Source organism: Psychrobacter sp. 1Y11 (assembly GCF_052259045.1).
Classification (GTDB): domain Bacteria; phylum Pseudomonadota; class Gammaproteobacteria; order Pseudomonadales; family Moraxellaceae; genus Psychrobacter.
In genome coordinates this window covers 1-115,343 of the sequence record NZ_JBQQER010000005.1, presented here as the reverse complement: position 1 = coordinate 115,343, position 115,343 = coordinate 1, and the positions used below count along the sequence as shown (strand labels likewise).

The window sequence follows — 115,343 nt, the reverse complement described above, 5'->3', positions numbered from 1 at the left end:
TGTACGACGCCAATGGTACGCTCTAAAAATCCGCCTTCACAGTAACAGAAATAAAAATTCCAAAGACGGATAAAAGCTTCATCGTAGCCGAGCGCTTTTATTTCCTCGCGCTGCGACATAAAGGCTATGCGCCAATCTCGCAACGTATGCGCGTAGTCAAAACCGTAATCATGTAATTGCTTGATGACCATATCGGTCTGCTGAGTGAACTGATTGTTCAGCTCTTGATTGGAGAGCAGACAACCGCCTGGGAAGATATGGGTCTGGATAAAATCAACTGAGTCGACATACTCTTGGTAGTTTTGATCATTAAAAGTAATAGCTTGTAGCACCATTAGACCTGTAGGCTTAAGCAGCTCATTACACTTGGCAAAAAAGGTGGGCAGATACTCATAACCGACGGCTTCGATCATCTCAATACTGACAAGCTTATCAAATTGACCGGTCAGCTCACGATAGTCCTGCTTAAGTAAAGTTATCTTATCTTCTAGCCCTGCTGCTTGTACCCGCGCCTTTGCTTCATCGAACTGCGCATCGGATATCGTCGTGGTGGTAACATGACAACCATAATGAGTAGCGGCATAAATCGCAAAACCGCCCCACCCTGTACCGATCTCTATCACTTGATCATCGCTAGTCAACTGCAAACGCTGACAGATAAGCTCAAGCTTGTGCTGCTGTGCTTGCCTGAGCGTGGCTTTAGGATTCTTATAGACCGCGGAGGAGTACATCATAGTTTCATCTAAGAAACGCTGATACATATCGTTGCCCAAATCATAATGGGCTAAGATATTGGATTTAGATCCTGACTTATCGTTGTTACGCAGCTGATGGTTGGCCTTCTCAAAAGCTTTACTGATACCAGCAAAACGATTTTCTAATTTATTAAGTACCGCTAGATTACGCGCCGCTAAGCGTATCAAACCTGTTAAATCATCGGTATCCCACTCGCCATCGATGTAGCTATCGGCCAGTGCAATAGAGCCGCCGAATAATAACTGACGATAGACGCTGATATCGTGGATGCTCAGCGTCACGTGCAAAAAGTGGCGACCGATAGCAGAGCTACTTTTCACATTGAGCGCTTGACTACCAAAGCTATGAGTCTGCGCATGCTGCGTATAGTCTTCGATGACGGTAATACCGCCGAACTGCACTCGTTTTAGTGCTTGAAATATCGCCTTTCTCGCTAAAGCACTAACCCCATTATTGATAGGTTTCAACAGCGAACTATCGTTTAAAGTTTGACTCAAACGGGCATTGATTTTCTCTAATCTACGGCTTGGCTGACGGTCGGTTGGTCGGGCTGACATTGCTGTGGTATCCTTTTGTCCATTCGAGATAGTCGCTATCAACAATCGCTGATGACTGCTTTTACTTTTTACTGCTATGTTTAAAACTCATCTATTTAAACTTCGAAAACGGCTTGGCTTTGGCTTACTTTTCTGTTACGTCGTAATTGCTTATTCGTTAGTGGCTTGCCCGCTATCTGCTAGCTTTTCATCGTAGTTGATATAAGGGACTTTCTTTATCGCGTAAAGTTTAAAAGCGTGCCAATAAATACGGCTCAGCGAAGTGAAATTCATCAGCGGATTTTGTTTTAAGCTTTGGCGGATGCTCTCTTGGGTCATCGGCTCACCATTCATCTTTATACCGGTTTTGAGCACCTCACCGCGTTTATCACTGATATTAATCGCTATACGAATATCAAAAATATCGTTTTTTTTAGCTTTATGATTAGCTGCTTTACTGGATTTATAACGGTGTGGTTTTACGCTGACCTGCCAGTGATAGCGCTGATCGATAGGGTTAAAGGGCGAGACATGAAAATCTTTATCATGGCAAAACTCAGTCTCCTCGCCGTCCAGTAAAAAACCATAATAATGACGCTTATCCCACGGCGTATTAGAGACTTCCGCAAGCAGATGGGTTGGCGTTTGCTCGGTATCAAAGCCAATATAAAAATTCACCGGGCTAAAATAAACACCAACATTACGGCAAACTACTAGCCCAATAATATCGCCTGTAGGACTACTTCCTGCTTTTTCAGTGAAAACAAAAGTCAGACGTTGCAATAACTCATTTACACTTTTACCAGTACTTTTATCGGTAGTTACATCGTCGGAGGTATTTTTATTTGGTGTTGTTAATTCTAACCCTTGCAAGTAATCATCAGCATAAAACTGCTGTAGCGCTTTGTGTTTCGCTGAAAATATCGGTATCCCTTTTATGATTGCTTGACTAAAAGGTAATCTATCTAGAAATTTTGCGTTATTATGGCTGTTACTAGAATTGTTACCTTGAAACCACGAGCTAACGACTTCAGGTAAACCGCTATTTGTTGCTAAAGCAGTAATATTGACGCCCCAATAACGGTACGGATAAGTAAATTTATGCACGTTCGGTAATAGGCGACTGTGCCACGTTGTACCATGAAACAGTTGATGGGGAAATCTACTATTAGACGAACGGTCATTTTTAAGCATTAAGCTCTCTTTTATTTATGGTCATTGCTGCTGAGCACTCTAGTCAACAGCCCGCGCTTTTTAGTTTTACCATTTGTCGATCTCGCGGGCTTGGCTGCTAGCGACGAAAGATACTCTACTAACTCTTGATTGGTATCCGCGCTTAGTAGTTGGCGGTTTTTTAACTTACGAGCAGCTTGATCGGCTTTGACTGGGATGTCTTTATAAACAAAGGGCGTATGCGCAGCCTCACTGTCTGGCAAATGACTGGCGTCAACCTCATCTTTAATATCAATATGGCTACCCAAAGACTGACAAACGCGCAGACCGCTACGCACCCCATCTTCATGAAAACCATTAAACCAATAAGCGCCGCAAAAGTGCGTATGCAGACCACTGCTAGAGATGGTTGACCACTGTTTTTGCGCCTCTATCATCGGCTTATCAAACACTGGATGGCTATAATCAATCGACTTGATAATTTGTGCAGGGTTAATCTTATGATTAAGAGTCACTAGATAATTATGCTGCTTAGTCAGCCTTTGTAAGATATTCATGTGATACGTCAGCACCGGTTTCGCTTGAGACTGCTTACCTGTATTATCTGTCTTGCCATCGGCATCGAGCAAATAATTCCAACTTGCCCAAGCTAAAGGCTTGTTAGGCAGTACGCTAGTATCGGTGTGCAACACCGCCGTATTTGAGGTAAAGCGAAAATGACCTAACACTGCTGACTCATCATCACTCGCATCCTGCAAAATCTTCAAAGCAGTATCAGCGTGACAAGCAAAAATCACTTCATCAAAGCATAAGCTTTCGCTAACGTTATTATGATCATCAATACTATTAACGACCAAGTGAACTTTACCATCCGTCTGATTACGAGTGACAGACTGCACGGGCGAATTGACTCGGACTAGCCCGCCTTTTTTTACAAAGCGTGTCACTAGCTTATTGACGTACTGTTTCGAGCCGCCTTTAATAGTGAACCATTGCGGGCGATTGACTACATCGAGCAAACCATGATTATCAAAGAACTGCGCGAAGAATACCAAAGGAAAATCCTGCACTTCCTCTAAGCTCGTTGACCAAATAGCCGATACCATAGGCAGCAGATAGTTATCAGTAAACAGCTTACCGTAACGTTTATTGGCTAAATAATCGCTCAGCGTCTGCTGAGTAAAAACCCTGACCTCTTCGCCCTTGCTGCGAGCCGCTTCAAAATCCTGACGTAGCTGCTTCAGCTGCTTATTGAATTGCAATATATCTTGTACAAAGCGCCAAAACTTCGGATTAACGATATTTTTACGCTGCGATAACAAGGTATTAAGGGTATGACCGTTATATTCAAAATTGCGCGCGACGTTTTTGACCGAAAAGCTCATATCTGTCGATTGAAATGGCACTTGCAGCTCATGCAATAAGCGAAAAAAATTCGGATAAGTGCGCTCATTAAAGACAATAAAGCCAGTATCAATCGCACTTTTTTCGACCTGACTGTTTTTACTAAACCTAGACTTAGACTTTCTGCCCTCTTGTAGCGTCACCTCAATGGTATTTACATGACCACCAATATAGTCGTTGGCTTCAAAAACGGTAACATCGTGCTCTTTTACCAAATAATGCGCGCAAGTCAGCCCTGAGACGCCTGAACCAATAATCGCGATGCGCTTTTTAATTTGCTTTTGAGTGCTAATATTTTCTTTTTTTGCATGAGTATTAGCTTTTGCTGTTACAGACTTACGGCGAAAAAACGGCATGCATAGTATCCTGAAAAATTTTATTGTATTTATATAGAGAGCCAACTTACGACTTTTTATTAAGCTGTTTACTCACTTGCTGCCATGCCATATCCGGCAGTGTGCCTAAAGTTTTTAGCGGCAGGGTTAGTTTCTTAGGAAACTCAATGACTTCATGCTCCGCTGCGATGCCATCACGAATGGCTTGACTGGCTTGCTCAGTAGTCTGCAAAAACGGCATAGGGAAATCGTTTTGTTTAGTCATCGGTGTATCGACAAAGCCTGGTACTACTAAACTCACCGACACTTCATACGGCGCTAAGCTGATTTGTAAAGTTTTCATTAAGTAATGAATCGCCGCCTTTGAGCTTCCATAAGCCTCGGCGCGAGCAAAAGGTACATAAGCCGAGGCTGAGCCTAGCCCGACTAGTCGACCTTTTGAAGCGATTAGTTTTGGTAACACGCCTTCGATAGCGTGTGATAGCGTGCCCATATTCACTGACATGACCTTCATAAAGGTTTCGCTGTCAAAGTTCGGCATATCTAAATACTCGCAGGCTCCTGCGCAGCAAATCGCTAGATCGACTTGTTCAATATTCTCAAAAGCCTCGATAACCGCTTCTCTATCCATCAAGTCAAGATCTATGGGCATCGCACCTAATTTCTTTAGTTCTGCTAAAGCGTCATCATCACGGCCCACCGCGTAGACCTGCTCATTGTTTGCTAAGTAATCTTTTGCTAATTGCATGCCAATGCCAGAGGTGGCACCAGTGATGACAATATGACGTTTTTTTGACGAAGTAGTCATGGTTATGCTCCTTAGCTGATATGTTTGTGGATGGATTATTAACTCGAAGTTGTTTTGGTACCACTCGAGTTTATAATAGCTAAATAATAAACATAAAAAGTGACGCTATTGTTGTAACTTCGCAAACGTTAGATAAGTTTGAGCTATCAACAGTGCTCATTTATGCATACTTAATAGACCCTAAAAACATTAAATTTTCTGTTACTAGTGTGGTAGGACAGCTTACTATTGACATGCTACAATAAAGCCGCTATTCGCGCTTATTAGAGCGTATTGGCACAGCATTAACTCTACTTTTATCATCATACTTTCAAATCAGACCATTTAATATTTAATAATTACCTTTCTATCTAACCTTTATTTTTTAATAAGACTTAATAAGGATTTTTTATGAGCGAGCTGCAACTATCTGACCGCGTTAATGGCATCAAACCTTCACCAACTCTTGCTATTACCAATAAAGCCAAAGAGCTAAAAGCGGCTGGTAAAGACATTATCGGTTTGGGTGCAGGCGAGCCAGATTTTGATACCCCAGAGCACGTCAAGCAAGCGGCTATTGAAGCGATCAATGATGGCTTCACTAAGTACACTGCTGTTGACGGTACGCCTGAGCTAAAAAAGGCCATTATTGAGAAGTTCAAGCGTGATAATGACATCAGCTATGAGCCTAATGAGATCTTGGTATCGGTAGGCGGCAAGCAGTCGTTCTTTAATTTAGCGCAAGCCTTTATTAATCCAGGCGATGAGGTCATCATTCCAGCGCCGTACTGGGTCAGCTATCCTGACATGGTACTTATCGCTGAAGGTAAGCCGGTCATCGTGGAATGCCCTGCGGAGCAAGACTTCAAAATCACCGCCGAGCAATTAGAAGCCGCCATCACGGATAAAACCAAAATGCTCGTGCTAAACAGCCCCTCTAACCCTACTGGCATGATCTATACTTTAGACGAGCTAAAAGCGTTGGCTGAAGTACTGAAGAAGCATCCGCAGGTTTATGTAGCTTCAGATGATATGTATGAGCACATCCGCTGGACGGGTGATAAGTTCTACAATATCTTAAACGCCGCTCCTGAATTAAAAGATCGCGCTATTATTCTAAATGGCGTATCAAAAGCTTATGCGATGACCGGTTGGCGCATCGGTTATGCAGGCGGTCCTGCCAAACTGATTGGCGCGATGAAAAAAGTGCAATCGCAGTCGACCTCTTGCCCAACCTCTATCAGCCAAGTGGCAGCGACTGCCGCTATCAGTGGCGATCAGAGCGTATTAACGCCGATGGTAGAAGCCTTTGAGAAGCGCTGCGACTTAGTTGTCGATGGTCTAAATGCTATCAAAGGTATCACTTGCCTGCGCCCAGACGGTGCTTTCTATGTCTATCCTAATATCAAGCCTTTGATTAAAGCGGCTGGTCTGTCTTCGTGCACCGAGTTCTCAGAATGGCTACTAGATAAAGTCGGCGTAGCGGTAGTACCTGGCGATGCTTTCGGTCTAGGCGGCTTTATGCGTATCTCTTATGCCACTGATGAAGCGACCTTAAAAGATGCGTTATCGCGTATCGAAAAAGCGGTTGCTGATTTGGATGTCGCAGAGTAATTAGCGAATCTAAAAACTAACAGCATTTAGAGATTTTAATAATTAGCAAAAGACGTCCAACTGCAAGCATAGCTCTTATTTTGCGGACGGGTAAAGCAGTGCTTTGCTTGTACCGTCCTCAGGGCGTCTTTTTCGTTGCTGAGCACTAGCCTCTAGAAGATACTCAGCACTAATTTTGCTGATTTACCTAAAATTTGCATTAAAAAATAAAAAAGGCTTGACCTATTTTTTATCTTTGCTAGAATACGCTCCACTTAGCAGCAACTCATTGTCTAAATAAGTCGTTGTTAAGCTCGTTATGAGAATAAACACTCATAGCTTATTCCTCAATAGCTCAGTTGGTAGAGCGTCGGACTGTTAATCCGTGTGTCCCTGGTTCGAGCCCAGGTTGAGGAGCCAAATTTTTTGACTTTTAGTCAAACGTTAGTTATTAGCAAATACTTCAATAACTAATGGATTTTTTTTGAATCACCTTTGATTCAATTATGGCATTTGCCAAGACCCTCATCTTTTTGATGAGGGTTTTTTTATGGCTGATACCCTATATTTTTAGAGCCTTCACACAAGGTTTAAAGAATTTAAAAATATTTCGCTTAAAGGTTGACAGCCCCTAGCGACTTGGCTAAAATATGCCACACATAACGCGAACTGCTTTGGTAATTATTACAAAGCCAGATTAATTGTTATGACCTTTTATTCCTCAATAGCTCAGTTGGTAGAGCGTCGGACTGTTAATCCGTGTGTCCCTGGTTCGAGCCCAGGTTGAGGAGCCATATTCTATAAAGAGGCCTTCATCATGATGTGATGGGGGCTTTTTTATGTGCGCTATTTTTATGGCTTAGCTATTTTTTTGAGCCATTTTATTGTATGGTAAGACAGATAGCTTGTTTATACAGATGGCGTGTTTTAGAAAGCTTTTTTGCTAGTGCTTATGACTACTATAGACTCACTGCTATTATTAGTGCTGCACACTATAAAGTTAGCTATCGTTTTTCTTAATATTTTTATCCCTACTCACTAAAAGTAATGGTTTATTATGATACCTGTACGCATAAAAAATAAGTTCTCTGACCACCCACAAAAAGTCATGCGTCCGATTAGCATTCGCCTCTCTGAGGAAATGATTGAGCTATTACAGTCTACCTCTTCAGAGCTCGGCTTCAAACGTATTCAAGGGCTAATTCGCCTATACATACGGCAAGGATTAGATCGCGACCATCAGGACTATACTTTGGCGCATGACGAGGTGTTCATTGAGACCTTACGTAAACGCGGCGTTAGTCAGCGTATTATCGATGAGGCTATTGTAGTGACTCATAATAACAACATCACTCATCCCTTATCTGAGCTACAAGATAAGGATAAATAACGATAGCTACTCTTATCGTGAGTCGATATCACTAACGCCTGTTCAGATACTCAAAAGCTAAGTTTGCTTAATCGCGCTTAGCTTTTTTTATATAATATTTTTGCTAATATATCTTTAGAACGACACCCTCTAAACGCCACCCTTTTTTCTGATTTCTCAGATTCTTTATCACAAAGGGCTTTTGATAAGCAAAGATAATTAAGCCCACAGCGGACATAAACAAGGTATATTAAAGCTAATCAGACTTCATTAATTTGAAAATAATAACTATCTGTCTAGACGCTATAAGGAGAGAGATGATGAACAAGAGAAAAATAAGGAAGTTAGCAGTTGTACTATTAACGGTATCACTAGGCATGCCCGTCATCAATGGCTGCTCGATGCCGCAAAATGATCCAACCAAACAAACCATCCCTACCGACTCTGACCAATGGCAAAAAAAGCTAGGTAAAACTTTTGAACAATTATCTGAAAGCGATAGACAGCTACTGAGCCGCTATATGCTGCGCATGAAACTTAGTGATGCTTATGATTCAGGAGCTATGCCGCGCACGACAATTAGGCAGGCTTTGTTACAACAGCGCGAATACGAACGCTTGCATCCTAACAACCCGACTGGCGAGAAAAGTCCTGTAGTGGCAACGAATCAGACCACCGGTATCAACGCCCAGACTTATCCTATAGCACTATTACCCGTTAAAACCAGCGATAGCGATAGCCTAAATCAGGTCAAGTTACAATTTATACTCTCCAACCATGGCGACACTCCTATTGAGAGCTTTAAGGGTTCGTTATTGATGAAAGATGCTAATTTAAAGGAAGGCAAAGCGTTCAATGTTCCTTTGACTCAATTTGCCACTCCTATCGAGCCTGAACAGTCAGGTAAGATAATTATCGAAACGAGTATCGAGAATATCAATGTCATGCGCGCTATTAGAAACGCACAAGATGTGACGATAGAAATTAATGAAGGGACTTTGACTCTTACTGATGGACAAATATTCGAATTCGATAAAGCATTAGAAAAATAATCGCTACCAAATACAATGATATTACCGAAAGGTTAAATACATTTATAAAACATATATTCTTAAAACGTAGCCATAAAAAAAGCCCTTATCCATTAAGATAAGGGCTTTGTCGTTCATATAGAACAAATTTGGCGGAGACGGAGAGATTCGAACTCTCGAAGGGCTATGAACCCTTGTCGGTTTTCAAGACCGGTGCATTCAACCGCTCTGCCACGTCTCCTTAGGTGCAACATTATAGCGACCTCAAATAAAAATGCAATAGCTGAATCAAAAAAAACTATATTATTTTCGTCATAGGCGTTTCTTGCGCGCGCAGACGTTTGTGTGAGCCAAATGCAGGCACATATCTAGCAGTCTATTAGCATAACCCCACTCATTATCGTACCAAGCAAATACTTTGTATTGGTCACCCACTTGCATCAATTGCTGACCATCGATAATCAGCGACTCAGGCTGATGGATAAAATCGCTAGAGACTAAGGGCTCATCGGTATAGGCCATAACTCCCATTAACGACCCTCCACTAGCTGTTTGGAGGGTTTTTCTTATCGCTTCAACACTGACCGCTGCACTTTCAAAGACAAAAGTGACGTCAATAGCGGCGACATCAATGGTAGGCACCCGAATAGAATGACCATTAATCTTACCAACCATAGCAGGCAATACGCGCTCAGTAGCTGCGATACTACTAGAAGTGGTTGGGATAATGTTGTGCCCAGAAGCGCGCGCACGTCTAAGATCGCGATGTGCTTGATCAAGCACCGTCTGATCTGCGGTAACCGCATGTATCTCCGTCATCATCGCTGAGCGCACGCCAAAGGCTTTATCTAAAGTGGCAATCAAAGGCACTAGCGCCTGAGTGGTACAAGAAACGCTTGAAACAATAGGGAGATCATTGGTCAACTGCTCAGCATTGACGCCCATCACAATGCATGCCTCGACATCATCAAAAGGAGCGGCGCCAATAATGACTTGCTTCGCTCCGGCCTCAATGTGCCGATAAGCCTGCTCATAAGAGCGAAAGTGGCCGGTACACTCTAGCACGACATCGATAGCCAAAGTCTGCCATAACAACTGCTCAGGATTGGCCTCTGCGAGCATACGAATACAGTAGGTACGAGCCTGTTTCGTGATACAAAGTTGAGCGCCAGTGTCGATATTAGTGACAATCTCAGCACTAACGCCAAGATGACTCAGCCGTCCATGAGTGCTATCGAACCTAAGTAAGTGCAACAGCGTATCGGCTGGCGCTAAATCATTGATAGCCACCAAATGAATGGTATTACCAAGCACCTCAAAGCGCTCTATCAGCGCGCGTAGTACGTTGCGCCCTATACGCCCAAAACCGTTGATGGCGACTCTGAGCGGCCGTTTACGCACGCTCGTACCTTCTATTGAGCTAGCATTGGTCTGGGGAGTTTTGTTTTGACTCGTAGGCTTTACATCAGACATAAATAATATCGCTATAAATATAGAAGATAGAGTGATTTTAGGGAGTTAGGCTGACGACTGAACTTAAGAGGATGCTAAAGTAGCATTGCATATAAACTAAGGCGTAATAAATATCAGCGCTAAACGTATCGTATTATAATCTATCGTTTGCTTGAGCTGCTCATAGATAGGCTTGAGCTTGATGCTACCATCATCATTGAAGTCATTGGGATTATTAGCGACTTTTATGGCAACATAAGCATTACCAACGGCGGTCATAATCTCATCATCAGGCCGTAGATGATCACAAGCCAGACTCGGATCTTGCGCTTTTAGCTCGCTGATATGACGCATGATCGTCGACTGTGCTAGCTCTCGGGCTTGCGCAATCTCAACAATAGATAGGCTCTCCTCTAACAATACCTTGGTGGCTAGCAGAGTTGCCTCAGACTTATCAGCAACTTGATTACCAAGCTTTTGCTTTTTGTCCTGCTGCGCCTTATCTTGCTCGCGGCGTCTTTTTTGTAGCTTAGCATAGGCCTCAATTACTGCCTGACTAGTAGTACCGCCTGATTTGAGCACAAACTTATCATGACTTTGTTGTAGGCTTTTTTCATCGAGCATGGCATAGTTAGCGTCTGCTTCAGCAGAGAGCTCTAAAAAGCGCTTATCTGCGCCGCGAGCGAGCGGATCTAGCTGCAAGCTCATGGTATTCATACCCAATAGCTTAAGCCCATCTAGTGACTTGAGGCGCGATAAAGCGACATAGCCTTGACCTAACTCAAAAGTGCGCGACAGATCAATCTCAGCGGCATCTAAAGTCATGCCTTGCGATTTATGAATAGTAATCGCCCATGCCAGACATAATGGCACTTGCTCATAACTGGCTAGCACGTCGCCGGTCTCATCTTCGATGATCCACTCTTCCGGTTCAGCGATGACTTCTCGCCCTGAATTCAGCCTAACCACTGGCATTTTTTGCGCGGATGAAGACTTATCTTTTGTTTTGGCTTTTTTATCCTTATCTGCTTTTTTATTATCACTCTCATTGTCATTATCATCGTCAATAATCGTATCATCTTCGGCTATATCTGCTTTAGCATCGTTTTTGGCTTTATCTTTAGCCTTGCTATCGTCTACTTTTACCGCCGCAAAGCCAATCAGCTCACCCATGGTGCCGTTTGATACCCCAAGCTCATTATTATTCTTGATAAACATCACCTTAGCGCCAACTTTTAAGATTAGCTCATCTTGCGTGCGTACGGTCTTCTTTAAGGTATCTACTAGTTTACTCTCACCGGCAGATGAGGCTTCAAATCGTCTCATCTCACCCTCTAGTGCTGCAAGCTCTTTGTCGTTGATTTTATTAACGTTGAGATTATGGGTATAAAGCCGGGTACGCTTAATGTCGACGTTTTGATCAAAGGTGTTCTCAAGAGCCGCAATCGCTTCAAAGCTGACGTCTTGGCGGCGGATCTGATTAAGGATATCATCTAAATCTAAACCGCCATCCGCGGCCGCGCTCACTTGCCGATGCTGCTCAGATAGATAACAGATATGAAAGCCTGCATCAAGCCACGCCTGCGACATAAAGGCGAACTTATCCCGATTACTCTCGCCTTTGCTGCCTATAGGGGGCAGCTGAAAAAAATCGCCGGCGACAATCACTTGAATACCGCCAAAGGCACTGTCGTTTTTGCGGACGTGTTTGAGTACTTCATTGACTAGATTTAACTGCTTGGCATGCAGCATTGAGATCTCATCAATAATAAGTACCGCGGTTTCTTTGAGTCTATCAGCCAAAAACTGCTTGCGTGCCAAGTTACTTAAGTCACGCTCGGACAGCTCATCTTTGATACCGATGCCCGACCAGCTATGAATGGTAGTGCCATTCATATGGGTAGCCGCAATCCCAGTACTCGCCGTCACCGCCACTGGTACTCGCCGCGCACGTAAGTAATGGATATATTGATTGAGCGTATAGGTTTTACCTGAGCCTGCTGAACCGGTCAAAAAGACGTTTTGGCCGGTTTTTAGAATATTAAGAGCAGAAGATTGACGCATAAACCTAGACCAATTAACAAAGGATGAAAGAGGCTCGATAACCGGCTTTGAGACGATAAGGAGCCAAATGTTTGGCAGCAATTATAACAGCTACGCAAGCTTTGCAAACTATTTTAACCAAGCAACCTTAACAAACCAAAAGTTATGCAAGCATAAAACTATTATTATTAAAAGTTGCTATCGCTCTTCGCAAAAGCTCAGTACGATATGAGAATAGCTTTAGCTAGAATCAGGAAGATTAACTCACTATAAAAAGGAAAGCTTCATGTTATATGATACCCCTAATACCGAAAATAGCCCTGTTCAATTTCGCGACAAATACGATAACTTTATCAATGGCGAGTGGACCGCGCCTACCGATGGCGAATACTTCGATAACCCAAGCCCTATCGATGGCAAAATCATCTGCCAAGTAGCACGCTCAAAAGAAGCGGATATCGAAAAGGCGCTCGATGCCGCACACGCCGCCAAAGATGCTTGGGGTAAAACCAGCGTCACTGAACGCGCTAATCTGCTACTAAAAATCGCCGATCTAATGGAAGCGAACCTGGAAGCGATCGCTATCGCTGAATGTTATGAAAACGGTAAAGCAGTACGCGAAACCTTAGCCGCCGATATCCCTCTAGCAATTGATCATTTCCGCTATTTTGCCAGTGCTATCCGCGCGCAAGAGGGCGGCATCAGTCAAATCGATGAAGACACCGTCGCTTATCACTTTCATGAACCGCTAGGCGTCGTCGGGCAAATTATCCCCTGGAACTTTCCAATTCTGATGGCGGTATGGAAGCTGGCCCCTGCTCTAGCTGCTGGTAACTGTATTGTCTTAAAACCCGCTGAGCAAACCCCCGCCTCTATTTTATTTATGTTAGAGACCATCGGGATTGCCGATATCTTGCCAAAAGGCGTCCTCAACGTGGTCAATGGTTTCGGTGTTGAAGCTGGTAAACCGCTAGCCTCCAATCCGCGTATTAATAAAGTCGCCTTCACCGGTGAAACCACCACTGGTCGCCTTATCATGCAGTACGCCAGTGAAAATATCATTCCAGTTACCTTAGAGCTGGGCGGTAAAAGCCCTAATATTTTCTTCGCTGATGTCATGGATGAGGATGATGACTTCTTGGACAAAGCCGTTGAAGGTCTGGTGATGTTTGCGCTCAATCAAGGTGAGGTCTGTACTTGTCCTTCACGCGCGCTGGTGCATGAAAGTATCTATGATGAGTTTATCAAGCGCTGTATTGAGCGGGTCAAAGCCATCAAAATGGGTAATCCACTCGATACCGACACCATGATTGGCGCGCAAGCCAGCTCAGATCAATTAGAGAAAATCCTATCCTACCTCGATATCGGTAAAAAAGAAGGCGCAAAAGTCTTAGTTGGCGGTGAACGCGCCAAACATGACGGCGATCTTGGTGATGGCTACTATGTACAGCCGACTATCTTTGAAGGCACTAACGACATGCGCGTGTTCCAAGAAGAAATCTTTGGTCCGGTACTCGCGGTTACTACCTTTAAAGACGATGAAGAAGCGATGAGTATCGCCAACGATACGTTATACGGTCTTGGCGCTGGCGTATGGACCCGTAGCGTGCATAAAGCCTATCGTTTCGGGCGCGGTATTCAGGCCGGACGCGTGTGGACCAACTGCTATCACGTTTATCCTGCGCATTCCGCATTTGGCGGTTATAAGCAATCAGGTATCGGACGCGAGAACCATCTAATGATGCTCGATCATTATCAGCAAACCAAAAACATGCTGGTGTCTTATAGTCCTAAAGCGATGGGCTTCTTTTAATCGTGTCACATAGTTTTAGATAGAGTTCATCATCTACTAGTCATTATCAAGATGCAATCTATCGTCAGGTAGATTGCATTTTTACTTCTAAAAGATGTATTTGTCAACAAACTCAAAATAGTAGTAATAAGGAGAACATTATGAAACTTGAAGCGACAGAGTCATGCATCGAATTAATCGAGTTATTAAAGTCCAAACACGGTGAGCTGATGTTCCATCAGTCAGGTGGCTGCTGTGATGGTAGCTCGCCAATGTGCTATCCGCTAGGTGAGTTCAAAACTGGCGCTCAAGATGTGCTCGTCGGTGAGCTAGCGGGCTGCCCGTTCTATATGGGTAAGGCGCAGCATAAGCTGTGGCAACATACTGACTTAACTATCGATGTAGTCGATGGTCGCGGCGCTAGCTTCTCGCTGGAGATACCTGAAGGCAAACGCTTTATTGTACGCTCAGAGGTGTGCGCGGTGGAGTAAGGTGTTGACACTCTCTTCAAGCTTAAGCCATATAGCGACGTTGATAACGGTCTCACCTAGGATACCTTTAAAGCTGGACATCAGAGACATAAGGATTTATCCGAAAAATAAAAAACTAATACCACATTAGAAAACAGGAACTTCCATAACCAGTATTTGAGCATTAGCAACGACATCCATCGCAAACTGACTTGCCTCAGTAATACCAAAACCATCACGTGGCTGTAAAACTTGATTATTAATAAACACCTGACCTGAGATTACAAACACGTAAGCGCCATTGCTAGAGTCATTAAAAGTATAAGTTTGTGTCGCGCCTTGATCAAATTCACCCACGCTAAACCAAGCATTTTGATGTATCCAAACCCCAGCGTCATTACTATGTGGTGAGAGTACTTGATTAAACTGATTGCGATTCAGTAGTTCAATTAAGCTAAGCTGTTGATAGCGCGGTGTGACGTTTTTTTTATTCGGCTCAAGCCAGATTTGTAGCAGCTTAACTGGAATATCTTGATTAGCATTACTCTCAGAGTGTACTACTCCTGACCCTGCTGACATCACCTGTATGTCACCTGCGTTTATCAAGCTTTTATTACCCATATCATCTTCATGAATAAGCGCGCCTGTTAGCGGAACGGTTACTATCTCCATGTTGCGATGCGAGTGCGAGCTGATACCATGACCGCCGTCAATATGATCATCATTAATAACTTTGAGTGCGCCAAAGCCTACTCGCTCGGCATCATAATAATCAGCAAAGCTAAAGGTGTGTTTAGTTTTGAGCCGGCCATGATGCGCCCCGCCGCGTTCATTCGCTGGGTGATAAATGGTTTTCATAATCTCCTCAAAATACGACTTAATCAGTCCGTCATAAACAATATTGCTAAACAAGACAAAGGTTTACGCTCGCAATAAAAAATCCAACCCTAAACGCTTAGTTTCAACGTTTAGAACTGGATTGGTAATAGAATAGAATGTCAAAACTATCTCTACAGATGCTCTTGGTTATTTAAAATAATTTGTGGCCTAAAAGCTTACAATTCCATTCTTCTAAAACCTTTAGTATTGCCACGGTTGGTCTTGCTCTATGCCGGCTTTGTCTATCTTATTTCTTTTTTTCTGAATCTTGGTATCTATTTTTTCTTGCTTCTTTAGCGCTTTTTGGTTGATATCGTCTATCAAGCCTTGGATCTTCTTATCCACTTTGTCTTGCTCTTTTTGACGCACTTTATCAACCTGAGCTAACTCTTTTTGACGCGCCTTATCTACTTTATCTTGCTCTTTTTGGCGCAGTTTATTGAGCTTACTGAGCTGTTTTTTGGCCTTTTTACTTAAGGTAATTTCATCTTGCGCTTGGTTGTTAGCAGACTTATTCGACATGATAACTCTCCTTAATCAGGTTATATAGGATATCTATACACTTGATAGTAAGCCAGTACGCTTGCCTAATCAACGTGTCAATACAAAACCGGTACACGTCCTTAAGCTCCCTGTAGATCGGCAAACTAGAGATAATATTGATTCTTGATCACTATAGAATCTAGAATTAAGCTTGGTTAGAACTGAAAACTAGTCCATATTAATTATTTCGCAATGCTTTTAAGAGCAGAGCGACAGCATGTAGATTGAATGGAACTTGCGACACCCAACATTCTAATTCAATACTATAAAATCCTATTTAAAAAATTTCCCTTGCGTGCCTTGAGAAGGAATAAGCAAAGCACTGCTTTGCCCGACGCAAGACAAGAACTGTGCTTGCAGTTAGCAGTGCTTTTATTTTTTCGGCTCTCAGGTCTCCTTCAACACCACCCCTCCCTATCTTTTTGAATATTTAGTAGTAGCCGAAATGTACAAACCATTTGTAGAATTAAGCGTTTTTAAATAAAAAACTCTAATGCTTTTAAAATAGCTATAAACACAACCACGCTGATAATAATTTTTGTCAGGTTTATACCTTCACGCCCTTCTTCAAGCTCAAGACGATTTAGAACATTTAGGGAGTCATTCGATACCTCATTCCAACTACTATCCTCTTTTCCAACTTGGTACAAACCTACCTTGTAAGGCTTTTCTAACTCTAACAAGTACTTTTCTAGCTGCTCCCACTGTTCATCTGGGTAGCTCTGTATAGCTAATTCAATAACTTTTGGGTCAGCTGTAGCATAAGATAAGGGAATTGGGTTAAAGTTTATCCAATGTGATAAAAATTCATCTGATGAAGCAGTATAAAGGGCAACAGTTGGAATCCTGTCACCGATGTTCACATTTTTTAATGAATTGCGTTTTGTTATCTTTATAACTGGGAAGTAACCATAGCCTTTACTCAAGTCTCCATTTACAGCAACGAGAGTAGGCTTAGTCCCAACAACGATACCGCCGTTCGAATGACCGCTTAAGAAGTGCTCTTTTTTGTTTATCCAATAGTAAACATTTATAATAACTACTATAACAACAACGAATAAATATACGATATCGATAATCACAGTAGCTAGTAGCGAGCAAACTAAAAGCAAGAGTAGTGAACCTACAGCTATCTTATTATGACGAAACCATACCCGTTTTTTGAGTTCTGCATTACCCGGGTTTAAAGCGACAGTATCGTTATCAACTGTAAAATTATTCTTCACTAGATATTCCTTCCACGCTACAGAGCTTGTTAACAAGGTTTTAAAAAGCTATTTGGATGTTTTCACATATCCAAACCGTAATCTAGAGAATAGTATTCTAAATATAAAAAAAGAGCCACCAGAATTATCTAGTGGCTCTTCTCAGTATAATACTATTGTGAAATGCTGGGCTAAACCAGCCTACAAAACTCTTTACACCAAACTATTTACCGCTTCAACCACCGCATCCGCGGTAATACCAAACTCTTTATACAAGTCACTGGCAGGCGCAGACTCACCATAAGTGGTCATGCCGATGACTTTACCGTCAAGGCCGACAAACTTATACCAGTAGTCCACATGCGCGGCTTCGACAGCGACACGAGCGCGGATATTAGCCGGCAATACTGACTCGCGGTAATCAGCGTCTTGCTCCATAAAGATCTCAGCACAAGGCATAGAGACCACACGGACTTCAAAGCCATTTTCGCTAAGCGTTTTATGTGCGTCCATAGCAAGGCCAACTTCTGACCCTGTGGCGATGATGATTGCTTGTAATCCTTTATCACTAGCCCCTTGCTCTTTAGCTAGGACATAACCGCCTTTAGCGATATTAGCGACTTGTTCGCTATCACGAGATTGATGCGGCAAACCTTGACGACTAAAGATCAGTGCGGATGGATTGTTCTCAGACTTAATCGCTTCTACCCAAGCGCTAGCAGATTCAGTCGCATCACACGGACGCCAAGTACGTAGGTTTGGCGTAGTACGTAGGCTAGTCAACTGCTCAACAGGTTGATGCGTTGGGCCATCTTCCCCTAGACCGATTGAGTCATGAGTATAGACATGAATAATACGCTGCTTCATGAGCGCACCCATACGTACCGCATTACGCGCATATTCCATAAACATCAGGAAAGTAGCGACGTAAGGAATAAAGCCACCATGGAGCGCGATACCATTAGCAATCGCAGTCATACCGAACTCGCGCACACCGTAGTAAATATAGTTGCCATCAGCGTCGGTCTCAATCCCCTTGGCATCTTTAAAAAGAGTTAAGTTTGAACCTGCTAGATCTGCTGAGCCACCCATAAGCTCTGGTAATAGTGGCTGCAAAGTGTTGATCGCATTCTGACTGGCTTTACGACTAGCGACATCACCGCCCTGCTCTTGGGTTTGTTGGATATAGTCTTTTGCTTGGCTGTCAAAGTCATCGGGTAGCTCGCCGTTGAGGCGCCGTTTTAGCTCGCTTGCTAACTCTGGATAAGCTTTTTTATAGGCGGCAAAGGTGGCGTCCCAGTTCTTTTGCATGACATCGCCTTTGGCTTTGCCATCCCATGCTTCATAAATCTCATCATCTAATTCAAACGGCGCGTGTTTCCAAGCAAGCTCATCACGAGTTAAGGCGATTTCGTCATCACCAAGCGGTGCACCGTGGCTAGAAGCTTTGCCTTGTTTATTTGGACTACCAGCACCAATTGTAGTCTTACAAATGATTAAGCTTGGCTTAGTCGTTTCATTGATCGCTTGCTCGGTAGCTCTAGTAATAGCATCGGTATCATGACCATCGACTTTGATCACTTGCCAGCCATAAGCTTCAAAGCGCATTTGTGTATCATCGGTGAACCAGCCTTCAACATCACCGTCTATAGAGATGCCATTATCATCGTAGAAGAAGACAAGTTTACCAAGTCCTAAGGTACCTGCGAGCGAGCAGACTTCATGGCTGATGCCTTCCATCAAGCAACCATCGCCCAAGAATGCATAGGTATGATGGTCGATGACTTCATGACCGTCACGGTTGAACTGAGCGGCTAAGGTTTTCTCAGCGATAGCAAAGCCTACTGCGTTTGCAATACCTTGACCTAGCGGACCCGTCGTGGTCTCAATCCCTGGCGTATAACCTAGCTCTGGATGGCCAGGCGTTTTAGAATGCAGCTGACGAAAGCCTTTTAGATCGTCAACGCTGACGTCATAACCTGATAAATGCAGCAAAGAGTAGATCAGCATCGAACCATGGCCATTTGATAACACAAAGCGATCACGGTTATGCCAGTTAGGATCCGCAGGGTTGTGCTTCAAAAACTTGCGCCATAATACTTCGGCGATATCAGCCATTCCCATCGGTGCACCAGGATGTCCAGAATTGGCTTTTTGCACCGCATCAAAAGATAGTACGCGGATGGCATTGGCAAGTTTACGTTCATTAATTGGGGTAGGCATAGCAGGTCCTAATATTCGGATGAGAAGTCGAGAAGACAAAAGGAAAAGCGTTTGGGTAATAAGATTAGAGCGTAATAAATACTCTCAATAATTAGAGAAACAAAAAGATATTTGAGTCATCGGCAATATTAACATATTTGCGATAGCCCTATCTAAAAATGCGCTGACAGCAGCGTTTGCATTTCGCAATCACTCCTATTAGTTTTATTAAACGATAGACATGTAGATAGATCAGATAGGCACAATAGACACATAGGATAAATTGCTACTCATAAGCTGCAAGTTCATTTAACTATTTGCAGCTCGCAGCTTATAGTAGCAATTGATACTTAAACTGCAATTGTCTCAGTCCCGCCCATAAACGGACGCAATACTTCTGGAATAGTGATACTGCCATCGGCGTTTTGATGGTTTTCCATTACCGCAAGCAAGGTACGGCCAACGGCAAGTCCTGAGCCGTTTAGAGTATGGGCAAGGCTAGTTTGTTTGCCGTCTTTAACCCGCGTACCCATACGGCGCGCTTGGAAGTCGCCACAGTTTGAGCAGCTTGAGATTTCACGGTAGGTGTCTTGGCTGGGTAGCCACACTTCGATGTCATAGGTTTTTTGCGCGGCAAAGCCCATATCGCCCGTACACAGCATAACCGTACGATACGGCAAATTAAGCTGCTGTAAGATATATTCCGCCTGTTCGGTCATCGCCTCTAAAAGCTCGTCTGATTGCTCGCTTGTGGCAATATTGACCATCTCAACTTTTTCAAACTGATGCTGGCGTATCAGACCGCGAGTATCGCGACCATGCGAGCCGGCTTCACTACGAAAGCAAGGCGTATGCGCAGTAAACTTCAGCGGTAGCTCTTTAGCCTCTAAACGCTCACCGCGTACCAAGTTAGTCATCGGTACTTCGGCAGTCGGTATCAAATAGAAGTCCGTGCCTTCGTTATTGGTATGATTGGTCAATTTGAACAAATCATCTTCAAACTTAGGCAGCTGACCTGTGCCTTTTAGGCTCTCAGAATTGACGATATAAGGCACATAAGTCTCAGTATAACCATACTTGACCGTATGCGTATTGAGCATAAACTGAATCAGCGCGCGATGCAGCTGCGCTAATTGTCCTTTTAACACATTAAAACGACTGCCCGTAAGCTTAGCTGCCGCTTCAAAATCAAGCATACCTAGAGATTCCCCGATGTGAGTATGATCTTGGATATCAAAATCAAACTCACGCGGGCTACCCCAGCGGCGTACTTCTACGTTGTCATCCTCTGATTCGCCTACCGGCACATCGCTAGCTGGCAAGTTCGGAATCTGTAGCGCCGCTTGATTAATGCGCTCTTGCAAAGTACGCAGCTGGTCTTCCGCCTCCTTGATCTCAGCGCTGACGCTTTGCATCTCAGCGAGTAACTCACTGGCATCTTCGCCTGACTTTTTTAGCGCGCCAATCTGCTTAGCGCCAGCATTGCGACGCGATTGTAGCTCTTCTGTTCTGACTTGCAAAGACTTACGCTCGGACTCAATCGTTTGCCAAAATTCTATGTCTAGCGCAAACCCGCGCGTGGTCAGCTGCTGCTGTAAATCGGTCAAGTCGCCGCGTAGGAGTTTTGGGTCTATCATAGTAGTGGCCTGTAGCGCTAAGGGGTGAAAAAAGGTAAAAATGAGATAACAATAAAGAGTGGCTATAATACCAAGACCGAGCTGATTTGACCATGCCCGCAGATAGCTTTTGTAAGCGCTATTTCGCCCTCTATTATTATCCTATAGCCAATCCACTTTAAAATAAATACAGCGCTACTGGGATAAATTTTACGCAGCATCGAAGAAACGCAGCATGCAAGTAAAACTTATCCCAGTAGTACGTTGTCATAGCTGTACACTTTTTATTTAGGCTTCACTATATGACTTCTCTAGTTATAGTGTTTCTTTTAGAGTGGCTTTTCGGTAAGATAAGCGCATAGTTTTATTCATCTAAGTCAACTTGGCATAGACATTATTGCTCATATTTTTTGATAGTAGCAACTACTGCTATCAACAAAAGTTAATGCCAACCCGTTTACTTAACCCTCTCTAATCTAACGCTTAACATGAGTCTCTGAGAACCTTTTATGGCCCTGTATCCCTATACGCTGCAACCTGTCGCCCTCAATTTGACTGAAGCTGAATTTCAGCAAGCCCAATATGAGCTATTTACCAATGCTAGCCCTTCTTTTGGTCTAAAAAGTTTAAAAATGAAAGAGTGGATCATTATAGGGATAGTCGTCATCTTAGCAATCGCTGGGCTAGTGTTCTTGACAGGCTACTCGACGATCATATTTTGGTTGATGCTGGTGTCTGTTGTTATCTATTTACTTGTCCGCACCCTCGGGTTTAAATGGTACGTCAAAAAAGAATTTGAAAAACAAGTGGCGGCGCAAGAGATGCCTGATGAGATGCGCCAAATGAAACTTGGCGTACAAAAACACGGTTTAGTGATGGCGATGCCAGCCAACCAACCTGATCTCATGCAAAATCCACAAATGCGTGGTATGCAAATGCGCGCAGGCTCTACTCAGCAAGCGGTCATCCCTTGGAGCGCAGTCAAAAGCTGGGATGAGACTGATGACTATATCTTTGTAATGTTTGAGATGAAAGGTCAGCAAGGCAGTCAGATTATTCCTAAGCGTCTAACCACGCAGAAGTTTCCCATTGATACGGTACGTCAACATCTGCAAGAAGTCGTTCCTACTCGCGGTCTAAACCCTGAAAGCTTACAGCCTCCTGCTTAGCCTATTAGCTATACTATTTATAATTATAGATGAGTTATATTATAGTTATAGATGAGTTATAGTTAAGAATAAGTATTATAGTTATGAAAAAGTATAGCTTATTCGTGTTTTATAAAATAAATCATACTGGTTTGTTTAATTCACTTAACTTATTAACACCCCTTTGCTATGATAGGAGTCATTGAAGAGATAGAGGTTAGCAGACGAGTTTTGCTACTGTTTACTTAATAAGATCAAATAATTTTGATCAAAAAAGTAAAGGTGAATCATCACTGATGACTTTTAATCATATTTTAATTACAGTTCTCTAAAACTAACACTCACATTAAAAGGATAATATTATGAGTAATAAAGACAATACTACTAATCAGATTGGCTTAGAAAGAGCTGACATGAGCGCTGTCGTTGAAAAACTAAACAGCTTGCTATCGAGCTATCATATGTTTTATATCAACGTGCGCGGTTATCACTGGAACGTCAAGGGTGAGCACTTTTTCTCATTGCACGAGCAGTTTGAAGATCTGTACACTAACCTACAAGTAGAAATCGATGAGATTGCTGAGCGTATCTTAACTTTAGGTAAGACACCATTACATGCTTATAGTGATTTTGCGCAGCATACTAGCATCGAAGAGGACAAAAACGTCCATGATGGCAATAGCTGTGTTAAAGGTGTGGTCACTGGCTTGCAAACGCTCATCGAAGAACAGCGTACAGTATCAGCACTAGCAGAAGAAAACGATGACCAAGGTACCGCTGATTTGCTTGATGAGTATGTGCAACAACAAGAAAAGCTAGTTTGGATGTATAACGCGTTCTTAGGTAAATAGTCTTAGGATAGATAGCGTTAACTGATCAGCTAAGCAAAAAAAGCACCTATATATAGGTGCTTTTTTATGTCTAAATTTGGCTGAATGATCGCTGATTACAATAGTTTACTGACTAAAACAGCTTACTCTTGTACCCATTGGCGTATTTTTGCACGCTCGGCAGGTGTTGCTTGAAGCCATAACTGCATGAAAGTATCTAGCGTACTAGTCGTTCGTGCCGATTGGCTTACCTCAGCTGGTGCTACGCTATAAGTGTTGGTGGCTACCGTGCCTGTATTCACTCTTGCCGGTTGCGGCTTGGCGGCAGGTGCAGTCTGATCGATAGCGGCGATAGCGCGTTGGTTTTGCATCTGTGCATCTTCGCCACCGCCAAATACTCCACCGATCGCTTTACTTAATCCAGCAAATATACCACCGTTGTTCCCAGCCACGCTTTGTTGACTGGCGATAATAGTATTGTTTTGTTGGACGGCAAGCGTTGGCTGCTTTGCATAATCTTTGGCAGCGGCATACTCTTCTGGCTGGTTTGGCATAGTCAAACGATAGGTCTGATTGTCCGCCATTTCAGCCACGACACTGACATTACCCGAACGCAGATAATCATGCTCATCGCGAGGCAACCTGTAGAGGCGATCATACTTAGCCGTTATCGCATGCTTGCCTGGCTGCAGCGTGAAGCTCTTAGTCAAAGGCTGAAAAGCACCTTGAGAAATCTCTTGCCCATTAATTGCCGTGACCTTAATATTGTCGTCCACTAACAGCGTCACGTCGGCATAAGTGAGCATAGATACTGAGCTTGCAGCCATCAGTACAGTACCGACGGATAGTTTTTTGCGTAAAGAGGCTGAGAGTGTCATAAGGTATCCTATCGATAATAAAAAGTATTTTGTAAGATGAAATGTTTTGTGAAATAAAAGTCCGGTTGTAAGTTTAAAAGTCGAGTGGCATCGTCTGATTGTCATCAATCGCCGCTTGACTATCGACTTGAGTTTCTTGACTGATATCGGCCAGCTCAGCGGCTAAGGTTTGCTCATCAATCGTACGCAGGGCATCGCTGATGACCGCTTTTGAGATATTGCTGCGGCCTAAGTTTGAAAACATAGGCTGTATGTAATTGAGCACTTCCATCATCGCGCCAATACGATGAGGGCCTTCTGTGAGCAAATGATTGAGAATTCGCTCATCAAATTGCCAGCCCCGCCGGCGCAAAATAGATTCCAGCAGCGCTTGACGATCGACCAACTCATGACCATCAGGGACCTTAAAACTTGGCGCTTGCGACAACCTAGTAAGTAGATCAGTCAGCTGAAACGGTAGCTTACTAGCAGATTGGTTGGCGGCAAATAATAACTGACGTTGGCCTTCTCGGCTACGGTTGATCAGATGAAACAAAGCCTCTTGCCACTGAGTGCTATGCTCTAGAACGTCTAGATCATCGATAGCGATAACATCAAAATTCTCTAGCGAGGAGAGGACATTGACATCGGTATTGACTAATTCGTTAAGCGAGAGGCAAATGGCTGACTTATCAATATCAATAAACGACTCACAGATGGCAGATAATAGATGCGATTTGCCGGTAGCAGGACTACCAAATAGGTACAGCTGACCTATCAGGCCGACATGGAGCTGCCGCACTGCATCAATGATAGACATCCAACCGGGACCTGAAAAGTCGCTGAGACTCGCATCATGCTTAATGTCCAGATTGAGACTTAGCTGTGCTTGGGCCATAGATCGTCAACTTAGTTTGGGTAACACAGTAAAACGGTATTGAGAAACCATATATTTAAAATTGTGTTATAAACACTGCGCCTATATATACCATATTTCTAAAATGACTGACAAGTGCTTTACCCGTTTTAGCCGTGGCAAAGAATGATTTGTTTTTAAAATAAGATCATTCTCTTTTGAATAGATCCAGCTGGACGCGGCCTTTATAAAAGTTAGTGGTTCGATAATAAGCATATAAATGTCTAAATAGTACGTTGATTACCGCTGATACTGGCAGCGCAATAAGCATACCAACGAAACCCAATATACTTGCCCCTGCCAATACCGCAAAGATAACCCATAGTGGCGATAGACCAATTTTATCACCTAACAATAAGGGCTGCAGTACATAACCTTCAGCTGCTTGGCCTACCAAAAAAGCCCCTACAATCAACGACAGATAAAACCAATCAAAGCCAAATTGAAATAGTCCAGCTATGATGGCAGCAATAAAGCCCAAACCAAAGCCCAAATATGGTACGAAGCTTGCTATACCAGCCACCATACCAATAGTTAGTCCCAACTCTAAACCGATTAGTTGCAGCTGTACAGCATAAATAGCGCCCAATAACACCATAACCAAAAGCTGTCCTTTAATGAACTCCATTAAAGCGCGATCGCACTCTTGAGCAATAGCAATCACTTTTTTGCTATATCCTTTCGGAATGGCCATCTTCCAAGTATGAATACGTTGATCCCAATTGAACAAAAAGTAGAACGTCAAGATAGGTACCAATACAATCAAGCCTGCATTATTGACAAACCTCATCCCTGAGGAAAGAATTTGGCTCATCCATGTGCTAGCATCAGAGATATTGTAATGAGTCTGCATATAACTGACCAAGGTTTCAGAAAAACCTTCGATCTGCAAAGCTGGCAGTAGTATATTGGTATTGTTAACCACCCAGTCGCGAACCACATCATTATACCAACTCAAAATCCTTGGTAAATACTCCCAAGCCGCCTGCAACTGGTACCACAACGTCGGTATTAACCACCACAGTAATAGTGCCATTCCCAGAGTAATAGTGGCATAAACTACGATAATAGCAATCCAGCGTCTAACGTACTTGCTTAACCTCTTAACTAAAGGATTAAATAAATAAGCCAGTACAAAGGCAACGAAAAAAGGGATGATGACGGGCAACATCAGTTTCAATAAAAACAAAGCTATAATAATAATGACGACGATAAATAGACGTCGAAAAAAAGGATCTATATGCTGAGATGTCATTATTAGTGATCCTACAAGTAAGAGAGGGTTAATGAGCTTATGTGCGATAAAAGTTAAAATGCCTAATGATAAGAACTTTCATAAGGACTTCTGAAAGCTAAGACTGATATTATCGCAAAGTAACCATAAAAAGCGGTGAACTTTTTGTATCGACTACTCCTTCGGCACTTATCGCTATTTTATAAGAAATATAAGGCTTTTATGGAGAATATTAGCAAGTTGCTTTGCGAGAGTGGCCTATTTTTGGGTATAATGCGCACACAAAAATTGTTTTATCTTATTTAGTTCAATATACCCCAATTGTGAGATGACCATGAGTGACAAGCCTTCTTTAAGCTACAAAGATGCTGGCGTTGATATCGATGCTGGTGATGCGTTAGTCCAACGTATCAAGTCCGTGGCTAAAGCCACTACCCGTCCTGAAGTAGTTGGCGGTCTTGGTGGTTTTGGTGCCCTATGTCGTATCCCTACCGGCTATACCTCACCACTACTTGTCTCTGGTACTGACGGCGTCGGCACTAAGCTCAAGCTGGCACTGCAGCTTGATCGTCACGATACGATTGGTATTGATCTGGTCGCTATGTGCGTAAACGATCTACTCGTATGCGGAGCTGAGCCCTTATTCTTCCTAGATTATTATGCGACGGGCAAGCTCGATGTGGATACCGCAGCTACGGTCGTCAGCGGCATTGGTGAGGGCTGTAAGCTTGCTAACTGCGCCCTTATCGGTGGTGAGACCGCTGAGATGCCAGGGATGTATCAAGACGAAGACTATGATCTCGCAGGCTTCTGTGTCGGCGTCGTTGAAGAGGCGGAAGTCATCACCGGTGAGCATGTCAGCGAGGGCGATGTGCTGATTGCACTGGCTTCTAGTGGCGCGCACTCCAATGGCTATTCACTAGTCCGTAAAGTCATAGAAGTCAGTGGTATCGATGTTAGCACTAGCGATGAGCAGCTAGACGGCCAGCCTATTCAAGATGCCCTAATGGCACCGACTCGTATCTATGTCAAAGCTATTAAAGCGTTGCAAGACACGCTTGGTAGCTCGGCCTTACATGCAATGTCGCACATTACTGGTGGCGGCTTAACAGACAACTTACCACGAGTGCTACCGGATAATTTGGCCGCTAGTATTGATACGAATAGCTGGCAGTTCTCAGAGCTATTTACCTGGCTACAAACCCAAGGTAATATTGCCCAAAGCGAGATGTATCGTACCTTTAACTGCGGCGTCGGCTTTGTGATTGTCGTACCAAAACAACAGGCTGATAAAGCTATTGAGATCTTAAACGATAATGGTGAACAAGCTTGGCAACTCGGTGAAATGGTGAGCCGCGCTACTGACGCGGTCGTTTATCGATAATGTCAGATTCATCTTTGGGCCAAAATAATAAACCATTACGAGTAGCCGTTTTAGTCTCAGGTAGTGGTAGCAATCTGCAAGTATTGATAGACACTATGCAGTCAGGCGAGCTACCTATAGAGATAGTCGGCGTCATTAGTAATCGCGAGGATGCTTATGCGCTAACTCGCGCCAAAGAGGCCTCTATTCCAGTAGCTTTATTATCCCATGTTGCTAATGGCAAACGCATGGGCATCAAAACTTTTGAGACGCATGCAAATGCGCAGCTGCAAGACTGGCAACCTGACTTGATTGTCTTGGCTGGGTTTATGCGCGTATTGAGTAGCGATTTTATTCAGTATTCTATCGCCCCAATGATAAACTTGCACCCCTCCTTGCTCCCTGTTTACAAAGGGCTTGATACTCATCAAAGGGTAATTCAGGCGGGCGAACGTCATCATGGCTGTAGTGTCCATGTGGTTACTGCTGAGCTTGATGCGGGTACTGTTTTGACTCAAGCGCTGTTAGAAGTTGATCCTAAAGAGACAGCAGATGGCTTAAAAGCACAGGTACAGAAACTTGAACATCAATTGCTGCCTTGGACGATTTTGCTTATCGCTAAAGGAGTATTAACCCTCAATACCGATTCTTCAAAAAATGATGACAGCTATTTGCCAGCGCTACCATTAACGCTGTTTATCGATCAATAAAAACAGCATCTAACTTAAAATAATGACATACATAATAAAAGCCCAGTCACTCAATATATGAATGACTGGGCTTTGTATTGTTTAGCACTGGGTTGTTCTAGTTTTAAACCCTTTATATGCTATTAGCTTTTATGTACATGCAAGCCTTTGATATTGACAAACTCTTTGATACCGAAGCCACCATGCTCGCGGCCATGACCTGAGTTTTTCACGCCACCAAACGGTAGCGCCGGATTTGCTAGACCATAACCATTGATATAGACCATACCGGTATCAAACTGCTCACTAGCTAGGCGAATGGCTTTATCTTCGTCTTTAGAGAAGATAGCGCCGCCTAGACCATAACGACTGTCATTGGCGATACGCATAGCATCGTCTTGATCTTTTGCGCGGATCAATGAAGCGACTGGGCCAAATAGCTCGTCATCATAGGCCGGTTGACCTTCCTTTACGTTCTCTAAAATCGTGGCTGGATAAAAGTTACCTTTACCTTCTGGTAATTTACCACCAACTGAAATCGTAGCCCCTTTCTTGACACTCTCTTCAACTTGCTCGTGTAATTTCTCTTGCAAGTCTTTACGTGCTAATGGGCCGATATCAGAGCTGTCGTCCATAGGATCACCAGTTTTGGTGTTCGAAAACTTCTCAACAATACGATCGCGGAACTCATCATACAAGCTATCGACAACGATGAAACGTTTCGCTGCAACACAAGTCTCACCATTATTAATAAGACGCGCTTGCGTACAAGTCTCTACAGCAAGATCTAAATCAGCGTCTTCAAGTACAATAAAGGCATCATTTGAGCCAAGCTCTAACACAACCTTTTTGAGGACTTTTGCCGCTTGTTGACCAACAACTTTACCTGCATCATCACTACCAGTGAGTGTAACACCGCGCACTTTATCGTTGCCGATCAAAACCTCTGATTGATCATGATCAATCAAGATCGTACGGAATAGATCATTTGGCAGATCAGACTCATGAAAGATTTTTTCGATTAATAAGCCAGAGCCTGTCACATTAGCGGCATGCTTTAATAAAATACTGTTACCAGCCATCAAGTTAGCAATGGCATAACGGAATACTTGATAAGCTGGAAAGTTCCAGGGTTGCATACCATAAATGACACCGATCGGCTGATAAGTGACGATACCTTTTTTCATATTTTCGATATCGCGTACATCATCTGCAAGAGCGGTAACGCCTTTCTCTGCCGTGAAGTCACAAATTCCTATGCACAAATCTACTTCGCTTAAACTTTGATTATAAAGCTTACCACGCTCTTCAGTCATCAGTTTTGATAACTCTTCTTTATATTTGGCTAGAGTTTCACCAATAGATTTAATCACTTTGGCACGCTCTTCATGACTCGTTTTGCGCCATTCAAGAAATGCTTCATGTGAGGCATCAACAATTTTGTTGACCTCATCGTTAGTCATATAGTTATATTCTTTAATATCTTCGCCCGTTACTGGGTTTACCGTAGTAATATCTGCCATGATTCATTATCCTTATTTTGTTATTAATTTCTAAGAGTATTATTAGCTGGAAACCTTTGATTGTTCAATGGATCAGCCAAACAACATTAATCGATTATAAAATGGTTTAAAGAGCTTTTCTTCTCCGAGTCTTTTTCAATCTGAAGCTCATAGAAGCAAAATATTAAATCTTTAAGCACTATTTAATTGATGATTTTATAATAACAAATAATTAGCCGTATAATTTTACAAGATATAATGAAGTGTGATTTTGATGTTAATAATGTGACTGAAATATAAAGGCCTACTTAATAAAGTCTATTAAGTAGGCCTAAAGTATTAATAGAATTATCAGTACAATAATTCCTATTGGATGGAATGATAAACATAAAAAAGACCCACCTATGAGTTGGCCTTGAGAGCACTGGAATAGCACTCTCATAACATTGTAACAGCATATAGCTATCGTTCGATAAAGTAGTTTATCTTGTTAGAATAACTGCGTAATAACGGGAATGTCTTGCTGTTGCCCCTCTTCCTCGGCTACCACTTGCCGAGCAACATGCATAATCAGTTGTCGTAACCAACGATGCGCTGGGTGATGCTGCAGTAGTGGTGACCACGCCATCGTCAGTTCAAACTCAGGAATGAAGAAAGGCGGCTCTTTCATAACGATGCTATCATTGGTCGCTTGCATACGAGCAACTCGCGTTGGCAAAGTCGCGATCAAGTCCTTATTAGCAGCTAGCATCGCTGGCATCTGATAATGACGAGTAAACACACTTATCTGACGCTTTTGCCCTAAGCGCTGTAGAGCTTGATCAATAGATCCGAGGCCACCAGACTTTTCTGGATTAACCCCAAACCCTACGCCCATGCCCGTCTTAGAGACCCAAACATGCTGGCCTTTGAGGTAGTTTTTGAGATTGAACCGATTCACGTAAGGACTATCAGCAGATAGCAGGCAACTAAAAGTATCACGCCAGACCAGCACTTGGTGAAAGCTTTGCGGTATTTCATTAAAGCGATTAATCGCCAAATCGACTCGGCCCTGCTCCATATCACGATAAGACACATCTGATGGAGTCAAAAAGTCTAAAATAACGTTAGGCGCCTCAGAACGCAGAGCCTTGACCAGTTTAGGAACCAAAGTAGCTTCTGCATAATCCGACGTCATAATCCGGAAGACACGTGACGTACTATAAGGACGAAACTCCGTACGCGGCTCAAGCACTTGCGTCAAATCAGCGAGTATTTCCCGAATCCGAGGTTGTAGTTCAAGCGCACGCTCCGTCGGTGTCATTCCCTCAGAAGAGCGCACTAATAGCGGATCATTAAATAGCTTACGCAGACGGCGCAAGATGTTACTCATAGCAGGCTGGGTGATACCTAACTGCTCAGCGGCGCGTGTGACATTCTTTTCTCGAAGCAATACATCTAAATGTACTAATAAATTTAAATCAACCCGCTGCAAATTCATATGTGTTTCTCTTCGCTTTATAATAAATGCCACTTAGCGTTAATAGCTACATGAGCGCTATTTTTAAATACTGATGATAAATGATTAAATTGCTCTACTGATCTGAAAACGACCACTATGCTTATCTATAGAGCTAAATGCGTAAAGCTAAGTTTTGTAGAGTCCAATTGCGGTAGAACTAAGTGTCTAGAATCGATCCAAAAAACCGAACGCACCCGTTAACTTAGGCAAAAGACCATTGAGTAACCCATCCAGCCTATTATCTTTATATATAACTCACTGATTTTATTAAACTATATTTATAATAAATACCAAAGATAACTATCATAAATTAGGTAAATCACACTAAATTGTCTATAGTAAGACTCAACGCTTAACTCGCATGCCCGCTCTAAGCCGTGTTACTGGCGAATATTGTAACATTTCTGATGGATAACAAGTAGCTTCAACGTCATCACCCTATCGTTACTTCTTGATGGTTCATTTACTCTTTTTTCGTAAATAATTTAAATGAAACACCTTGTATTTAGAAGCAGGTTTGTTTAGGGTAATAGTCCTAATATTTCAAGAAGACAAATGCCGTCTCTACTATTAAACGATTACTAGGCCAACAAGGCAGGCATTTAGTATTAAGTAATCAATCAGTATCTAAGTAGTCGTAACCCAATCGCAACTATAGTTCCATACAATATAACTTTCGATAAACTCTTGTTTTACCTCGTTTTTTTCACCCCACCAAGGAGACAGTAAATGTCAACAACCTATAAGTCAGCTATCGATTTAGTACGTGAATTAAAGCAAAAGCATGGTAACTGGCAAAATATCAGCGAAACTGATGCTGCCCGTATGATGATACAAAACCGCTTCAAAACCGGTTTAGACATTGCAAAGTACACTGCTAAAATCATGCGCCAAGACATGGAAGACTACGACAATGATACTTCTCAGTATACTCAGTCTTTAGGTGCTTGGCACGGTTTTGTTGCTCAACAAACCATGTATGCAAAGAAAAAATACTTCGGTACTACCTCAAAGACTTATATCTACCTATCAGGCTGGATGGTAGCTGCGCTACGTTCTGAGTTTGGTCCTCTACCTGACCAATCTATGCACGAAAAAACGTCAGTACCTAAGCTTATTGAAGAGATCTACACTTTCTTACGCCAAGCTGACGCTAAAGTATTGAACGATTACTTCCGTGAGCTAAACGCTGCCGAAGAAGCGGGTCAAGACACTAAAGCTATCTTAGAGAAAATCGAAAACTTCGACTCTCATGTCGTGCCAATCATTGCTGATATCGATGCCGGTTTCGGTAACGAAGAAGCCACTTACTTGCTCACTAAGCAGATGATCGAAGCTGGTGCTTGTGCCATTCAGGTCGAAAACCAAGTTTCTGACGCTAAGCAGTGTGGTCACCAGGCTGGTAAAGTAACGGTACCGCATGAAGACTATATCGCTAAGCTTAACGCTATTCGCTATGCTTTCTTAGAGCTAGGTGTTGAAGACGGCGTTATCGTTGCCCGTACTGATTCTGAAGGCGCATCGTTAACACAAAAAATCCCAGTATCAAATGAGCCAGGCGACCTTGCTTCTAAATATATCGACTTCCTAGAAATGGAAGAAGTGAGCATTGAAGACGCTAACGAAAACGATAGTTTACTTAAGCATGACGGCAAATTGGTACGTCCAGTTCGTATGCCAAACGGCTTGTACAGCTTCCGTGAAGACACCAACATCGACCGCGTCGTGCTTGACTGTGTAACTGCTCTAGAAAACGGTGCAGATCTACTATGGATCGAGACGCCGACTCCAGACGTAGCACACATCAAAATGATGGTAGATCGTATCAAAGAGCAGCAGCCAAAAGCGAAGCTCGTTTATAACAACAGCCCATCGTTCAACTGGACGCTAAACTTCCGTAAGCAAATCATTGCTAAGTGGGAAGAAGAAGGCAAAGACATCTCTAAGTACAACAAAGATGACTTAATGAGCAGCGACTATGATGGTACTGAACTTGATGAAGCTGCTGACGAAGCTGCTAAGAACTTCCAACGTGATGCCTCACGTGAAGCAGGTGTCTTCCATCACTTAATCACCCTACCAACTTATCACACGACTGCTCTAAGTGTGCATGAGCTAGCTAAAGGCTACTTCGGTGAAGAAGGTATGCTTGCATATGCCGCTGGCGTACAACGTAAAGAAATCCGTGAAGGCATTTCATGCGTTAAGCATCAAGCAATGGCCGGTTCTGATCTTGGCGATGATCACAAAGAGATCTTCTCAGGTGACAACGCTCTAAAAGCTGGTGGTGGCAAGAACACTATGAACCAGTTTGGTTAATCTCAAGCTATAAACTATGAATAACTCATAGCTTTGTAAGCTTAAATAAAAGTCACTCTACAACAGTAGGGTGGCTTTTTTTATGACTATATTTTACCTGTGGTTAATGCAGGTACTGTACCTGCGCCAACTCACTTTTTAAAAGAGCATTGGATATAAAGAGCATTGGATCTATTACAACCATTACTTCAGTCTTAGGCAAAACTTTACTTGTCATTCATTGACAGCTTTCATAGGATAGAAACAAACCCACTATTATAAAAACTCCTAGGAGACATCATGCAAGAGATTGAATTGAAGTTCTTGGTGCCAAAAGCTCGATTAAAAGGTCTTATGCGTCAGGCAAAAGTAAAATCCTCACAGACGACAATGATGTCCGCCCATTATTTTGATACGCCCAAACAAGAGCTTGCCGAAAGCGGTATAGGGCTGCGAATTCGCTTAGAGGGCGATGAATGGGTACAAACTATCAAAGCCGGCGGCGATGGCATTGCTGCGCGTCTAGAGCACAATATCACTCTAGATAGTGAACTGGTGCAGACGATGTTAGCGACGGATAGCTTGCTGCCTGATTTATCAATATATAAAGAGACCACTATTGCCCCAGCTTTAGCAGACTTTAAACTCAAAAAAATCAATAAAAAATTAACGCGTCAATATATCACCGATATCGAGCGCACCACTCGCTTATTAGTAGAAGATGAAACCCAAAGCGCGAATGAGCAAGGTACAGTGAGTACCATTGAGGTGGCCTATGATCATGGCAAGATTATTCATGGGACAGATGAAGCAAAAGTGCAGGATATGCAAGAGATAGAGTTTGAGCTGGTCTCAGGCGAGTTAGAGTTTTTATTCGCTACTGCAAAAGTATGGTGCAAACGCTATAAGCTGTGTTTATCAACTGTCACTAAAGCTGAGCGTGGTAGCTTACTACTCCATGAGCAAGACTTTAGCCCTGCGGTTCGCGCCAACCTAGACGCGCTAAGAATCGATGAAGACAGTAGCTTGCCGGCGTTCGTGCGTACAGTCGTTCATAACTGCTTATTACAGATACTACCTAATAGTAGCGCCATCGCAGCGGGTAGCCAAGATAACGAGCATGTCCTGCAGCTACGTATAGGCATACAACGATTACGCAGCGCGCTTAAGAGCTTTAAAAAATTCTCCGAGCAGCTCAATCCTGAATGGCTGCCTATCTTAAAACAAACGGCGACACTATTAGGCGATTATCGCCAGTTGGCTTACTTAGTCACTAATGTCGAGCCAACGCTACAATACGCTGGCGCGCCTAGCGTTGATTGGAGCGCTGATATCGACAAACTGAAAATAACGCCGATAGACGCCGTTCGTGCCAATGACTTTCAGCTGACTTTGCTTGAGCTTATCGCTTTTACGATGAGTGACGCTACTCACGAGCCAAAAGCCCATAAATGCGCGCAAGATAAAGTGGCAAAAAGACTCTCTAAGCAGCATATTAAGCTGCTTAAGGCTGAGTATGATTTTGAAGATATCATTTTGGAGGCGTCTACTGATGATACTGATCGGAGCGCTGCTATCTATGATAAAGCGCACCAACTGCGTAAGCAGCTCAAAAAAATGCGCTATCTCAGCGAGTTTGCCGCTCCTCTTTATGCAAAGAAAAAAAGCAAACGTTGGCTAAAACGTCTGAAAAAAGCGCAGCGAGCGCTTGGAGAGTATTTAGATCACCGACAATATAAGCACTATTATCAGCAAAAATCTCACACTGACACGCAAGCTTTATATGGGGCCGGATGGTTTGCCGCGCAGCTAGAATCTGATACTAAACGCTGTAAAAAACATTTGGCTAAGCTGCAAGATACTGCTAGCTTTTGGTAAGGGCTACTTTGAGCTAAACAAATGGCCCCAAAATAGCTTAAAGGAATAATCTTTTACCTTAAAACCATTTAATTCTAAAAAGGCACGCTCTCATGCTAACCCTCTATAAGTGTTACGGGCGTGCCCTCTTCTACTTGGATAAATAGCTCCATGATATCGGCATTGCGCATACGCACACAGCCATGTGAGAGTGGTATACCCATCAGCTCACTATCAGGAGTGCCGTGGATATAAATGTAGCGCTGATAGGTATCACAACCGCCTTGCTCATTACTGCCTTTATTGACGCCTTCCTCTAAGCCTTTAAGCCATAAAATACGGCTGAGTATCCAATCTCGCTGTGGATACTGACTCCCTAAATCTATGTCATATACTTCACCAGTAGCAACACGTCCGACAAATACCGTATTCATAGGCGCATCGCCACCAATTTTTTGGGCAATAACGTGACGACCAAGCGGGGTGCAGCCACTGTCTTGTTGACTACCGATACCATTTTTGGCAGTTGAGATAGGATAAGGAGGGCTAGCTACCCCATTGTTATAAGTAGTCAATGTCTGCGCTGCGATGTTAATTACCAATTCTGTCTTTGGTATATCGGTATTTTTCATATATAAATCCAGATAAAATTATTAGCCCTATCAATAACATAAAAGCCCTCTAAAATTTTCTAATATTAGGGGATTGTATCTGCATAGCTTGCACCGTAAGATAGATAAACACTTTTTGATGCTAGCAGATTATGACCACTATTTCACCGACACGCGTGTCGATGTATGATTTTTTGTATCAGGATATTCAGCCTCTGACTTCTTTATTAGCCGATGCTGCCACTCTCTCGCTGCCGCAAACCCGTATAGCCGTAAACAGCAGCGTGCAGGCCATCCTTGCTGCTTTGCTGGCTTACCAGCAGCGCCACCAAGCGCAAGCGGTGAATAAAAAACTGTTCTCACGAGCAGCGGTCAAAGAGCTACGCCAGTACAATGCGATGAATTTTGCGACGTTAAGTGCCACGCTTTATCACCGTCATGATGTCACTGAGACTTTATTCATTGATAGTACTCGTGTCAATGATGCTTGTGACTATATTGCCGGTCAAATTGATGGCAGCCCTGCCCAAGTCAAAACCCTCCTCGGTACTCTGACTATTATTGTGCTACGCGAGCTGGCTATTTTGACAGAGTATAGTCAATTGGATAATGAGGAGTTGGACAAATGGTTTGACTTGCAACCGCAGTTCTTAACCAAGCAGCGTTTTGCAGCAGATTCAGCGGCTAGTAGCGAGGCCAATGCTAACCTCCAAGCCTCTAGCAAAGAGATGGCTCCAACTAAACCTACGAATAATGAGTTAGACACGACTGCAGACCCACAAGCGCTGAGCACTGAAGCTACAGACGCTAAAATAGCTGATATCGAACAAGCAGATTCACAAGTGCTTGATATTAGACCACCAGCGTTTGATGCTTACTGGTATGAGCTGATGAAATTCAAGCCTAATCTTGCTGCTTCTGGGCAAGATATGCAACAGGCGACGTCTAATTATCTAAAGGTAATAGGCCGCTCGCCTGAAAATATCCAACAAGGCCGACATAACGACTTACTCATCTTTACCCAGATGCCTAATATCAGTGTGCCGCATCAGCGTTGGCTGTTACAGCTAGCCAAAATCTCTGACATCTATCTCAATCGTCAGCGTCTGCGTATTGCCTCTGAACCTATCAATCCGCCGAGCGCGCCATTAGTCAGCTTAGCGTTAATCGGTGGCAATAGCGATAACACGCCTGCCACTACGAGTGAGACGCCGATTGAGTACGAGCCTGCAGCACCGCTTTGGAAAAACCCTGTCATTCTTATAATTATCCTAGTCATTGGTGCGCTCAGTGCTTTGGCTGCCCTGAAATATCAATCACAAAAATCAAGCGGAGCGATAACCGCAACTGAGGCGGTCATAGAACACGATCAAGCCGAAGAGCGCAAGCAACAGGACGTCGCTATTGTAAAAGTCGATGACGAAGAGGATGCGAAGTAACTCTAGCGGTAAAAGCCTTTTTGCATAAAAAAACAGAGACCTAAAGCCTCTGTTTTTTATCATAAGTTTTGGTAGCTTTACTTAGATAGATCGCGACCACGACTGGCTTCGATCGCTAGACGTAGACCATTTAGACGGATGAAACCTTCAGCGTCTTTTTGGTCATAAGCACCCGCATCATCTTCAAAAGTGGCGATTTTTTCGTCGAATAATGAATCATCTGACTTACGACCAACGACGCTTACGCAGCCTTTGTACAGCTTCACACGTACCGTACCGTTGACATACTCTTGCGACTTGTCGATAAGCTCTTGTAGCATAAGACGCTCAGGGCTGAACCAATAACCGTTATAGATAATCTTAGCATAGCGTGGCATGATCTCATCTTTTAGATGCGCCGCTTCCCGATCTAGTGTCAAAGACTCAATGCCGCGATGCGCTTTTAGCATGATAGTACCGGCTGGTGTCTCATAACAGCCACGCGACTTCATACCAACGTAACGGTTTTCAACGATATCTAAACGGCCAATACCATGCTTGCCGCCAAGCTCATTGAGCTTAATCATCACCTCATAAGGCTTGAGTGCTTCGCCATCGATAGCAACGAGATCGCCTTTTTTGTACTCTAATTCTAGATATTGCGGCTCATCAGGTGCCTCTTCTGGGCTCACTGACCAGCGCCACATATCTTCCTCAGCTTCTGCATACGGATCTTCTAAGATACCGCCTTCATAGGAGATATGCAGCAAGTTGGCATCCATAGAGTATGGAGATTTTTTCTTATTACCAGCGTAATCGATTGCGATATTGTGCTCTTCGGCGTATTTCATTAAGCTTTCACGGCTCGATAGATCCCACTCACGCCAAGGCGCGATAGTGACAATATCAGGGGATAAAGCGACAGCGCCTAGCTCAAAACGTACTTGATCGTTACCTTTACCAGTTGCACCGTGACTAATAGCATCGGCATTATGCTCTTTGGCAATCTCAACCAAGCGCTTGGCGATGAGTGGACGCGCAATAGAGGTGCCTAGTAAGTACTCGCCTTCGTAGATGGCATTAGCACGGAACATTGGGAAGACATAATCACGAGCAAACTCTTCACGTAAGTCTTCGATATAGATATCTTTAATACCCATCGCTTCCGCTTTGGCGCGAGCGGGCTCAACCTCTTCGCCCTGACCGATATCAGCGGTAAAGGTGATGACTTCTGCATCATAAGTTTCTTGTAGCCATTTGGCAATGATGGAAGTATCAAGACCACCTGAATAGGCTAAGACAATTTTATTGATATTTTTTGGATCAAGTTGCGCCATAAATAACTCCTGCTGTCAGTATAATGAGTGGTAAGTAAATATAATTAGTGATAAATAATATAAAAAAGATTAAAAAAGCACGAAAAAAGATGAAAACTGAGTCAAAAATAGATTCCATCTCCAGTGTACATCATATTTGCTATAGGCAAAAGTCTAACAGCGCGCGCAGCTTAGATCATCATGCTAAGCAGTGCCCAGCTCGTCTGCTTTTGCCAATAATTATGTAGAGATGTGCAGCCACATATTCAGTCATGTCAGTAAACCTGTTATGATAGTCAAACAATAAATGTGGTTTTATTAGAGCATTTTTACGCCTTTTATCTCATCAATCAACCTATTGAGCGCTATGATTCCTATTACTGATTCGATTGCAGAGTTAACTATCCTTCAGCCAGATGACTGGCATCTTCATTTGCGTGATGATCAGGCGCTTGCTACTACAGTGCCGCACGCAGCGTCCAGCTTCAACCGCGTCATCTGCATGCCAAACCTCGTTCCGCCCGTCAAAAACACCGACGATGCTCGCGCCTATCGTGAGCGTATCTTGCAGCGACTGCAAATAAGCGATATTCCAAAGGAGCGTAAAGCTGCCTTTGATCCACGTATGACTCTGTATATGACCGATCAAACGAGCGTACAAGATATCGAAGCTGCCGCTCAATCCGGCATCGTGCAAGCGGTCAAACTCTATCCAGCCGGTGCCACAACCAACTCCGCTGATGGGGTTACTGATATTAACGCTCGCGCTGATATCTTTGAGGCCATGGAGAAGCACAACTTACCGCTACTCATTCATGGTGAAGTTACTCATAGTCATGTGGACATCTTTGATCGAGAAAAACGCTTTTTAGAAGAGGTCATGGGACAAATCATCGGCAAGTTTCCTACGCTAAAGATCGTCATGGAACATATCACAACCAGTGATGCAGCGGATTTTGTGTTGTCACAAGGTAATCATGTCGCCGCAACGATTACCCCGCATCATTTGATGCTCAATCGCAACCATTTGTTAGTAGGCGGCATCAGACCACATCTATACTGTCTGCCTATTCTAAAGCGCGAAAGCCATCAGAAAGTATTACTAGATGTCGCGACTAGTGGTAATCCAAAATTCTTTTTGGGTACCGACTCCGCCCCGCATGCGACGGACAAAAAAGAAGCAGCGTGCGGCTGTGCCGGTTGCTATAGCTCAGAGGTGGCGCTTGCTTTGTATGCCACGGCTTTTGATAGCGTCGGTAAAATCGAAAAGCTAGAAGGCTTTGCCAGTCGTTTTGGGGCGCAGTTCTATGGGTTAGAGCTAAACACTGAGACAGTCACTTTGACTAAGACCCCGATGCAAGTCCCGAGCGCTTACCCTTACTTTGATGGCTCTACCCTCACCCCGCTGATGGCCGGTGAGACGCTACCTTGGTCTATCAAAGACTAATCGATAGACCCGCCAACCTAAAACTTCGCTAATGAGCGCAGTTTACTAAGCCGTTGCAAAACGGCTTTTTCACTGATGATAAACACGATTTAGATGGTTATGACTATGCAAAGCGAGATGACTTCGTCCACCGAAAATTTAACGAGTAAGACAGGTAAGGATAAAAACAGCACCCCTTCAGCAAATCTGGAGGCAGTAGAGGTACAGGCGCCGATGACCCTAAAAGAGCGCTTTCGTAAGTTTATGCCTGTCGTCGTCGATGTAGAAACCGCAGGTTTCAATGCTCAGACCGATGCTTTGCTGGAGATTGCGTGTATTCCGATCCTACTCAACGATGAAGGCGTGTTCTATTTAGGAGAGGCGTTAAACGCACATATTGAGCCGTTTGAAGGCGCAAACCTAGAGCCCAAAGCGTTAGCGTTCACTGGTATCGACCCCAATAACCCTATGCGTAAAGCCATCGCTGAAGATGAGAAGACAGCGCTACGCCGTATCTTTAAGGCACTTAAAGAAGTACGCCGTGAGCAAGAGTGTCGTCAATGCGTCTTGGTCGGTCATAACGCCCATTTTGACTTAGGGTTTTTAAACGCTGCGGTGCTACGTACCAATAGCAAAAACCATAGCTCTTTTCACCAGTTCTCAGTCTTTGATACGGTGACTTTATCGGCTTTAGCTTTTGGACAGACAGTACTGGCACGCGCTTGTAAAGCCGCAGGGCTAGAGTTCGATGGCAACGATGCCCACTCAGCGCTCTACGATACACAAAAAACAGCCGAGCTTTTTTGTCATATTCTCAATAGCTACCCGATGCTCGCCAACGCCCTGCATGCCGATGCGCTTGAATCAGAGCCAGATGACAAGCAGGAAACTACTAGTGAACAGGAAGGATAAAATAGCACTAACAGGCGGCCGGATAGCATTTGTAATCTTTATCTACCTTCGCTTGCTCGTCAGGTGCAATCATGCGTATGATGAGTAATAGAGGTCATTAAAGAGGATTTTGCTATGGACCCGCAAACGAAACTATGGGCGACCATTCTAGGTTATATGCTTTTAGCGATAACAATTAGTGCTTGCACTTCTTTATGGATTCGCCATCATTTAAAAAAGAATAATCTACATCCTCGCCGTGCACTGAAAAAAAGATATTTAACGTTAAAAAAACGTAGAAAAAAGCTTGACAGTAAGCACAGACGCTATTAAAATGTGCACCACTTCAGCATAAACGGTGAAAGCAGCTGAAGCGTATGACCTAGTCCCCATCGTCTAGAGGCCTAGGACACCGCCCTTTCACGGCGGTAACGGGGGTTCGAATCCCCCTGGGGACGCCACATATTAAAACGCTTACTTTTAATAGTAAGCGTTTTTAAAACCTTCAAAGTCTATTGGATTTTGAAGGTTTTTTTATGTCTAAAAATTAGACTCTGTGAGCCAAATTTTGTGGCTATATTTTTGTTCCAGTTTGGGCGTGCTCAGTATTCGATAAAGGACTGATCGATAGAGGAATACCTCTTAGGCTATTCATAACTTTCACTCTTAAAACACAAAAAGCCAGCATAATGCTGGCTTTTTTAATACTTATGATAGTCTAATGAAAAATTAACTTTTTTAAATTCTTATATTTTATCTGACAACATAAACCACAATAAAGCCAAAACAATCAATATCCCTAATACAGTTTGAATAAGGAAGAAGGCTTGATGCTGGCCGACAACTCTACTAAAGGTCAGACCCAACGCGCTATACTTAATAGGCTGAGTGTCGATTTCACCTTCTATTTCTTGGTTTTCATAGTAGCCTTGCAGAATATTTACAAATCCCATCCATTCATCAGGAGCCCAATTATAAGGATTGAATGGTAGCAGCGCTTTCATCTTAGGGTCTTTAAGCATCCAGCGCTCAAGAATAATTGAACGTAATGACCACCCAGTAAAGCGGCGCTCAGTAATAGCCGAAAACTCTAAAGTCTGCACTTCCTTATGACGACTGTCTTTTAATATGCGGTTTTTTAGATTTGTTAGTGCCTGTTCTGAGCCTTCAATATATTGAAAAAAATAACCATTACCGTAGCAAAGAATACCTGAGATGTTTTCAGCTTTATTGTGTGCAATTGAGACTTCAGCGATATCATTAAGTGTACTAGCGCCAGAAAGCCCTATAGAAGTAATACGACTAATATAGATAAATTGATAGAGGTTAGTGGTGTCTGAACTTGTCATTTCATTGAGCTTTGACAATCAGATTCTCCTTATTATGATATAGACAAATAATTAAGCAAACCAGTTAAAAAGCAAACAATTATTTATAATTTATAATATAAAGGCCTGACAGGACTCGATGGGAACGTCATGTTCAACTATATATATTATAGGATTCTTAGCCTAATTGTATAGACTTGGTTACATCATAGGCCTTTATAGTCAACAAAGCAAACAAACTCTGCTCTGAGTGCTAATTAATTGTAATTAGGAGGGTTTTGGTAATTATTATGGACAAAGCTAAAGCAGGACTAGTGATTTTGTTCAAATAAAACGATTTTTATGCAACACTTAGCTTTTCAAATACATTTTTTTGAAAGTATCAGCACATCTTATTCATATTGAGCGAATGACTTTTTTCAGATAGGATTAAGAACTTTTGTTTATTTTAAGGAGGCTTGAGCTGCCAAAATAGCAGCCAATAATATAGCATCATCAGGAAAGGTTAATTTTATATTTTGGCGGCTACCACTTACTAAGCGAATAGGTAGATCTAAGTATTCAAAGGCACTGGCCTCATCAGTGATATATAATTGATATTCATTGACATAGTCTAACAGACGGCTCAGCTCTCCGACTCGAAAGATCTGCGGCGTCTGTGCCTGCCACATGTGCTGGCGGTTAATGGTCGTTTTTATATAATCGTTATCGCTAACCGAAGAATCACTGCCATCATCGAAGTGCTGTGCAGGCGGCGCTGCAGACAGCTTCAAGGTATCTGCTACCGGAGCCGCTAAGATAGCGCCGTATGGCTCAGACATGGCGGCTGTGATAACGCTATCGATATCCTCAGTGGGCACAGCTGGACGGGCAGCATCATGGATCAAGATAAGATCGCTTTTATCAGCGCCACTCTCAAGAATAGCGCTAACGCCAGCACGGACAGATTGCCAACGCTCTGCTCCGCCGATGACATAATCAGTCGGTAGTGCAAACGTTAAGGTTGAGGCTACTTCATCATCGGCCGCAATGACTAAATAACAGCGATTTATATAGCTGCTAGAGGCTAGCCGAGTCACGCTATGCTGCAATAAAGTTTGCTCGTTTATCCTAGTGTACTGCTTAGCAACGGCAGCGCCAAAACGGCTACCGCGACCAGCAGCGACAATCATGGCGTGTATGTTCGGAGTAGTATTCATGACAGGGCTATTATCGATATTTGAAAAGGCGGAAGGCAAAGACGCAGAAATCAGCTTAAAAGCGGTTTTATCTTATAATAATTATGGATTATAGCTGCTATGGGTAGTTGGGGCAGTAGATATCTGTACAAAGGTTTCATTAGGCTTGATCAGGCCTAAATCTAAGCGTGCATGCTCTTCTACGGCTTCAAGACCGGTCTTTAAATCATGGACGTCAGTACGTAGCAGCTCATTCGCCGCTATTTGATTGTCATTAGATTGCTGCTGCTCTTCGATTTGGGTCAAGAGCTGTTTACTTGCAAAGCGGCCGTTTTCGCCTAGCCAATACTGATACTGTAGCCCTAATAGTACCGCAACGGCTAAAGCAAGGAGCATGAATTGACTGAAATACTTCATAAAGGAGCTTCACATTAATGATAATAAAAGGTCTTTTCCTAACCCAGTAGAAAAAGACCGTTTAGCGAACAAGTGCGTTAACCGCGCAAGCCTATGAACTCATCGGCGCCGCGATAGCTGGCACGAACTTGCTGCTCAATACGCAGGAGCTGATTATATTTCGCAACGCGATCTGAGCGGCATAGTGAGCCAGTTTTGATTTGACCGGCAGCAGTACCGACCGCTAGGTCAGCGATAGTGCTGTCTTCAGTCTCACCTGAACGATGCGAGATAATGGTCGCATAGCCGTTCTTTTTAGCCATATAAATAGCATCTAAGGTCTCAGATAACGTCCCGATTTGATTGAACTTAATTAAGATAGCATTAGCGATATGTTTATCGATACCTTCTTGCAAGATAGCAGGATTAGTGACAAATAAATCATCGCCGACTAATTGGACTTTATCACCGATTTGTTCGGTTAGGTATTTCCAGCCGTCCCAATCTGATTCATCTAAACCATCTTCGATAGAGATAATCGGATATTGACGTGTTAAATTGACAAGATAATCAGAGAAGCCTTGGCTATCAAAAGTCTTATTACCCTCGCCTGCCAAAATATATTTGCCGTCTTTATAGAACTCACTAGCAGCGCAATCAAGCGCTAAATGAATATCATCGCCCGCCTTATAGCCGACTTGCTCAATGGCTTGCATAATGACAGTGATGGCTTCTTCGTTGCTACGCAAATTAGGAGCAAAGCCACCCTCGTCACCGACGGCAGTATTTAAGCCTTGTGATTTTAATACTGATTTTAAGCTATGGAAAATCTCTGTGCCCGCACGTAGCGCTTCTGAGAAGCTCGTAAAACCTACCGGCTCAATCATAAACTCTTGAATGTCGACGGTATTATCAGCATGCTCACCACCATTTAGGATATTCATCATCGGCACTGGCATCGTCAAAGAAGTCTGATTACGCAGATTGGCAATATACTGATGTAACGGCAGGCTCTGTGATTTTGCCGCAGCTTTGGCTGTTGCTAAAGACACCGCTAGCATAGCATTAGCGCCTAGGCTTTCTTTATTTTCAGTACCGTCAAGCGCAATCATCGCATCATCAATTTTTTGCTGGTCAGTGACGTTTTTGTCCATCAGTGCGCTACGGATTTGGCTATTGACATTAGCGACGGCTTTTTTGACACCTTTACCTAAGTAACGATCTTTATCGCCATCTCGTAGCTCAAGCGCTTCCCGTGAGCCCGTTGAGGCACCACTTGGCGCGGCTGCACGTCCAATAGTGCCATCAGCTAAGATAACATCCGCCTCAATCGTTGGATTACCCCGTGAGTCTAAAATCTCACGAGCGCGGATGTCTTTAATTGCCGTAACGTTAGTGATTTCTTCAGCGTACATAATGTCTGTGAATTCCTTTGGTCATGCCAAGTGTGTGGGATAAAAAAGGGAAAGTAAAATGAGCTTTAATAGTTGGCATCATAGCATAAATTGGATTAAATTTTCTGGCACTTTATTTAGCTGCAGCTAGTTTTTTAGGACTTGAAACCAGTGTTGTATCATCTAGCTCGACCTTAGTTTTAAACCGCGTTAAACGCAGCGCGTTCATTAAGACAGAAATAGAGCTTAGCGCCATCGCCGCGGCGGCGATCATAGGATTTAAGAAACCAAAAGCCGCCAAGGGAATACCTAGGCAGTTATAAATAAAAGCAAAAAATAGGTTTTGTTTGATGTTACGCAGGGTGGCACTGGCGATCTTTTGCGCCGCGTCAATGTGCATCAAAGACTCACCCATCAAACGTGCAGAAGCACTATGCTGTGCGACATCTGTGCCCTCAAACATGGCAAAGCTGGCATCCGCGGTGGCCATAGCCGGGGCATCGTTAACGCCATCACCCGCCATCGCCACTTTATGACCTGCGGTTTGTAATTTGGCAATTTGACTGGCTTTATCACGCGGGCTCATGCGGCCATAAGCCTCATCGATACCTAACTGCCAAGCGACATGATCGACCACCGACTGCTTGTCGCCACTCATCAAAATGACCTTGAGACCGGCCTCTTGTAGGGCGCTAATCGCTTGCGGTGTATCTGCTTTTAGATCGTCGGCCAAAGCAAAAGCGCCGAGCGGCTCATCATTGATACTTACGGCGACCGTACTGGCGATTTGCCAGACTTTTGGCATCAGTCTGGGTAGCTTCAAACTAGCAAATTCAGCGGTGCCAACCTTGATCACTCCTAAGCCTTCAATAGTCGCTTGAATACCTGCACCTTTGACTACATTTATCCGTGTTACTGGCATCAGTGCTAACTGGCGTGCGCTCGCTGCATTGATGAGCGCAGTTGCTAGTGGGTGACTGGCGTGCGCCTCAACGCTAGCAGCTATCTGAAGCACATCATCAGCAGCTATTGATTTATCGACCATCATTTGATCAACGATAGCCGGCTTACCAAGGGTTAACGTCCCTGTCTTGTCGAGTACGACGGTATCGATATGACCCGCCGCTTCAAGGCTTTGGGCATCTTTGAACCATACGCCATGCCTTGCTGCAACTCCCATACCCGCCATAATCGCGGCAGGAGTTGCCAGTCCTAGTGCACAAGGGCAAGCAATCACTAATACCGACACCGCATGCATAAGCGCCGTATCGACCATTCCTGTCAGCCACCAAGTGACCGCAAAGGTAATAATAGCAATAGCTATCACCACTGGCACAAAGATAGCGGTCACTCTATCAGCAAGGCGAGCTAGATCTGCCTTGGAGCCTTGGGCGTCACTAAGCGCTTGTACCATGTCGCCAAGCTTGGTATCGCTACCCTTAGCGCGCACACGGTATAATAAACTGCCGTTCTCGACCAACGCCCCTGCTAACAGCTCATCACCCACTTCTTTTTTTAGCGGTACCGACTCGCCCGTGAGATGACTCTCCTCACACCAGCCGCTGCCCTCAATCACTGTGCCATCGGTCGCGACTCGGCTGCCTTGTTTGGCGCGTAAGATATCGCCCATCTTCACCTCAGCTAGCGGCAGCGCTTGAAAACTGCCATCCGCCTGCTGTAGCTCGACCTCATCTGGGGTTAAAGATAGCAGTAAATCAATGCTATTCAAGCTATGCTTTTTGGTACGCTCCTCTAGGTATTTACCGGTACGCACAAAGGCAATGACCATCACCCCAGCTTCAAAATAAACGCCCAAGCTGTCTGCACCATGACCGCTAGCATGTCCACTTTGCAATAAACTATTTAATGTTCCATCGCCATGTGTCAGCCACAGATAAGTAGAATATCCCCAAATGGCTAGAGTGCCGATGACGACTAGCACATCCATATTAGCTAAGCCGCCTTTGATCGACGCCCAAGCGCTACTATAAAAAGGCAGTGCTAGACCAAACTGGACGATAGTTGCAAGTATAAACTGTATCCAAACCGGCGGCATCCACGCCATACCAAAGCCTGTCAGCATACCCGCCATGCCGACTAAAAAAGGCGCTAGACAGACCCAAAGTGCGATTAAGCGCCAAGGCCATTTAGTCGCGGTGTCTTCATCGGTTTTGGCAAATAAGCTATCGCCTGCCTGCAAATTGGCAACAAACCCAGTCTTATTGACCCATTCAGTGATTTGCTCAGGCGTGGTCTGCTCCGGGTTATAATCAACGTTCGCCGTCTCGCCAGCAAAGTTTACATTGACCTCGTAAACCTCATCCCTGTTATTCAACACCTTTTCAATACGTGAGGCACAAGCCTGACAAGACATACCATCAATCGCCAGTTGCAAATGCGCGCGCTCTGGCTGCAAGGCGGTATTGGCCTGAATATCAGTATCTACTTCATAAGGCTCATCAGTAGCGGTGCGGGAAGAATCAATCATGGGATCACTCATTTAGCGATAATTAAAGAATAAGTATATTGTAGTGGTTATGAGATTAGGCTTTTTAGACTATTTTCAAGTGACATTAGGCGGTTGAATACCCTCAGTCGCTTAGCACTAAGCGCTTAGAGACGAGACGGTTTAATACAAGGTATAAAACAGTGAGCTATAAAAAAACCAGCTATCTAAAATAACTGGTATTCCTATCAATCAAAACTATACTTATGAATTAGCGACGGTAGCGTCAAATCCAGCATCATCGATAGCGCTTGCAATCTTATCAGCGCTAGTTTTTGCATCATCAAAAGTAACCGTTGCTAAGTTATCTGCTAAGTCAACCGCGATACTTACTACCCCGTCCATACCGACAGTCGCACCGTGTACGCTCTCGACACACTTCTCGCAAGTCATGCCATCGACTTTAATGATTCTCGTTTGATTTGCCATGTTAGGCTCCTTGTTATATTTGATTAGTTATATTTGGTTGATTATTTTTGATTCATTATCGTTTGCTATTTTTCCGGCTCATTATTGAAATGAGCTTTCGCTATCTACGTTAAGGGTTATCTTTGTTAACTACAAGAACAGTTGGTTATCAATTTATTAAGCGCTTAATAACTTGTCAGCTCAAAACAGCTAAACTAAACAAATCCTGGCAGCATTTAAAAATAACCAATTGCTCAATCTGCTTGCAACCAGTCAGCCACTAATCCAAGTTGCGCGGATTTTGCGGCGCATCGATAGGAAAGGGCTGAGTAACGTAGTCCACCATCGTAATCGCTGCTGTCAACGCATGAATGCTAGTATCAGTATCTTCATAACTTACCAAAGCGGTTTTGGCCGCCGCATCAAGCTCGATTGCGGTAACCCCGTGGATGTTTTTGAGCGCGGTCATCACCCCATCGATACCCTCTTGATCATCAATATTTTCGATACTGACTTTTGCGACCTGAATAGCCATAACCTTATCCTTCTAAACGGTTGAATAATTGGCGTGTGCCTTATTGAGTATCTAATACCGCAAAGCCTTTGACCAATTCATCAATCTGCTTTAACTGACGCAAGAACGGCTCAAGCTGACTGGTACGCAGCGCGCAAGGGCCATCGCATTTAGCCGCCTCAGGATTGGGATGGGCTTCTAAGAACAGTCCAGCAAGCCCTGTCGCCATACCGGCCCGAGCTAACGTGGTTATTTGCTCACGGCGACCGCCTGCGCTATCACTACGCGCGCCCGGCTGCTGCAAACTATGGGTGACATCAAAAAATACTGGCACATCCATCTGCTTCATGGTATCGAAGCCCAGCATATCGACGACTAGATTGTTATAACCAAACGCGCTACCGCGCTCACATAGGATGAGCTTGTCGTTGCCAGCTTCCAAGCATTTATTCATAATATGGCGCATCTCATGCGGCGCGAGGAACTGCGCTTTTTTGATATTAATAATAGCGTCCGTCTTGGCCATCGCTTCGACTAAATCCGTCTGACGCGACAAAAAAGCAGGCAGCTGAATGATATCGGCCACCTCAGCGACAGGCTGCGCTTGATACGGCTCATGCACGTCAGTGATGATTGGCACTTGGTACTTTTCTTTGATTTGTCCGAGCCAATCTACGCCTTGCTCGAGACCTGGGCCACGAAACGAATGTAGGCTTGAGCGGTTGGCCTTATCGAAGCTGGCTTTAAACACATAGCCAATCCCTAGACGCTCGCAAATATCGATATACTGCTCAGCGATCTCAAACGCTAGCTCCTTGGATTCCAAAACATTCATGCCACCAAATAATACAAACGGCTGATCGTTGCCGATATTAATGATATCGTTATCACTTTTCTTAAGCTCGATATGCGACTGCGCAGTTAATAAATTATCCATAAAGTCGTTACCCTCGTTATTGTTATCTCTAGCTCATATTGTAACCGATAGCACATTAAAGAAAAGTGCTTGATTGCAACAGATAAACTTTAACCACAAAATAAAAGCCACGTAGCTAAATATAGTTCATTCACTTTAAAAACGATACAGTGCGGTTGGGATGGATTTTGCGCAGCATCGAAAGATAACAGCACGCAAGGAAAATTGTTACCAACTACACGATGACATTAGGGTGTCGATTTTATTTCGAACTGACTATAATACATATGCTCTAATATAGGTCATAAAAAAAGACCAATCCGAAGATTGATCTTTTGGTCAAGCCTATATTTAAACCATTATTTGCTAGCGCTGTATTTCTTCGAGGCATTCACAAAGCTATTAAATAGCGGATGACCACCGCGTGGCGAGCTAGTAAATTCTGGATGGAACTGTACAGCAATAAACCAGGGATGCTCGCTAATCTCAACCGACTCTACCAAATGCTGTTTGGCTGAATAGCCTGAGATCGTCATGCCTGCTTGCTCTAGAGGCTCGATATAGCGATTGTTCATCTCATAACGATGGCGATGACGCTCGGTGATCATATTGGCACCATAAATCTGGCTCAGCTTGCTACCGGCAACCAATTCCGCTTGCTGCGCGCCTAGACGCATAGTACCACCGAGGTCGGAGTCGTCAGTACGAATTTGTAGCTCGCCGCGCTCATCCATCCATTCGGTAATTAGGCCGATAATCGGTTCGCTGCTTTTACGATCAAACTCAGAGGAGTTGGCATCGATGCTCATGACATTACGCGCAAACTCGATCACTGCCAACTGCATACCTAAGCAGATGCCAAGATATGGTACATGATTTTCGCGCGCATAAGTGATCGCTTTCATTTTACCCAGAGTGCCGCGCTCACCGAAGCCGCCCGGTACTAAGATGGCATCCGCTTTTTTTAATTGCTCAAGAGCGGTGTCATCATCTTCTAAGCGCTCCGCATCGATATAGTCGATATTAACCTTAGTTTGATGGGTAATGCCGGCATGGAGCAAGGCTTCGTTGATAGATTTATAAGCGTCAGGTAGCTCAACATATTTGCCGACCATAGCCACAGTGACCGTAGATTCTGGATTAAGCTGTGCTTCAACGACTTTGTCCCAATCACTAAGATCTGCTTCTGGCAAATCCAGACCAAAGCGCTCACAGATAAGATCATCGAGATCTTGCTCGTGCAGAGTACGCGGGATTTGATAGATGCTTTGGGCATCTTCACACATAATGACCGCGCGCTCTTCCACGTTAGTAAATAGCGCAATCTTACGGCGATTGTCAGGTGAGATATGATGATCTGAGCGGCAGATTAAGATATCAGGCTGCAGACCGATAGAGCGTAGCTCTTTAACCGAATGCTGAGTAGGTTTCGTCTTAGTCTCGCCAGCACTTGCAATATAAGGCACTAAAGTGAGGTGCATAAGCATAGCCTTATTACGGCCTAACTCCACCTGCATCTGACGCACCGCTTCCATAAAGGGTAATGACTCGATATCACCGACGGTACCGCCAATCTCAATGATGGCAACATCATAGCCTTGACCACTGGCAATAATCTTGCTTTTGATCTCATCAGTGATGTGCGGAATCACTTGTACGGTACCGCCTAAATATTCGCCGCGGCGCTCTTTATTCAAGACGTTCTGATAAATACGGCCACTAGTGAAGTTGTTACTCTTACTCATCTTTGAGCGACGTAAAAAACGCTCGTAATAGCCCAAGTCCAAATCAGTCTCAGCGCCGTCTTCGGTGACAAACACTTCGCCGTGTTGGAATGGGCTCATCGTGCCTGGATCGACGTTGATATACGGATCCATCTTAGTCATAGTGACATTGACGCCGCGCGCTTCTAAGATAGCAGCCAAGGAAGCCGCCGTGATACCTTTTCCTAGTGAGGACACTACCCCACCGGTCACAAATATAAACTTGGTCATAGTACTCATCAACAATTGGTAAAGAAGGATTTTACTAAAAATACGCCATAAAATATAGGGCAAAAGCTAAACTCAGCTAAATTCTCAAGTTTTGCGAGCCGCTTATGGACTATTGTCTAAACAAATAAAAAAAGCTCATCCATAAGATCAGCTTTAATGCGCTATCGCCAGCTTAAAATAAATACTCTAAACCCGCACCAACGGCAAACACTTCAATATCTGCTACAGAATTAGTTGGATCAGTGGGACTGGTATAATCTGCCCTGTTCTGACCGATATAAGCATGAGCAATCATATTGTCTTTGAAATTATATTCACTACCGATTACGATCTGATCAGAATCATTATTACTAATGCCATTGAGGTTATCGGTTTTATTATACTGAATGTATATCGAAGCTGGATGAGATAGGTGGTTTAGACCGATTTTGCCACTGAGTATCAGGCCCTTTTCTTTATCAGAACCTCTAAAATCATAATCCGCTTGCTGATACACCGCTCCTAAAGTCAACGGAGTCGTTATGTCTAGATAGCTATCTACATCAAGCGTTAGCGTCCCACGAAGGGCGTCACCGCCATAACTAATACTTTCAATATTATCACCCTCATTCACAAGGTCTAAGGTATCAATACTACCGCTAGCTTCAATATCTTTGCTATAGGCAATACCTGCCGTATAACCCGTGCCTTTATCAAACTTTAGCGCTGCTCCATAGCCATTATCGCTACTCTCAAAGCTCTCATCAGCAGCATACTGCATGATTAGCTGCAGACCTTGATACTTAGGTGCAATCCATAGTGCCGAATCTTTTGAGCGCGTATAGTCGAGCATGTTTAACGCGGCGACGTTCTCATTATCACCAAGCGTTCTGGTTCCTAGGTTATCCCAGTATCCTCTATTGACAATAGGACCATACAGATAACTAAAAACAGATGAGTTATGACCAAGCCGTAGCTCGCCGTAAGCTTCGTTCTTTAGACCTAAATAGGTATCACGGCTTTGCAAGATTTGACTGTCGTCGCCATCGATATCTGCCCCATACTCTAAACGATAGATAACGTCTGTGCTGTCCGTAATGGCTTCGGTTCCTCTCAAACCTATACGTGAGAAATGCGAGTTAATCTGCAGCGCATTCTCATCTGCATCCTTTGGAGTATTGTTTTGGTCCTCATAGTCCGCTTGTTGATCCACATAGTCAACCATCATAAAAGCCTTGCCGTAGATCTCCGGAGCCGCTTGTGCCATAGGAATATATACAACGGAACTCACTAGAATAAATAGTACTTTTTTCATAATAGACCTTCACTTCAAGATCAGCTAAGAATAATATTGAAAGGGTTTTAAGGATTAATTGCTATATCTACCATACAAAAAAACTCACCCCGAAGGATGAGTCTTTTTATAAGCTGTGTCAGATGTCGATATTAGAATAAGTATTCTAGACCTGCACCAATAGCTAATACATTAGAATCGCCATTACCAGCAACACGTACAAACTCAGAGTCGCCTTTACCAACCTCAGACTCTCTCACAAAGAATGTATCGTTGTCTAAGTCAGCAGAGTTATAGCCTGCGTAAAGATGCGCAATCATATTGTCTTTAAAGAAGTACTCACCGCCCACTACAAACTGATCCGAGTCATTGCCGTCAAAGCCGCTTAAGTTTTCTGTTCTGTTGTACTGAGCGTAAACAGTGGCCGGACGAGCAAAGTTGCTTAAGCCCATTTTGGCGCTAACCATTAGACCGTCTTCTTCACCAGCATTGTCATAATCCGCTTGCTGATACAACACGCCCAATGTTATTGGATAAGCAACGTAGTTGCTTAGATCAACACTAGCAGTACCGCGAAGGATATCGCCGTTGATACTCATGTCTTTATCCAAAGCAATACCAGCCGCGAAGCCTGTACCTGGATTGAAGTTCAAAGCTGCGCCGTAGCCTGTATCACGATCATCATTATCGTCAACGAAAGTCTCATCAGCACCATACTGCAACGTTAGTTCTAATGGTAGATCGTTGTATTTAGGGGCAAACCAAATGATAGAGTTATTGATACGGCCGCCATCAGTTAGCGTTAAAGCTTCAGCTGCTGAACCAGTATTCAGGCTGCTTGCACCAATATTATCCCAATAGCCTTTAGTGACAGGTACGCTATTAAGAATATAATCGGTTACTGAGTAGTTGCGACCAAAACGAACTTGACCATACTGCTCATTGGCTAAACCAAGATAAGTATCACGACTTCTAAAACCTACGTTGTCATCGCCGCTATCATCGATGTTAATGCCATACTCTAACTGATAAACCACGTCAGTATTAGCAGTGATAGCTTCAGAACCTTTGAAACCTAGACGTGAGATATTTGAGTTAATTTGTAATGAGTTTTTATCTTCGTCGATGCTTCGAAAGTTGCCATTTTCATCTGCTACTGTTTCTCGACCGTCCAACTCTGCGTTAACGTAATCGGTAGTGATAAATGCTTTACCATAGACTTGTGGCGCGGCATTAGCTGCAGATACAGATAGAGCGGCAATGGCTGTAGCTAAAAGTAACTTTTTCATGGGATATCTCCACTTTACAATTTTAGTAATGAGCGTGCTTTGATTAGCGTTTACTCATAAGGGTATCGTCACAAATCCTCAAAGATATAATGTGTAACTGGCTACCAAGTTTAGTCAGAAACAAGTATGGCGAAGTTTTATTACCGTAATATGAAAAAACCCTAACTTACATATAGAAAGCATTAACGTAACTTGTAATGTAACTACCATGTAAACTTAAGTCTTATGCGTTCTACTGCGTAACATCCGTTACCAAACTCATACTTCGAGTACAAGCATAACAACTTTGACATAATTTGCAACATTTTTTTGACATTTAGTCTTAATTCTTTCAATTTTTATTCCAATGCTTATGAAGATAAATTCGAGGATTCTAGTTCAGAGTTAGCGAGGATTAGGCAGTCATTTAAAGCCGTTGGTTGAGAGATAAAATAGCCATAAAAAAGCACTCCTATAGTGTTGATAGGAGTGCTTTTAATAGCGATTTAACATTATAAGCATTAACTCCCCTACTCATCTCATTGAGCGACTAGGAGGGTTATTAAAGCGTCACATAGAGTGATTAACCTAAGAGCTTATAAAGCAGCTTTTGACAGCTTTGATTAACAAGTGCTGCTAGCTTTTAGATCACGGCGCGCTTGATGCAATAGCGGCTCAGTATAGCCACTAGGCTGCTCGCGACCTTTGAATACTAAATCACAAGCTGCTTGGAACGCATAAGAGTTATCGAAATCAGGTGCCATATTTTGGTAGCTAGGATCGCCCGCGTTTTGCTCATCGACCACTTTAGCCATACGCTTCATCGTTTCCATGACTTGCTCTTCGCTCACCACATCGTGATGCAGCCAGTTAGTGATATGCTGGCTTGAGATACGTAGAGTCGCACGATCTTCCATTAGGCCGACGTCATTGATATCAGGTACTTTTGAGCAACCCACGCCTTGGTTTACCCAGCGTACGACATAGCCTAAGATACCCTGAGCGTTGTTCTCGAGCTCTTGACGCTTCTCTTCCTCACTCCAATTAGCTTCACTGGTCAAAGGAATAGTCAAGATATCATCGACATTGGCGCGGCTACGCGATTTTAGCTGGTCTTGTACATTTTTGACGTTGACTTGATGATAGTGCATGGCATGTAAGGTTGCACCTGTTGGTGAGGGTACCCAAGCGGTGCTAGCGCCTGACTGCGGATGCGCGGCCTTAGTCTCCATCATCTCTTTCATCTCATCAGGCTTAGCCCACATGCCTTTACCGATCTGAGCGCGGCCTTGCAGACCTACCTCAAGACCGACATCGACGTTCCACTGCTCGTAAGCAGGCTGCCATGCTTGCGACTTCATCTCGCCTTTACGTACGAATGGCCCTGCATTCATACTGGTATGCATCTCATCGCCGGTACGATCCAAGAAGCCGGTATTAATGAAGATGACGCGCTCTTTGGCTTGACCAATAGCGTTCTTTAGATTGACTGTCATGCGGCGCTCTTCGTCCATGATACCTATCTTTAAGGTATTACGCTCAAGACCTAACAAGTCCTCAGAGGCGTTAAATAAGTCATTGGCCATCTTCACTTCATCAGGGCCGTGCATTTTTGGCTTAACGATATACATAGAGCCTTTACGTGAGTTTGACAGCTCAGTCTTGCCTTTTAGGTCATTTAGGCTTAGTAACGGGGTCACTAAAGCGTCCATGATACCTTCAAATATCTCTTCTTGACCGTTTCCTAAGTCAACTAAGATGGCTGGGTTTTGCATTAAGTGTCCGACGTTACGCAGTAGTAGCAGTGCACGACCAGGAAGGACCAACTCGCTGCCATCAGGCGCAGTATAAACGCGGTCTGGGTTTTGCTGACGGGTACGAGTCTTGCCGCCTTTCTCAAAGGTCTCTTTCAGATCGCCGTTCATTAGGCCAAACCAGTTGCGATACACTTCGACTTTTTCTTCAGCATCGACCGCGGCGATAGAGTCTTCACCATCTTGAATGGCGGTGATAGCCGATTCGAGTAGCACATCTTTGATACCGGCCGCATCGTCTTTACCGATTGGGCTATCTTTATCGATTTGAATCTCGGCGTGCAGATTATTGTTCTTGAGAAGCACCGCCGTTGGACTGCTTGCATCGCCCATGTAACCTGCGAATTGCTCTGCATCTTTGAGCTCAGTGCTACTGTCGCCTTGATTGATTTGTAGCTTGCCATCAACCACTTCAAAACCAGTCACCTCAGTGTAAGAGCCAGATGCTAGTGCAAAGTTCTCATCTAAGAATTGCTTGGCGTAAGCGACAACGGCAGCGCCGCGAGTAGGATTGTAACCGCCTTTGGCCTCTTGACCGTTTTCATCACTGATGACGTCCGTACCATATAGCGCATCGTATAAGCTACCCCAACGCGCATTAGTTGCGTTCAAGGCGTAGCGAGCATTACGAACTGGGACAACTAACTGTGGCCCTGCGATATGAGCGATCTCGTCATCGACATTCTCAGTTGAGACTTGAAAGTCCTCGCCTTCTGGTAACAGATAGCCGATCTCTTGTAAGAACTGCTTATATTTTGCAAAATCCACTTCGCCGTTGCTAGTGGGGTTGTCTAGATGCCATTGATCTATTTTTTCTTGCATCTCATCACGAGTAGCAAGTAGGGCTTTATTACGCGGAGTGAATTCTTTGACTACCTTTTCAAATCCTGACCAGTAGCTTTCTGAATCAACGCCTACTTTTGGTAATACTTCGTTTTCGATAAAATCATACATCTGCTTATCGATAGCAAGGCTGCCTTTTTGAATGCGATTGGCGTTTGAATCCTGACTCATAATGATATCCTTGTAATAGGTTTAGTGAGGCGCTCGAGCAATAAAGGAAGGTTAACTGATATTATCGTTAGACCTTTATAGCTAACAAGCATTTAGAAGTCTTATAATCAATGTTCTTATAATGAATTATAGGCTCATGCTAAAATAATCTATGACATAATTATTCTAAAATCAAAGATTATCCTACTATCAAATCAGGAAATTAACAAGAATGCACTATTTAGTAGCTAAATAGTCGCCTTGTACAGATATGATAGCCTTTACTAGGGCTTGTTTAACTCGTATAAAGAAGCGCTAGGACGCTCATGACTTATGAGTATGATTAAACTGTAAGTAATCATTTCTGCTGAACGAAGCTGGCAATGATAAAATCTACTGAACTATCCACTTTACATGATTAGACTATGACTGATACCGAAATCAAATCAATAAACGAAGATGCAAAACTAAATAAAACAGCTTCTGTAGCCAAGATGAATAATAGCGCTAGCTTAAATCCCCAATACACCTCGTCTGCTCAGACCTCAACTTTAAATATCGATCTATCAGCGATTTATGCGTTTTTATCAGGTCGAACAACACGCGCGTGGATAGATACGGCAATCAACAACTTGCCTATTATTATTCAAGATCATGCTAACTGCGAAAAAAAAGCGGCAGGTACCGCAATGAATCTAATGTTTCGCTATGAGTTCTCGCATGACTTGCAATGCAAACTGGCCCAGTTAGTCCGGGAGGAGATGCTGCATTATGAGCAAGTATTAGGGATTATGAAGGAGCGTGGTCAAGAGTGGCAACATCTAGGCGCAGGCCGTTATGCAAAAGGCATGCTAAAACACAAACGCACCTATGAGCCTGCGGCAATGGTCGATGTACTCATTATTGGGGCTTTTATAGAAGCGCGATCGTGTGAGCGTTTCGCTGCGCTTGCAGAGGTAATAGAAGATGAGCGCTTGGCCAAATATTATCGTTATTTGCTCAAGTCTGAGAGTCGTCATTTTGAAGATTATTTACAGTTAGCACAGTCACTAGCGACCGAGAATATCGATGAACGCGTGGCTTTTTTTAGAGCGGTAGAGGCTGAGCTTATTACCAGTCCTGATAACGAGCTACGCTTTCATAGCGGCGTGCCTGATTAGTCTTTATTTTCAGTGACATTGGTATCGTGCTGTTTATGCTCTTTGGCAATATTATGCGGATCATGATCGCCTGAGGCTTTCTCAGCAGCAGCTGGATTTACCTTTTGTAGCGCATCATCTGGCACGATACCTTCATTATCATCCGCGTCTTTTAACTTATAGTCTTTGTTATCATTTTTCATGAATAATCCTTTTCAATAATTTATTTTAAACCCTAATGCTAGAGCATATCTTCGATACAGATAAATGAGCAATTCAACTACTCAACTTAAGAATACGCTCAAACCTTATTGGTAAGACATTTAATCTTTTTCATCAGGATTCAAAATGCGAGTTTGCGCGTTGTCGATGCTTGCGTAACGGTTCATATCGTTAAGCGCTTCGCTCTGAGGCGCTTCACTACCCACCGTTTGATCGTTGACGCCTTCATCAAAAGCGCTACTGCCATTTTGATCACGGCGATCCGGTTGACGCGCTGGATTGTCGCCATCATTGACGTGTTTTGAGTCTACAATCTCATCTTCAAAAGTATCGGTACCTTTATTAACAGTGGTATTGCGCTCAATATCTTCATGGTTTTCTACGGAACCTTCACGAGGCGTATTCGCATCATCTCTAACAGTAGCAGCGCCATCTACTCTGTCACTAGCACTCACTGTCTCATCAATGTGGCGCTGCTCGCGCTCAGAATGTTTAGGATCTTTGTTGTCATTTGTATTTTCGACCATTTCACTTATAGCGTCATGGCTACTAATAGGTGTCTTAGTTAGAGCTGGATCTTTAGTTTGCATGGTTTCATCCTTTGTTGTAATTATAGATGTGGACGTCGTTTAAATAAGTAAGGTAAAAGCCTTCTATACAGCTATCTATACAAGACAAGCAAGTACAAATTAAATTTGGTTATTGTCTTTACTTAAGTCGTGCGCATTTAAGTCAGCTACATTTTTGCCACCTGCCGGAAGGTTCTCTTCTCTGCGAGGGTCGGCATAGACTTCATCAGTTTCCTGTGAGGCTTGTTCAGGACCATCTATATTTGGCTCGTGCTTCCGGCCTTCATAGCTATCAGTTGGATTCTCCCGCTTAGCGTCTACTGGGTCATCGATAGGAACGATCTCTTCGTCGTTAGGCCCAATATTATCCACTGCCGTTTGTGTTTTATTATCCGTAATCGTTGATTTGTTAACCATGATATTTCCCTCTATCGATTATTTTGACGACTCTCTACTCCTTTAGCAGCTCATTACTTATCAGTGCGAGTTTGGTCATCTATAAAGGAAGTTTTTTCATTTTCTGATAACTCTTCGGGTGTCCCTGAAGTGTTATCTTGCTCTAAATTTTTTTCAATTTTGTCAGCGTCAGCTTTATTTGCGGCTTGCTGAACATCAGATTTATTATCGTTAGTGTTACTCATAGTGTGATTCCTATTCTTATAATTGAATGGTAGGTAAGAACTACCTTTGATTATAGAAAAAAGCACAAACCATGCACCAGTGTACTGCCGTATCAATATGTGAATAAATGTGAGGTTACAAGACAGTTTGTAACCTTTACAGGATAGAAGAGCGTGATTAGTGTTTATTCATCAACGTGATTGATGACATTGAGTAAATGGTTTTGCGCAATATGCGGCAGAGCGTTCTGCGCCGGACTCAACTGCTGCCAACGACCGTCTCCTGCTAGCGTCCAAGCTTGTACATTATCCTTAAGGTAGTTTTGCAGACCGTCTTGATAAATTTGCGCGAAGAGTTTCTTATCCTCAATAGGATAGGCAACTTCGACGCGGTGAAATAAGTTGCGATCCATCCAGTCGGCACTGCCCAAATACAAACGCTCATCACCGCCATTATGGAAGTAATAGATGCGCGTATGCTCCAAAAAACGTCCCACGATTGAGCGCACGGTGATATTTTCAGATAGCCCTTTGACTTGCGGACGCAGACAGCAAATTGAGCGTAAAATAAGCTCGATTTTGACCCCAGCTTGTGAGGCATCGTAGAGCTTGCTAATCAGTCGGCGCTCGGTTAAGGCGTTGACTTTGATAATCATATGTGCGCGTTTGCCTGCTTTGGCATGAGCGATTTCATCATCAATAAAGCTCATCAATTTATCATGCAAGGTAAAAGGTGCGTGTAGCAGTTTTTTGAGAGTGGCAGGCTTACCCATTCCCGTCAGCTCTTGGAAGATTTTATGCACATCCTCTGAGATATCAGGGTCAGCAGTGAATAGCCCATAATCCGTATAGACTTTGGCATTAGCAGCGTGATAGTTACCCGTACCAAGATGCACATAACGACGAATGCGATCGTCTTCGCGGCGGACGATAAGCATCAGTTTGGCGTGGGTCTTGTAGCCGACGATACCGTATACAACGACCGCGCCCGCTTCTTGTAAGAAGTTTGCAACCGCGATATTGGAGGCTTCATCAAAACGTGCGCGCAGCTCAATCACCGCCGTCACTTCCTTGCCATTACGAGCAGCAGCGGCTAAGGCTTGGACAATCTCAGAATTGGTGCCTGAGCGGTACAAGGTTTGCTTAATCGCTAATACTTTAGGATCACTTGCCGCTTGCCATAGCAGATTCACAATCGGCGAGAAGGCATGAAAAGGATGATGAACGAGCACATCCCCTTTACGCATCGCGCCAAACATACTAGTCGATCTATCGAGCTTATCGAACTCACGGCGAAACGGCTTGGGGACGATATGGGTAAAGGACTGATAACGCAACTTGGGAATATTAAAGTCAAATAATAACCGCGTTAAGTTCACTGGGCCATTTACCCGGTACAGCTGATTATCATGCAATTCAAATTCGTTCAGCAGATAATCGCTGATAGGCGTTGGGCAATCGGTAGTGACCTCAAGCCGAACTTTATCGCCAAAGCGGCGGTTTTCAAGCTCGCCCTCCAGTGCTTTGGCAATATCATCGACATCGTCCGCAAGATCGAGATCGGCATTTCGAGTCAAACGAAACTGATGGCAGCCGGTGACATTCATACCGGGGAAGAGCTCGCCCACATGCTCATGGATGATGGCTGAGAGCATGACATGGTGCTCTTTGCCGTCCGTCAGCTCATCAGGCAGGCGAATGACACGCGGCAGACTACGCGGCGCAGGTACAATCGCTAAATTGATATCGCGGCCAAAGGCATCTTTGCCCTCTAAAGTAGCAATAAAGTTAAGGCTTTTATTAACTAGTCGCGGGAATGGGTGCGCCGGATCAATACTAATCGGAGTCAGCACCGGCGAGACTTGCTCAATAAAGTAGCGCTTCATCCACGCCGATTGCTCGGCATTCAGCTCATCACGGCGCAGATAGCGAATATCCTCTTTTGCTAGCGCTGGCAGGATATCTTGGTTCAAGATACGATACTGCTCATCGATAGCCTCATGAGCCACCGCTGATATCTCACTTAGTATCTCACTTGGGCGCATACCATGCGGGCTGCTAGGGACATCGCCTATATTGAGCTTTTGCATGATGCCCGCCACGCGAATCTCAAAAAACTCATCCATGTTTGAGGAAAATATGATCAAAAAGAATAGCCGCTCAAGGAGAGGATGACGAGGGCTTGCCGCTTGCGCTAAAACGCGTAGATTAAACTGCAATAAAGACAGATCCCGATGAATGTAAGCGCTCGATGAATAACTGCCATCATCAAAGCGTTGCCAGTTTAGTTCAGTGAGGTGATCATTGGCTGAGCGCTCGTGGCTTAGTGTCGTGGTTTGCTTTTTATCAATGGCATTACGAGTATTTTTTGCTTCGTTGGGATTATCAGCCATCTCACTACTCCTTGTTGTGATTAAAAATACTAGAACGCCTTTATATTAGCGTCAATAAATAGCTTTATTAGCCTTGTACTAAAAGCTTGTAAATCATTAATAGCGGTTATGCAACTTGTGGTAATACGGCATTTTTCATTCGGTTTTTGATAATGCGCTGCTTATTACGCAGACGTTTATTGCCCTGATTGTCCTCATAATATTTTGGATTGGTCAGCATACTAATGAGAAGTGCTGACTCATCACGATTAAGATCAGCGGCAGATTTACCATAATAATGTCTAGCTGCGGCTTCGATACCGTAGATACCGTTACCAAACTCGGCGACATTTAAATAAGCGGTCAAAATGCGCGGTTTGTCCCAAATCGTCTCAATCATCACGGTGATGACCGCCTCATCGGCTTTACGCACATAAGAGCGATGCGAGGTCAAAAATAAGTTTTTGGCCAATTGCTGAGTAATCGTCGAACCACCAGCAGTCGCCTTACCTGAAGCTTCATTCTTTTTTTGCGCCTCTTTGATACCTTTCATATCGAAGCCATTGTGTTGACTAAAAGTCGAGTCTTCACTGACAATAGCCGCTTGCTTAGCGGACTTAGCGATTTGATCATATTCTACCCACTCTTGGGTGACCTCCCCGCCGGTCAGACGATGAGTCAGCATAAACATACTATTGTTAATGGGCTGGCTCTTCCATACCAGTAGCAAAGCGGCAACTAGTATATGAAAAGCGACGATTATTAGTATAATCGCTCCTAACAATCGTTTAAAAAAACTAGCAAAACTTGTCATGCGCAAGATATCCGAATAAGTAAGGATGAAGCGTTATAAAAATTTACCAAAACTAAAAAAGCTTAAAATTGTCACTCAAAGCATTCATTTGCATCTGCAATCTAAATCGTCAGCGAGCAAGCTATCTTACCCAATCTCACAATCGCTGTCACGGCTACTGTTATTATAGGCAAGATTTCTCTATCATATGACTATTCTCTATCTTATACCGCTAAGGGCATAAGCAAACCTAAAGCCCAAAAATTTATGATGTTTGTAAAGTTAAATACAAAGATGAGTATAGCTATGCCCAATGACGACCTACAACACTATCAAACAGACAATGACGATAATAGTTACAATAATAATGCCACTCACCATAAAACCATCAATGCGCTCAGAGAACGTTTGATAGAAGCGTTACCCAGACTTTCCAGTAACGACATCCGTCATCAAGCATGGTTACTCGGCACGACAGGCTGTCACTTGTGTGAGGTCGCTGAGAGCCTAATGAATCAGTTAGCAGCGGTGCAGCCTGTCACTTATCATTATATAGATATCAGCGACTTAAATGAGACGCTGATGATGGACTTTGCCACCACTATCCCCGTGGTACTCACGCCTCTCCAGCGCTTAGATTATCCTTTTTCAGTATTGGATTTGCAGCAGTTGTTGAGTGAAGAATCGCTTAAAACTAACGAATAATAAGCACCATAATAAACAGTACCTTACTATCGAGACTACGATGAAAGACTTATCTAAGATAACCGAAATCGAAGATCTGCGCCGCGTTGCCGAGCGTAAAGTGCCGCGAATGTTTTACGATTATGTCGATTCAGGCTCATGGACGCAAACCACCTATCGTAATAACGAAACCGATTTTGATCGTATTAAGCTGCGTCAGCGCGTGCTCGTCGATATGGAAAACCGCTCGCTTGCGACTACGATGATTGGTGAAAAAGTCAAAATGCCGGTCGCCATTGCGCCTACTGGCTTCACCGGTATGATGTGGGCGGATGGTGAGATACAAGCCGCCCGCGCTGCGGAGAAATTCGGCGTACCATTTTCGCTATCGACCATGAGTATTTGTTCGATTGAAGATGTGGCTCAAAATACTAATACGCCGTTTTGGTTTCAGCTCTATGTGATGCGTGACCAAGAGTTTATGGCCAATTTGATTCGCCGCGCAAAAGATGCTAATTGCTCAGCGCTGATATTGACTGCCGATCTACAAGTGCTCGGTCAGCGTCATAAAGACATCAAAAATGGACTCTCTGCGCCGCCAAAGCCAACCCTCGCTAATATCCTAAATCTAATGACTAAGCCTGAGTGGTGCCTAAATATGCTGGGTACCAAAAGACGTACCTTTGGCAATATCGTCGGTCATGCTAAAAATGTCGAGGATATCTCCTCCTTATCGGCATGGACAGCGGAGCAATTCGATCCTGGCCTAAGCTGGGATGATGTGGCGCGCATCAAAGATCAATGGGCCGGCAAGCTGATTATCAAAGGTATCATGGAGCCTGAGGATGCTATCTTAGCCGCGCGTAGTGGCGCTGATGCTCTAGTAGTTTCTAACCATGGCGGTCGTCAGCTCGATGGTGCGCCCTCCTCTATTGCCGCACTTAGCGATATAGTACAAGCGGTACGAGCGGAAAATAGCCAGATTGAGATTTGGCTCGATAGTGGTATTCGCTCAGGACAAGATGTGCTCAAAGCGATGGCGTTAGGCGCTAACGGCACGATGATCGGAAGAGCGTTTCTCTATGGACTGGGCGCTTATGGTGAAGACGGTGTACGCCGCGCACTGGAGCTGATCTATAACGAATGCGATATCAGCATGGCATTCTGTGGTCATACCGATATCAATAAAGTCACCGAGGATATCTTAGTGAACGGCACTTATGAGCAGCTCAAATCAGCTCTGCCTTATCTTGCACCGATGCGTTGGTAGTAAGGATGCGTTGATAGCATCAAATATAGGAGCAGTTGATAGTATAAATAGTATTCCTAGTTGCCAAAGCTAAAGACAGCGCTTAGATACTTAGATACATAGGTATTCTTTTTTATAGCAGCGCAAACCTTTATACTGCTCATCCTTACTTATCATCAATATAACTTCATTTATGACTATTAAGCAGCTCTTTAGCACCGCGCCTGTCACCACTATATTGCTTATCAGTTTTATCGGTCTGTTTGTTATACAACTACTGACTGGAGTGGATGCTAACAATCCCTCTACAGAGGCGCTACTCAATTGGGGCGCGAATGCTTTGCCTTATACGATGGGCGAAGATCCTTGGCGCTTAATCAGTAGCGGATTTTTGCATATTGGCCTGATGCACTTGCTGTTTAACAGCTTTGCGATGTATTTTTTTGGTCAAATCGCTGAGCCGATGTTTGGCTCCAGTAAGTTCTTGGCGCTATTTTTACTAGCGGTAATCGGCGGTAACGTCCTCAATAACCATGTGACTTGGCAAGCAATTATAGATGGCAGTGGTCAGCCTGGTCTATCCGCTGGCGCATCAGGCGGTATCATGGGCATCGGTGCAGCGTTACTAGTAGCAGCGTTTTTTAAGATGTCAGTCAATGGCATGATGCTCAATCTAAAAAGCCTAGTCATCATTATGGGTATCAACTTAGTGTACGGATTTGCGGTTCCTGGCATCGATAATGCCGGTCATATCGGCGGCGCGATTACCGGCTTGCTCATCGCGCTGCCTATTGCCTTCGCTTATCGTCAGCGGGAGCTAGCACAGCAAGCGGCTATGGCTGGTGCGCAACAAGCTTATCAAAACGCGGTTCAAGACAGCTATTCAAGTAACCATCAGCATAGCTATCAAACTAGCCTGCAAAACACTCATCGCGATAATCCGCCCCTTACCAATATATTTGCTGATAATGATAGCCAAATCCCTGTAAACTTAAATAATAACGCAGATAGCGCTAATTTAGAGCGAAGTGGTGACTATATTAATCAGTATCCCACTTATATTGATCCAAAAAGGTTTGTGCCAGAGCCGATTAAAATTAGCCTCATTTGGCAATTACTGCCTTGGATAGTCATGCTTATTATCACAGTTAGTTTCATCTGGTGGTGGCAAGATATCCATAACCAAATACTGCAAATATTGGCAGCTACTGAATAACAAATTAAGTTAATATTAACGTAATCGATAACGCTAAACCAATTCTCGACCTTACCTTCCCTGCTCATGAGACACGACTATGTTTAAACTATCCGCTCCAAGCATTACCTATCGCGCTGTACTCACCACCTTCGCAGCCACGATGCTCTTGAGCGCTGCTGGCACAGCAAGCGCTGCTCCTTTCAAAAACCTGGCTGCCGATCAAGACGCTCAGCTCAGCGTAGGCGTCAACGTGCTCTATTCCAATAGTGCTTATGATTTGGACGACAACGAAGTGCGGGTATTACCGGGCGTATTTTATGACAATAATAAAATCTACGCGCGCGGAGCTAGTGCTGGCGCTTATCTGATTAACGATGGCACCAACCAGCTATCCGCCTACGCTCAATTAGCAGGCAATTCATTCGATCCTGATGATGCCAATGGCGCGCTGCAAGGTCTCGATGAGCGTAAGATATCTGCCGCAGCCGGTATCACTTATCTACGTCGCACCCCTGTTGGCGGTTTCCGTATTCAAGCCGCTACTGATATCTTAGATCGTAGTGGCGGTAATACTGCTCGCTTAACCTATCTAGCGCGTATTACTAAAAATAAGCTCACCGTCTATCCAAGTATAGGTTTTGAATATTATGATGACGACTACAACGAATACTATTATGGCGTCAGTGATAAAGAGTCAGCTAAAACAGGCGTCGCCGCTTATAAATCCAATTCAAGCTTGAATCCTTACATTAATATTAGTGCCAACTACGACATCAATGAGCGCTTTGCAGGATTCTTTAATCAAAGCTTAAGCTACTTGCCGAATGAGCAATACGATAGCCCGATGGTTGACTCGCGTACTGATGCCACGACCACGCTTGGGTTGCTTTATAAGTTTTAGGGGTTTGAAGATATAATTTTGAAGAGGCTGAGCGTTTTGCTTGGCTTTTTCTGTTTTGAATGGGATGAATGTTAGGGTCGTATGTTGCACATCAGTTGTAGAAAAATGAAACTGATTTTGAATTTATATCTTATGTCACTCATTCTTTATAAGCTCTTCTCTTCTATTGCCAAGAGGATGTAGAACTGAGTTATCTCCTTGCTCTTTAGCTTTGCGATACCAAATTAATGATTTTATATGATCGAAATTAACGCCTAAGCCATTTAAATACATCCAACCTAAATTTACTTGTGATTTTGAATCACCTTGTTCAGCAGCAGTAGTGAACCATTTTATGGCTTCAGAATAATTTTTTTTGACTCCTTTACCTTCAAGATATAACAAACCTATGAAGAATTGAGCATTAATGTTGCCTTGTTCAGCAGATTTTCTAAACCACTTCGATGCTTCTAGATAGTCTGAATCTATTCCTAACCCTGAGCTATAGATTGAGGCCAAGGCATACTGAGCATTTGGCTCTCCTTGATTAGCAGCTTTCAGGAACCATTTTCTAGCTTTAGTATAATCTCTATCAACATTTACACCTTCAAAATAAAGTGCTCCTAAAATGTACTGAGCATCAATATCATTTTGATTGGCGGCTTTCGTAAACCAAGCAATAGCTTGATCATAGTTCTCAGCAACTCCTTCGCCATTTAAGTACATTGCACCAACAATGTATTGTGAAACTGCATCACCGTCATTTGCTGATTTAAGATACTTGTGAACTCCTTCTGGGAAGTTTTGTTCAACCTCATCACTTGACTGGTACTCTTGCTTAATAGAATAATCTAAATCAAAAGCTTGTTGCGTTTCAAGTGCTTCAGTAGTCATTGCAATTTGCGCTGAGGCTAATGTAGAGAGTCCGATCAATAAAAATATTAATAAACTACTCTTCGTAACTATTTTAACAAATTTATAATTTTGAAGCATAAAAATCCTTAATGGTTCGGCCATTTTATCAGTCAAAAAAGTAGCTATATTAAGCTAAAGAACTATCCACAATTTATTAAACATACTCAATATCGTCTAAAAACGCTAAGTCATCGGTCTCAACTAAACGTAGCTCATAAGTAGATTGTAAATTTAACCAAAACTGCGGGCTATCGCCAAAATACCTTGCCAATCTCAGCGCTGTATTAGCGGTAACACCTCGCTTTTCACGTACGATTTCGTTTATACGTGCAGGAGTAACCCCAAGCTTATTTGCTAGCGCATAGGCACTCATGTCTAGTGGACCAAGAAAATCCTCTTCTAAAACTTTAACGGGATGAATGGGACGCATACCGTTTTTGATCATAGTGTTTCTCTTTAGTGCTCAATAAATTTTAAAGTTTAGATAACTTGTAGGGTGCCGCCCTGCGCACCGATTCTAGGGATAGCTCTCAATCATGGTGCGCGGGGCGACACACTACCAAGACCTCTTTAGTTTAACTTCTCATCAAAACTTTATAGATTAATTTTTATTACTTCATTTATATTTGTCAAATCATTAGGTGTCGCAAGCTCCACACCAACCTACGAATTGAGCACTTTTAAGCTTTATAAAATATTAAAGCTTGAACTACAAAAGCTCTACGCAAAATCAAGATGTCGCCGCTAGCCCTGATTGCAGCGGTATCCTGCTGGTTTGGGTGAGTTGCGGAAGCTAGGTTTTGGAGTGGCTCGCGGAGCAAGAGACACTACAAACCGTAGCCACCGCCTCAGCTAGACTAGCAGATACAAGCACAAAGCGGGAATAGCTCCCAGCTCTAAAAACAAAAAAACCTTGCCATATAACATGACAAGGTCTTCTTAGTTGAAATCAAATCGGTGGCGCTTCGCTAACCACACCCTACTCGCTAGCCTTTAATCTTCACAATAGAAGCCACTTCACAGCCTTTATAGACGATTTCGCTCTTAGCGTTTTGAATGTTGGCTGATGAGGTGTGGTAATTATTCAGACGCAGTGGTCCGGTCATAATACTAAAGTTGTCTTCATCGCCAAACACGGTTGAGACGTTATCCGTACGAGCTAAGTTAATCGGTAAAAACCTTGTTTTACCATTTAGAGTAGCCTCAGCAAAGGTAGGCAAATACTGCTTATTAAAGCCGTAAGTCACGCTGATTTTATTATTATTTTGGCAAGTATAATTCACTTGTCTATGCTTAATCGCGGTATCGTAGCTCTCGCTTGGTTCCATGACGTTATCTGAGTAAGCCAATGCAGAACCCGAGCCCAACGCTGCCATCATAATAGCCGCTGATGATAATGCTACCGTTATATTTTTCATTATAGTACCTCTGTAATTTATTAAAATAGTTATAGATAGTCAGAAAATAGCCCTAAAGATTTTATTTAGTGATTATTTTTGTTTTATTTTGAGACTTTATAGCGCTTTTATCTTGATCGTCATCTATCCCTCTAGTCTAACTGAAATAGTATTCTTAGCTGTTATAACGATGAGTGAGCTTGTTGTCAGAGCGTAAGATATTGTTTCGCGCGTTGGATTGACTTCACATAATGGATAAAAAAAAGACCTTGTCGTCCTTTATATCAGGATTTGACAAGGTCTTTTTTTTAATCTTAAGCAGTAAATCTAAACTAAGAAGGATGCACCATATCCTCTGGCGTGACCCACTCATCAAACTGCGCTTCGGTCATTAGATCAAGCTCAACCGCAACTTGCTTAAGGGTTTTATTTTCTTTATAAGCAGTCTTAGCGATTTTCGCGGCGTTCTCATAGCCAACATGACGGTTCAAGGCGGTCACTAGCATGAGCGAGTTATGCAAAAAGTCATCGATTTTTTCTTTGACAGGCTCGATTCCTACCGCGCAATTATCGTTAAAGCTATTGCAAGCATCGCCTAATAACTTAATAGATTGTAGTAAGTTAAAGGCAATTACAGGCTTATAGACGTTCAGCTCAAAGTTACCTGATGCGCCTGCCATGCTGATAGTCGTGTCATTACCCATCACTTGTGCCACAACCATAGTCATGGCTTCTGACTGAGTTGGATTGACTTTGCCCGGCATGATGGATGAGCCTGGCTCATTCTCTGGAATAGTCAACTCGCCGAGGCCACAACGAGGGCCAGAAGCCAACCAGCGCACATCATTAGCGATTTTGTTTAAGCTACCCGCTAAAGTTTTGAGGGCACCAGAAGCAAAGACTTCGGCATCACGCGCCGCTAGGGCTTCAAATTTATTTGGTGAAGTAACAAACGGCAAGCCTGTTAGCTCTGATAATTGCTCAGCCGCTTTTACCGCGTAATCAGGGTGAGCGTTGAGACCTGTACCCACTGCTGTACCGCCTAGTGGCAGCTCATATAGGCCTTGTAACGCGTTATCAATGCGAGTCAATGAATGGTCAAGCTGACTGACATAACCGCTGAACTCTTGGCCTAGCGTTAAAGGTGTGGCGTCTTGTAGATGGGTACGACCGATTTTAACGATGCTATCGAATTCTTTGGCTTTAGCATCTAGGGTATCGCGTAGGGCTTTTACTGCTGGGATAAGTAGGCTATTAATTTGACGAGCAGCTGCGACACGGATAGCGGTTGGGAAGCTGTCGTTAGTAGACTGAGCATGGTTGACATGGTCATTAGGATGAATAGGCGTATAGCTACCACGCTCGTTTCCTGCAATTTCATTAGCACGATTCGCCAATACTTCGTTCATGTTCATGTTCGACTGTGTACCTGAACCCGTCTGCCATACGACTAATGGAAACTGATCTTGCAGACCGCCATTGATGACTTCGTCAGCCGCCTGCACGATCAAGTCGCGCTTATCGTCTTCGATACGCTCTAGGCTAGCATTGGTAATCGCAGCGGCTTTTTTGACTAGCGCCATTGCTTCAATCATCGGACGCGGTAGAGTCTCGCCGCCGATTTTGAAGTTCTCGCGGCTACGCTGCGTTTGCGCGCCCCAATAAGCGTCTGCGGGTACTTCAACGTTACCCATGGTGTCTTTTTCGGTACGCGTTGCCTGATTCTGTGACATAACTATCCTCTTTTATTAGTGATAAATAACTGGTTTATTATAAAAAGTGCAACTAAGGCTGCACATAAGGAAAATAGGCTGTAAAGTGGGGTTATGATAGCATGGCTTATCATAAATTTCTCCAAGCTGATGCGAGTATTTATAGCTAGAGATAATCTGTAATGACCATCATTACCCTAAAGTTTTTTTATTGAATAATGCCTTAATACTATGATTACTAATCCATCCAGAAAGCAATTCACTCGCCAGCGCCGTCAGCTCTCTACTACTGAGCGTAGACATTTAGCTCAAGCGGCCAGCTTACACTTAGTCAAACTCCAGCAGCGTTTGCCTGCTCATACGCGTATCGGCATTTATTATGATGACTTTGGTGAGTTGCCTACTCAGCCACTATTAGACTGGTGTCAGCGTCTGCAATATCAGGCTTACTTGCCCGTAGTTGGTTCACTAGGTCATGAGGATAAACGTCTGCGTTTTGTACCGATTTATCACAAAAAACTTATCAATGTGCCGACTCGTATTCATAGTCTTGGTATGAAACAAAATCACCATCGTAAGCTACTATGGGCAACGGATTTGGACGTGATTATTTGTCCCTTAGTTGCTGTTGATAAACAAGGCAATCGCATGGGTATGGGTGGCGGTTTTTACGATACAACGCTTGGTAAAAGCTATCGATCAGGAGTAAAAAAACCTTTACGTATTGGCTGGTGTTATGACTTTCAGGTGGTTGAAGAGTTGCAAACTCAACCTTGGGATGTGCCTTTAGATGGCTTGATTACGCCAAGCGGACTGCGTTGGTTCAACCCTACTCATATCAAAGAAACAGAACCAGAAACCTCTAGCGCTGATACCGTTGATAGCTACTTGCAAAATATTGGCAATGATGATTTTAGAGAGAAGCTTTATTACAGTCAGGAACAGACTTTTAGCGGTGATGAGTTGGCTAGGGTTATTAATGAGGCGCGTTTGAATGAGTTACTAGCGCAAAGTGATGATTTTCTGAATAGTTTAAGTGATGAGATAGAGGGTTTTGAGGACGACAGTAATTAATATTTATTTTTAATTAGACAGAACTATTGTTTAAATCCAGAGTATATTTTATTATACATAATAATGATTATTATTAACAAATAGGATGTCTATTCTGGTGATAGCCCACTATACTAAGAAATCTAGATCATTTTATGTGCTGACAGCTGCCCTATTTTTTTGGATAGGAGTAGCAATGTTCGGTATTTACTTCTGGGAGTATGATGAACCTGAAAGCTTAACCTCCTTCCTTTACTTTCTCTCCACTTGTGCTTTGTTTATTATCGTTAGCTATAGAGAAAGGCAGCTAGAAAAAAAGCGTCTATATGATAATGATTTGTTATCCGTCAATACCTTCTCAGCGCAACCGGATAAAGAGAATGAGCAACTGCTTTTAATTTCCGATAAAGATTTTTTAAGGTTATCAACTTTCACATTTTACGCTATATTAATCCTATTAATATTTTCCGTAGGTTTTCTTTTATACCATTATATTAATGGTGATATAGACTATGGCATCCTTGTCGTTGTTTATCTTGAACTGTTCTCTATGTATTCTATTCATAAAAGCATTAAACAAATAAAGCAGTGTATCTATGACAGAGAAATATCTTAGAGCCGTAGAGAGTGACCTACTCGCTACGCATATACGTTACTAATCACAACACCATCGCTGCAATCCAACCAAACGCCAGTAGCGGAATATTATAATGTAGGAAGGTCGGCACCACGCTGTCCTTGATATGATCATGCTGCCCATCGATGTTTAGTCCAGACGTCGGCCCCAATGTTGAATCTGACGCCGGAGAACCTGCATCACCCAAAGCCCCAGCAGTACCGATAATGGCAACGGTGGCCAATGGCGAAAACCCTAGCGAGATACACAGTGGCACATAAATCGCGGCAATAATTGGAATGGTTGAGAATGACGAGCCGATACCCATTGTCACCACTAAACCTATGCTTAACATCACCAGTGCCGCAATGGCTTTATTCCCAGCAAACAAGTTAGTCGCGCCATCAATCAGCGGCGCAATCTCTCCTGTCGTTTTCATGACCTCGGCAAAGCCCTGCGCGGTAATCATAATAAAGCCAATCATCGCCATCAGCTTGATACCGTCGTTAAACACGGTATCCGCTTCGCGCCACTTTACCACGCCCGTTGCCATAAAGACGGCAAAGCCAAACATCGAGCCGAGCAATAGCGAGTCGGTATAGAGCTGCACCACAAAGGCAGTGACAATGGCTGCCAAAGCGACTAACGTTTTAAGTTTACCTTGCGTGGGCGCACTCACTGCTGTTTTGCTCAAGTCGTCGCTAGTAGATTTTTTATCGATCGCGGCATCGCGGGCATCTTTATCTATCGTTAACTGCTGATACTGACGCGGCTTGCGATAGCTGATAAATATAGCGGTCAATAGGCCAATAAACATCCCCAGTGCCGGAATCGCCATCGCCTTAGTGACGGAGATATCAGTGATATCAATACCCGCTTCACCGACGTTTTTGAGCATAATTTGGTTGAGATAAATATCACCAAAGCCGTAAGGGATGAACATATATGTAGTGACAAGGCCAAAAGTAATCAGGCAAGCAATGAGCCGTCTATCAATTTGCATGCGATTAAAGGCAAGTAGTAAAGGCGGTACGAGCAGCGGAATAAAGGCAATATGAATAGGAATGAGGTTTTGGCTAAAACAGCTCATCATCACCAGACCTGCAAACAGCGTGTATTTAATCATGCCACCTGCTTTTATACCTGGGCCACCAGCATCGATACGCTTAATGACTGAACTCGCCAAAGACTGCGGCAACCCTGAATGCGCAATCGCGACCGCAAAAGCGCCCAGCAGTGCGTAAGACAAAGCAATTTGCGCGCCATTGCGGATACCTTCTTGAAAGGCTTCTAAAGTTTCAGTAACCCCTAAACCCGCTAGCAACCCGCCTGCCAAAGCGCCGATGAGTAAACTGAGTACCACATGAACTCGCGCCAGTGACAGCCCAAGCATAATCACTACTGCTAGTAGCACCGCATTAATGGTCATACTCTTTGCCCCTTTTTAGACTCAATATTACTCTTTGCATCATCAAAAACTTTAACATTAACCTGTCTATAAGACGGGCGCTATTTTACCTGATTATACCGATAAAGCCTATGCGCAAAACCTAATAGACAGTGCTAAGCCTATAGCTACCGTCAAAAACTACGCCATCATCTGTCCTACACTTATTTAAACTGCGTTAATGGATAAGCCTTGCAATTTAATCTAAGAACACCATTTATCTATCATGAAACACTAACTTGACTGAACAAGTCTAGTGAATAAGGAACGAATATATGACTGACTATAATATTGATAAAGACAATATCGACATCGATGTGTCAGCAGCAACGCCTGATACTGATGAACAAAATGTCGATAAAAACACTACCGATAATGGCTCAGACAATCATTTGCCACTATTGGCACTACGCGACGTGGTCGTTTATCCGCACATGCAAATCGCGCTATTTGTAGGCCGCACCCCATCCGTAAAAGCGGTGGAGCTGGCGCAAGCGAAATATGGTGATAAAGTACTCGTCGTCGCGCAAAAAGACTCGCTGACCGAAGATATTGACCAAGACAACCTCTATCAATACGGTACGGTTTGCCGCATTGTCAGCACGATGCCGCACGATAGCGATGAGAACTGCATAAAGGTGCTAATCGAAGGCCAGTATCGTGCCCGCGTTGATGCTATAGAAAACCATGCACAGAGCCATGATGACGTCTTGATGGCGACCTTTGAGCGCGCTGATCTTGAGGTTAAGCTTGACGATAGCCAACAAAAAAACACCATCAAAGCGCTAACCGGACTGTTTGAAAGCTACGCCGATGCGCGTCTACGTAATGCACGTGAGTTGACTCGCGTGGCGAAACGTATCGATGACTTGTTGGAGCTGATGTACTTTATCTCTACTCGGGTCTCGATGGATTTGGACGTTAAGCAATCGTTCTTAGAAAAGGACGATCTCAAAGCGCACATCAATACCTTGACGGAGTATCTCGTTAAGCAAAGCGCTGAGCAGAATATCGAACAAGACATCCAAGATGCCGTGCGTCAGCAGATGGAAGACAATCAGCGCGAGTACTTCTTAAACGAGAAGATGAAAGCGATCAAGAATGAGCTGTCAGATATGAATGATGGCGCGTTTGATGGTGAAGATGATGTCAGCGAGCTTGAGCAGCGTTTAGAAGAAGCTGATCTGCCAGAAGACGTCCGCAAAAAAGCAGAGCAAGAGCTGAAGAAATTAAAAATGATGCCACCTGCATCCAGCGAGTCTTCGGTCGTGCGTAACTATATTGAGTGGATATTAGATACGCCGTGGAATGCCACGAGCAAAGTATCTATTAATTTAGAAAAAGCCAAAAATGTCCTCGATGAAGATCACTATGGTCTGCAAGATGTCAAAGATCGCATCTTAGAGTATCTCGCGGTACAGTCGCGAGTGAAAAAACTGCGTGGTCCGATTCTATGTTTGGTCGGTCCTCCAGGTGTCGGTAAAACCTCGCTTGGTGAGTCTATCGCACGGGCAACCGGTCGTAAGTTTGTGCGTATGGCACTGGGCGGCGTCCGTGACGAAGCTGAAATTCGTGGTCATCGCCGGACTTATATCGGCGCGATGCCGGGTAAAATCGTGCAGTCGCTAGCCAAAGTCGAGGTTAAAAACCCGCTATTCTTATTAGATGAAGTCGATAAGATGGCGCAAGACTTCCGCGGTGATCCAGCTTCAGCCTTGCTTGAGGTGCTCGATCCGTCACAGAACGATAGCTTCAATGATCACTATCTCGATATGGATTTGGACCTCTCACAAGTGATGTTTATCTGTACCGCCAACAGCATGGATATCCCACCAGCGCTACTCGACCGTATGGAAGTGATTCGTCTGCCCGGCTATACCGAAGAAGAAAAAGTCAATATCGCCCAGAAGTACCTCGTGCCCAAAGCGATTAAGCAGAATGGTCTAAAAGACGGCGAGATTGAGATTGTTGAAGCGGCTCTGCATAGCATCGTGCGTAGCTATACGCGAGAAGCAGGGGTGCGTAATTTGGAGCGTGAAGTCAATAAGATCTGCCGTAAAGTGGTTCGCGGCTCGGTTGAGAGTCATGGCGCGCGTGCTCCGAAAAAAGATGATCGTGAGCTCGTAGTTGTCGATGATAGCAATATCAATGACTATCTAGGCGTACATCAGTATGACTATGGTCTTGCTGAAAAAGATGCAGAGATCGGCCGGGTCACCGGTCTGGCTTGGACACAAGTCGGCGGTGAGCTACTCACTATCGAAGCGGTAGCGATGAAAGGTAAAGGTGAGCTGGCCTTTACCGGTTCTCTCGGTGACGTGATGAAAGAGTCGATTCGTGCCGCAATGAGCGTTGTACGAGCGCGCGGTGATAGCTTAGGTATCGATTATGAGACCTTTAAGACCACTGACGTTCACGTGCATATGCCAGAGGGTGCAACACCGAAAGATGGGCCTTCTGCTGGTGGTGCATTGACGACAGCTTTAGTCTCAGCTATTACCGGTATCGCTATTCGTCCTGATATTGCGATGACTGGTGAAATTACGTTACGCGGTAAGATCCTGCGTATCGGTGGTCTCAAGGAAAAGCTACTAGCGGCGCATCGCGGTGGTATCAAGCACGTGTTGATTCCAGCGACTAATGAGCGCGATTTGGCGGATATTCCTGATAACGTTAAGGAAGGTCTAACCATTCAGCCGGTAGCGACTATCGATGAAGTACTTAAAGCGGCCTTGGTCAGTATGCCAACACCGCTAAAGCCTGCTAAAGTGACAGTGGATACTACTTCAAAAAAGTCATTGCATAGCTAAGCTGATTTAGATCTAATTAAACTTTAATTCTAAGAGCCGTTTACTTTAGAGTAAGCGGCTTTTTTGTATCCTCAGCTTTTTTATAAATCAATTTAATTCAAAGCTGTGCTATATTTCAAACAAATGTTTATTTGGTAACTTTGATGACGCTATCCTTTATAAAACTACCGTTGATTTTTATCACCTCAATTATAGTAACAGCATTAACAGGTTGTCAGTCCCCTTCTGTTTCAAGCCCCCAACAAACAATTGCAACTAGCACAGATGCTATTCAAAACCACTCTAGACTTATGGTCGAGACGGCAGTAAAAAATGCCTTTCCTACTCATACTGACTTATCTATTACTAACGAGCTGTTAGAGCAATATCATTGGCAGCTTGTGAGCGCTATGAGCAATACCTATGATGACAATAAGCAATTAACCAGAGCGCCTATAAGTGACTTTTATCATCCTGAGTACCCTGTTTCAGTAAGCTTTGGCAGCAATTTTGACAGCCGATATGTTTACTTTAGCTCAAACTGTAACGGCTCTGGTGCCACCTACACTTTATTAAAAGATAATACCTTTAAGGTTGATAGTATCGTCAGTACTGATATGGGCTGCTCTCAGACAGGTAATCGCATTGAAAGCGCTTTGTTTGCTTTGATGAATGGTAGTAGTAGCAAACTGACCTTAAGTTTGCATTCCTCAGATAAGTTAAAGACCTTAAATGCTCAAAACAGCCACCCGCGCTATAACTTATTGCAAACTATGGAATCTGGCGAAGCTCTGCTCTGGCAAAATGAGCAAAAAGAGTCTCGCGAATAAAGTAGACCTCTAAATAAATAAAGTTTAAGGATAACGACTATGACGCCTTTCATAAATAAAATGCAGGTTATGACGTTGACCTTAGGGTTTGCTGTAACAGGTTTGGTCGGCTGTCAAACGACCAATAATGCCCCTTCCGCTTCTACAGTAGTAAAAGCTCATAACCCCACCGAACCTATTGCAGGTCTGCCTATAACTTACGAATTATTAGGGCGTTATCGTTGGCGACTGGTCAGCGCAGTCGATCGCGATAACCAAGCGATTACAGAGCTCAGTCGTCCCGGTTTTCCAGTAGTGGCTCATTTTGGCTATGTATTTAACGATGAGCATCACGTCGGCTTTAGCTCCGACTGTAATGGTGTCGGCGGTCCCTACACTTTGAACGCTGATCATTCATTAATCATAGGATCAGGGCCACAAACCTTGATGGGCTGCGGGCCTAAACGTGAAGCGGCAGAAGATAAAATAAGAGCGCTTGAGCAGTCCAGTCAAAGTCAGCTCACCTTGACACAGCTTTCAAATAACAATATCGACAATCCAAGCTTGCCTTATTACTTACTCACACAAAAAATGGCTACTGGTGAGACTCTGATTTGGAAAAACAGCGCTATCGTTAATAATTAGACAGCATACAGACTCGCTGTCTAATTAAAATGAGTCCTTAACAACTTACATTTATTAACCGATTGTTGCGCTTTTGCCCAATAGTTGTGGACGCTCTCTCGCTATACTATTTTTGACATCAACGTATGTTGCCCTAAATACAAAAAAGAAAATAATTACAACTGGAGAGAATAATGAATAAATTAATGCTTACAAGTGCCCTATTATGTGGTTCAGCTTTAGCAGTGACAGGTTGTCAAACCGTCGAAGGTCAAATGCAAACTGGTAATCCTATCGATCAGCCTACGCTGCAATCCGTTATTAAGACTACAGATGCAAGCAATCGCGAGATAGGTCAAGTTTATTTACGTCCAGTAGAAAATGGCGTGCAAGTCTACGGTAAGCTTATGAATATAACGCCAGGTAAGACCGTATCACTACATATCCATGAGACCGGTAGCTGCGCTAATATGGGTAAAGCGGCAGGTGGACATTTCAATCCTGATAATAACCCGCATTCAAACCCAGACGATATGGATGGTCATGCCGGTGATTTGCCAACTCTAACGGCTAACGAAGACGGTGTGGCGACAATAAACTATGTCAGCAAAAAGATAGCAGCCACGCAAGCGGGTAAATATAGTGTCAATCGCTTAGCCTTTATCGTTCATGGCGGCGTTGATGACTATACTAGCCAGCCTGCTGGTGATGCAGGTGCTCGCGTAGCTTGTGGTATCATCGGTACCGTCTAATATTACTTTTTATATTAAATAGCACAAAAAACCTCTTAGCTAAGAGGTTTTTTTATTGACTTCAACAAATGTTAAATGATAAAGAAAAGATACAAAGGATATTGTTACTCTTCTACCCACTCGCCTTTACGCCAGTAGACCCCCCAACGCGTGGCCTTACCATTTTTCTCGGAGCCGATGTATTGCTCTTTTTTCTTACGCGACCAGCGCAGAATGGTTGGGTTACCATCAGGATCCTCGTCCGGGCCTTCGAACAGATACTGGAATTCATCTTCCATCTTATCCTTTACCTCTCGCAGCTCAGCGAGTTTGGGTGCCCGCGTTTCTCGAACTTTAGGAAACTTGGAAGCCGCTAAGAACATGCCTGCTGCCCCTTCGCGCAGGATAAAATAATCATCATGCTTAGTCGATTTAAGATCCGGCAGATGAATAGGCTCCATCCGCGGCGGTGCCGGCTCGCCTGTCTTTAATACTTTACGGGTGTTGTCGCAGTTCTGACAAGCAAAGTAAGGACCAAAGCGTCCAGTCTTTAGCTCCATTTGCCCATCACATTTATCACAGTCGATAGTAGGCGCATCAGAGCCGGGTACTTCAAACTTACCTTCTTCAAGAATATAACCGTCGCAGTCTGGATTATTACCGCAGACGTGCAATTTGAGACCACCATCAACGATATAGCCGTTCATCGCTGTACCGCATTTCGGGCAGCGTTTTTTCTCCATCAAGTCTTTGACTTCAGCGGCTTCGTCATCAGTGTCACTATCATCGAGATTAGCGAAAGCATCATCGAGATTAGCGAAAGCCTCGACTGGCATGAGATTCTTAGTGCCTTTACAGCGCTCTTTGGGCGGTAGGTTATAGCCGGTACAGCCTAAAAACACGCCTGTTGAGCCGGTCCGCAATTGCATAGGACGATCGCAGATATCGCAGTGCACATCGGGCACATCGGTGGGATCATTAGGACGCATACCGTCTTTATCTTTGGCGTGCTCGACTTTTTTCTTAAAGTCGCCGTAAAAATTATCTAGCACATCTTTCCAGTCGCTATCGCCTTCGGCAACATGATCGAGCTTGTCCTCGAGCGCTGCGGTAAAGGTATAATCCATCAAGTCAGGGAAGCTATCGGTCAATCTATCGGTGACGATATCGCCCATCTTTTCGGCGAATAGACGCTTGTTTTCAAGCTTGACATAACCACGATCTTGAATGGTCGAGATGATAGAAGCATAAGTCGAGGGACGACCGATACCTTTTTTCTCAAGCTCTTTGACGAGGCTTGCCTCGGTATAACGCGGCGGCGGCTTGGTAAAGTGTTGGCTCGGATCGAGCTTATCTAGCGTCAGCTGATCGCCTTTTTTGACATCAGGGAGTAGCGTATCGTCGGTTTTGGCTGGCGCTAGTACGCGAGTATAGCCATCAAAAGTCATAGTACGACCGCGCGCTTTTAGCTCGACATTACCCGCTTGCACCAATAAATTCACTGATAGATACTTAGCAGGTGTCATCTGACAGGCTACAAACTGCCGCCAAATCAGCTCATACAGACGAATAGCATCGCGCTCGACACCTTTTAATTGCGTTGATTTCATATTGACATTAGAAGGGCGAATGGCTTCGTGCGCCTCTTGCGCGTTTTGTTTATTGCCGTAGAAGTTTGGCTTTTCGGGTACGTACTTTTGCCCAAAGCTATCATCGATAAAACCGCGCGCTGCTGCTAAAGCGTCTCCTGACAAGAACGTCGAGTCAGTACGCATATAAGTAATGTGACCGGCTTCATACAAGCGCTGCGCTAAAATCATGGTCTTTTTGACCGAAAATCCTAAACGCGTACTCGCCGCTTGCTGCAAAGTCGAGGTAATAAAAGGCGCACTCGGGCGCGACTGAGTGGGTTTTTCTTCACGCTGTTTGACGATAAATTCGTTGTCTTTGAGGACGGCTAATACTTTATCCGTCTGCTCTTTATTGACGAGCTTTAACGTTTTGTCGTTTTGCTTAGTGGCTTCTAAGCGAATGCCGTTTTCATCGCTATTTTTTTTGCTGGTAGCAATATGGGTATCAGCATGAATCTGCCAGTATTCTTCGGGTATAAAGGCGCGAATCTCATGCTCACGCTCAACAACCAAGCGCATCGCCACAGACTGCACGCGTCCTGCCGACAGACCGCGAGCGACTTTTTGCCAAAGGATTGGCGAGACCATAAAGCCGACGACGCGATCCAAAAAACGTCTTGCTTGCTGAGCATTGACGCGATCGATATCGAGCTTAGAGGGCTGCTTAAAAGCGTTTTGAATGGCGTTTTTGGTAATCTCGTTAAACACCACGCGTTCGTATTTACTATCCGCGCCGCCAATGACTTCTTTGAGGTGCCAAGCAATGGCTTCCCCTTCTCTATCCATATCCGTTGCGAGATAAATTTTGTCCGCATCTTTGGCTAGAGACTTCAGCTCTTTAATCACTTTAGTTTTATTGGGCAATACTTCATAGACTGCTGCCCAGTCATGCTCAGGGTCGACACCCATCCGTCTGACTAGTGCTTGCTGCGCTTTTTCTTCTTTAGATAGGCTCTCATCTTTATTAGCAGCGGCTTTTTTGGTGCCTTTACTAGCGCCTACGGGTAGATCACGGACATGACCAATACTTGAGCGTACCACGAAGTCCGAGCCCAAGTACTTATTAATCGTTTTGGCTTTGGCTGGCGACTCGACAATCACTAGTGATTTGCCTTTAGAGTCAGCACTGGCAGTAGTAGCTTTTGCGCTAGCCGCTTTGCTAGCCTTAGCTTTAGTCGTTTTGGTAGCGGTAGTCTTCGCGGCTGCTTTGCTAGGTTTGTTTTCGCTAGCAGCAGACTTAGTTGTTTTTTTTGTTGTGGTTTTTGCCATATTTGACGACACCATAATAAAGGGTAAAAATGAAATAGGAATTGGCAGCCAAGCTTTTTATGCTTACAAATAGGCTTATCTTAAGCGCTGCCTATAAAAATGGTTATAAAATGTAAAATAACTGGTAAATATCAATAAAATAGGTTCAGGCCTATAAGGAAGTTACACTGCTAAGCGCCAAAATGTCAACTTATTAAATAAAGCGCCTAGCAAACTATCCATCACTCGCTCTATCAAAAAGCTGTCAGCATTACTACTAATGAGTAGAGTTATCAGCTGTAATACTTATATCATGGATAGTATTATTAGAATGAGCTGGTGATTTTTTTAACTGTTCTGCCCACTCCTCAAGCTTTAATTTTAGGGCAAGCAAGTCCTCTTCGATCATTTTGGCGCGGTAGCTTGGATTGGTAATAGGTCGCACGTAGGAGACATCTTCCCAGTATATAATGACGCTATTGGCCTTAGTCCACAGGCCTTTGACAAAAGGTTCAATGCTCACAGGTAGATCTAGGGGCGTCTTATCTAAGCCAAAATTAACCTTTCTAATAGTGCTCTTATGATTGCCAGAAGGGTTACGAATAGCGCTTGGAATATTAAGCGTGACCGCATCAACACTCTCATCGACGAAACGACTATCTGGACGCCACTGGCCATCTATCACCCGATAGCGCGTATGCGGCAGCTGCACGTTTTCTAGTACCAAACAATACTGCCCCATCATACCGCGGCCATATTCATCATCTCGGCCGGGGATCCACTCAGGACAAGTCACAAGCTTTGGGTTTAGCTGTAAGCGCCGTGCGGTCATGCGTAGTTTGTCCAAACGCTGATCGATACCGTTAGGCTTGAGCGCCATCATACTCCCTAATACAAAAAGTACAATAAGGATAGCAATCCATATTCCCATAAATTCTGCCCTTTTGGCTAAATGAGCGTTGTAGCAAAGAAGCGCTGTAAAAAATAGTACACGCTACTGATAATGGCGACGCCTGACGATAATAAGTGCTATTCATAATAAGTACGAAAGTTAAAAAATCAAGCTCAGCTCTCTATAGACTATTGATATAGCGTCGCTGATTGATAATCATTTTAATCTTATTATGCTTTAAATATCATAAGCTTAGTTCATAAAAAACACACTTATCTCTAACACAAACTCGAGGGCTAACATTATAAAAGGTGCTATCATAACCTATATTATGACCTGTTCAAGCGAGAAAGTTTATGATGACTTATCTATCCAAACGCGATTCAACTTCTTTTTTATTGCCAATGAAAACGCTTGGTAAAGCTAGCGCTACCATTTCGCTCATTACGGCGACCATTCTAACCTTATCAGGCTGTGCCACTACGCAAAGCCTAACCCCTCAGCAATGTCAGACTAGTAACTGGCAGGAAGTAGGTTATGCCGATGGCTTACGTGGACGCTCAGGCGCTTATTTCGGTCAATATGCCAATCAATGTGCTAGCGTAATTGGCGCTACGCCCAACCGAGAGCTATGGGAGCAAGGGCGTCAGCAAGGTCTAAAAAATTACTGTACCGAGCTAAATGCCTATAAGCTTGGCCGTGAGGGTTATGATTGGCAGCCGGTCTGCCCGCTTGCAGGCATCGAAAAGCTAGAAGAGGCTTACTCGCAAGGGCGCTACTATTATATTCGTCAGCGTGATCTGGATTATCTGCGCTCGCCTTATCCATTTGGCTATGGAGGCCGTTTTGGTTACAGCCCTTTTTATAGACCCTTTGGTTATGGTTGGTAAAAAAGGCACAGAACAAAACCCCAGTAATGAATAAGTACGGTTGGAGATTGCCCTTATTATTCTAATATTTTTTATGCTTATACTCGTGATATTTCTACTACTGAGCTTATTGGTCTATATCGGTAGTCTGTTTTTCTGACGGCTATTGATTGTACTATTTATCCACGAATTAACTGCAAAAACACCCTTCGTCCATATAGCCTGACGCTATACCGTCAGTATTCGAGCAACTACATTATATAGACTCCCCGCCTTTATCCGTCCGCAATTGCAGGCGTTCAGGACTCTATCCAAATTGACTTAGATACAAACTATGATACAAATGACAATCATTATCATTGATAAAGTTCCTGAGTTACTTTATCATGAGCTTCTATTCATACTTTTTAGCGATTGATACTTTTTAGCGTTTATATATTAAACGCCAGTTTATCAATCCACAAAGTCGGGTGCATTTTTTTAGTTCTTGATCAACGAGCATTGCTCTAACGCTTTTTCATCGGTGTTAGGCGGGCTCTTTTTTATTTTCTATTGGCTAATAGCTTTTATATCCCTTCAAGCTGTATTCTTTAATAAATCACGATATTCCGAGTTTCTTATGTCTAATAATAATATTACTGCTCAAACCTCTTTATTTAAACGTCCATTATTAGCGACTATGACGGCCGCGCTGCTGGTTGGTATCAGTTTGACAGGCTGCTCTTCCCCTGACGCCAGTGAAACTGACGATACTAAAGTAGAAAACCACACCGCTGACGCTGCCTCTAACGTAGCAGATAACGACGCTGTTTCGGTCAACACTATCGAAGTGGATACCGTACGAGGCGATGTCAGCTTGCCGATTAATCCCTCGCCGCTCGTAGTCTATGACATGACATTGCTCCAAGATTTAGCAGCGCTTGATGTCGCTGTCGCTGGGATGCCAAAAGATCTAAAACTAGACAATCTACACTCTGAAACTCAGCCTGATCCTGAAGAGGTGGGTACGGTATTTGAGCCTGATCTTGAGGCTCTAAACGCTATGCAGCCGCAAGCGATCTTAGTCGGTTCGCGTATGGCGGAGAAATACGATGAGCTTGCAAACATCGCTCCAACCTTAGATATGACTATTGATACGGCTAATATCTATGAGTCCAGTAAACAGCGTCTACATGACTTAGGCGCATTGTTTGGTAAAAGTGCTCAAGCGGCCAGACTACAAGGAAATATCGATGATCTCATTGAGCAAACCCAAGTCGTGACCAAGGATAAGGGGAAGGGTTTAGTGGTGATGGTCAACGGTAATAAACTGTCCGCCTACGGTGATAAGTCACGCTATGGCTTTATTCATACGGTATTAGATATTCCAATGGCCGATGATCAAATCGCCGACGCGCGTCATGGTCAACCGATATCTTTTGAGTATATCCAAAAGGTCAACCCAGATTGGCTGTTTGTACTAGATCGTAGCGCTGCTATTGGGGAGGACAGCATCGGTGCTAAAGCGGTACTCGATAATCCGCTCGTCGCGCAAACGAATGCTTGGAGCAAAGATCAAGTGGTTTATCTAAGCCCAGACTCTTATCTTGCTTTTGGCGGCTATAACCAATGGATGCAGGATTTGACGACGATCAAAGACGCTTTTACTAAAGCGAATTAAGCGTCAACAACCGCTATATTGGATTGGTCCTCAGTTGGTGCTAGGGCTGGAGTTGTTGAGGCTGTGGCTAGCACTTTATAGCTATTTAAATATTTATTATTAAGCTTGTAGCCGTTATGTCCTTATTTTCACCTCGTGCTCATGCCCATGGAAAAACCGCTAACCTCTCTTCTACAGGAGCTGCAAACTGGCGTACCTCTAGGAGTTATGGCACTAGCGCTAAACAGCGTCATGCTGCGATACCGCCGTGGCTGATGAATACTGGTAGCTTAGTGCTGATGGGGCTGCTGGTTTTAATCAGCTTATCGATTGGGGTAGCCGACTTTTCTTGGTCTGGGGTTTTACAAAGCCTCATAAATCATAGCGCCAATGCTGATAGCTCGCTGATGCTAGTCAGCCGGCTACCGCGCACTATCGCTATTATTTTGACCGGTATCTCGATGGCGGTGGCAGGCATGATCATCCAAGTGGTGCTCAAAAACCGCTTTGTCGAGCCTTCTATGGTGGGCGCGACCCAAAGCGCAGCCCTAGGCCTACTGATGGTCAGCTTACTGTTCCCGGCCAGTGCCCTTATTGTCAAGATGAGCGTCGCCACTGTCTCAGCAGTGGTTGGCATGATGTTATTTATGCTACTCATCCGCCGCATTCCGCCTACAGATTTTTTGATGATTCCGCTGATTGGTATTGTGTTTGGTGGAATTATCGAGGCGGTGACGACCTTTATCGCTTATCAAACCGAAACCCTGCAGATGCTCAGCGTTTGGCAATTTGGTGATTTTTCTGGGGTGTTGGCAGGGCGCTACGAGCTGTTATGGCTAACGGGCGCGTTATGTATCATCGCTTATATTATCGCCGATAAGCTTACTATCGTGGGCTTAGGGGACAATATTGCGCTCAACTTAGGTATCAGTAAACGGCAAGTCACTTGGCTTGGCGTCGGCATGGTGGCGGTGATGAGCGCGGTCGTAGTGGTCACGGTTGGGATGATTCCCTTTATCGGACTTGTAGTACCTAACATTGTCAGCCGTATCATGGGCGATAAGCTGCGTCGAAGTTTGCCTGCGGTTGCGCTACTTGGCGCCTCAGCGGTGCTCTTGTGCGATATCATCGGCCGCTCTATTCGCTATCCTTTCGAAGTACCAGTAGCAACGGTGTTTGGTGTGGTGGGCACGGCAGTCTTTTTATGGCTGTTATTACGTGCGCCTAGCCAGTCTTAACGCCCTCTCTCCTTTTATTTATAAGATTAGCGTATGCTCTCCCCTTCCTCATCAACTGTCAAAGACACTGATAATAAAGCTGATAGTTCATTATCAGCGCGCTTACTCTTGCAAGTTTGGCAAGCTATTACTCAATATCCGCGCGTCGTAGCGGCTGTTATTTTAGTGCTATCAGCGGCTTTATTTTTGACGCTTAACGTTCATGGTCATTGGGACTTTGCTCTACCTTTGCGCGGCAAAAAGCTGCTCGCCCTGATAGTCGTTGGTTATGCCATTGGGGTGTCGACGTTACTGTTTCAAACCTTAACCCATAATCCCATCTTGACGCCGTCGTTGCTAGGGTTTGACTCGCTATATGTGCTCTTACAAAGCTTACTGATGTTCTTTTTGGGCGCGATTAGCTTTACGAGTATCAGTCCTGTTTTGAAGTTTGGGCTTGAGCTTGGGTTGATGTTTGGTGCGTCCTTATTACTCTTTAAGCTTCTATTTTCTAAGAGCAGTCAGGATTTGACTCGGCTTATCTTAGTCGGGGTTATTTTTGGTGTGCTGTTTCGTAGCTTGTCAGCGCTAGTAGCACGGCTGATTAATCCAGATGATTTTGTGGTGGTACAGTCGGCCAGTTATGCTCAGTTCAATACTGTCAATCCGCAGCTATTAGGCATCAGTATGGTCATTTGTGTGCTAACTGCGCTTATCGTTTGGCGCTGGCGTTTTCAGTGCGATGTGCTGATGCTCGGTAAAGATCAAGCGATTAACTTAGGTATCGATTATCAGCGGCTTGCTTTTGGGTTATTAACAATCATTGCAGCACTGGTTGCGACGGCGACAGCGCTAGTGGGGCCAGTGACTTTTTTTGGGTTATTGGTTTGTGCGCTGACCAACAGGCTCACGCGCACTATGGCGCATAGCCAGCGGCTGATATTAGTGAGCCTGATCGCGATGATTTGCTTGGTATTGGGTCAGGCTATCTTTGAGCAAGTCTTAGGTATGGCAGGTGTATTAGCAGTAGTTATCGAATTAGCAGGCGGCTTAGTATTTTTATTATTGATATTTATGACTCACCGCCGCCGGGTGTAAAGCTACTTTTTATTAAAACCAAATATAGTAGAACCAGACAAACTATGATCAAAATAAACAACGTCTCTCATCATATTGGCAAGCAGCAAATCTTACACGATATCAGTTTATCGTTACCACCTGCACAAGTCATTGCCCTCATTGGTCCTAATGGTGCCGGTAAATCGACGCTATTTTCGCTGTTGGCGCGTTTGCAACCGCTGCAAGCAGGGCAAGTAAGCTTTGCGGTAGATGATGAGGCACGCGATATTGGCAGCTGTGAGGCGCGTACGCTTGCCACCACAGTGGCGATGCTCAGTCAAGATAACCAAGTTCAAGGGCGGCTGCGCGTGCATGAGCTGTTGATGTTCGGGCGCTATCCGTATCATCAAGGCCGACCGACGGCTAACGATCAGCAACAGGTAGATGAAATTATCAAGCGTTTTGAGCTTGAACCGTTAGCCGATAGGTTCTTATCCACTCTTTCAGGCGGTCAGCGTCAGCGCGTACTGATTGCGATGATTGTCTGCCAAGATACGCCTTACCTGCTTCTTGATGAGCCACTCAATAATCTCGATATGTATCACTCTGGGCGCTTGATGCGTGAGCTGCATGCGCTGAGTCATCAACAGCAAAAAACAGTCGTCATCGTCCTGCACGATATCAACCAAGCCGCGCAGTTTGCCGATACCGTCGTGACTATGAAAGAGGGCCGCGTAGTTGCGACAGGACATCCTGTCGATGTCATCACCCAAGAGACCATCAAAGCGTTATATGACGTCGATGTCGCGGTATTAAACCATCAAGGCCGCCCTGTGATTGTCGATACGGCTTAAGCAAAAATTATAAACTCTCTTCTGCATCCTGACGTTTGACAACCTTATGCTCATCTTCACTACTATCAAGCTTCCAGTAACTTGAGATATAAAGATGGCTTTTGGCCACCTGTTTTTCTTGCTTAAAATATTGGCGCAAAGCGCGCATACTATTGAACTCACACGCTATCCACACTGCCATCTCACCGTCTAGCCAGTCTAGCGTCTTAACCTTATCTAATAAAGGATAGCGGCTCTCGGTGGTCACCGTATTTACCACCCACTCAATAGTGATATTTTCTGGTTTTTGTAGCAGCTGCTTATCGTCTTCACTTAATACTTCTATAACGGCATAACCAGCCGCATCTTTAGGCAGTTGTGCCAAATTCACGGTGATGGCGGGTAATGCGCTCATATCGCCAGCTAATAAAAACCAGTCTGCCTGAGGGTTGATTAATTTTTTGGCACCAGGACCGCCGATCAAAACACTATCGCCTATGACACAGGTTTTTGCCCAGTGTGAGGCAGGACCTTCGGCGCCTTTGTGATTAAGTCCATGTAAGACAAAATCAACATCTATCTCATCATCGCGCTGCTTGATAATAGTATAAGTACGCATGATTGGTTTTTCGTTTTGCGGCTGTGGAAACATCAACTTGATATAAGCACTTTCTTGATCTACTGGGAAATCTTTGATCCCCTGACCGCCAAGTGTGATCCGGCGCATATTGGGCGTAATATCTTTGATACCTTTAACGTCTAAAATTCTTGGTTCCGGTTTGGCCATTTTTTATTTTCCTATTATCTATCACTTATATAGTCAAAATTTCAGTTTATTACGCTATAATTTACAAAAAACCAGCCCTCTAAATTTAGAGGACTGGTTTTATCTTTAAATCATAAAGGCTATTGAAAACCGTTATTTAAAGAAACGACTAAACTATCAAAACTGATACGTTAATGAAGCTTTAATATTACGGCCCGGCTCAAAATCAGTGCTTTCATCGCTAATTGCATTGTAGCGTGAGGCGTGACTGGCATAAGTTTCATCAAATAAGTTATAGACCCCAACTGTGGCTTTGACGTTCTCAAGCTGACGCGGTGCATAATTCATATAGATATCGTGTACATCATAGCTGGACTTAGTATCTCCCTGGTTATCAGTAATAGAAGCGACATAAGTGCTGCGCCAGCCTAAATCAACAACATCACTGGGTGCATAATCTAAGTTCACCATATAACGATCACCTGAGTCGGCACTACCGCCGCTCACTGAAGGAATGCTATCACCGGTTTTGTCCCCTTCACTACGCGCACGCGCGTAGCTAAGACCCATACCAAAGTTATCAGTACTGTAGTTCGCTGCAAGCTCGACACCTTTGATCTCGTAATCTTCATCGCTGTTGATCATGCCTTGACAGTCTTGTAAGTTGCCAGGCGAACCGCGCTCACCTGTAGTACAGTTTAGACCGTAGCGACCGGCGCGATCTCCTGTTCTGACAAACTGCTGAAAGTTTTCGATATTAGAGTGAAAATATTTGGCACTTAATTGCAGGGCGTCATCAGCTGTGGTTAATCCGCGTAGCGTCGTCGCCACGCCCACCTCAGAGTTATAGCCTTCTTCTGCTTTGAGATCGTTGTTGACATAGATACTATCGCCATTACTATTAAATATCGTTTGCGCAAGATCAGGGCCATTAAATAGCTGCGTGTAACTGGCAAATACTTGCGTACTTGGGGCAATCTCGTAGCTTGCCGCTAGCGCACCGACGACGTTGTCATACGTCTCGCCACCCGATACAAATTCAGGTGACTCGTAACGATCATAACGCACGCCTGGCGTTAGGCTGAATTTGCCCATTCTCCACTGATCCTCTAAGTATACTGAGGTGTTCTTTGCCTCATCAGTCGCGGTATCCCTCCCCTCACGCGCCATCTGTGATTCTTTTTTGTAGTGCTCTACGCCTGCGATGAGTTTATGCGTACCTGTAACCCCTTCAAAGACGCTATTATCAATCACACTGGTATTTTCAATTTTAGCGCCAGTGGTCTCTACCTGAGCTTGCCAGTCATAACCGGGCGATACATCAGCATCATTATCTCGCGAGATTTCGGTTTCGGTCTGATAAATCGTGGTATCAACATCAACCAAAGCATTTAGCGGATTAAAGTTATAATCAAGCGTATAAGTATCTCGGTTTACCTTTTGCGGTATAGGATCATCAGTTAAGCTGGGAAAGTCTGGGCGAAACGGAAAAATACCTTCTTTTTCGGTACGGCTAAAGCTTGCGCCTACGCGATGATCGTCATTAATATAAGCGCCCGCTTTTAACAAAATATTTTCGCTCTCACTATCCTCAAACAGCTCACGGCCACTGCCATCTTCGCCAGAATCGGTATCGCGCTTGCCATAATAAGCCAATAGGTCGATATCGTCTGTTGGCGCGCCATAGACGGTTGCTGAGGTCAATAGCTCGTCATTATTACTACCGTAGCCAACATTCAGTTTGGCACCGACTTTTTGACCTGGCTTAAGCAGGTCAGCTGCATCTATGGTCTCAAAAGCTACTGCCCCGCCTAAAGCATCATTTCCTAGCGTGACTGAGTTATTGCCGACTGATACCTCAGCGCGTTTTAGCAAATCAGGATCGATAGTAATATCACCCATATGATAAAACAGCGCCCCTTCTTGACGTGCGCCATCGATGGTTACTTTAAGATTGGTATCATCAAGCCCGCGCACTCTGATACGTTGGTTTACCGTTGACGTTCCCCCTACCTCAACCCCAGGTATCACATCTAAAAAGTCACTCAAATGGCTGGCCTGCGCTGCGGGCGTATAGTTATCGATATAAACAGCCTCTTCTTGCAACTCGTCTCGTATTGAAGTATTTGCCGTTACCGTAATCGTTTGCAAAGTAGTGCTAGGCATAGCCTCTGCAGCATTGGCCACTTGTGAAAATAGCGCTGTGGCTATCCCTATAGATAAAACCGATAATCGACTAGAAAACGTTACTGCACCCATAAAATACTCACTTTATTTAGCTATCAAATTTATGCTCAAGAGTTAGCGAGTGATGTGTAAAACAGCAAAGCCACTCTATTGAGCGACTTTTATGAATGACTTTTGTCACTCATGGGATTAGCTGCTATAACGACTCACTATTATTTTTAATAATGTTAAGAATGTTAACGATAACTATTATCATTAACATTCTGGAAGGCATAATAGCGAAGTATTTATAATTTAGCAACAATGAATCAAAGCTTTTATTCAAAAAGTAAGCGTGATGCCAAGTCTAGCATTAGCGCTTACTTTGAATAAATGCCGTATTTAAGTAAAAAAAGCTTTGCAATAGTTAACCCTTTCACTATATCCTACATATAGCTGACTAAATGGTCAGGTTATTTCATTAATGTTTGATAGAGAAATTGAACAGTTATTCTTGGTTTATTAGCATACGGACAAGTGCGACTCTTTGTTCCAGAGGACTGCAAAGTTCATATAAAAGGAAATTATCATGAGCGAAACGACTGCAAAGACGCAAGGAAATCCCGATTTATTATACGGACTCCATGATCGCCCCGCCCCTGCAAAAGCCTTCTTAGGCGCTGTCCAGCACGTCCTTGCAGCTTTTGTCGGTATTATTACCCCCTCCTTAATCATCGGCGGAGCGTTAGGTTTAGGGCAGCATATCCCCTATCTAATCAGTATGTCCCTGATGGTATCGGGTGTGGCTACTTTTATTCAGACTCGCAAAGTGGGTCCTATCGGCTCAGGGCTTATGGCGTTACAAGGTACTAGCTTTGGTTTTTTAGCAGCCGTACTAGCTGCCGGTTTTGTGGTAAAAAATCGCGGTGGTAGTCCTGAGGAGATTTTATCCGTAATCTTCGGCGTTTCGTTCTTAGGCGCCTTTGTGGAGATCTTTTTAAGCCAGTTTATCACTAAGCTCAAATCTTTGATGAGTCCCATCGTTACCGGCTGCGTTATTGTCACTATTGGTCTGTCCTTGACTAAGGTTGGTCTGACAGATCTGGCAGGCGGCGTTGGTGCAGAGGATTTTGGGAGTGTGCCAAATCTATTATTGGGCGGCGGGGTGTTAGTCAGTGTGGTGCTGATTAGTATTGTTAATAATAAAGTCATACGCTCAAGCGCTATCTTTATTGGTCTCATGCTCGGTTTGGTTGCCGCTATGTTTATGGGTAGGATTGATTTCTCATTAGTCTCAGAAGCGGCGGTCTTTACGGTTCCTGTGCCTTTTAAGTTTGGCTTTAGTTTTGACTGGCAAGCGTTTATTCCGATTGCCTTTATGTATGTCATTACTAGTATCGAGACCTCTGGCGATCTGACCGCAACCTCGATGATTTCAGGTGAGCCGATTAAAGGCCCAGTCTACGAGAAACGTATCAAAGGTGGGGTATTGGGTGATGGTGTCAACTCTTTGATTGCCGCTGTATTCAATACCTTCCCGGTGACGACTTTTAGTCAAAATAACGGTGTGATTCAGATGACGGGTATCGCCAGCCGTTATGTTGGTTTTTTTGTGGCGGCTATCTTGCTCACAATGGGTCTATTTCCGATTCTTGGCGCGATCTTCACTCAACTGCCAAAGCCAGTAGTAGGCGGTGTCACGCTATTGATGTTTGCTACCGTAGCGACAGCGGGTATTCGTATTCTATCGACGGTCGACTTTACCCATCGTAATATCCTTATCATTGCCACTTCATTAGGTCTTGCTATGGGTGTGGCCTTCGTACCTGACGTGTTCGCGCAAATGCCGCAGTTCTTTCGCAATATCTTCGGTTCGGCAGTCACCGTGTCTGGCATCATAGCGATTGCGCTTGATATGATCCTACCTAAGAATTATGGTGTCGAGTTCGATACCCCTGAACAGCATATTGACGATGGTCTAAAGCATGAACTCAAGCCAGTTCGGGAGTTGCCTTAAAAAGCTAATAAAAAGGCGCTGATAATTGGTTCTGACAGCTTATTCTAGACCGCAGCCGCGCAAGATAAACGGTACTAAAAACTCGGCGGCTCGGTCTTCATCGTCCTTCCCATAAGCCTCTTTTTGTAATAAACCGACAATTTCGGTTTCAAATTCAGCATAACGCTGGGTGGTCGCCCAGATCAAGATCAATAAGTGTAGCGGATCTTTGATCCCTATCTTGCTTTGCTCATGCCAGGTCTTCATCACTTGCGCTTTATCAAGCGCCCAGTCTTGCATCGTATGCGACATAAAATCATGCAAATGCGGCGCGCCGCCGATGACTTCAAGGGCAAAAAGTTTATGACGATTGGGATGAGCAAAAGCTTGATGCAGTTTAGTTCTGACAAACTGTTCAATGACCGTTTTTGGGTCGCTATCTACCGTCATCGTCACTAAGCCTTCGTTCCACTCCTCGATAATAGCGCGCAGTACTTTTTCATATAGGTTTTTTTTATTCTTAAAATAATAATGCACATTGGCTTTTGGCAACCCGGCACGATCTGCAATACCTTGCATGGTAGCGCCGCGGAAGCTTTTTAGCACGAATTCCTCTTCGGCGGCCTTTAGGATAACGGCTTGATTATGAGCACGAATGTCTTGTTGGCTGCGATGAGTATCATTGTCTGCGGTACTCAACTCATTTTCGGTAGTAAAAGTCATAAATTCATCCAGTAAAAAGGGGGGATAATGACAGCTTGGTGGCTGACTATTGCTTATAAAGCTTAAATTATTGCGTACTTAACGCGATAAATTATGATATATTGCATAAAGTAGTTGACCAATTGGTCAGGTTTAAGCAAAATAGCCAATATAAACCAATTGGCTTTTAATTTATACTTTTATTATTACTCTCATGCAATAGCACTTTAGCATACGAATAGGCCGCCAAATATTTAAGGCGTGTCCTCATTTTGAAACGTTATGAGGCTTCTACCCTACAAGAAAAGGACTTCATCGTGAGTTTAACCCTAGCGCAATTCAACGACTTTGACCAAGCCCAAGCAACCTCAACCCTCCTCACTTGCTGTACTAGCTCTCGCTGGGCACGTGAGGCAGCCAGCGCTCGGCCGTTCGCTACGCTAGAGGCCCTAACCGCTCATAGCGATGCGATATGGGCCAAAGTACAACAGCAGGAGTCAGACTTGTTAGAGGCGCTTGATGGCCATCCACAAATCGGTAATGTCGCCACTCTAAAAGAAAAATATCGCAACACCCAAGATAGCGCCGCTCATGAACAATCAGGAGCGAATGAGGCAGAAGATGAGGTTCTTGAGGCTTTAGCACAAGGTAATCAAGAGTATCTCGATAAGTTTGGCTTTATTTTTATTGTCTTTGCAACGGGTAAGAGCGCCCAGCAAATGCTCGATTTACTACTAGCGCGTTTGCCGAATGATCGCCCCACTGAGCTTGTCAACGCCGCTACTGAACAAAACAAAATCACGCGCTTGCGTTTAAACAAATTATTTGAACAAGCTGTTTAGCTCAATAAACCGCACCCTTAAAATATAAAAGGACTCATTATGTCAGCCACTCTTTCCTCACACATCTTAGACACCCATTTGGGCAGACCTGCCGCCGATATCGCGGTCACTCTACGCCGAGTCCATAACCATTCAAACGCGACGCTTTTGGCTCATGGTACTACCAATAGCGATGGCCGCGTTAGCCCGGATAGCTGGCAGTTTGATGAGGCCATTAGCGCTGTTGATCGTGAGCTGAGCACTGGTCGCTATACTTTGACTTTCGATACGCAAGCCTATTTTGACACTCAAGAACTAACGGCTTTTTATCCACAAGTCATCATCGACTTTGTGGTCAGTGATGACAGTCACTATCATGTGCCCCTGTTACTAAGTGCTCACGGTTACAGCACTTACCGCGGCTCGTAATTTATTTTTTCGTATTAAACGCAGTATTTAAGACATCGTATAAAAGGACAGTAGTCGCATGGGTGCATATCTTCTTGATTGGGTCGCTTTATTTTTTCGCTGGTTTCACGTTATCGCCGGCATAGCATGGATTGGTGCTTCCTTTTATTTTGTCTGGCTCGATCTCAGCTTACGCAAGCCGCCGCAGTGGAAAGCCGATAAAGGTATCTCTGGCGATTTGTGGGCCGTACACGGTGGCGGGTTTTATGAAATCGCGAAATACAAACTCGAACCTGAAGAGATGCCAAAGACGCTGCATTGGTTTAAGTGGGAAGCTTATACCACTTGGCTGACTGGTGCGGCGATGATGGCGATTGTCTACTATGCCAATGCGACCGCTTATCTGATCGACCCAAGCAAAGTCGCTTTTGGTAGCAATATCGGCGCTATCTCGACCAGCTTACTCTTCTTGTTTGGTAGCTACTTTGTCTATGAGGTTATCGTCCGTAGCCGTATCGGTAAGAATGCGTTAGTGTTTAGCTCTACTATCTTTATACTGCTAGTGATTGCTACTTGGGGCTCATACCAGCTGTTTAGTGATCGCGCCTCCTTTATCCATGTCGGTGCTATTTTAGGTACTATCATGGCAGGTAATGTCTTTTTTGGGATCATGCCTGCTCAGCGCGCGCTAGTGGATTGTGTCCGTAAAGGGGAAAAACCGGGTAAAGACGTCGCGGATTTGGCACTAATGGCCAAGAACCGTTCTTTAATGAATAACTATTTTACCCTGCCGCTTATCTTTACTATGATTAGTAATCACTACCCTATGATGTATTCACATGCACATGGCTGGTTAGTGCTAGTGTTTGTAGGGGTCATTACCGCGCTCGTACGTCACTATTTTAACCAAAAGCACTTGGGCAATACACAGACAAAATTCCTATGGATTCCGGCTTTATTAACCGTTTTATTGATTATCTGGATGCGCCCTGCACCTATTGAACCGCTCCCAGTGCCGCCCGTGCAGTCTGCTGTTCCTGTTACAGCCAGCCCTGAAACAGATCCTAACACTACGCCGCCTGCTGCTACTGAATCAACATCTGCCGCTGCTAAGACGACAGGTACTGCTACCGATGCAGTTGCAGTGAGCGCTACTACTGACAACCCAATTATGGATATTGTGCACACCCGCTGTAGTACTTGTCACGCCGCGCAGCCAACACAGCAAGGCTTCAATGCCCCGCCTGCTGGTATTGTCTTACAAACCCCTGAGGATATGAAAATTCACCAAGCTAAAGTGGTGACTGCAGTACAAACCGGCTATATGCCATTAGGTAATATTACTGAGCTGAGCGATACCGAGCGCCAGCAACTCGTGGCCTATGCCTCTGGACTTTAAACTAAACCTAAACGCTGTGAATGAGTCAAACGCTGTGAATGAGTCATAAACATAAATCAAATAATTGTCTTGACCAATGCCTTAGACATCCTTAAAGTGTTAACAATTATTCTATAAAGTGTTAACAATCTTAGTTCAGATTGATTTCAATCCAAAAGGAGAAAAGGATGTCTACTGCTAATGAGCAAGCAGGTCAGGCCAGCAACCAGCCGAATAGTGCACTGTATGATTGTAATACTTTCGATCCAGAGCGCAAAAGCTCCAGATTATACAACGAGGATCTTGCTCCTTTACAGCCTGAAGATCGCAACTGGGGTTGGTTTTCGATATTTAATGTCTGGTCTAATGACATCCAAAGCCTATTTGGTTATACCCTCGCTGCCTCCTTGTTCTTAAGCTATGGACTCAGTGGCTGGTGGGTGATGGCGGCTATCATTTGCGCCGGTTTCATCGTGATGCTGATGGTCAATCTGACGGGTAAGCCTAGCGTCAAATACGGTGTCCCTTTCCCGGTACTCATTCGCGCTAGCATGGGGATCAATGGTGCCAATCTGCCTTCGTTATTACGAGCGATCATTGGTATATTCTGGTATGGGGTGCAGACTTATTTTGCCTCAACCGCTGTGGCTATTTTGCTCGCCGTATTTATGGGTAGCTCGGATACTACCTTTTTAGGGCTCAACGGTACGGCATGGCTAGCGTTTGTCATCGTTTGGCTGTTTCAAATTATGCTATTTTGGGCGGGTATTGAGCCTATCAAGCACTTTTTGAACTGGGCAGGACCACTGGTTTATGTCGTAATGGTGGTGCTGATGGGTATGATTTGGTATCAATCAGGCTCTGAGCTGTTACCCGCAATCAACTCCATTTTTACTAGCGGTAGCGATTACGCTGGTACCTCTGTGCAAGCCTTTACTGCTATTGTCGGTACGATGGTGGCTTATTTTGCGGCAGTAGTGATTAACTTTGGCGACTTTTCACGCTTTTTATGTAGTGAGCGCGATATGCGTAAGGGTAATCTGATTGGTCTGCCTATCAATATGGTGTTCTTCTCCTTTATCGCGCTGATTATCACCGCCGGTACTTTAGTGCTCTTTGGCGAAGCTTTAACTAACCCCTCAGATATCGTAGAAAGAGTCGACTCGCTACCGCTGACTATTGTGGCTGCTCTCACCTTTTTTGCGGCGACTGTTGGTATTAATATGGTTGCCAACTTTATACCGCCCGCTTATGATTTGGCCAACTTGTTCCCAAGACACATTAACTTTCGCCGTGGCGGCTTAATTACGGCAATCATTGCCTTCTTTGTAGGAGCGCTTTGGTTATCCGTTATCAGTAAAATTGGTATCGTCGGTTTTGTAAACGTCGTTGGCGCTATCATCGCGCCGTTCTTTGGGATTTTGGTCATCGATTACTACATTATTAGACGCCAAAACATCAACATGAACGACTTATTTTCTGCGCAGCCCACTGGCGCTTATTATTATACCAAAGGCTGGAATATACGCGGTCTTGTCGCTTTTGCTATCGGCGCGTTATTTTCTGTGGCGACAGTACTCGTGCCCAGTTTGGCAAAATTCGAAGGTTACGGTTTCTTATTAGGCGCTGCGATAGGAGGGTTAATTTACTGGTTACTCATGCGCAAATATGGCATTGAGCTTAATAAAACTTTAGCGCACAAATAAACACTCTGTACTTTTAAGACCCTAATAAATAACGAGATGGTTAGCAAACAGTACGAATAGAAGGAAAAATATTATGACGCAAAAAATCACTAGCGACTTTGATCACTCCGCTTATCCTCGCGACTTAAAAGGCTATGCTGACACTCCTCCTAAAGCAAACTGGCCGGGCGGCGCTAGAATCGCCGTGCAGTTTGTCCTCAATATTGAGGAAGGTGCAGAAAATAGTGTGATGCATGGTGATGGTCAATCAGAACGGTTTTTATCTGATGTCTTAGGGACTCCTGAATTTACCAATCGTCATCAGTCTATCGAATCCGCTTTTGAATATGGCAGTCGCGTTGGCGTTTGGCGCGTGCTCGATACGTTTAAAGAATATGGTTTGCCCATTACCACGTTCACTTGTGCCGCGGCGGCTGAAAAGACCCCGCACATTATTGAGCGCGTCTTAGAAGACGGCCATGAAGTAGCAAGCCATGGACTACGCTGGATCACTTATCAGTATATGTACCGCGAAACGGAGCGCGAACACGTGCGCGCCGCTACCCAAATTTTCGAGCGTATGCTCGGCAAGCAGCCACTAGGCTGGTATACTGGTCGTGACAGCCCTAATACTCGCGAATTAGTCGCTGAGCAAGGCGGCTATATTTACGACTCTGACTCTTATGCTGATGAGCTCCCCTATTGGCTCAATGTCAAAGTAGAAGACGGCAACAACCTAACTCGCAAGCCGCATCTAGTCATCCCCTATACCCTTGAAACTAATGATATGCGCTTTGCTTCAAGTCCGGGCTTCACCAATGCTGAACCTTTTTATCAGTATCTAAAAGACAGCTTTGATACGCTTTATGAAGAAGGTGCCAAAGAAGGCAAAAACCAGCCTAAAATGCTAACTATTGGCTTGCATTGCCGTATCATTGGTCGCGCAGGTCGTATCACTGCTCTTAAACAATTTTTAAAATACATCACCAGTAAGCCTGATGTTTGGGTCTGCCGCCGCGATGAAATCGCTAAGCACTGGTATGAAAACCATCCAGCCACCGAAAATAACATCGCCAACTGGATGTAGCCATTCATGAGACGTAGAGGCGTATCATCATCTTTTTATAAGCACTTAAATATGAGCTACTTACGTATGTGCCACGTCCGTATTAGCCACCTATATAGTAGCAACCACAGAAGCTAACTGATGATACGCTCAAGACGGTTAATGCCTCACTACTGGGCTCTGTCTAAATATTTTAACTAGCTTTGCCTCTCAAGCAAGCGCTACGTGGTTTGGTGTCTTAACGAAAGCCTTAGCCAAACGGGTATATTTCCCTTTCACTTTACAGGCTTAGACACTATTTATCGCGGCACACAACTACTAAGGATTATAAATCATGTCAAAAAAAAGTACTTATTACGCACCAACTGGTGGATTGCCGCCACAAACACAGCTCCTATCTGATCGCGCTATCTTCACCGAAGCTTATGCGATTATTCCCAAACGTGTCCTAACTGATATTGTGATTAGCTACCTGCCCTTTTGGGAAGGTATGCGTATGTGGGTGATTGCTCGTCCGTTAAGCGGTTTTTCAGAAACCTTCTCCCAATATATCGTTGAGGTCGCACCCAATGGCGGCTCTGATAAGCCTGAGCTGGATGCTAAAGCCGAAGCGGTATTGTTCGTCGTTGAAGGTGAGATGGATATTACGATTGAAGGAGAGGCGCATCATATGGAAGCCGGTGGTTATGCATTTTTACCCCCTGGCTGCAAATGGACACTGAAAAACAATAGCGACTCCCACGTTAAATTTCATTGGATCCGTAAAGCTTATCAATTTGTAGAAGGTATCGAGGTACCTGAAGCCTTTGTCACTAGCGACCATGAGGTCGAAGCTATTGAGATGCCAGATACCAATGGCGTATGGAAAACCACTCGATTTACCGAGCAGTCTGATATGCGTCACGACATGCATGTGAACATCGTCACTTTTGAGCCGGGCGGCGTGATTCCATTTGATGAAACCCATGTGATGGAACACGGCTTGTATGTGCTAGAAGGTAAAGCTGTCTATCACTTGAACGCTGAATGGGTAGAGGTTGAGGCGGGTGACTTTATGTGGCTACGCGCATTTTGCCCCCAGTCTTGTTACGCGGGTGGCCCTGGTCCCTTTAGATACTTACTCTATAAAGATGTGAATAGACATATGCCGTTTATTCGTCCAGAATAATAAGTCATCTTGAATAGTAAACAATATCAAGTATAAGCATTCATTCGGATATACTATTTACTCCTAAATAGTGATTTAAGTCGCCTGCAAGTTTATGATAAGTTTGCAGGTAGTCATAATAAAAGTAAGGCAAAGTCATGAGTACTACGATCGTTGCAAAACCTTTAACTAAAGCTGCGTTTGCTCCCTATGGCACGGTGATTGAACCTTATGATGATGAGCAACAAACGCCTGATAATTGTTATCATATCAACCGAGGTTATGCTTGTCGTCATCACGCTATTACCAAAGTAGCGCTAGATGGTGGTGAAGTCGGACTAAGTATCTTTCGCGCTAAAAAACGTGATTTTCCTATTACTTTATCAGTGATGGAATATCACCCGTTTGGCACGCAAGCCTTTTTTTCAATGAATGGTCGAGACTATATTGTAGTGGTTGCTCCTGCGGGCGAGCCACCGCAGTCAGCAGATGACTTAACGGTGTTTTATGCTAAGTCGCATCAAGGCGTGCAATACAATAGAGATGTCTGGCACCATCCGCTACTCGCGCTGAGCGCCGACTGCGACTTCTTAGTCGTTGATCGCATCAATGGTCCTGGCAACAACTGTCACGAGCTAAACATTGATGATTGGGGCGTACGCATTGAGATTGAAAATGAGCAACCTAATCCTAAAGCACAGTCAGCAGAACAAGCGTAAGTTTAGCTTGGTGCACTAAATAATGCTTTAGGCTAGTTCATGACTAGTTCACTTAAATGGCGTTAGGTTAGATAACGTCCCTTAGCAGCATTAAGAAGGCAGCCTAAACGGGGTTGTCTTTTTTATGTAGGATTCTCATTCATATTTTAGCTCAAGACTAATCATCACTATAAACTCTCGACGCTATATTTTAGGAGTGAAAACACCATGACCCAAAGTAGTCTGTTAGCCAAGCAAGGGCGGATACAAGGATCAGGTCAGTGGTTAGGGACTATTCAAATTATCACCGCTGCTGTCTGTTGGGGCACGCTTGGGATATTTTCGACTTATCTTAATCAGCTAGGCTTTAGTGGTTGGCAGATTACTATTTTGCGAATCGTGACTGCGGCTTTAATCATCCTTGTCATGCTACCCAAGCTATACGCGCAGCTGCTCAATCTCAGCCCGAAACAATGGGGCGGCTTGGCACTGCAATCGCTAATTGGCGTACTGGGTATGTCGCTATGTTACTTTTTTGCGGTCATCTATGTGGGTGCTGGGGCAGCAGTCGCACTGCTATATACCGCGCCAGTATTTAGCTTATTGTTTGCCGCGATTTTCCTTAATGAGTCTATCACTCGTCAGTCAGCATTGCTCGCTTTAGTCGCCGTATTTGGCGTAGGCTTGACGATGGCTGGAGATGGCGCGCAAGTCAATTGGGGTATTGTATTAGGACTACTAGCAGGGGTGTGTTACTCATTATATGGCGTGCTTGGTAAACGCGCTATGCACTACGCGCACCCTGCGCCTTTAGTGTTTTTTACCTCCATTGTTATTAGCGCCAGCGTGCTGTTATTAATACCTGAGACTTATCAGACTTATAGCAAGTTATTGAGTTTACCGATACTGACTTGGGGCTATGCTTTAGGGCTAGCACTGATCGGTACCGTCGTGCCTTTCGCGCTATATATGAAAGCGCTAGAAAAACTTCCCGCTTCGCGCGCTTCGGTATTTACCATCTTTGAGCCGTTGACTGCTATTGCTCTAGCTATTTTATTATTAAACCAGTCGCTAACGATTATTCAGTATCTAGGCGTATTGCTAATTTTACTCGCCGCCCTTTTTAATGCCCTGTTAAACGGCACGACTACTCGAGTGCCACGGTGGTTGAAAAGACGGCAAAAAGTCTAGTATTTATTAATCGTTATCAAAAAAGCCCCAACCATGACACCACAGTTGGGGCTTTATTTTGCTTAAAATTTAAGGCTGGTGCTATAGAGATTTGATAGATGATTTGAATGACTGTAAATCTATTACTGCTCAATACGCTGCAAAAACGCTTGCGTGCGCGGATGGGTCGATAGCTCAAACATCTGCTTAGCGCTGCCCTCCTCAACCACATAACCATCTTCAATTAACACCACATGATCAGCGACATCGCGAGCAAAATTAATCTCATGAGTGACCACTACCATCGTCCAGCCTTCGCTTGCTAGCTGTTTCATAGTCTCAAGGACATCTTGTACTAGCTCAGGATCGAGTGCTGAGGTCGGTTCATCAAACAATAATAACGACGGCTCAATTGCTAAAGCGCGGGCAATGCCAATGCGCTGCTGCTGACCACCCGATAACTGAAACGGATAGAGATCCGCTTTGTCCGCTAGCCCCACCTTTTTGAGCAAAGCTAAAGCTTGGGTTTGCGCGTCTGCCTTAGAAGTCCCTTGCACTACTGTCGGCCCTAACATCAAGTTCTGTAGTGCAGTCTTATGCGGAAATAGATTATAAGACTGAAACACCATACCAGATTTGCGCTGCAGGGCTAATAGCTTTTTCTTATTTGGCTTAGCACTGAAATCTACCGTCAAGCTCTCATCATCAAAAGCGATGACTCCTTGATCTGGAATCTCTAACGCATTGATACAGCGCAAAAAGGTAGTTTTTCCTGACCCTGATGGTCCTAAAATCACCACGACCTTACCTTTATGAATGGTCAAATCGATGCCTTTTAACACTTGATTAGTACCAAAGGCCTTGTGAATATTAGTGATTTGAATCATAAAGACGTTCCGTTTATAAATAGAAAAACTGGCATTTGGCTGTCCAAGTTATTTTGCTACATAGCGATCGAGGCGCGTCTCAAGCTTGCCTTGGATAAAGGTCAAAAACAGACAAATCCCCCAATAGATAAACGCCGCTTCGGTATATACCAGCATAAACTCATAATTACGCGCGGTGATGATCTGCGCTTGTTTAAATAGCTCTGTGACCAGTACTAATGACGCTAATGACGTGTCTTTTACTAAACTAATAAAAGTATTGGACAACGGCGGTACCGACACCCGTAATGCTTGCGGCAAAATCACATGACGAAAGGTCTGCAAATACGTTAAGCCTACTGTCGAGCCCGCTTCCCACTGGCCTTTTGGAATCGATAAAATAGAGGCGCGCACGGTTTCTGAAGCATAAGCGCCGATATTTAAGGAAAACGCAATAATCGCTGAGGGAAAGGGGTCGAGCTTGACACCCACACTCGGCAGACCATAAAAGATAATAAATAGCTGCACAAGCATCGGTGTACCACGAATGGCCGACACATAAATACGCGCAAAACGATAAATCACCTCATGGAACCAGCCAGCACGCGGTACGATACGAATCAGCGCCACTATAAGCGCAATACCCATACCGATGGCAAACGATATCAACGCCAGCGGTATCGAATAATAGATACCGCCTTTGAGCATTGGCCAAAATGAATTGATAACGATTTGCGCCCGATCAGGGCTCATAAACGGCAATAATGCCAATAAATCAGCTAACACCGACGTTATAGAAGCTAGCATTATTTTTGTTGGCTTATATCAGCGCCAAAGAACTCTTCGCTAAGCTTAGTCAAGGTGCCATCTGCTTGTAAAGCGCTCATTGCCTCATCTAGCTTATCGACCACTTGCTCATTGCCTTTGAGCAAAATGAGCCCTGAGCCGCGTAGCTCGCTTGCAGGCGCGACAAGCTTGATCTCAAGGCCACTATCTGGGAATTTTTTGAGATAATCGAGTACCGCTAGATTATCATTCATGGTAAAGTCAGCGCGGTCTTGTTTGACCAGTTGAATCGCTTGCGCCATACCCTCGACTGGGATAATTTCAGCCCCATAACGATCTGCTAGCTCTCCATAATTACTACCTAATGATTGTGCCGAACGCAACCCTTTTAATGCCTCCCATGCACTATAGCGGTTATCGTCAGTTTGCGCTAACACTACGGCCCCTGACCAACTATAAGGCGTCGCAATATCATATTTGGCTTCGCGCTCAGGCGTGGTAAGGCTCACTTGGTTGGCCACCATATCGAAACGCTTAGAGTCGAGCCCTGCTAGCATCGCATCCCACTGAGTTTCTTTAAACTCGACATCGACGCCAAGTTTGTCAGCGACCGCGCGGGTGACTTCGACATCATAGCCGGTCAGCTTACCGCTTTGATCATGATAGGTAAATGGCGGATAAGTGCCTTCGGTACCGACATTGATAGTGCCGCCGTTATTGATACGTTGTAGTAGTTCTGAGCCACCCTCAGAACTACTATCGGCATTGTTCGCCGTTTCGTCGGTTGTAGATTGGCTACAGGCCGCTAGCAATACAGTGCTAGCAGCTAAAGTTAATAAAGCAAGGCGTTTCATAGGATTTCCTTAAGTTACAAATTAAATAAGTTACAAATTAACAGTTATTATTGTCATTGCGATTGGTTACGACTAGTTTAACTTGGCTCGGTAAGAATTGGGCAAAAAAAACGTACAAAAATAGTGAGCAGAAGTCAGAAGGTTGAGGCACAAAGCAAAATTACAAGAGTAGCTAGTGATGATGGAGCAAGCAAGCTTTATATTTTTGAGTCTGCCATATATAAAAAGCCCCAATTAGTGATTGAGGCAAGGTGACAGTATTCTTTAAAAATACTAAGGTCTATAAATAAAGGTCGATTATTTTTTTACTTTACGCGCAAACTCTCTACCCGTTTCAGCATCTATTTTGAGCTCAATAATTTGATTATCTCTGAGCATATCGACCTCAAAATAGCTAGGATGATCAGCATAGTCACGGTCGTTTTTGAACTCTACTTCTAGCACGCGGCTATTAGCTTGTTTTTCGATAGCATTAATAACCCCCATAACGCTTATTTTTGCGCGGCGTTGACTGTTATAATCATCGACATCGCCACTATCTAAGCTATCGGTATCTAGCTCAACGACCTGGCCAGTGATAGCATCCACTTTGATTTCATACTCAGTAGCACCGTCACTAAACTCCAGCTCATAAACCCCACCACCACTTTGAGAGTCACTGTCATCGTCATCAAACTCGGCATCCACTAAGATACCTTTAGCTTGTTTATTAGCAATATCGACAGCTTGCTTTAGGGTTATTTTCGTAGCTTGCGCGGCGCGTATTTCGTCATTGATATCGGCATAAGATACCGTACTGACAGCACCTATCGCTAATGCCAAAGCCAATCCGGATCCTAGCCCAGATCCTAACCCAGATCCTAACTTAGTGACTTTAAACTTTTCGAAATGCTTCTTCATTGCTTTCTCCTTATTAGTATTAAGGTGTTACTGGTAGCATAACGTTTTTTAGAGGAGAGTTTCAAAGCAAAAAAGTAGCGTAATGTATCACTCCTGTTTAGGGTTTAAGAGAAATATTAGCTCTGCAGTTGGCTGCTGCTTCATGCTAGTAAATGCTATAATAACGCACCCGTTTAAGGCTTTTATCACTGATTGTTCGACAAGCAGTCAAGCGAAATATCTGCATAATCTGAATCAGAACCTCTACTCCCTTTTATGTCTTTACCTCTAAGAACCAAGTCCGTTATGCCCCCCTTACCAGACTTATTTTATGATAATCCTGTCAGCTATGACGTTAATAATAACAACTCTAAGCTGCACCTAAATGATAGCGATAATGCAGACATCTCGATGTTGGCATATGAAAGCTTGCCTGCAACGATACAAAAGGCACTTTTGAGCCAAAATCGCTTGGTCATTATTGCCAATAACCCGTCGATTACTATCGAAACGTTAGAGCAAACACTTCAGCCTACCGATATCCTAGTGCTGTTCAATGATTTCATTCACGCTGACTTTTTTGCTACTCATATACTTGCCAAAACCTTACCCAAACTGTTATTTTTCAGGCAGATTGGCGATAGTAGATTGCATTTCGGCCTGCCCCCAAGGAGCAATAATTTGATCGCTATTGAGCAGATGGCGCAGCAGGCTACTTTGGGGATTTTTGTTAGTAATATCAGTTATCAGTTTCCCACCCCTGCTGATGATCCTAAGCCGAATGATGATCCTATTAGCGAAGAGCGGGTCTTGAATATAGCTAATGATTTAAAGGTTATTTTTAATAACGCTGAGCATTGCCGCGTATTATCCGAGCAGCATCCTGTGGTCGCCGACTATCCGATTTTTGCCGACATTCATTCTTCTGCACCAACCTCTGGTTTTTTGCTGTATCGATTGCTATTGGCGGCTCGCAAATCAGTGCAGCGCTTGCAGAGTATAAATAACCCACAGAAGAGGATTGCGCCTTTAGAGATATTGCTGCTTGGCTTTAATGATGACGATAAGACAGCGCACTTTTGGGAAGGTCACAATTGGGCTTTCGAGCGTCAAGAGCTGGCAGCGCCGCCTATCGGGGTGGAGGTTATTCGTCAGTATTAGGGTTAAAGTTTAGAATTGAGAGATTGCAAAAAATGCTCACTTGTCTCATTAGTTGTCTTAGCGAGCGCTGTCTACAAAGACGCTTAATCATTTTTTGAAATAAATTTTTCGTGCATTCATATTAGTCTAGACACAACCTAAAGTTAAAACTGACCAGCCAAACTCTAAACAAAAAAATACCGCGTTCAGCTGATAAAAAAGCCAAACGCGGTACTTTGCTATATATACCTATCTAAGCAAGCCCGTAGATAACAGGCTTACTCTAAACGACTATTAGTTCAAGATGCCATACGCACATAACGCATCGGCGACGCGCTTAAAGCCAACGATGTTTGAGCCGGCCATATAGTCGATGTAGCCATTATCGGTCTGATTATATTTATCAGAGGCAGAAGCGGCGCAGTCATGGATATCTTTCATGATGTTTTTTAAGCGCGTATCAATTTGCTCAAAGGTCTTGTACTGACGTACAGAGTTCTGTGACATCTCAAGCGCTGATACCGCAACGCCGCCAGCATTAGCCGCTTTACCTGGCGCATAATGGACGCGGTGGTCACGGATATGATCGATCGCTTCGGCAGTGAGTGGCATGTTCGCGCCTTCCACTACGTACTTGATACCATTGTCGACCATCATCTTGGCATCGTCTTCATCGACTTCGTTTTGCGTCGCTGAAGGAATAGCGATATCGCCTTTGATATGCCAAGGCTTTTTGCCTTCAAACCACTCACCGCCGAACTTATCGACATAATCAGCCAAAGGCTTGCTTTGATCTTTTTGCTTCTTCAGCCAGTCGATCTTTTCTTGATCGAAGCCTTTTTCATCATACAGCGTGCCTTTTGAGTCAGAGACAGTGATGGCTACGCCGCCAAGCATACAGACCTTTTCAGCTGCGTGTAGCGACACATTGCCCGCGCCAGTTATCAGTACTTTTTTGCCTTCGATACTCTCGTTTTGTACTTTGAGCATGTTTTCTAAAAAATACACCGCGCCGTAACCTGTGGCTTCGGTACGCATCAAGCTACCACCAAAACCCACACCTTTACCGGTCAACACACCGCTATATTCATGAGTCAAGTTCTTATACATTGCAAACATGTAGCTGACTTCGCGGCCGCCTACGCCGATATCGCCGGCGGGGACATCCATATCTTTACTGACGTAATGATGGAGCTCGCGCATAAAGGCGTAGCAAAAACGGCGAATCTCACTTTCAGTTTTACCCTTAGGGTCAAAATCGGAACCGCCTTTACCGCCGCCAATAGGCAGACCAGTCAAAGCGTTTTTAAAGATTTGCTCAAAGCCTAAGAACTTGAGTACCGATTGGTTGACGGTAGGATGAAAGCGTACGCCGCCTTTATATGGGCCTAGCGCATTACTAAACTGTACTCGCCAGCCGCGGTTAACTTGTACCTCTCCTTTATCATTCTCCCAGTTAATACGAAAGGCAATAATACGATCAGGCTCTACCAAACGCTCAAATATTTTATTTTTTTCGTATTCAGGGTGGGCATCATATAAAGGAGCAATAGTAAGCGCAACTTCTTTTACGGCTTGCACAAATTCGGGTTGATGGGCATAACGGGCTTCAACTTTTTTGATGGCTTGACTGATACTCATATAGCGTCCTTAAAGTAGAGATGATGATCCTATAATTGACAATGGTATGGCAGGGTGATGCTATCGCCTGCTGCTATTCTCAGCGATGGGCTACCTATACCGATGTAGGATTGCAATTATTAGACTAAAAGAGGATTAAACACAGTGCCTATCTAGCTAGCTTCTGTATTGATATATATTCAAATTTGAATTCCAAATATAACTAAACTTGGCCAACTCATCTGCACTGCAACGAGTCCACTAAAGGCTCGATTTAGGAGACGTTTTGAGCGTCAGTTTGATGTCTAAAAGGATAAATTCACGTTTGTGACGTATCTATATATCATTTATTGGGCGTATAAGTCTAGTAAATAACGCCATCATGGGGAGTTATATTAGATCTTGACGGTCATCATTTCTTAGTAATGTCGTTAAAGGCGCAGCTGACAAGCGGGTCTCCACCGTTATGACCAAGTTAGCACTAATGATCTCAAAGCTTGCAATATAACGTCAGAATGCGGGGCAAAACGATAATCATCGTTGCAGATCATCTAGATAGTCAGCCACTAATACTAGTTTTTATCATTATAGCTGTCAATATTATAGCTAGGTTACTGGTAATTAAAGTATATATAAGCTTATGAAAGGTCTATAACAGAGGATAAAAGGTAAAAAAACCTCAGATATTAATGTTTACAGGCTACTGATCTATATCAATAATGATAGTAAGGGTTTATAATACTCAGTCTAGTTTACGATATTATTTATCTTTTATTTAACGTTTATTTCATTACCAATTGTAGAGAAAAAGTTATGCGTACAGATTCATTCCAACAAATCTTGGAAGACCTAAATAGCTCATCAGCAGACGTCGAAGCATCAGCGCTAATCTCCAACGATGGCCTTATGATAGCTTCAGCATTACCGACTGGCGTTGACGAAGACCGTGTCGGCGCTATGTCTGCAGCTCTGTTGTCGCTAGGTGACCGTGCGGGACGTGAGCTTGCCCGTGGCAGTATCGATCGCATTATGATTCAGGGCGAAAAAGGCTATGTCATTATGACTTCCTCCGGTGACGAGGCGGTATTAACGATTATGGCAAAACCCAATGCTAAGCTTGGCCTGATATTTTTGGACATCAAGCGTGCCTCAGAAGCGCTAGCCAAACTGATCTAACGGTTAACTTTAGTATTTATCAATTTCAGTACCTGCCACAATAATTACGACATAACTATGATTAGGCTAAATAAAGGAGATTGCTATGGGTGCTTCCCTACCAGATGCCAATAAGCCAGATACTACTGCTGAACCCATCACCATGACTTATCACGACGGATCATCGCGCGTCATCTATGATACTGGGATTGAACGCCCTTATCCGGATGGCAAGCTTATCGTCTCACGTACCGATTTGGCGGGTCATATTACCCACGTCAACGATGCTTTTGTTGAGATCAGTGGTTATGATATCGACGAGTTAATCGGTAAACCGCATTATATTTTGCGTCACCCTGATATGCCAAAAGCGGCCTACAAAGATCTATGGAGTACCGCTGAGGCAGGGCAAAAATGGCATGGCTATGTGAAAAACTTATGTAAAGATGGTAGCCATTATTGGGTCTATGCCACCGTTGTACCGAATGTTCGCCGCGGTGAGACCGTCGGCTATACCTCAGTGCGCCGTAAACCATCACGTAGCAAAATCGAAGCCGCCACTACGCAATATGCACAAATGAAACAAGATGAGGAAGGTTAAATCATGACGACACACAATATGTTAATCGCCCCTGATTTTTCACCTGAGCGTTTTGCAGGCTGGCATATGCTCAACACTTTGATCCAAAAACGTGCCAACATCAATATGCATCTCAATATGCCAGCGGCTCATGCCGAGCAAGAAGATCTCATCGCTCAAGGCGACATCCAGGTCATTTATGCCAATCCCTTCGATGCCGCTACCCTCATTCGTGAGCACGGCTACCGCGCTGCTGCGCGTCCAGTCGGCAAATCAGACGAGATGGTCATTGCCGCAGCGAGTAATGGTGAGATTAGCAGTCTAGAGCAAGTTACTGCGGGTATGGCAGTCGCGATGGCTGATAATCGCGATGTCAAACTGATTGGCCTACGTTTGCTCGAAGCGGTCGATATTATGGAGCCTGATCTCAACTGGGATATTACTGAGACTTATCAAGCAGCGGCGCGTAAAGTCATCAAAGGCGAGGCGCAAGTAGGATTCTTTTTGGCCGAGATCTTTCATAGCTTCTCACGTCTCACTAAAGCTCAACTCTCGGTGCTGATCGAGAGCGACTTGGCGGATATCAGTCATGTGCTGCTCATCAAGGAAGGCTTTGCTGATAGCCAAATACTGATGGATGCTATCTTAAACTTACATAAGGATGAGGATGGCAAAGAGGTGCTGACGGAGCTCGGTATGGCGCAAGGGTTTGAGGCGATGAGTGAAGAAGACGGCGAGTTTATGATAGATCTGATGGAAACCTTGCTTGATTAGTTTAGTTTTTGCACTTTTGCCTTGTTGATATTCATACTTTTGATTACTGCTTAGGATATGGCTATGAGTGACCTCACCACCACCCCGATGCAAGAAGCGACTGCTCGTCATGATTTTCGCTTTTATTCGCGTAAGATATTTTCTGCGCCTAATAATCGCTATTACCATGAGCAGCGGATCAACGCCGCCTTGCTCCTCAAAGAAAAAGAGCCGCTACAAGGCGCTGTCGCTGACTTTTTTTATGGCTGTTGGTACGACATTCCTTATGATGTTGAGGATATATTTATCCGTATCCAGAACCGCTTGCATCCGCAAATAGAGCGAGCGTTTCGCAACTGTATCAATAAGATCGATTATATTAGGCATAGTAGCGAGTTTGCAACGCGCTGGAGCGTACTGATTACTCCTTCACTCAACGTCGATACGCACCGCTTGCGTATTAGTAGCGACGACGCGAAAGAGATCGCTAAGAACATCACTATTGAGTTGATGAGCGCGCGCGATGAGGAGAATTGGAGCACTATTGAGCAGATAGAAAACGAGTTCTTCGCGCATTGCTTAGCTTGTAATGATCGTCTCGCCTTCTCTATCGTCTGGTTTCGTTTAGGTAAGAGTGACTGGCAGTTCGATCAGCGCTGGCAAAGCTGTCAAGAGCACTTAGAGCAAACCCAAGTAGCATCAGAAGCCTAGCTGCTGACTTAGCCCTTATCTTACTTTCTCATTTAGCTACTAGGTTAGCACTATTAATAAGGTTATCTTTATGTCTAGTATGTCCAGTTTTGCTCATGCCGAAAAAACCTATATCACTTTGACCCCGGCAGGCGTCTTTGAAGCCTTTTCACAACCTAAGCCTACTGCGATGCAACTTGCCCTACAAGCGCTGTTATCACACCGTGAGACTATGCTCGTTGCCGACTGGCTCGAAGCGTTTCCTGAGCTGTGGCTTGAGGGCTTCGTTGAGCAAGGTTTTATTGAAAAGCTTTCAACCTTTTTACCGGCGCCTAACCTACCGCTTGATCAGTTTTTGCCTTATGTCGTCGCCAGCTTATCTGGTAAACGCCGTGCCGCTATCGCCTCAGATGAAGGCTTTTGTCTAGCGCGGATTGGTTATAGTCAAGAAGAAGCGGATATGCTAAGTGTAGCCGCGGCAGATTTTTCAGGGTTTATGCTCAGGCAGCAGCAGCGCGGCTGGTCGCTTAATAGCCGTGCTATCTCGTTTTTTCAGCAAGTAGATCTGCTCATTCCTGAGACAAGCTTTGTGTTTTTGTGGATTGATAATGATGGTTATGCTGTCATCATCGATGGCGAGCCTTTAACCAATAATCGTGCCTTTGTTGAGCTGATTTGGGGTATCAAAACCTCAGGGCTAAAGTTTGAAACGACGGAAGCTTAAAGCCAGCTAACGTCTTTGCTATATTTGCCACACTTGCTATAAAAGCCTTGCGCCTTTCTATCCTTGAGTAGAGAGGTACAAGGCTTTTTGTTTTAGTGTCTAAAACCCTATCTCATCCTTACTTCCCAGCAGCCTTTTTAAAAAATTGTTTGTTTATAAAAACTTAGGCCAATAAATAGCGACAACTTGGCGCATAATAGGGCATACTGTCCTGACATCGCTTGCTTATTAGCAAGTAAAGCTACAGTTTTTTATAAATATCACTCCTACCCTGCTCCTTTACCATTATTAAAAGTGTTTTGTATTAACGGTTCTATTTAAGTTTTTATCCTAACTCATTCACCACTTTGAGTTTGATCACTAGGCATAGTGCAATACAACCTACTTTTACAGCTTGTTAAAAAACCTCCCTTTGCTCACCTATGCCCACTTACCCTCTGTTTAGGATACGCTATGACTACCCCTATGGATGTGCGCTTACGTTATCAGACGCTTGAGTTTGGCGATATGGATATTCATGTCTGCACCTTGCGTGACAATCAGGAATATAGCGATCCGGACGGTATAGCAGCGGCTTTGGGTATTTGCTCGGCCTCTTGGCCAATCTTTGGGGTGCTGTGGCCATCAAGCTTAGTACTGGCTCATCATATGCTAGAGTACGATATAGCAGGCAAACGCATCTTGGAAGTCGGCTGCGGTATGGCACTCTCAAGCTTACTACTCAATCATCGGCAAGCAGATATTACGGCGACAGATTATCATCCAGCAGTGCAGTATTTCTTAGACAAAAACGCTGAACTCAATGGCGACAAGCGCGTAACCTTTGAGCGTTTAGAGTGGTCGGAGCATAAAGGTGACTTGGGTCTATTCGATACGATCATCGGTAGCGACTTGCTCTATGAAGATCCACACGTAGCGCTACTGGCGGGCTTTATTGGAAGACATTCCAAGCCGAATTGCGAGGTCATCATTGTCGATCCGGGACGAGGCCGGAAAAACAAAATCATCGCTAAGATGGAAGAACAAGGGTTTAGCAGTCAACAGCAAAAACCTATAGATACGATCTATTTAGAACAGCCTTTTAAGGGACACTTATTGACTTTTTTGCGTCAGTAAGTGGTCTGATTACTTTGCTATAACGCAAATATACCCTTGGGAAACTAGCGAAAAAAGTATTTATCTAAATATCCTGCAATTATTGTAATAAAAGCTTGCAAAGTCTGAAAAACTTGCTAAAATGCTCAACCTAAATAGGCGTATAGCTCAGTTGGTTAGAGCGCTACCTTGACATGGTAGAGGTCGCTAGTTCGAATCTAGTTACGCCTACCAGATTCGAAAGCCCCAATCTTTTTGATTGGGGCTTTTTTTATGTCTGAGATATAAGGGCTGTGGCGAAAATATAACATTTGGAATCTCGATTATTACTCTTGTTGAGCCCTTTATTAAAATGATCAAAAAATTGATGGTGACCAAAACGTGACTAGAGCTCAAAGGCTATTAGAATTAAATCTCTTTTTTTGACCTCTACTCTAAATTTTGAATAAAGATCTATTCCATAAAGCTTTCTGCTTTATTTTCTTCTACATATTCAAAAATATCTCCTACCCCTACTTCTAAGTATTCACAAAGTTTATCTATAGTGTCGAAATCAATTCTTGATGACTGATCATTATATATCTTATGCAAAGTTGTTTGGGCGCTTGGTTTTGCGATGGGTGTATCAGCTTTTTTGGTGGTCAGATTACTGTAAGTAGATAGACTAATAAGTATAACTAATTACCAGATAACTTAGGTTATCTGGTTTCGCATTCAATTAACTAGCGACATCTACTGTCGTTTTAAATATATTATTAATTGTTTTACGAACAAAGTTCCGCTAAAGTTGATGACATACTTTTCTTGTCAGACGGAACTATTATGGCAAAACCTAGCAATCCTTATACCGATAATAGTTTCGCCTCCTCCGATCTAAAAACCATTTTGCACTCCAAACGTGCCAATATCTACTATCTCTCACACTGCCGCGTCATGCAAAAAGATGGGCGCGTGCTGTATCTGACTGAAGATGATAAAGCCAATCTCTACTACAACATTCCTATCGCTAATACCACTTCTATTTTGCTCGGTACGGGCACCTCCATCACCCAAGCTGCGATGCGTCTGCTCTCGCAAGCAGGCGTATTAGTAGGCTTTAGCGGTGGTGGCGGATCGCCCTTGTTTATGGCTGCCGAGCGTGAAGTCTATGTCGAGTGGCTGACGCCGCAAAGCGAGTATCGACCGACTGAGTACGTGCAAGGTTGGCTCAGTTGGTGGTGGGATGACGACAAGCGCCTCGCTGCCGCTAAAATGCTACAACATGCGCGTTTGGCTTACTTACAAGCGATTTGGAGTAAAGATGTCGATCTTAAACGTCAAGGATTTGATAGCAATCGTGATGATATCAAATCCTTAATCGCGAACAATATTCGCCAAATTGATAAGCAAATGGAGGTCATGCATTTATTGCAGTTAGAGGCACGCCTGACCAAAAACTTATATAAACTCGCGGCAAAAAATACCGGCTATGACGGCTTTACCCGCGAGCATGATGGTATCGATAAGGCCAATGGTTTTCTTAATCATGGAAATTATCTCGCTTATGGTCTAGGCGCTACGACGGCTTGGACACTGGGTATTCCGCATGGCTTTGCAGTCATGCATGGCAAAACAAGACGCGGCGCATTGGTATTTGATATTGCCGATATTATCAAAGATGCCCTCGTGCTACCCCTCGCCTTTATTTGTGCTAGCGAAAATATGAGTGAGCAAGAGTTTGTAGTGGTCAACTAATTTTAGACAGCTGATAAGAGGTTTTTGTTAAAGTAACGTTTCTCTGTCTCTAACGGTGTTAAATAATTGTTGAAGCTGTGCGGTCTCACGGATTGATAGTAGCCCCAGATATAATCACTAATGGCTCTTGATGCTTCAGCGATATTCTCATACCCACCCTTGGGCATCCACTCACTCTTAAAGCTTCTAAAGAAGCGCTCAGTTGGTGCGTTGTCCCAACAGTTTCCTTTGC

The 115,343-nt window shown here is 44.0% G+C and carries 101 protein-coding genes and 5 tRNA genes (1 of these 106 running past the window's edge); 52 read left to right on the top strand and 54 right to left on the bottom strand.

Annotated features, from left to right (window positions below; genetic code table 11):
- The 4 genes from ACTXGJ_RS06120 to ACTXGJ_RS06105 all read right to left on the bottom strand — a co-directional run.
- Positions 1-1,313: the 5' portion of a class I SAM-dependent methyltransferase gene (locus ACTXGJ_RS06120; protein ID WP_443565374.1), read on the bottom strand. Its footprint begins 175 nt before the window's first position; 1,313 of the gene's 1,488 nt are visible here — the first part of the coding sequence; the start codon lies at positions 1,311-1,313; its stop codon lies beyond the left edge, outside the window.
- A gap of 150 nt (positions 1,314-1,463) precedes the next feature.
- Positions 1,464-2,486: a DUF1365 domain-containing protein gene (locus ACTXGJ_RS06115; RefSeq protein ID WP_443565372.1), complete on the bottom strand. Its 1,023-nt coding sequence runs from the start codon at positions 2,484-2,486 to the stop codon at positions 1,464-1,466.
- Positions 2,487-2,497: 11 nt separating this feature from the next.
- Positions 2,498-4,225: an NAD(P)/FAD-dependent oxidoreductase gene (locus tag ACTXGJ_RS06110; protein ID WP_443565371.1), complete on the bottom strand. Its 1,728-nt coding sequence runs from the start codon at positions 4,223-4,225 to the stop codon at positions 2,498-2,500.
- A 46-nt stretch (positions 4,226-4,271) separates the two neighbouring features.
- Positions 4,272-5,012 carry an SDR family NAD(P)-dependent oxidoreductase gene (locus ACTXGJ_RS06105; protein ID WP_439242640.1) on the bottom strand — a complete coding sequence of 247 codons (741 nt, stop codon included), beginning with the start codon at positions 5,010-5,012 and terminating at the stop codon, positions 4,272-4,274.
- Between the two features lie 390 nt (positions 5,013-5,402).
- On the opposite strand from ACTXGJ_RS06105, the gene ACTXGJ_RS06100 reads away from it, so the two are divergent.
- The 5 genes from ACTXGJ_RS06100 to ACTXGJ_RS06080 all read left to right on the top strand — a co-directional run bounded on the left by ACTXGJ_RS06100 (position 5,403) and on the right by ACTXGJ_RS06080 (position 9,005).
- Complete coding sequence (locus tag ACTXGJ_RS06100; protein WP_443565370.1) at positions 5,403-6,605, top strand: pyridoxal phosphate-dependent aminotransferase; 1,203 nt, start codon at positions 5,403-5,405, stop codon at positions 6,603-6,605.
- A gap of 323 nt (positions 6,606-6,928) precedes the next feature.
- Positions 6,929-7,004: transfer RNA gene (locus ACTXGJ_RS06095), tRNA-Asn, on the top strand.
- Positions 7,005-7,302: 298 nt separating this feature from the next.
- A tRNA-Asn gene (locus ACTXGJ_RS06090) sits at positions 7,303-7,378 on the top strand.
- Between the two features lie 263 nt (positions 7,379-7,641).
- Positions 7,642-7,974 carry a CopG family transcriptional regulator gene (locus ACTXGJ_RS06085; RefSeq protein WP_439242644.1) on the top strand — a complete coding sequence of 111 codons (333 nt, stop codon included), beginning with the start codon at positions 7,642-7,644 and terminating at the stop codon, positions 7,972-7,974.
- A gap of 296 nt (positions 7,975-8,270) precedes the next feature.
- The gene (locus tag ACTXGJ_RS06080) at positions 8,271-9,005 is read left to right on the top strand and encodes a hypothetical protein (protein ID WP_439242646.1); all 735 of its coding nucleotides are present in this window, start codon (positions 8,271-8,273) and stop codon (positions 9,003-9,005) included.
- Between the two features lie 129 nt (positions 9,006-9,134).
- Here ACTXGJ_RS06080 and ACTXGJ_RS06075 read toward each other — a convergent pair.
- From ACTXGJ_RS06075 to ACTXGJ_RS06065, 3 genes are all read right to left on the bottom strand, one after another.
- Positions 9,135-9,225, bottom strand: a tRNA-Ser gene (locus tag ACTXGJ_RS06075).
- A 71-nt stretch (positions 9,226-9,296) separates the two neighbouring features.
- A complete protein-coding gene (locus ACTXGJ_RS06070; RefSeq protein ID WP_439242648.1) occupies positions 9,297-10,457 on the bottom strand; it encodes a type I glyceraldehyde-3-phosphate dehydrogenase in 1,161 nt (386 codons plus the stop codon).
- Positions 10,458-10,553: 96 nt separating this feature from the next.
- Complete coding sequence (locus tag ACTXGJ_RS06065) at positions 10,554-12,500, bottom strand: AAA family ATPase (RefSeq protein ID WP_439242650.1); 1,947 nt, start codon at positions 12,498-12,500, stop codon at positions 10,554-10,556.
- Positions 12,501-12,765: 265 nt separating this feature from the next.
- Here ACTXGJ_RS06065 and exaC point away from each other — a divergent pair, with 265 nt between their 5' ends.
- Entirely contained in the window at positions 12,766-14,292 is a 1,527-nt protein-coding gene (gene exaC, locus ACTXGJ_RS06060) for an acetaldehyde dehydrogenase ExaC (protein ID WP_439242651.1), read from the top strand.
- 140 nt (positions 14,293-14,432) lie between these two features.
- Positions 14,433-14,762 (top strand): DUF779 domain-containing protein, encoded by a 330-nt coding sequence (locus ACTXGJ_RS06055; RefSeq protein ID WP_439242653.1) that lies wholly within the window; start codon positions 14,433-14,435, stop codon positions 14,760-14,762.
- 126 nt (positions 14,763-14,888) lie between these two features.
- Here the strand turns inward: ACTXGJ_RS06055 and ACTXGJ_RS06050 are convergent, their stop codons facing one another.
- From ACTXGJ_RS06050 to serS, 5 genes are all read right to left on the bottom strand, one after another.
- Complete coding sequence (locus ACTXGJ_RS06050; RefSeq protein ID WP_439242655.1) at positions 14,889-15,599, bottom strand: pirin family protein; 711 nt, start codon at positions 15,597-15,599, stop codon at positions 14,889-14,891.
- A 222-nt stretch (positions 15,600-15,821) separates the two neighbouring features.
- Positions 15,822-16,142, bottom strand: coding sequence for a hypothetical protein (locus ACTXGJ_RS06045; RefSeq protein WP_439242657.1), 321 nt, complete (start codon positions 16,140-16,142; stop codon positions 15,822-15,824).
- 497 nt (positions 16,143-16,639) lie between these two features.
- Entirely contained in the window at positions 16,640-17,389 is a 750-nt protein-coding gene (locus ACTXGJ_RS06040; RefSeq protein ID WP_443565369.1) for a DUF3239 domain-containing protein, read from the bottom strand.
- A 192-nt stretch (positions 17,390-17,581) separates the two neighbouring features.
- On the bottom strand, positions 17,582-19,591 hold the full coding sequence (tkt, locus tag ACTXGJ_RS06035) for a transketolase (protein WP_439242661.1): 2,010 nt from the start codon (positions 19,589-19,591) through the stop codon (positions 17,582-17,584).
- Between the two features lie 329 nt (positions 19,592-19,920).
- Positions 19,921-21,207, bottom strand: coding sequence for a serine--tRNA ligase (serS, locus tag ACTXGJ_RS06030; RefSeq protein ID WP_443565368.1), 1,287 nt, complete (start codon positions 21,205-21,207; stop codon positions 19,921-19,923).
- Between the two features lie 488 nt (positions 21,208-21,695).
- On the opposite strand from serS, the gene ACTXGJ_RS06025 reads away from it, so the two are divergent.
- A complete protein-coding gene (locus tag ACTXGJ_RS06025) occupies positions 21,696-22,355 on the top strand; it encodes a YcxB family protein (protein ID WP_439242665.1) in 660 nt (219 codons plus the stop codon).
- 341 nt (positions 22,356-22,696) lie between these two features.
- Complete coding sequence (locus ACTXGJ_RS06020) at positions 22,697-23,185, top strand: Dps family protein (protein WP_443565367.1); 489 nt, start codon at positions 22,697-22,699, stop codon at positions 23,183-23,185.
- A 122-nt stretch (positions 23,186-23,307) separates the two neighbouring features.
- Here ACTXGJ_RS06020 and ACTXGJ_RS06015 read toward each other — a convergent pair whose 3' ends face one another.
- From ACTXGJ_RS06015 to ACTXGJ_RS06005, 3 genes are all read right to left on the bottom strand, one after another.
- Complete coding sequence (locus ACTXGJ_RS06015; protein ID WP_443565366.1) at positions 23,308-24,042, bottom strand: DUF2057 family protein; 735 nt, start codon at positions 24,040-24,042, stop codon at positions 23,308-23,310.
- Positions 24,043-24,115: 73 nt separating this feature from the next.
- Entirely contained in the window at positions 24,116-24,919 is an 804-nt protein-coding gene (gene hda / locus ACTXGJ_RS06010; RefSeq protein WP_439242671.1) for a DnaA regulatory inactivator Hda, read from the bottom strand.
- Positions 24,920-25,085: 166 nt separating this feature from the next.
- Positions 25,086-26,192, bottom strand: coding sequence for an AI-2E family transporter (locus ACTXGJ_RS06005; protein ID WP_439242673.1), 1,107 nt, complete (start codon positions 26,190-26,192; stop codon positions 25,086-25,088).
- Between the two features lie 313 nt (positions 26,193-26,505).
- On the opposite strand from ACTXGJ_RS06005, the gene purM reads away from it, so the two are divergent.
- Positions 26,506-27,555 carry a phosphoribosylformylglycinamidine cyclo-ligase gene (gene purM / locus ACTXGJ_RS06000; RefSeq protein ID WP_439242675.1) on the top strand — a complete coding sequence of 350 codons (1,050 nt, stop codon included), beginning with the start codon at positions 26,506-26,508 and terminating at the stop codon, positions 27,553-27,555.
- Positions 27,555-28,244, top strand: a complete 690-nt coding sequence (gene purN / locus ACTXGJ_RS05995) for a phosphoribosylglycinamide formyltransferase (RefSeq protein WP_443565365.1) — start codon at positions 27,555-27,557, stop codon at positions 28,242-28,244. The genes purM and purN overlap by 1 nt, the downstream gene beginning before the upstream one ends.
- A 122-nt stretch (positions 28,245-28,366) precedes the next feature.
- On the opposite strand, the gene ACTXGJ_RS05990 is transcribed toward purN, so the two are convergent.
- The gene (locus ACTXGJ_RS05990) at positions 28,367-29,746 is read right to left on the bottom strand and encodes an NAD-dependent succinate-semialdehyde dehydrogenase (RefSeq protein WP_439242679.1); all 1,380 of its coding nucleotides are present in this window, start codon (positions 29,744-29,746) and stop codon (positions 28,367-28,369) included.
- Positions 29,747-30,215: 469 nt separating this feature from the next.
- Positions 30,216-31,205 carry a LysR family transcriptional regulator gene (locus tag ACTXGJ_RS05985; protein WP_439242681.1) on the bottom strand — a complete coding sequence of 330 codons (990 nt, stop codon included), beginning with the start codon at positions 31,203-31,205 and terminating at the stop codon, positions 30,216-30,218.
- A 750-nt stretch (positions 31,206-31,955) separates the two neighbouring features.
- On the opposite strand from ACTXGJ_RS05985, the gene ACTXGJ_RS05980 reads away from it, so the two are divergent.
- Positions 31,956-33,545: an isocitrate lyase gene (locus ACTXGJ_RS05980; RefSeq protein ID WP_439242683.1), complete on the top strand. Its 1,590-nt coding sequence runs from the start codon at positions 31,956-31,958 to the stop codon at positions 33,543-33,545.
- 279 nt (positions 33,546-33,824) lie between these two features.
- Complete coding sequence (locus ACTXGJ_RS05975; RefSeq protein ID WP_443565364.1) at positions 33,825-35,402, top strand: CYTH and CHAD domain-containing protein; 1,578 nt, start codon at positions 33,825-33,827, stop codon at positions 35,400-35,402.
- A 95-nt stretch (positions 35,403-35,497) separates the two neighbouring features.
- Here ACTXGJ_RS05975 and ACTXGJ_RS05970 read toward each other — a convergent pair whose 3' ends face one another.
- Positions 35,498-36,013 (bottom strand): L,D-transpeptidase family protein, encoded by a 516-nt coding sequence (locus ACTXGJ_RS05970; protein WP_443565362.1) that lies wholly within the window; start codon positions 36,011-36,013, stop codon positions 35,498-35,500.
- A gap of 131 nt (positions 36,014-36,144) precedes the next feature.
- On the opposite strand from ACTXGJ_RS05970, the gene ACTXGJ_RS05965 reads away from it, so the two are divergent.
- Complete coding sequence (locus ACTXGJ_RS05965; protein ID WP_443565360.1) at positions 36,145-37,431, top strand: hypothetical protein; 1,287 nt, start codon at positions 36,145-36,147, stop codon at positions 37,429-37,431.
- Positions 37,432-37,508: 77 nt separating this feature from the next.
- On the opposite strand, the gene ACTXGJ_RS05960 is transcribed toward ACTXGJ_RS05965, so the two are convergent.
- Complete coding sequence (locus ACTXGJ_RS05960; RefSeq protein WP_439242691.1) at positions 37,509-38,747, bottom strand: argininosuccinate synthase; 1,239 nt, start codon at positions 38,745-38,747, stop codon at positions 37,509-37,511.
- A gap of 346 nt (positions 38,748-39,093) precedes the next feature.
- On the opposite strand from ACTXGJ_RS05960, the gene pyrC reads away from it, so the two are divergent.
- The 4 genes from pyrC (at position 39,094) to ACTXGJ_RS05940 (ending at position 41,504) form a co-directional block, all read left to right on the top strand.
- A complete protein-coding gene (pyrC, locus tag ACTXGJ_RS05955) occupies positions 39,094-40,173 on the top strand; it encodes a dihydroorotase (RefSeq protein ID WP_443565359.1) in 1,080 nt (359 codons plus the stop codon).
- A 213-nt stretch (positions 40,174-40,386) separates the two neighbouring features.
- Positions 40,387-41,064: a ribonuclease T gene (rnt, locus tag ACTXGJ_RS05950; RefSeq protein WP_439242803.1), complete on the top strand. Its 678-nt coding sequence runs from the start codon at positions 40,387-40,389 to the stop codon at positions 41,062-41,064.
- Between the two features lie 114 nt (positions 41,065-41,178).
- Positions 41,179-41,376 carry a hypothetical protein gene (locus ACTXGJ_RS05945; RefSeq protein ID WP_439242695.1) on the top strand — a complete coding sequence of 66 codons (198 nt, stop codon included), beginning with the start codon at positions 41,179-41,181 and terminating at the stop codon, positions 41,374-41,376.
- 52 nt (positions 41,377-41,428) lie between these two features.
- Positions 41,429-41,504, top strand: a tRNA-Glu gene (locus tag ACTXGJ_RS05940).
- Between the two features lie 285 nt (positions 41,505-41,789).
- On the opposite strand, the gene ACTXGJ_RS05935 is transcribed toward ACTXGJ_RS05940, so the two are convergent.
- The 12 genes from ACTXGJ_RS05935 to ACTXGJ_RS05880 all read right to left on the bottom strand — a co-directional run bounded on the left by ACTXGJ_RS05935 (position 41,790) and on the right by ACTXGJ_RS05880 (position 57,046).
- On the bottom strand, positions 41,790-42,392 hold the full coding sequence (locus ACTXGJ_RS05935) for a BLUF domain-containing protein (RefSeq protein ID WP_443565358.1): 603 nt from the start codon (positions 42,390-42,392) through the stop codon (positions 41,790-41,792).
- Positions 42,393-42,814: 422 nt separating this feature from the next.
- A complete protein-coding gene (ispD, locus tag ACTXGJ_RS05930) occupies positions 42,815-43,570 on the bottom strand; it encodes a 2-C-methyl-D-erythritol 4-phosphate cytidylyltransferase (protein ID WP_439242699.1) in 756 nt (251 codons plus the stop codon).
- 81 nt (positions 43,571-43,651) lie between these two features.
- The gene (locus ACTXGJ_RS05925) at positions 43,652-43,966 is read right to left on the bottom strand and encodes an FtsB family cell division protein (protein ID WP_439242700.1); all 315 of its coding nucleotides are present in this window, start codon (positions 43,964-43,966) and stop codon (positions 43,652-43,654) included.
- Between the two features lie 77 nt (positions 43,967-44,043).
- A complete protein-coding gene (gene eno / locus ACTXGJ_RS05920; protein ID WP_439242702.1) occupies positions 44,044-45,360 on the bottom strand; it encodes a phosphopyruvate hydratase in 1,317 nt (438 codons plus the stop codon).
- Between the two features lie 112 nt (positions 45,361-45,472).
- A complete protein-coding gene (locus tag ACTXGJ_RS05915; protein ID WP_443565357.1) occupies positions 45,473-47,827 on the bottom strand; it encodes a heavy metal translocating P-type ATPase in 2,355 nt (784 codons plus the stop codon).
- 222 nt (positions 47,828-48,049) lie between these two features.
- Entirely contained in the window at positions 48,050-48,274 is a 225-nt protein-coding gene (locus ACTXGJ_RS05910) for a heavy-metal-associated domain-containing protein (protein WP_439242706.1), read from the bottom strand.
- 259 nt (positions 48,275-48,533) lie between these two features.
- Positions 48,534-48,788, bottom strand: coding sequence for a cation transporter (locus ACTXGJ_RS05905; protein ID WP_439242708.1), 255 nt, complete (start codon positions 48,786-48,788; stop codon positions 48,534-48,536).
- A 40-nt stretch (positions 48,789-48,828) separates the two neighbouring features.
- On the bottom strand, positions 48,829-49,704 hold the full coding sequence (gene kdsA, locus ACTXGJ_RS05900) for a 3-deoxy-8-phosphooctulonate synthase (RefSeq protein WP_443565356.1): 876 nt from the start codon (positions 49,702-49,704) through the stop codon (positions 48,829-48,831).
- Between the two features lie 338 nt (positions 49,705-50,042).
- A complete protein-coding gene (locus ACTXGJ_RS05895) occupies positions 50,043-51,677 on the bottom strand; it encodes a CTP synthase (RefSeq protein WP_439242712.1) in 1,635 nt (544 codons plus the stop codon).
- A gap of 172 nt (positions 51,678-51,849) precedes the next feature.
- A complete protein-coding gene (locus ACTXGJ_RS05890) occupies positions 51,850-52,971 on the bottom strand; it encodes a porin (protein ID WP_443565355.1) in 1,122 nt (373 codons plus the stop codon).
- A gap of 131 nt (positions 52,972-53,102) precedes the next feature.
- On the bottom strand, positions 53,103-54,239 hold the full coding sequence (locus ACTXGJ_RS05885) for a porin (RefSeq protein WP_443565354.1): 1,137 nt from the start codon (positions 54,237-54,239) through the stop codon (positions 53,103-53,105).
- A 602-nt stretch (positions 54,240-54,841) separates the two neighbouring features.
- Positions 54,842-57,046, bottom strand: coding sequence for a malate synthase G (locus tag ACTXGJ_RS05880; RefSeq protein ID WP_443565353.1), 2,205 nt, complete (start codon positions 57,044-57,046; stop codon positions 54,842-54,844).
- 473 nt (positions 57,047-57,519) lie between these two features.
- On the opposite strand from ACTXGJ_RS05880, the gene ACTXGJ_RS05875 reads away from it, so the two are divergent.
- The gene (locus tag ACTXGJ_RS05875; RefSeq protein WP_439242805.1) at positions 57,520-58,185 is read left to right on the top strand and encodes a MiaE family protein; all 666 of its coding nucleotides are present in this window, start codon (positions 57,520-57,522) and stop codon (positions 58,183-58,185) included.
- Here the strand turns inward: ACTXGJ_RS05875 and ACTXGJ_RS05870 are convergent.
- From ACTXGJ_RS05870 to mtgA, 6 genes are all read right to left on the bottom strand, one after another.
- Positions 58,182-58,367, bottom strand: a complete 186-nt coding sequence (locus tag ACTXGJ_RS05870) for a hypothetical protein (RefSeq protein WP_443565352.1) — start codon at positions 58,365-58,367, stop codon at positions 58,182-58,184. The genes ACTXGJ_RS05875 and ACTXGJ_RS05870 overlap by 4 nt on opposite strands.
- Positions 58,368-58,487: 120 nt before the next feature.
- Positions 58,488-58,976 carry a hypothetical protein gene (locus tag ACTXGJ_RS05865; RefSeq protein ID WP_443565351.1) on the bottom strand — a complete coding sequence of 163 codons (489 nt, stop codon included), beginning with the start codon at positions 58,974-58,976 and terminating at the stop codon, positions 58,488-58,490.
- A 99-nt stretch (positions 58,977-59,075) separates the two neighbouring features.
- A complete protein-coding gene (locus tag ACTXGJ_RS05860) occupies positions 59,076-59,372 on the bottom strand; it encodes a hypothetical protein (protein ID WP_439242724.1) in 297 nt (98 codons plus the stop codon).
- A gap of 53 nt (positions 59,373-59,425) precedes the next feature.
- Positions 59,426-59,596 carry a hypothetical protein gene (locus tag ACTXGJ_RS05855; protein ID WP_439242726.1) on the bottom strand — a complete coding sequence of 57 codons (171 nt, stop codon included), beginning with the start codon at positions 59,594-59,596 and terminating at the stop codon, positions 59,426-59,428.
- A 164-nt stretch (positions 59,597-59,760) separates the two neighbouring features.
- Complete coding sequence (gene ppk1, locus ACTXGJ_RS05850) at positions 59,761-61,968, bottom strand: polyphosphate kinase 1 (RefSeq protein ID WP_443565350.1); 2,208 nt, start codon at positions 61,966-61,968, stop codon at positions 59,761-59,763.
- 106 nt (positions 61,969-62,074) lie between these two features.
- Positions 62,075-62,761: a monofunctional biosynthetic peptidoglycan transglycosylase gene (gene mtgA / locus ACTXGJ_RS05845; protein WP_439242730.1), complete on the bottom strand. Its 687-nt coding sequence runs from the start codon at positions 62,759-62,761 to the stop codon at positions 62,075-62,077.
- A 285-nt stretch (positions 62,762-63,046) separates the two neighbouring features.
- Between mtgA and ACTXGJ_RS05840 the strand changes: the two genes are divergently transcribed.
- The 4 genes from ACTXGJ_RS05840 to ACTXGJ_RS05825 all read left to right on the top strand — a co-directional run bounded on the left by ACTXGJ_RS05840 (position 63,047) and on the right by ACTXGJ_RS05825 (position 66,772).
- Positions 63,047-63,445: a glutaredoxin family protein gene (locus tag ACTXGJ_RS05840; RefSeq protein WP_439242731.1), complete on the top strand. Its 399-nt coding sequence runs from the start codon at positions 63,047-63,049 to the stop codon at positions 63,443-63,445.
- A 40-nt stretch (positions 63,446-63,485) separates the two neighbouring features.
- Entirely contained in the window at positions 63,486-64,694 is a 1,209-nt protein-coding gene (locus ACTXGJ_RS05835; protein ID WP_443565349.1) for an alpha-hydroxy acid oxidase, read from the top strand.
- Positions 64,695-64,866: 172 nt separating this feature from the next.
- Entirely contained in the window at positions 64,867-65,889 is a 1,023-nt protein-coding gene (locus ACTXGJ_RS05830) for a rhomboid family intramembrane serine protease (RefSeq protein WP_443565348.1), read from the top strand.
- Positions 65,890-65,968: 79 nt separating this feature from the next.
- The gene (locus ACTXGJ_RS05825; protein WP_439242737.1) at positions 65,969-66,772 is read left to right on the top strand and encodes a MipA/OmpV family protein; all 804 of its coding nucleotides are present in this window, start codon (positions 65,969-65,971) and stop codon (positions 66,770-66,772) included.
- 135 nt (positions 66,773-66,907) lie between these two features.
- Here the strand turns inward: ACTXGJ_RS05825 and ACTXGJ_RS05820 are convergent, their stop codons facing one another.
- The 4 genes from ACTXGJ_RS05820 to fumC all read right to left on the bottom strand — a co-directional run bounded on the left by ACTXGJ_RS05820 (position 66,908) and on the right by fumC (position 70,796).
- Positions 66,908-67,780, bottom strand: coding sequence for a tetratricopeptide repeat protein (locus ACTXGJ_RS05820; protein WP_443565347.1), 873 nt, complete (start codon positions 67,778-67,780; stop codon positions 66,908-66,910).
- Positions 67,781-67,820: 40 nt separating this feature from the next.
- Complete coding sequence (locus ACTXGJ_RS05815) at positions 67,821-68,111, bottom strand: HigA family addiction module antitoxin (RefSeq protein WP_439242741.1); 291 nt, start codon at positions 68,109-68,111, stop codon at positions 67,821-67,823.
- Between the two features lie 541 nt (positions 68,112-68,652).
- The gene (locus tag ACTXGJ_RS05810; protein ID WP_443565346.1) at positions 68,653-69,084 is read right to left on the bottom strand and encodes an ACP-like domain-containing protein; all 432 of its coding nucleotides are present in this window, start codon (positions 69,082-69,084) and stop codon (positions 68,653-68,655) included.
- A gap of 311 nt (positions 69,085-69,395) precedes the next feature.
- The gene (gene fumC / locus ACTXGJ_RS05805; RefSeq protein WP_443565344.1) at positions 69,396-70,796 is read right to left on the bottom strand and encodes a class II fumarate hydratase; all 1,401 of its coding nucleotides are present in this window, start codon (positions 70,794-70,796) and stop codon (positions 69,396-69,398) included.
- Positions 70,797-71,006: 210 nt separating this feature from the next.
- On the opposite strand from fumC, the gene ACTXGJ_RS05800 reads away from it, so the two are divergent.
- Both ACTXGJ_RS05800 and ACTXGJ_RS05795 read left to right on the top strand, forming a co-directional pair.
- Positions 71,007-71,849 (top strand): 5-formyltetrahydrofolate cyclo-ligase, encoded by an 843-nt coding sequence (locus ACTXGJ_RS05800; protein ID WP_439242747.1) that lies wholly within the window; start codon positions 71,007-71,009, stop codon positions 71,847-71,849.
- 136 nt (positions 71,850-71,985) lie between these two features.
- On the top strand, positions 71,986-72,444 hold the full coding sequence (locus ACTXGJ_RS05795) for a hypothetical protein (RefSeq protein ID WP_443565343.1): 459 nt from the start codon (positions 71,986-71,988) through the stop codon (positions 72,442-72,444).
- Positions 72,445-72,487: 43 nt separating this feature from the next.
- On the opposite strand, the gene ACTXGJ_RS05790 is transcribed toward ACTXGJ_RS05795, so the two are convergent.
- Entirely contained in the window at positions 72,488-73,873 is a 1,386-nt protein-coding gene (locus ACTXGJ_RS05790; protein ID WP_439242751.1) for a Na+/H+ antiporter family protein, read from the bottom strand.
- Positions 73,874-74,325: 452 nt separating this feature from the next.
- On the opposite strand from ACTXGJ_RS05790, the gene lon reads away from it, so the two are divergent.
- The 4 genes from lon to ACTXGJ_RS05770 all read left to right on the top strand — a co-directional run bounded on the left by lon (position 74,326) and on the right by ACTXGJ_RS05770 (position 78,865).
- A complete protein-coding gene (gene lon, locus ACTXGJ_RS05785) occupies positions 74,326-76,701 on the top strand; it encodes an endopeptidase La (protein ID WP_443565437.1) in 2,376 nt (791 codons plus the stop codon).
- 290 nt (positions 76,702-76,991) lie between these two features.
- Entirely contained in the window at positions 76,992-77,510 is a 519-nt protein-coding gene (locus ACTXGJ_RS05780; RefSeq protein WP_443565342.1) for an META domain-containing protein, read from the top strand.
- A gap of 39 nt (positions 77,511-77,549) precedes the next feature.
- Entirely contained in the window at positions 77,550-78,134 is a 585-nt protein-coding gene (locus tag ACTXGJ_RS05775) for an META domain-containing protein (protein ID WP_443565341.1), read from the top strand.
- Between the two features lie 173 nt (positions 78,135-78,307).
- On the top strand, positions 78,308-78,865 hold the full coding sequence (locus tag ACTXGJ_RS05770) for a superoxide dismutase family protein (protein WP_439242757.1): 558 nt from the start codon (positions 78,308-78,310) through the stop codon (positions 78,863-78,865).
- Positions 78,866-78,969: 104 nt separating this feature from the next.
- Here ACTXGJ_RS05770 and topA read toward each other — a convergent pair whose 3' ends face one another.
- A complete protein-coding gene (gene topA / locus ACTXGJ_RS05765; protein ID WP_443565340.1) occupies positions 78,970-81,744 on the bottom strand; it encodes a type I DNA topoisomerase in 2,775 nt (924 codons plus the stop codon).
- Positions 81,745-82,000: 256 nt separating this feature from the next.
- Positions 82,001-82,654: a hypothetical protein gene (locus tag ACTXGJ_RS05760; RefSeq protein ID WP_443565339.1), complete on the bottom strand. Its 654-nt coding sequence runs from the start codon at positions 82,652-82,654 to the stop codon at positions 82,001-82,003.
- 317 nt (positions 82,655-82,971) lie between these two features.
- Between ACTXGJ_RS05760 and ACTXGJ_RS05755 the strand changes: the two genes are divergently transcribed.
- From ACTXGJ_RS05755 to ACTXGJ_RS05735, 5 genes are all read left to right on the top strand, one after another.
- The gene (locus ACTXGJ_RS05755) at positions 82,972-83,505 is read left to right on the top strand and encodes a DUF2799 domain-containing protein (protein ID WP_439242763.1); all 534 of its coding nucleotides are present in this window, start codon (positions 82,972-82,974) and stop codon (positions 83,503-83,505) included.
- 598 nt (positions 83,506-84,103) lie between these two features.
- Entirely contained in the window at positions 84,104-85,144 is a 1,041-nt protein-coding gene (locus tag ACTXGJ_RS05750) for a siderophore ABC transporter substrate-binding protein (RefSeq protein WP_443565338.1), read from the top strand.
- Positions 85,145-85,398: 254 nt separating this feature from the next.
- Positions 85,399-86,361, top strand: coding sequence for an ABC transporter permease (locus ACTXGJ_RS05745; protein ID WP_439242809.1), 963 nt, complete (start codon positions 85,399-85,401; stop codon positions 86,359-86,361).
- Positions 86,362-86,394: 33 nt separating this feature from the next.
- Positions 86,395-87,438 carry an iron chelate uptake ABC transporter family permease subunit gene (locus ACTXGJ_RS05740; RefSeq protein WP_443565337.1) on the top strand — a complete coding sequence of 348 codons (1,044 nt, stop codon included), beginning with the start codon at positions 86,395-86,397 and terminating at the stop codon, positions 87,436-87,438.
- Positions 87,439-87,482: 44 nt separating this feature from the next.
- Positions 87,483-88,253, top strand: coding sequence for an iron ABC transporter ATP-binding protein (locus ACTXGJ_RS05735; protein WP_439242769.1), 771 nt, complete (start codon positions 87,483-87,485; stop codon positions 88,251-88,253).
- 7 nt (positions 88,254-88,260) lie between these two features.
- Here the strand turns inward: ACTXGJ_RS05735 and ACTXGJ_RS05730 are convergent, their stop codons facing one another.
- Both ACTXGJ_RS05730 and ACTXGJ_RS05725 read right to left on the bottom strand, forming a co-directional pair.
- Entirely contained in the window at positions 88,261-89,019 is a 759-nt protein-coding gene (locus tag ACTXGJ_RS05730) for a siderophore-interacting protein (protein WP_443565336.1), read from the bottom strand.
- Positions 89,020-89,175: 156 nt separating this feature from the next.
- Positions 89,176-91,257 (bottom strand): TonB-dependent receptor domain-containing protein, encoded by a 2,082-nt coding sequence (locus ACTXGJ_RS05725; RefSeq protein WP_443565334.1) that lies wholly within the window; start codon positions 91,255-91,257, stop codon positions 89,176-89,178.
- Between the two features lie 496 nt (positions 91,258-91,753).
- Here ACTXGJ_RS05725 and ACTXGJ_RS05720 point away from each other — a divergent pair, with 496 nt between their 5' ends.
- Positions 91,754-93,181: a uracil-xanthine permease family protein gene (locus ACTXGJ_RS05720; RefSeq protein WP_443565332.1), complete on the top strand. Its 1,428-nt coding sequence runs from the start codon at positions 91,754-91,756 to the stop codon at positions 93,179-93,181.
- Positions 93,182-93,220: 39 nt separating this feature from the next.
- On the opposite strand, the gene ACTXGJ_RS05715 is transcribed toward ACTXGJ_RS05720, so the two are convergent.
- Positions 93,221-93,883, bottom strand: a complete 663-nt coding sequence (locus ACTXGJ_RS05715; RefSeq protein ID WP_439242777.1) for a TetR/AcrR family transcriptional regulator — start codon at positions 93,881-93,883, stop codon at positions 93,221-93,223.
- A 296-nt stretch (positions 93,884-94,179) separates the two neighbouring features.
- Between ACTXGJ_RS05715 and uraD the strand changes: the two genes are divergently transcribed.
- From uraD to ACTXGJ_RS05675, 8 genes are all read left to right on the top strand, one after another.
- Entirely contained in the window at positions 94,180-94,704 is a 525-nt protein-coding gene (gene uraD / locus ACTXGJ_RS05710) for a 2-oxo-4-hydroxy-4-carboxy-5-ureidoimidazoline decarboxylase (protein WP_443565331.1), read from the top strand.
- Positions 94,705-94,743: 39 nt separating this feature from the next.
- Positions 94,744-95,112, top strand: coding sequence for a hydroxyisourate hydrolase (gene uraH / locus ACTXGJ_RS05705; RefSeq protein WP_443565330.1), 369 nt, complete (start codon positions 94,744-94,746; stop codon positions 95,110-95,112).
- Between the two features lie 58 nt (positions 95,113-95,170).
- Positions 95,171-96,490 (top strand): urate hydroxylase PuuD, encoded by a 1,320-nt coding sequence (locus ACTXGJ_RS05700; protein ID WP_443565329.1) that lies wholly within the window; start codon positions 95,171-95,173, stop codon positions 96,488-96,490.
- A 167-nt stretch (positions 96,491-96,657) separates the two neighbouring features.
- Complete coding sequence (locus tag ACTXGJ_RS05695; RefSeq protein WP_439242785.1) at positions 96,658-98,175, top strand: NCS1 family nucleobase:cation symporter-1; 1,518 nt, start codon at positions 96,658-96,660, stop codon at positions 98,173-98,175.
- Positions 98,176-98,248: 73 nt separating this feature from the next.
- On the top strand, positions 98,249-99,241 hold the full coding sequence (gene puuE / locus ACTXGJ_RS05690; protein WP_439242787.1) for an allantoinase PuuE: 993 nt from the start codon (positions 98,249-98,251) through the stop codon (positions 99,239-99,241).
- 313 nt (positions 99,242-99,554) lie between these two features.
- Positions 99,555-100,388 carry a bifunctional allantoicase/(S)-ureidoglycine aminohydrolase gene (locus tag ACTXGJ_RS05685; RefSeq protein ID WP_443565328.1) on the top strand — a complete coding sequence of 278 codons (834 nt, stop codon included), beginning with the start codon at positions 99,555-99,557 and terminating at the stop codon, positions 100,386-100,388.
- Between the two features lie 137 nt (positions 100,389-100,525).
- Positions 100,526-101,086: an ureidoglycolate lyase gene (locus ACTXGJ_RS05680; RefSeq protein ID WP_439242791.1), complete on the top strand. Its 561-nt coding sequence runs from the start codon at positions 100,526-100,528 to the stop codon at positions 101,084-101,086.
- A 207-nt stretch (positions 101,087-101,293) separates the two neighbouring features.
- On the top strand, positions 101,294-102,256 hold the full coding sequence (locus ACTXGJ_RS05675) for a DMT family transporter (RefSeq protein ID WP_439242793.1): 963 nt from the start codon (positions 101,294-101,296) through the stop codon (positions 102,254-102,256).
- A gap of 122 nt (positions 102,257-102,378) precedes the next feature.
- Here ACTXGJ_RS05675 and ACTXGJ_RS05670 read toward each other — a convergent pair whose 3' ends face one another.
- The 4 genes from ACTXGJ_RS05670 to ACTXGJ_RS05655 form a co-directional block, all read right to left on the bottom strand.
- A complete protein-coding gene (locus tag ACTXGJ_RS05670) occupies positions 102,379-103,122 on the bottom strand; it encodes an amino acid ABC transporter ATP-binding protein (RefSeq protein WP_443565327.1) in 744 nt (247 codons plus the stop codon).
- Between the two features lie 48 nt (positions 103,123-103,170).
- Entirely contained in the window at positions 103,171-103,908 is a 738-nt protein-coding gene (locus tag ACTXGJ_RS05665) for an amino acid ABC transporter permease (protein ID WP_443565326.1), read from the bottom strand.
- On the bottom strand, positions 103,908-104,741 hold the full coding sequence (locus ACTXGJ_RS05660) for an amino acid ABC transporter substrate-binding protein (protein ID WP_439244385.1): 834 nt from the start codon (positions 104,739-104,741) through the stop codon (positions 103,908-103,910). Before ACTXGJ_RS05660 ends, ACTXGJ_RS05665 begins: the two co-directional genes overlap by 1 nt.
- Before the next feature lie 297 nt (positions 104,742-105,038).
- The gene (locus ACTXGJ_RS05655; protein ID WP_443565325.1) at positions 105,039-105,641 is read right to left on the bottom strand and encodes a PepSY domain-containing protein; all 603 of its coding nucleotides are present in this window, start codon (positions 105,639-105,641) and stop codon (positions 105,039-105,041) included.
- 285 nt (positions 105,642-105,926) lie between these two features.
- Between ACTXGJ_RS05655 and ACTXGJ_RS05650 the strand changes: the two genes are divergently transcribed.
- Complete coding sequence (locus ACTXGJ_RS05650; RefSeq protein WP_443565323.1) at positions 105,927-106,781, top strand: hypothetical protein; 855 nt, start codon at positions 105,927-105,929, stop codon at positions 106,779-106,781.
- 273 nt (positions 106,782-107,054) lie between these two features.
- Here the strand turns inward: ACTXGJ_RS05650 and gdhA are convergent, their stop codons facing one another.
- Positions 107,055-108,401 carry an NADP-specific glutamate dehydrogenase gene (gdhA, locus tag ACTXGJ_RS05645; RefSeq protein ID WP_439244389.1) on the bottom strand — a complete coding sequence of 449 codons (1,347 nt, stop codon included), beginning with the start codon at positions 108,399-108,401 and terminating at the stop codon, positions 107,055-107,057.
- Positions 108,402-109,193: 792 nt separating this feature from the next.
- Between gdhA and ACTXGJ_RS05640 the strand changes: the two genes are divergently transcribed.
- The 7 genes from ACTXGJ_RS05640 to ACTXGJ_RS05610 all read left to right on the top strand — a co-directional run bounded on the left by ACTXGJ_RS05640 (position 109,194) and on the right by ACTXGJ_RS05610 (position 113,611).
- A complete protein-coding gene (locus ACTXGJ_RS05640; RefSeq protein ID WP_010201036.1) occupies positions 109,194-109,556 on the top strand; it encodes a roadblock/LC7 domain-containing protein in 363 nt (120 codons plus the stop codon).
- A gap of 85 nt (positions 109,557-109,641) precedes the next feature.
- Positions 109,642-110,136 carry a PAS domain-containing protein gene (locus tag ACTXGJ_RS05635; RefSeq protein WP_443565322.1) on the top strand — a complete coding sequence of 165 codons (495 nt, stop codon included), beginning with the start codon at positions 109,642-109,644 and terminating at the stop codon, positions 110,134-110,136.
- A gap of 3 nt (positions 110,137-110,139) precedes the next feature.
- Positions 110,140-110,889: a PhnD/SsuA/transferrin family substrate-binding protein gene (locus ACTXGJ_RS05630; RefSeq protein ID WP_443565321.1), complete on the top strand. Its 750-nt coding sequence runs from the start codon at positions 110,140-110,142 to the stop codon at positions 110,887-110,889.
- A 63-nt stretch (positions 110,890-110,952) separates the two neighbouring features.
- Positions 110,953-111,579 (top strand): hypothetical protein, encoded by a 627-nt coding sequence (locus ACTXGJ_RS05625; RefSeq protein WP_443565320.1) that lies wholly within the window; start codon positions 110,953-110,955, stop codon positions 111,577-111,579.
- Positions 111,580-111,649: 70 nt separating this feature from the next.
- A complete protein-coding gene (locus tag ACTXGJ_RS05620) occupies positions 111,650-112,282 on the top strand; it encodes a hypothetical protein (protein ID WP_439244395.1) in 633 nt (210 codons plus the stop codon).
- Positions 112,283-112,735: 453 nt separating this feature from the next.
- Positions 112,736-113,398 (top strand): class I SAM-dependent methyltransferase, encoded by a 663-nt coding sequence (locus tag ACTXGJ_RS05615; RefSeq protein WP_443565319.1) that lies wholly within the window; start codon positions 112,736-112,738, stop codon positions 113,396-113,398.
- Positions 113,399-113,534: 136 nt separating this feature from the next.
- Positions 113,535-113,611 (top strand) — tRNA-Val (locus tag ACTXGJ_RS05610).
- Positions 113,612-113,830: 219 nt separating this feature from the next.
- On the opposite strand, the gene ACTXGJ_RS05605 is transcribed toward ACTXGJ_RS05610, so the two are convergent.
- Entirely contained in the window at positions 113,831-113,968 is a 138-nt protein-coding gene (locus ACTXGJ_RS05605) for a helix-turn-helix domain-containing protein (protein ID WP_443565318.1), read from the bottom strand.
- A gap of 231 nt (positions 113,969-114,199) precedes the next feature.
- On the opposite strand from ACTXGJ_RS05605, the gene cas1f reads away from it, so the two are divergent.
- Positions 114,200-115,111, top strand: a complete 912-nt coding sequence (gene cas1f, locus ACTXGJ_RS05600; RefSeq protein WP_443565317.1) for a type I-F CRISPR-associated endonuclease Cas1f — start codon at positions 114,200-114,202, stop codon at positions 115,109-115,111.
- Between the two features lie 2 nt (positions 115,112-115,113).
- Here cas1f and ACTXGJ_RS05595 read toward each other — a convergent pair.
- On the bottom strand, positions 115,114-115,343 hold a 230-nt coding region (locus ACTXGJ_RS05595), incomplete at its 5' end, for an integrase core domain-containing protein (RefSeq protein WP_443565316.1).

Coding starts and splice junctions, on each gene's coding strand:
- ACTXGJ_RS05980 (WP_439242683.1), top strand. CDS start 31,956: ATGTCAACAACCTATAAGTCAGCTATCGATTTAGTACGTGAATTAAAG.
- ACTXGJ_RS05970 (WP_443565362.1), bottom strand. CDS start 36,013: ATGAAAAATACCGATATACCAAAGACAGAATTGGTAATTAACATCGCA.
- ACTXGJ_RS05655 (WP_443565325.1), bottom strand. CDS start 105,641: ATGAAGAAGCATTTCGAAAAGTTTAAAGTCACTAAGTTAGGATCTGGG.
- ACTXGJ_RS05875 (WP_439242805.1), top strand. CDS start 57,520: ATGAATAATAGCGCTAGCTTAAATCCCCAATACACCTCGTCTGCTCAG.
- ACTXGJ_RS05720 (WP_443565332.1), top strand. CDS start 91,754: ATGAGCGAAACGACTGCAAAGACGCAAGGAAATCCCGATTTATTATAC.
- ACTXGJ_RS05800 (WP_439242747.1), top strand. CDS start 71,007: ATGATTACTAATCCATCCAGAAAGCAATTCACTCGCCAGCGCCGTCAG.
- ACTXGJ_RS05840 (WP_439242731.1), top strand. CDS start 63,047: ATGCCCAATGACGACCTACAACACTATCAAACAGACAATGACGATAAT.
- ACTXGJ_RS06100 (WP_443565370.1), top strand. CDS start 5,403: ATGAGCGAGCTGCAACTATCTGACCGCGTTAATGGCATCAAACCTTCA.
- tkt (WP_439242661.1), bottom strand. CDS start 19,591: ATGCCTACCCCAATTAATGAACGTAAACTTGCCAATGCCATCCGCGTA.
- ACTXGJ_RS06110 (WP_443565371.1), bottom strand. CDS start 4,225: ATGCCGTTTTTTCGCCGTAAGTCTGTAACAGCAAAAGCTAATACTCAT.
- ACTXGJ_RS05815 (WP_439242741.1), bottom strand. CDS start 68,111: ATGATCAAAAACGGTATGCGTCCCATTCATCCCGTTAAAGTTTTAGAA.
- ACTXGJ_RS05740 (WP_443565337.1), top strand. CDS start 86,395: ATGCTCTCCCCTTCCTCATCAACTGTCAAAGACACTGATAATAAAGCT.
- ACTXGJ_RS05960 (WP_439242691.1), bottom strand. CDS start 38,747: ATGGCGCAACTTGATCCAAAAAATATCAATAAAATTGTCTTAGCCTAT.
- ACTXGJ_RS06105 (WP_439242640.1), bottom strand. CDS start 5,012: ATGACTACTTCGTCAAAAAAACGTCATATTGTCATCACTGGTGCCACC.
- ACTXGJ_RS05695 (WP_439242785.1), top strand. CDS start 96,658: ATGTCTACTGCTAATGAGCAAGCAGGTCAGGCCAGCAACCAGCCGAAT.
- ACTXGJ_RS05835 (WP_443565349.1), top strand. CDS start 63,486: ATGAAAGACTTATCTAAGATAACCGAAATCGAAGATCTGCGCCGCGTT.
- ACTXGJ_RS05860 (WP_439242724.1), bottom strand. CDS start 59,372: ATGGTTAACAAATCAACGATTACGGATAATAAAACACAAACGGCAGTG.
- ACTXGJ_RS05810 (WP_443565346.1), bottom strand. CDS start 69,084: ATGAAAAATATAACGGTAGCATTATCATCAGCGGCTATTATGATGGCA.
- ACTXGJ_RS05730 (WP_443565336.1), bottom strand. CDS start 89,019: ATGGCCAAACCGGAACCAAGAATTTTAGACGTTAAAGGTATCAAAGAT.
- ACTXGJ_RS05745 (WP_439242809.1), top strand. CDS start 85,399: ATGAATACTGGTAGCTTAGTGCTGATGGGGCTGCTGGTTTTAATCAGC.
- ACTXGJ_RS05685 (WP_443565328.1), top strand. CDS start 99,555: ATGTCAAAAAAAAGTACTTATTACGCACCAACTGGTGGATTGCCGCCA.
- ACTXGJ_RS06070 (WP_439242648.1), bottom strand. CDS start 10,457: ATGTCTGATGTAAAGCCTACGAGTCAAAACAAAACTCCCCAGACCAAT.
- ACTXGJ_RS05715 (WP_439242777.1), bottom strand. CDS start 93,883: ATGACTTTTACTACCGAAAATGAGTTGAGTACCGCAGACAATGATACT.
- rnt (WP_439242803.1), top strand. CDS start 40,387: ATGACCCTAAAAGAGCGCTTTCGTAAGTTTATGCCTGTCGTCGTCGAT.
- ACTXGJ_RS06055 (WP_439242653.1), top strand. CDS start 14,433: ATGAAACTTGAAGCGACAGAGTCATGCATCGAATTAATCGAGTTATTA.
- ACTXGJ_RS05905 (WP_439242708.1), bottom strand. CDS start 48,788: ATGGCTATTCAGGTCGCAAAAGTCAGTATCGAAAATATTGATGATCAA.
- ACTXGJ_RS05680 (WP_439242791.1), top strand. CDS start 100,526: ATGAGTACTACGATCGTTGCAAAACCTTTAACTAAAGCTGCGTTTGCT.
- ACTXGJ_RS05985 (WP_439242681.1), bottom strand. CDS start 31,205: ATGAATTTGCAGCGGGTTGATTTAAATTTATTAGTACATTTAGATGTA.
- ACTXGJ_RS05935 (WP_443565358.1), bottom strand. CDS start 42,392: ATGACAAGTTCAGACACCACTAACCTCTATCAATTTATCTATATTAGT.
- ACTXGJ_RS05630 (WP_443565321.1), top strand. CDS start 110,140: ATGACGACACACAATATGTTAATCGCCCCTGATTTTTCACCTGAGCGT.
- ACTXGJ_RS05855 (WP_439242726.1), bottom strand. CDS start 59,596: ATGAGTAACACTAACGATAATAAATCTGATGTTCAGCAAGCCGCAAAT.
- ACTXGJ_RS06085 (WP_439242644.1), top strand. CDS start 7,642: ATGATACCTGTACGCATAAAAAATAAGTTCTCTGACCACCCACAAAAA.
- ACTXGJ_RS05925 (WP_439242700.1), bottom strand. CDS start 43,966: ATGAAGTATTTCAGTCAATTCATGCTCCTTGCTTTAGCCGTTGCGGTA.
- ACTXGJ_RS05880 (WP_443565353.1), bottom strand. CDS start 57,046: ATGAGTCAGGATTCAAACGCCAATCGCATTCAAAAAGGCAGCCTTGCT.
- ACTXGJ_RS06005 (WP_439242673.1), bottom strand. CDS start 26,192: ATGACATCTCAGCATATAGATCCTTTTTTTCGACGTCTATTTATCGTC.
- serS (WP_443565368.1), bottom strand. CDS start 21,207: ATGATAGACCCAAAACTCCTACGCGGCGACTTGACCGATTTACAGCAG.
- ACTXGJ_RS06050 (WP_439242655.1), bottom strand. CDS start 15,599: ATGAAAACCATTTATCACCCAGCGAATGAACGCGGCGGGGCGCATCAT.
- lon (WP_443565437.1), top strand. CDS start 74,326: ATGCAAATCGCGCTATTTGTAGGCCGCACCCCATCCGTAAAAGCGGTG.
- ACTXGJ_RS06115 (WP_443565372.1), bottom strand. CDS start 2,486: ATGCTTAAAAATGACCGTTCGTCTAATAGTAGATTTCCCCATCAACTG.
- ACTXGJ_RS05660 (WP_439244385.1), bottom strand. CDS start 104,741: ATGAAACGCCTTGCTTTATTAACTTTAGCTGCTAGCACTGTATTGCTA.
- ACTXGJ_RS05775 (WP_443565341.1), top strand. CDS start 77,550: ATGACGCCTTTCATAAATAAAATGCAGGTTATGACGTTGACCTTAGGG.
- ppk1 (WP_443565350.1), bottom strand. CDS start 61,968: ATGGCTGATAATCCCAACGAAGCAAAAAATACTCGTAATGCCATTGAT.
- ACTXGJ_RS06025 (WP_439242665.1), top strand. CDS start 21,696: ATGGCCCTGTATCCCTATACGCTGCAACCTGTCGCCCTCAATTTGACT.
- ACTXGJ_RS05965 (WP_443565360.1), top strand. CDS start 36,145: ATGACCACTATTTCACCGACACGCGTGTCGATGTATGATTTTTTGTAT.
- ACTXGJ_RS05870 (WP_443565352.1), bottom strand. CDS start 58,367: ATGAAAAATGATAACAAAGACTATAAGTTAAAAGACGCGGATGATAAT.
- ACTXGJ_RS05755 (WP_439242763.1), top strand. CDS start 82,972: ATGATGACTTATCTATCCAAACGCGATTCAACTTCTTTTTTATTGCCA.
- ACTXGJ_RS05670 (WP_443565327.1), bottom strand. CDS start 103,122: ATGATTCAAATCACTAATATTCACAAGGCCTTTGGTACTAATCAAGTG.
- ACTXGJ_RS05915 (WP_443565357.1), bottom strand. CDS start 47,827: ATGATTGATTCTTCCCGCACCGCTACTGATGAGCCTTATGAAGTAGAT.
- ACTXGJ_RS06045 (WP_439242657.1), bottom strand. CDS start 16,142: ATGTCGAATAAGTCTGCTAACAACCAAGCGCAAGATGAAATTACCTTA.
- fumC (WP_443565344.1), bottom strand. CDS start 70,796: ATGTCACAGAATCAGGCAACGCGTACCGAAAAAGACACCATGGGTAAC.
- ACTXGJ_RS06015 (WP_443565366.1), bottom strand. CDS start 24,042: ATGACACTCTCAGCCTCTTTACGCAAAAAACTATCCGTCGGTACTGTA.
- ACTXGJ_RS05665 (WP_443565326.1), bottom strand. CDS start 103,908: ATGCTAGCTTCTATAACGTCGGTGTTAGCTGATTTATTGGCATTATTG.
- ACTXGJ_RS05990 (WP_439242679.1), bottom strand. CDS start 29,746: ATGGCAGATATTACTACGGTAAACCCAGTAACGGGCGAAGATATTAAA.
- ACTXGJ_RS06020 (WP_443565367.1), top strand. CDS start 22,697: ATGAGTAATAAAGACAATACTACTAATCAGATTGGCTTAGAAAGAGCT.
- kdsA (WP_443565356.1), bottom strand. CDS start 49,704: ATGGATAATTTATTAACTGCGCAGTCGCATATCGAGCTTAAGAAAAGT.
- ACTXGJ_RS05770 (WP_439242757.1), top strand. CDS start 78,308: ATGAATAAATTAATGCTTACAAGTGCCCTATTATGTGGTTCAGCTTTA.
- ACTXGJ_RS05975 (WP_443565364.1), top strand. CDS start 33,825: ATGCAAGAGATTGAATTGAAGTTCTTGGTGCCAAAAGCTCGATTAAAA.
- ACTXGJ_RS05760 (WP_443565339.1), bottom strand. CDS start 82,654: ATGGGAATATGGATTGCTATCCTTATTGTACTTTTTGTATTAGGGAGT.
- pyrC (WP_443565359.1), top strand. CDS start 39,094: ATGATTCCTATTACTGATTCGATTGCAGAGTTAACTATCCTTCAGCCA.
- ACTXGJ_RS05625 (WP_443565320.1), top strand. CDS start 110,953: ATGAGTGACCTCACCACCACCCCGATGCAAGAAGCGACTGCTCGTCAT.
- ACTXGJ_RS05780 (WP_443565342.1), top strand. CDS start 76,992: ATGGTCGAGACGGCAGTAAAAAATGCCTTTCCTACTCATACTGACTTA.
- gdhA (WP_439244389.1), bottom strand. CDS start 108,401: ATGAGTATCAGTCAAGCCATCAAAAAAGTTGAAGCCCGTTATGCCCAT.
- eno (WP_439242702.1), bottom strand. CDS start 45,360: ATGTACGCTGAAGAAATCACTAACGTTACGGCAATTAAAGACATCCGC.
- ACTXGJ_RS05910 (WP_439242706.1), bottom strand. CDS start 48,274: ATGGCAAATCAAACGAGAATCATTAAAGTCGATGGCATGACTTGCGAG.
- ACTXGJ_RS05640 (WP_010201036.1), top strand. CDS start 109,194: ATGCGTACAGATTCATTCCAACAAATCTTGGAAGACCTAAATAGCTCA.
- ACTXGJ_RS05620 (WP_439244395.1), top strand. CDS start 111,650: ATGTCTAGTATGTCCAGTTTTGCTCATGCCGAAAAAACCTATATCACT.
- exaC (WP_439242651.1), top strand. CDS start 12,766: ATGTTATATGATACCCCTAATACCGAAAATAGCCCTGTTCAATTTCGC.
- ACTXGJ_RS05890 (WP_443565355.1), bottom strand. CDS start 52,971: ATGAAAAAAGTACTATTTATTCTAGTGAGTTCCGTTGTATATATTCCT.
- mtgA (WP_439242730.1), bottom strand. CDS start 62,761: ATGACAAGTTTTGCTAGTTTTTTTAAACGATTGTTAGGAGCGATTATA.
- ACTXGJ_RS05790 (WP_439242751.1), bottom strand. CDS start 73,873: ATGACCATTAATGCGGTGCTACTAGCAGTAGTGATTATGCTTGGGCTG.
- ACTXGJ_RS05650 (WP_443565323.1), top strand. CDS start 105,927: ATGCCCCCCTTACCAGACTTATTTTATGATAATCCTGTCAGCTATGAC.
- purN (WP_443565365.1), top strand. CDS start 27,555: ATGTCAGATTCATCTTTGGGCCAAAATAATAAACCATTACGAGTAGCC.
- ACTXGJ_RS05750 (WP_443565338.1), top strand. CDS start 84,104: ATGTCTAATAATAATATTACTGCTCAAACCTCTTTATTTAAACGTCCA.
- ACTXGJ_RS05700 (WP_443565329.1), top strand. CDS start 95,171: ATGGGTGCATATCTTCTTGATTGGGTCGCTTTATTTTTTCGCTGGTTT.
- ACTXGJ_RS05885 (WP_443565354.1), bottom strand. CDS start 54,239: ATGAAAAAGTTACTTTTAGCTACAGCCATTGCCGCTCTATCTGTATCT.
- ACTXGJ_RS05945 (WP_439242695.1), top strand. CDS start 41,179: ATGGACCCGCAAACGAAACTATGGGCGACCATTCTAGGTTATATGCTT.
- ACTXGJ_RS05735 (WP_439242769.1), top strand. CDS start 87,483: ATGATCAAAATAAACAACGTCTCTCATCATATTGGCAAGCAGCAAATC.
- purM (WP_439242675.1), top strand. CDS start 26,506: ATGAGTGACAAGCCTTCTTTAAGCTACAAAGATGCTGGCGTTGATATC.
- ACTXGJ_RS05615 (WP_443565319.1), top strand. CDS start 112,736: ATGACTACCCCTATGGATGTGCGCTTACGTTATCAGACGCTTGAGTTT.
- ACTXGJ_RS06065 (WP_439242650.1), bottom strand. CDS start 12,500: ATGCGTCAATCTTCTGCTCTTAATATTCTAAAAACCGGCCAAAACGTC.
- ACTXGJ_RS05725 (WP_443565334.1), bottom strand. CDS start 91,257: ATGGGTGCAGTAACGTTTTCTAGTCGATTATCGGTTTTATCTATAGGG.
- ACTXGJ_RS06080 (WP_439242646.1), top strand. CDS start 8,271: ATGATGAACAAGAGAAAAATAAGGAAGTTAGCAGTTGTACTATTAACG.
- ACTXGJ_RS05825 (WP_439242737.1), top strand. CDS start 65,969: ATGTTTAAACTATCCGCTCCAAGCATTACCTATCGCGCTGTACTCACC.
- ACTXGJ_RS05830 (WP_443565348.1), top strand. CDS start 64,867: ATGACTATTAAGCAGCTCTTTAGCACCGCGCCTGTCACCACTATATTG.
- ispD (WP_439242699.1), bottom strand. CDS start 43,570: ATGAATACTACTCCGAACATACACGCCATGATTGTCGCTGCTGGTCGC.
- ACTXGJ_RS05635 (WP_443565322.1), top strand. CDS start 109,642: ATGGGTGCTTCCCTACCAGATGCCAATAAGCCAGATACTACTGCTGAA.
- uraH (WP_443565330.1), top strand. CDS start 94,744: ATGTCAGCCACTCTTTCCTCACACATCTTAGACACCCATTTGGGCAGA.
- cas1f (WP_443565317.1), top strand. CDS start 114,200: ATGGCAAAACCTAGCAATCCTTATACCGATAATAGTTTCGCCTCCTCC.
- ACTXGJ_RS05895 (WP_439242712.1), bottom strand. CDS start 51,677: ATGACCAAGTTTATATTTGTGACCGGTGGGGTAGTGTCCTCACTAGGA.
- hda (WP_439242671.1), bottom strand. CDS start 24,919: ATGGCCCAAGCACAGCTAAGTCTCAATCTGGACATTAAGCATGATGCG.
- puuE (WP_439242787.1), top strand. CDS start 98,249: ATGACGCAAAAAATCACTAGCGACTTTGATCACTCCGCTTATCCTCGC.
- topA (WP_443565340.1), bottom strand. CDS start 81,744: ATGGCAAAAACCACAACAAAAAAAACAACTAAGTCTGCTGCTAGCGAA.
- ACTXGJ_RS05675 (WP_439242793.1), top strand. CDS start 101,294: ATGACCCAAAGTAGTCTGTTAGCCAAGCAAGGGCGGATACAAGGATCA.
- ACTXGJ_RS05865 (WP_443565351.1), bottom strand. CDS start 58,976: ATGCAAACTAAAGATCCAGCTCTAACTAAGACACCTATTAGTAGCCAT.